At 73.0% G+C, this 111,143-nt stretch carries 109 protein-coding genes and 1 tRNA gene (1 of these 110 running past the window's edge); 58 read left to right on the forward strand and 52 right to left on the reverse strand.

Annotation, left to right across the window (positions count from 1 at the left end; all coding sequences use genetic code 11):
* On the reverse strand, window positions 1-371 hold a 371-nt coding region (locus tag QRN56_RS08835; RefSeq protein ID WP_285102491.1), incomplete at its 3' end, for a hypothetical protein.
* A 209-nt stretch (window positions 372-580) separates the two neighbouring features.
* On the opposite strand from QRN56_RS08835, the gene QRN56_RS08840 reads away from it, so the two are divergent.
* A complete protein-coding gene (locus QRN56_RS08840) occupies window positions 581-1,186 on the forward strand; it encodes a cysteine hydrolase family protein (RefSeq protein WP_285102492.1) in 606 nt (201 codons plus the stop codon).
* On the forward strand, window positions 1,183-2,145 hold the full coding sequence (locus tag QRN56_RS08845) for a GlxA family transcriptional regulator (protein WP_285102494.1): 963 nt from the start codon (window positions 1,183-1,185) through the stop codon (window positions 2,143-2,145). The genes QRN56_RS08840 and QRN56_RS08845 overlap by 4 nt, the downstream gene beginning before the upstream one ends.
* A 12-nt stretch (window positions 2,146-2,157) precedes the next feature.
* Here the strand turns inward: QRN56_RS08845 and QRN56_RS08850 are convergent, their stop codons facing one another.
* A complete protein-coding gene (locus QRN56_RS08850; protein ID WP_285102495.1) occupies window positions 2,158-2,958 on the reverse strand; it encodes an SDR family NAD(P)-dependent oxidoreductase in 801 nt (266 codons plus the stop codon).
* Window positions 2,959-3,044: 86 nt separating this feature from the next.
* Between QRN56_RS08850 and QRN56_RS08855 the strand changes: the two genes are divergently transcribed.
* Window positions 3,045-3,896, forward strand: a complete 852-nt coding sequence (locus tag QRN56_RS08855; RefSeq protein ID WP_285102496.1) for a helix-turn-helix transcriptional regulator — start codon at window positions 3,045-3,047, stop codon at window positions 3,894-3,896.
* Between the two features lie 25 nt (window positions 3,897-3,921).
* Here QRN56_RS08855 and QRN56_RS08860 read toward each other — a convergent pair whose 3' ends face one another.
* Window positions 3,922-4,308 (reverse strand): DUF1304 domain-containing protein, encoded by a 387-nt coding sequence (locus QRN56_RS08860; protein WP_285102497.1) that lies wholly within the window; start codon window positions 4,306-4,308, stop codon window positions 3,922-3,924.
* A gap of 131 nt (window positions 4,309-4,439) precedes the next feature.
* On the opposite strand from QRN56_RS08860, the gene QRN56_RS08865 reads away from it, so the two are divergent.
* Complete coding sequence (locus QRN56_RS08865; RefSeq protein WP_285102499.1) at window positions 4,440-5,465, forward strand: AraC family transcriptional regulator; 1,026 nt, start codon at window positions 4,440-4,442, stop codon at window positions 5,463-5,465.
* Here the strand turns inward: QRN56_RS08865 and QRN56_RS08870 are convergent.
* The 3 genes from QRN56_RS08870 to QRN56_RS08880 all read right to left on the reverse strand — a co-directional run bounded on the left by QRN56_RS08870 (window position 5,364) and on the right by QRN56_RS08880 (window position 7,758).
* Window positions 5,364-6,542: an MFS transporter gene (locus tag QRN56_RS08870; RefSeq protein ID WP_285102501.1), complete on the reverse strand. Its 1,179-nt coding sequence runs from the start codon at window positions 6,540-6,542 to the stop codon at window positions 5,364-5,366. The genes QRN56_RS08865 and QRN56_RS08870 overlap by 102 nt on opposite strands.
* A gap of 72 nt (window positions 6,543-6,614) precedes the next feature.
* On the reverse strand, window positions 6,615-7,259 hold the full coding sequence (locus tag QRN56_RS08875) for a DedA family protein (protein WP_285102502.1): 645 nt from the start codon (window positions 7,257-7,259) through the stop codon (window positions 6,615-6,617).
* Window positions 7,260-7,320: 61 nt separating this feature from the next.
* Window positions 7,321-7,758, reverse strand: a complete 438-nt coding sequence (locus QRN56_RS08880; protein ID WP_285102503.1) for an Lrp/AsnC family transcriptional regulator — start codon at window positions 7,756-7,758, stop codon at window positions 7,321-7,323.
* A gap of 102 nt (window positions 7,759-7,860) precedes the next feature.
* Here QRN56_RS08880 and ddaH point away from each other — a divergent pair, with 102 nt between their 5' ends.
* Both ddaH and ocd read left to right on the forward strand, forming a co-directional pair.
* A complete protein-coding gene (gene ddaH / locus QRN56_RS08885) occupies window positions 7,861-8,748 on the forward strand; it encodes a dimethylargininase (protein WP_285102504.1) in 888 nt (295 codons plus the stop codon).
* The gene (ocd, locus tag QRN56_RS08890; RefSeq protein WP_285102505.1) at window positions 8,745-9,773 is read left to right on the forward strand and encodes an ornithine cyclodeaminase; all 1,029 of its coding nucleotides are present in this window, start codon (window positions 8,745-8,747) and stop codon (window positions 9,771-9,773) included. Before ddaH ends, ocd begins: the two co-directional genes overlap by 4 nt.
* 75 nt (window positions 9,774-9,848) lie before the next feature.
* On the opposite strand, the gene QRN56_RS08895 is transcribed toward ocd, so the two are convergent.
* Both QRN56_RS08895 and QRN56_RS08900 read right to left on the reverse strand, forming a co-directional pair.
* A complete protein-coding gene (locus QRN56_RS08895) occupies window positions 9,849-11,351 on the reverse strand; it encodes a M81 family metallopeptidase (RefSeq protein ID WP_285102506.1) in 1,503 nt (500 codons plus the stop codon).
* Entirely contained in the window at window positions 11,348-12,622 is a 1,275-nt protein-coding gene (locus QRN56_RS08900) for an ROK family transcriptional regulator (protein ID WP_285102508.1), read from the reverse strand. Before QRN56_RS08900 ends, QRN56_RS08895 begins: the two co-directional genes overlap by 4 nt.
* A gap of 275 nt (window positions 12,623-12,897) precedes the next feature.
* Here QRN56_RS08900 and QRN56_RS08905 point away from each other — a divergent pair, with 275 nt between their 5' ends.
* Genes QRN56_RS08905 through QRN56_RS08925 form a run of 5 tightly spaced genes read left to right on the forward strand, consistent with a single transcriptional unit; the run spans window position 12,898 to window position 19,228 of the window.
* Window positions 12,898-14,709 (forward strand): peptide ABC transporter substrate-binding protein, encoded by a 1,812-nt coding sequence (locus QRN56_RS08905; protein WP_285102509.1) that lies wholly within the window; start codon window positions 12,898-12,900, stop codon window positions 14,707-14,709.
* Window position 14,710: 1 nt separating this feature from the next.
* Window positions 14,711-15,748, forward strand: coding sequence for an ABC transporter permease (locus QRN56_RS08910; protein WP_285102510.1), 1,038 nt, complete (start codon window positions 14,711-14,713; stop codon window positions 15,746-15,748).
* Window positions 15,745-16,581 (forward strand): ABC transporter permease, encoded by an 837-nt coding sequence (locus tag QRN56_RS08915; protein WP_285102511.1) that lies wholly within the window; start codon window positions 15,745-15,747, stop codon window positions 16,579-16,581. Before QRN56_RS08910 ends, QRN56_RS08915 begins: the two co-directional genes overlap by 4 nt.
* Window positions 16,578-18,323, forward strand: a complete 1,746-nt coding sequence (locus QRN56_RS08920) for a dipeptide ABC transporter ATP-binding protein (protein ID WP_285102512.1) — start codon at window positions 16,578-16,580, stop codon at window positions 18,321-18,323. Before QRN56_RS08915 ends, QRN56_RS08920 begins: the two co-directional genes overlap by 4 nt.
* Window positions 18,320-19,228, forward strand: coding sequence for an ROK family protein (locus QRN56_RS08925; RefSeq protein ID WP_285102513.1), 909 nt, complete (start codon window positions 18,320-18,322; stop codon window positions 19,226-19,228). The genes QRN56_RS08920 and QRN56_RS08925 overlap by 4 nt, the downstream gene beginning before the upstream one ends.
* Window positions 19,229-19,307: 79 nt before the next feature.
* Here QRN56_RS08925 and QRN56_RS08930 read toward each other — a convergent pair whose 3' ends face one another.
* Both QRN56_RS08930 and QRN56_RS08935 read right to left on the reverse strand, forming a co-directional pair.
* Entirely contained in the window at window positions 19,308-19,727 is a 420-nt protein-coding gene (locus QRN56_RS08930; protein WP_285102515.1) for an Hsp20/alpha crystallin family protein, read from the reverse strand.
* Between the two features lie 103 nt (window positions 19,728-19,830).
* A complete protein-coding gene (locus QRN56_RS08935) occupies window positions 19,831-20,829 on the reverse strand; it encodes a S66 family peptidase (RefSeq protein WP_285102516.1) in 999 nt (332 codons plus the stop codon).
* A 78-nt stretch (window positions 20,830-20,907) separates the two neighbouring features.
* Here QRN56_RS08935 and QRN56_RS08940 point away from each other — a divergent pair, with 78 nt between their 5' ends.
* Complete coding sequence (locus QRN56_RS08940) at window positions 20,908-21,261, forward strand: VOC family protein (protein ID WP_285102517.1); 354 nt, start codon at window positions 20,908-20,910, stop codon at window positions 21,259-21,261.
* Window positions 21,262-21,291: 30 nt separating this feature from the next.
* Here QRN56_RS08940 and QRN56_RS08945 read toward each other — a convergent pair whose 3' ends face one another.
* Entirely contained in the window at window positions 21,292-22,479 is a 1,188-nt protein-coding gene (locus QRN56_RS08945) for an XdhC family protein (protein WP_285102518.1), read from the reverse strand.
* A gap of 149 nt (window positions 22,480-22,628) precedes the next feature.
* On the opposite strand from QRN56_RS08945, the gene QRN56_RS08950 reads away from it, so the two are divergent.
* Window positions 22,629-23,117, forward strand: a complete 489-nt coding sequence (locus QRN56_RS08950) for a dsRBD fold-containing protein (protein ID WP_285102519.1) — start codon at window positions 22,629-22,631, stop codon at window positions 23,115-23,117.
* Between the two features lie 7 nt (window positions 23,118-23,124).
* Here QRN56_RS08950 and QRN56_RS08955 read toward each other — a convergent pair whose 3' ends face one another.
* Window positions 23,125-23,763, reverse strand: a complete 639-nt coding sequence (locus QRN56_RS08955; RefSeq protein WP_285102521.1) for a hypothetical protein — start codon at window positions 23,761-23,763, stop codon at window positions 23,125-23,127.
* 78 nt (window positions 23,764-23,841) lie between these two features.
* Between QRN56_RS08955 and QRN56_RS08960 the strand changes: the two genes are divergently transcribed.
* Entirely contained in the window at window positions 23,842-25,152 is a 1,311-nt protein-coding gene (locus QRN56_RS08960; protein WP_285102522.1) for a molybdopterin molybdotransferase MoeA, read from the forward strand.
* Window positions 25,153-25,192: 40 nt separating this feature from the next.
* Entirely contained in the window at window positions 25,193-25,627 is a 435-nt protein-coding gene (locus tag QRN56_RS08965) for a molybdenum cofactor biosynthesis protein MoaE (protein WP_285103139.1), read from the forward strand.
* Here QRN56_RS08965 and QRN56_RS08970 read toward each other — a convergent pair.
* The 7 genes from QRN56_RS08970 to QRN56_RS09000 all read right to left on the reverse strand — a co-directional run bounded on the left by QRN56_RS08970 (window position 25,593) and on the right by QRN56_RS09000 (window position 33,491).
* Window positions 25,593-27,032 carry a glycosyltransferase family 4 protein gene (locus QRN56_RS08970; RefSeq protein WP_285102524.1) on the reverse strand — a complete coding sequence of 480 codons (1,440 nt, stop codon included), beginning with the start codon at window positions 27,030-27,032 and terminating at the stop codon, window positions 25,593-25,595. The two genes, QRN56_RS08965 and QRN56_RS08970, sit on opposite strands and share 35 nt — an antisense overlap.
* Before the next feature lie 76 nt (window positions 27,033-27,108).
* Entirely contained in the window at window positions 27,109-28,491 is a 1,383-nt protein-coding gene (locus QRN56_RS08975) for an ABC transporter substrate-binding protein (RefSeq protein WP_285102525.1), read from the reverse strand.
* Between the two features lie 76 nt (window positions 28,492-28,567).
* A complete protein-coding gene (locus tag QRN56_RS08980) occupies window positions 28,568-29,422 on the reverse strand; it encodes a carbohydrate ABC transporter permease (RefSeq protein ID WP_285102527.1) in 855 nt (284 codons plus the stop codon).
* The gene (locus QRN56_RS08985; RefSeq protein ID WP_285102529.1) at window positions 29,419-30,408 is read right to left on the reverse strand and encodes a carbohydrate ABC transporter permease; all 990 of its coding nucleotides are present in this window, start codon (window positions 30,406-30,408) and stop codon (window positions 29,419-29,421) included. The genes QRN56_RS08980 and QRN56_RS08985 overlap by 4 nt, the downstream gene beginning before the upstream one ends.
* Window positions 30,409-30,557: 149 nt before the next feature.
* On the reverse strand, window positions 30,558-31,829 hold the full coding sequence (locus tag QRN56_RS08990) for an ATP-binding protein (protein ID WP_285102530.1): 1,272 nt from the start codon (window positions 31,827-31,829) through the stop codon (window positions 30,558-30,560).
* A 102-nt stretch (window positions 31,830-31,931) separates the two neighbouring features.
* A complete protein-coding gene (gene moaA / locus QRN56_RS08995; protein ID WP_285102531.1) occupies window positions 31,932-33,050 on the reverse strand; it encodes a GTP 3',8-cyclase MoaA in 1,119 nt (372 codons plus the stop codon).
* 57 nt (window positions 33,051-33,107) lie between these two features.
* Window positions 33,108-33,491: a universal stress protein gene (locus QRN56_RS09000; protein ID WP_285102533.1), complete on the reverse strand. Its 384-nt coding sequence runs from the start codon at window positions 33,489-33,491 to the stop codon at window positions 33,108-33,110.
* Between the two features lie 225 nt (window positions 33,492-33,716).
* Between QRN56_RS09000 and QRN56_RS09005 the strand changes: the two genes are divergently transcribed.
* The 10 genes from QRN56_RS09005 to QRN56_RS09050 all read left to right on the forward strand — a co-directional run bounded on the left by QRN56_RS09005 (window position 33,717) and on the right by QRN56_RS09050 (window position 45,726).
* Window positions 33,717-34,832 carry an SPFH domain-containing protein gene (locus tag QRN56_RS09005; protein WP_285102534.1) on the forward strand — a complete coding sequence of 372 codons (1,116 nt, stop codon included), beginning with the start codon at window positions 33,717-33,719 and terminating at the stop codon, window positions 34,830-34,832.
* Window position 34,833: 1 nt separating this feature from the next.
* The gene (locus QRN56_RS09010; protein WP_285102537.1) at window positions 34,834-36,060 is read left to right on the forward strand and encodes a TFIIB-type zinc ribbon-containing protein; all 1,227 of its coding nucleotides are present in this window, start codon (window positions 34,834-34,836) and stop codon (window positions 36,058-36,060) included.
* Between the two features lie 62 nt (window positions 36,061-36,122).
* Window positions 36,123-36,569, forward strand: coding sequence for a TFIIB-type zinc ribbon-containing protein (locus QRN56_RS09015; RefSeq protein WP_285103141.1), 447 nt, complete (start codon window positions 36,123-36,125; stop codon window positions 36,567-36,569).
* A gap of 210 nt (window positions 36,570-36,779) precedes the next feature.
* Window positions 36,780-37,622 (forward strand): TIGR03620 family F420-dependent LLM class oxidoreductase, encoded by an 843-nt coding sequence (locus QRN56_RS09020; RefSeq protein ID WP_285102538.1) that lies wholly within the window; start codon window positions 36,780-36,782, stop codon window positions 37,620-37,622.
* A 226-nt stretch (window positions 37,623-37,848) separates the two neighbouring features.
* A complete protein-coding gene (kdpF, locus tag QRN56_RS09025) occupies window positions 37,849-37,941 on the forward strand; it encodes a K(+)-transporting ATPase subunit F (protein ID WP_020016455.1) in 93 nt (30 codons plus the stop codon).
* Window positions 37,942-37,946: 5 nt separating this feature from the next.
* Window positions 37,947-39,614: a potassium-transporting ATPase subunit KdpA gene (kdpA, locus tag QRN56_RS09030; RefSeq protein WP_285102539.1), complete on the forward strand. Its 1,668-nt coding sequence runs from the start codon at window positions 37,947-37,949 to the stop codon at window positions 39,612-39,614.
* Entirely contained in the window at window positions 39,611-41,803 is a 2,193-nt protein-coding gene (gene kdpB, locus QRN56_RS09035) for a potassium-transporting ATPase subunit KdpB (RefSeq protein ID WP_285102540.1), read from the forward strand. Before kdpA ends, kdpB begins: the two co-directional genes overlap by 4 nt.
* Window positions 41,804-41,835: 32 nt before the next feature.
* The gene (gene kdpC, locus QRN56_RS09040; protein ID WP_285102542.1) at window positions 41,836-42,462 is read left to right on the forward strand and encodes a potassium-transporting ATPase subunit KdpC; all 627 of its coding nucleotides are present in this window, start codon (window positions 41,836-41,838) and stop codon (window positions 42,460-42,462) included.
* 4 nt (window positions 42,463-42,466) lie between these two features.
* Window positions 42,467-45,010 carry a DUF4118 domain-containing protein gene (locus tag QRN56_RS09045; protein WP_285102544.1) on the forward strand — a complete coding sequence of 848 codons (2,544 nt, stop codon included), beginning with the start codon at window positions 42,467-42,469 and terminating at the stop codon, window positions 45,008-45,010.
* Window positions 45,007-45,726 carry a response regulator gene (locus QRN56_RS09050; protein ID WP_285102545.1) on the forward strand — a complete coding sequence of 240 codons (720 nt, stop codon included), beginning with the start codon at window positions 45,007-45,009 and terminating at the stop codon, window positions 45,724-45,726. The genes QRN56_RS09045 and QRN56_RS09050 overlap by 4 nt, the downstream gene beginning before the upstream one ends.
* Window positions 45,727-45,751: 25 nt before the next feature.
* Here the strand turns inward: QRN56_RS09050 and QRN56_RS09055 are convergent, their stop codons facing one another.
* Complete coding sequence (locus QRN56_RS09055; protein WP_285102547.1) at window positions 45,752-46,513, reverse strand: alpha/beta fold hydrolase; 762 nt, start codon at window positions 46,511-46,513, stop codon at window positions 45,752-45,754.
* Window positions 46,514-46,647: 134 nt separating this feature from the next.
* On the opposite strand from QRN56_RS09055, the gene QRN56_RS09060 reads away from it, so the two are divergent.
* Window positions 46,648-47,148 carry an Lrp/AsnC family transcriptional regulator gene (locus tag QRN56_RS09060; protein WP_285102549.1) on the forward strand — a complete coding sequence of 167 codons (501 nt, stop codon included), beginning with the start codon at window positions 46,648-46,650 and terminating at the stop codon, window positions 47,146-47,148.
* A 140-nt stretch (window positions 47,149-47,288) separates the two neighbouring features.
* On the opposite strand, the gene QRN56_RS09065 is transcribed toward QRN56_RS09060, so the two are convergent.
* Window positions 47,289-48,242: a dihydrodipicolinate synthase family protein gene (locus tag QRN56_RS09065; RefSeq protein WP_285102551.1), complete on the reverse strand. Its 954-nt coding sequence runs from the start codon at window positions 48,240-48,242 to the stop codon at window positions 47,289-47,291.
* Between the two features lie 125 nt (window positions 48,243-48,367).
* Here QRN56_RS09065 and QRN56_RS09070 point away from each other — a divergent pair, with 125 nt between their 5' ends.
* Together QRN56_RS09070 and QRN56_RS09075 are read left to right on the forward strand one after the other, a co-directional pair.
* Window positions 48,368-48,874 carry a hypothetical protein gene (locus QRN56_RS09070; protein ID WP_285102552.1) on the forward strand — a complete coding sequence of 169 codons (507 nt, stop codon included), beginning with the start codon at window positions 48,368-48,370 and terminating at the stop codon, window positions 48,872-48,874.
* Entirely contained in the window at window positions 48,871-49,752 is an 882-nt protein-coding gene (locus tag QRN56_RS09075) for an alpha/beta fold hydrolase (protein WP_285102554.1), read from the forward strand. Before QRN56_RS09070 ends, QRN56_RS09075 begins: the two co-directional genes overlap by 4 nt.
* 17 nt (window positions 49,753-49,769) lie before the next feature.
* Here QRN56_RS09075 and QRN56_RS09080 read toward each other — a convergent pair whose 3' ends face one another.
* On the reverse strand, window positions 49,770-50,186 hold the full coding sequence (locus tag QRN56_RS09080; protein WP_285102555.1) for a MarR family winged helix-turn-helix transcriptional regulator: 417 nt from the start codon (window positions 50,184-50,186) through the stop codon (window positions 49,770-49,772).
* A 51-nt stretch (window positions 50,187-50,237) separates the two neighbouring features.
* On the opposite strand from QRN56_RS09080, the gene QRN56_RS09085 reads away from it, so the two are divergent.
* Together QRN56_RS09085 and metG are read left to right on the forward strand one after the other, a co-directional pair.
* A complete protein-coding gene (locus QRN56_RS09085; protein WP_285102556.1) occupies window positions 50,238-50,837 on the forward strand; it encodes a TIGR03086 family metal-binding protein in 600 nt (199 codons plus the stop codon).
* A 166-nt stretch (window positions 50,838-51,003) separates the two neighbouring features.
* The gene (metG, locus tag QRN56_RS09090; RefSeq protein ID WP_285102558.1) at window positions 51,004-52,719 is read left to right on the forward strand and encodes a methionine--tRNA ligase; all 1,716 of its coding nucleotides are present in this window, start codon (window positions 51,004-51,006) and stop codon (window positions 52,717-52,719) included.
* A gap of 132 nt (window positions 52,720-52,851) precedes the next feature.
* On the opposite strand, the gene QRN56_RS09095 is transcribed toward metG, so the two are convergent.
* On the reverse strand, window positions 52,852-53,307 hold the full coding sequence (locus QRN56_RS09095) for a SufE family protein (RefSeq protein ID WP_285102560.1): 456 nt from the start codon (window positions 53,305-53,307) through the stop codon (window positions 52,852-52,854).
* 65 nt (window positions 53,308-53,372) lie between these two features.
* Between QRN56_RS09095 and QRN56_RS09100 the strand changes: the two genes are divergently transcribed.
* Window positions 53,373-53,672, forward strand: a complete 300-nt coding sequence (locus QRN56_RS09100; protein WP_285102561.1) for a DUF3175 domain-containing protein — start codon at window positions 53,373-53,375, stop codon at window positions 53,670-53,672.
* A 4-nt stretch (window positions 53,673-53,676) separates the two neighbouring features.
* Here QRN56_RS09100 and QRN56_RS09105 read toward each other — a convergent pair whose 3' ends face one another.
* Window positions 53,677-54,570 carry a sulfurtransferase gene (locus QRN56_RS09105; protein WP_285102563.1) on the reverse strand — a complete coding sequence of 298 codons (894 nt, stop codon included), beginning with the start codon at window positions 54,568-54,570 and terminating at the stop codon, window positions 53,677-53,679.
* 78 nt (window positions 54,571-54,648) lie between these two features.
* On the reverse strand, window positions 54,649-55,953 hold the full coding sequence (locus QRN56_RS09110; protein WP_285102565.1) for a sigma-54-dependent transcriptional regulator family protein: 1,305 nt from the start codon (window positions 55,951-55,953) through the stop codon (window positions 54,649-54,651).
* Window positions 55,954-56,242: 289 nt separating this feature from the next.
* Between QRN56_RS09110 and QRN56_RS09115 the strand changes: the two genes are divergently transcribed.
* The gene (locus QRN56_RS09115) at window positions 56,243-56,875 is read left to right on the forward strand and encodes a hypothetical protein (RefSeq protein WP_285102566.1); all 633 of its coding nucleotides are present in this window, start codon (window positions 56,243-56,245) and stop codon (window positions 56,873-56,875) included.
* A gap of 273 nt (window positions 56,876-57,148) precedes the next feature.
* Here the strand turns inward: QRN56_RS09115 and QRN56_RS09120 are convergent, their stop codons facing one another.
* Entirely contained in the window at window positions 57,149-58,822 is a 1,674-nt protein-coding gene (locus tag QRN56_RS09120; protein WP_285102568.1) for a vWA domain-containing protein, read from the reverse strand.
* A gap of 243 nt (window positions 58,823-59,065) precedes the next feature.
* On the opposite strand from QRN56_RS09120, the gene exaC reads away from it, so the two are divergent.
* Both exaC and QRN56_RS09130 read left to right on the forward strand, forming a co-directional pair.
* Window positions 59,066-60,589: an acetaldehyde dehydrogenase ExaC gene (gene exaC / locus QRN56_RS09125; protein ID WP_285102569.1), complete on the forward strand. Its 1,524-nt coding sequence runs from the start codon at window positions 59,066-59,068 to the stop codon at window positions 60,587-60,589.
* A gap of 94 nt (window positions 60,590-60,683) precedes the next feature.
* Window positions 60,684-61,121 carry a DUF779 domain-containing protein gene (locus QRN56_RS09130; RefSeq protein WP_285102571.1) on the forward strand — a complete coding sequence of 146 codons (438 nt, stop codon included), beginning with the start codon at window positions 60,684-60,686 and terminating at the stop codon, window positions 61,119-61,121.
* On the opposite strand, the gene QRN56_RS09135 is transcribed toward QRN56_RS09130, so the two are convergent.
* A complete protein-coding gene (locus tag QRN56_RS09135; protein ID WP_285102573.1) occupies window positions 61,078-61,578 on the reverse strand; it encodes a hypothetical protein in 501 nt (166 codons plus the stop codon). The two genes, QRN56_RS09130 and QRN56_RS09135, sit on opposite strands and share 44 nt — an antisense overlap.
* A gap of 126 nt (window positions 61,579-61,704) precedes the next feature.
* Here QRN56_RS09135 and QRN56_RS09140 point away from each other — a divergent pair, with 126 nt between their 5' ends.
* A complete protein-coding gene (locus tag QRN56_RS09140) occupies window positions 61,705-62,508 on the forward strand; it encodes a MerR family transcriptional regulator (protein WP_285102575.1) in 804 nt (267 codons plus the stop codon).
* On the opposite strand, the gene QRN56_RS09145 is transcribed toward QRN56_RS09140, so the two are convergent.
* Window positions 62,472-63,089, reverse strand: coding sequence for a DinB family protein (locus tag QRN56_RS09145; RefSeq protein WP_285102576.1), 618 nt, complete (start codon window positions 63,087-63,089; stop codon window positions 62,472-62,474). The genes QRN56_RS09140 and QRN56_RS09145 overlap by 37 nt on opposite strands.
* A gap of 94 nt (window positions 63,090-63,183) precedes the next feature.
* Between QRN56_RS09145 and QRN56_RS09150 the strand changes: the two genes are divergently transcribed.
* Both QRN56_RS09150 and QRN56_RS09155 read left to right on the forward strand, forming a co-directional pair.
* Window positions 63,184-64,029 (forward strand): PfkB family carbohydrate kinase, encoded by an 846-nt coding sequence (locus QRN56_RS09150; RefSeq protein WP_285102578.1) that lies wholly within the window; start codon window positions 63,184-63,186, stop codon window positions 64,027-64,029.
* Complete coding sequence (locus QRN56_RS09155; RefSeq protein WP_285102580.1) at window positions 64,020-64,658, forward strand: nucleoside/nucleotide kinase family protein; 639 nt, start codon at window positions 64,020-64,022, stop codon at window positions 64,656-64,658. Before QRN56_RS09150 ends, QRN56_RS09155 begins: the two co-directional genes overlap by 10 nt.
* A gap of 8 nt (window positions 64,659-64,666) precedes the next feature.
* Here QRN56_RS09155 and QRN56_RS09160 read toward each other — a convergent pair whose 3' ends face one another.
* Both QRN56_RS09160 and QRN56_RS09165 read right to left on the reverse strand, forming a co-directional pair.
* On the reverse strand, window positions 64,667-65,284 hold the full coding sequence (locus QRN56_RS09160) for an Rv3235 family protein (RefSeq protein WP_285102582.1): 618 nt from the start codon (window positions 65,282-65,284) through the stop codon (window positions 64,667-64,669).
* Between the two features lie 58 nt (window positions 65,285-65,342).
* Window positions 65,343-66,248 carry a hypothetical protein gene (locus tag QRN56_RS09165; protein WP_285102583.1) on the reverse strand — a complete coding sequence of 302 codons (906 nt, stop codon included), beginning with the start codon at window positions 66,246-66,248 and terminating at the stop codon, window positions 65,343-65,345.
* Window positions 66,249-66,401: 153 nt separating this feature from the next.
* On the opposite strand from QRN56_RS09165, the gene QRN56_RS09170 reads away from it, so the two are divergent.
* Complete coding sequence (locus QRN56_RS09170; protein ID WP_285102584.1) at window positions 66,402-66,956, forward strand: hypothetical protein; 555 nt, start codon at window positions 66,402-66,404, stop codon at window positions 66,954-66,956.
* A gap of 99 nt (window positions 66,957-67,055) precedes the next feature.
* On the opposite strand, the gene QRN56_RS09175 is transcribed toward QRN56_RS09170, so the two are convergent.
* Complete coding sequence (locus QRN56_RS09175) at window positions 67,056-67,274, reverse strand: helix-turn-helix transcriptional regulator (RefSeq protein ID WP_020016485.1); 219 nt, start codon at window positions 67,272-67,274, stop codon at window positions 67,056-67,058.
* Window positions 67,275-67,469: 195 nt separating this feature from the next.
* Between QRN56_RS09175 and QRN56_RS09180 the strand changes: the two genes are divergently transcribed.
* From QRN56_RS09180 to hisN, 3 genes are all read left to right on the forward strand, one after another.
* Entirely contained in the window at window positions 67,470-68,159 is a 690-nt protein-coding gene (locus tag QRN56_RS09180; protein WP_285102586.1) for a CpaB family protein, read from the forward strand.
* A complete protein-coding gene (locus tag QRN56_RS09185; RefSeq protein WP_285102587.1) occupies window positions 68,156-69,457 on the forward strand; it encodes a CpaE/TadZ family protein in 1,302 nt (433 codons plus the stop codon). The genes QRN56_RS09180 and QRN56_RS09185 overlap by 4 nt, the downstream gene beginning before the upstream one ends.
* Before the next feature lie 93 nt (window positions 69,458-69,550).
* Window positions 69,551-70,351 carry a histidinol-phosphatase gene (hisN, locus tag QRN56_RS09190; RefSeq protein ID WP_285102588.1) on the forward strand — a complete coding sequence of 267 codons (801 nt, stop codon included), beginning with the start codon at window positions 69,551-69,553 and terminating at the stop codon, window positions 70,349-70,351.
* An 8-nt stretch (window positions 70,352-70,359) separates the two neighbouring features.
* Here the strand turns inward: hisN and QRN56_RS09195 are convergent, their stop codons facing one another.
* Complete coding sequence (locus tag QRN56_RS09195; RefSeq protein ID WP_285102589.1) at window positions 70,360-70,914, reverse strand: DUF6912 family protein; 555 nt, start codon at window positions 70,912-70,914, stop codon at window positions 70,360-70,362.
* 128 nt (window positions 70,915-71,042) lie between these two features.
* On the opposite strand from QRN56_RS09195, the gene QRN56_RS09200 reads away from it, so the two are divergent.
* On the forward strand, window positions 71,043-71,672 hold the full coding sequence (locus QRN56_RS09200; protein WP_285102590.1) for a DUF6928 family protein: 630 nt from the start codon (window positions 71,043-71,045) through the stop codon (window positions 71,670-71,672).
* Between the two features lie 65 nt (window positions 71,673-71,737).
* Window positions 71,738-72,166 (forward strand): VOC family protein, encoded by a 429-nt coding sequence (locus QRN56_RS09205; RefSeq protein WP_285102591.1) that lies wholly within the window; start codon window positions 71,738-71,740, stop codon window positions 72,164-72,166.
* Window positions 72,167-72,174: 8 nt separating this feature from the next.
* On the opposite strand, the gene QRN56_RS09210 is transcribed toward QRN56_RS09205, so the two are convergent.
* The 4 genes from QRN56_RS09210 to QRN56_RS09225 form a co-directional block, all read right to left on the reverse strand.
* Entirely contained in the window at window positions 72,175-72,696 is a 522-nt protein-coding gene (locus QRN56_RS09210) for an endonuclease V (protein WP_285102592.1), read from the reverse strand.
* Between the two features lie 2 nt (window positions 72,697-72,698).
* On the reverse strand, window positions 72,699-73,814 hold the full coding sequence (gene rsgA, locus QRN56_RS09215; protein ID WP_285102593.1) for a ribosome small subunit-dependent GTPase A: 1,116 nt from the start codon (window positions 73,812-73,814) through the stop codon (window positions 72,699-72,701).
* Window positions 73,814-75,130: a 3-phosphoshikimate 1-carboxyvinyltransferase gene (aroA, locus tag QRN56_RS09220; RefSeq protein WP_285102594.1), complete on the reverse strand. Its 1,317-nt coding sequence runs from the start codon at window positions 75,128-75,130 to the stop codon at window positions 73,814-73,816. The genes rsgA and aroA overlap by 1 nt, the downstream gene beginning before the upstream one ends.
* 91 nt (window positions 75,131-75,221) lie before the next feature.
* Window positions 75,222-75,695 (reverse strand): DoxX family membrane protein, encoded by a 474-nt coding sequence (locus tag QRN56_RS09225; RefSeq protein ID WP_285102595.1) that lies wholly within the window; start codon window positions 75,693-75,695, stop codon window positions 75,222-75,224.
* A 377-nt stretch (window positions 75,696-76,072) separates the two neighbouring features.
* Between QRN56_RS09225 and QRN56_RS09230 the strand changes: the two genes are divergently transcribed.
* Together QRN56_RS09230 and rsrA are read left to right on the forward strand one after the other, a co-directional pair.
* Window positions 76,073-76,846 (forward strand): sigma-70 family RNA polymerase sigma factor, encoded by a 774-nt coding sequence (locus QRN56_RS09230; RefSeq protein ID WP_285102596.1) that lies wholly within the window; start codon window positions 76,073-76,075, stop codon window positions 76,844-76,846.
* A complete protein-coding gene (gene rsrA, locus QRN56_RS09235) occupies window positions 76,843-77,127 on the forward strand; it encodes a mycothiol system anti-sigma-R factor (protein WP_285102597.1) in 285 nt (94 codons plus the stop codon). Before QRN56_RS09230 ends, rsrA begins: the two co-directional genes overlap by 4 nt.
* Before the next feature lie 77 nt (window positions 77,128-77,204).
* Here rsrA and QRN56_RS27690 read toward each other — a convergent pair whose 3' ends face one another.
* Window positions 77,205-77,279: a 50S ribosomal protein bL37 gene (locus tag QRN56_RS27690; protein ID WP_156968370.1), complete on the reverse strand. Its 75-nt coding sequence runs from the start codon at window positions 77,277-77,279 to the stop codon at window positions 77,205-77,207.
* A gap of 157 nt (window positions 77,280-77,436) precedes the next feature.
* Between QRN56_RS27690 and QRN56_RS09240 the strand changes: the two genes are divergently transcribed.
* Genes QRN56_RS09240 through QRN56_RS09250 form a run of 3 tightly spaced genes read left to right on the forward strand, consistent with a single transcriptional unit; the run spans window position 77,437 to window position 79,828 of the window.
* Window positions 77,437-78,303 carry a DUF4097 family beta strand repeat-containing protein gene (locus QRN56_RS09240; protein ID WP_285102598.1) on the forward strand — a complete coding sequence of 289 codons (867 nt, stop codon included), beginning with the start codon at window positions 77,437-77,439 and terminating at the stop codon, window positions 78,301-78,303.
* The gene (locus tag QRN56_RS09245) at window positions 78,303-78,989 is read left to right on the forward strand and encodes a PadR family transcriptional regulator (RefSeq protein WP_285102599.1); all 687 of its coding nucleotides are present in this window, start codon (window positions 78,303-78,305) and stop codon (window positions 78,987-78,989) included. The genes QRN56_RS09240 and QRN56_RS09245 overlap by 1 nt, the downstream gene beginning before the upstream one ends.
* 41 nt (window positions 78,990-79,030) lie before the next feature.
* Window positions 79,031-79,828, forward strand: a complete 798-nt coding sequence (locus tag QRN56_RS09250) for a DUF4097 family beta strand repeat-containing protein (RefSeq protein WP_285102600.1) — start codon at window positions 79,031-79,033, stop codon at window positions 79,826-79,828.
* A gap of 251 nt (window positions 79,829-80,079) precedes the next feature.
* On the opposite strand, the gene QRN56_RS09255 is transcribed toward QRN56_RS09250, so the two are convergent.
* Window positions 80,080-80,673, reverse strand: a complete 594-nt coding sequence (locus tag QRN56_RS09255) for a GDSL-type esterase/lipase family protein (RefSeq protein WP_502928784.1) — start codon at window positions 80,671-80,673, stop codon at window positions 80,080-80,082.
* A 142-nt stretch (window positions 80,674-80,815) separates the two neighbouring features.
* The gene (locus QRN56_RS09260) at window positions 80,816-81,760 is read right to left on the reverse strand and encodes an aldose 1-epimerase family protein (RefSeq protein ID WP_350224563.1); all 945 of its coding nucleotides are present in this window, start codon (window positions 81,758-81,760) and stop codon (window positions 80,816-80,818) included.
* A 168-nt stretch (window positions 81,761-81,928) separates the two neighbouring features.
* Here QRN56_RS09260 and QRN56_RS09265 point away from each other — a divergent pair, with 168 nt between their 5' ends.
* Complete coding sequence (locus QRN56_RS09265; RefSeq protein WP_285102602.1) at window positions 81,929-82,924, forward strand: aldo/keto reductase; 996 nt, start codon at window positions 81,929-81,931, stop codon at window positions 82,922-82,924.
* Window positions 82,925-82,990: 66 nt separating this feature from the next.
* On the opposite strand, the gene QRN56_RS09270 is transcribed toward QRN56_RS09265, so the two are convergent.
* The 3 genes from QRN56_RS09270 to QRN56_RS09280 form a co-directional block, all read right to left on the reverse strand.
* Entirely contained in the window at window positions 82,991-86,815 is a 3,825-nt protein-coding gene (locus QRN56_RS09270) for a multifunctional oxoglutarate decarboxylase/oxoglutarate dehydrogenase thiamine pyrophosphate-binding subunit/dihydrolipoyllysine-residue succinyltransferase subunit (RefSeq protein WP_502928773.1), read from the reverse strand.
* A 374-nt stretch (window positions 86,816-87,189) separates the two neighbouring features.
* A complete protein-coding gene (locus QRN56_RS09275) occupies window positions 87,190-88,434 on the reverse strand; it encodes a sensor histidine kinase (protein WP_285102604.1) in 1,245 nt (414 codons plus the stop codon).
* A 16-nt stretch (window positions 88,435-88,450) separates the two neighbouring features.
* Window positions 88,451-89,224, reverse strand: coding sequence for a response regulator transcription factor (locus tag QRN56_RS09280; protein ID WP_285102605.1), 774 nt, complete (start codon window positions 89,222-89,224; stop codon window positions 88,451-88,453).
* 173 nt (window positions 89,225-89,397) lie between these two features.
* Here QRN56_RS09280 and QRN56_RS09285 point away from each other — a divergent pair, with 173 nt between their 5' ends.
* From QRN56_RS09285 to QRN56_RS09295, 3 genes are all read left to right on the forward strand, one after another.
* A complete protein-coding gene (locus tag QRN56_RS09285) occupies window positions 89,398-90,879 on the forward strand; it encodes a hemolysin family protein (protein WP_285102606.1) in 1,482 nt (493 codons plus the stop codon).
* Window positions 90,876-91,922: a hemolysin family protein gene (locus QRN56_RS09290; protein ID WP_285102607.1), complete on the forward strand. Its 1,047-nt coding sequence runs from the start codon at window positions 90,876-90,878 to the stop codon at window positions 91,920-91,922. The genes QRN56_RS09285 and QRN56_RS09290 overlap by 4 nt, the downstream gene beginning before the upstream one ends.
* A gap of 118 nt (window positions 91,923-92,040) precedes the next feature.
* Window positions 92,041-92,904, forward strand: a complete 864-nt coding sequence (locus tag QRN56_RS09295) for a M15 family metallopeptidase (RefSeq protein ID WP_285102608.1) — start codon at window positions 92,041-92,043, stop codon at window positions 92,902-92,904.
* Window positions 92,905-92,935: 31 nt separating this feature from the next.
* Here QRN56_RS09295 and QRN56_RS09300 read toward each other — a convergent pair whose 3' ends face one another.
* From QRN56_RS09300 to QRN56_RS09315, 4 genes are all read right to left on the reverse strand, one after another.
* Window positions 92,936-93,607, reverse strand: coding sequence for a CYTH domain-containing protein (locus tag QRN56_RS09300; RefSeq protein WP_285102609.1), 672 nt, complete (start codon window positions 93,605-93,607; stop codon window positions 92,936-92,938).
* Window positions 93,608-93,661: 54 nt separating this feature from the next.
* Entirely contained in the window at window positions 93,662-94,222 is a 561-nt protein-coding gene (locus tag QRN56_RS09305; protein WP_285102610.1) for an STM3941 family protein, read from the reverse strand.
* A 72-nt stretch (window positions 94,223-94,294) separates the two neighbouring features.
* Entirely contained in the window at window positions 94,295-95,116 is an 822-nt protein-coding gene (locus QRN56_RS09310; RefSeq protein ID WP_285102611.1) for a sulfite exporter TauE/SafE family protein, read from the reverse strand.
* A gap of 125 nt (window positions 95,117-95,241) precedes the next feature.
* A complete protein-coding gene (locus QRN56_RS09315; protein ID WP_502928774.1) occupies window positions 95,242-96,348 on the reverse strand; it encodes a TerC/Alx family metal homeostasis membrane protein in 1,107 nt (368 codons plus the stop codon).
* A gap of 348 nt (window positions 96,349-96,696) precedes the next feature.
* Between QRN56_RS09315 and QRN56_RS09320 the strand changes: the two genes are divergently transcribed.
* On the forward strand, window positions 96,697-97,722 hold the full coding sequence (locus QRN56_RS09320; RefSeq protein WP_285103146.1) for a protein NO VEIN domain-containing protein: 1,026 nt from the start codon (window positions 96,697-96,699) through the stop codon (window positions 97,720-97,722).
* Between the two features lie 559 nt (window positions 97,723-98,281).
* Here QRN56_RS09320 and QRN56_RS09325 read toward each other — a convergent pair.
* Complete coding sequence (locus QRN56_RS09325; protein ID WP_285102612.1) at window positions 98,282-98,443, reverse strand: hypothetical protein; 162 nt, start codon at window positions 98,441-98,443, stop codon at window positions 98,282-98,284.
* Window positions 98,444-98,886: 443 nt separating this feature from the next.
* Between QRN56_RS09325 and QRN56_RS09330 the strand changes: the two genes are divergently transcribed.
* The gene (locus QRN56_RS09330; protein WP_285102613.1) at window positions 98,887-99,132 is read left to right on the forward strand and encodes a hypothetical protein; all 246 of its coding nucleotides are present in this window, start codon (window positions 98,887-98,889) and stop codon (window positions 99,130-99,132) included.
* An 89-nt stretch (window positions 99,133-99,221) separates the two neighbouring features.
* Here the strand turns inward: QRN56_RS09330 and QRN56_RS09335 are convergent.
* Window positions 99,222-99,294: transfer RNA gene (locus QRN56_RS09335), tRNA-Arg, on the reverse strand.
* Between the two features lie 268 nt (window positions 99,295-99,562).
* On the opposite strand from QRN56_RS09335, the gene QRN56_RS09340 reads away from it, so the two are divergent.
* From QRN56_RS09340 to lysA, 4 genes are all read left to right on the forward strand, one after another.
* The gene (locus QRN56_RS09340; protein WP_285102614.1) at window positions 99,563-100,156 is read left to right on the forward strand and encodes a SigE family RNA polymerase sigma factor; all 594 of its coding nucleotides are present in this window, start codon (window positions 99,563-99,565) and stop codon (window positions 100,154-100,156) included.
* Entirely contained in the window at window positions 100,156-101,697 is a 1,542-nt protein-coding gene (locus tag QRN56_RS09345; RefSeq protein WP_285102615.1) for a hypothetical protein, read from the forward strand. Before QRN56_RS09340 ends, QRN56_RS09345 begins: the two co-directional genes overlap by 1 nt.
* Window positions 101,698-101,806: 109 nt before the next feature.
* Window positions 101,807-103,468, forward strand: coding sequence for an arginine--tRNA ligase (gene argS, locus QRN56_RS09350; RefSeq protein ID WP_285102616.1), 1,662 nt, complete (start codon window positions 101,807-101,809; stop codon window positions 103,466-103,468).
* Complete coding sequence (gene lysA, locus QRN56_RS09355; protein WP_285102617.1) at window positions 103,465-104,826, forward strand: diaminopimelate decarboxylase; 1,362 nt, start codon at window positions 103,465-103,467, stop codon at window positions 104,824-104,826. The genes argS and lysA overlap by 4 nt, the downstream gene beginning before the upstream one ends.
* Before the next feature lie 32 nt (window positions 104,827-104,858).
* On the opposite strand, the gene QRN56_RS09360 is transcribed toward lysA, so the two are convergent.
* From QRN56_RS09360 to aceA, 4 genes are all read right to left on the reverse strand, one after another.
* Complete coding sequence (locus QRN56_RS09360; protein ID WP_285102618.1) at window positions 104,859-105,728, reverse strand: hypothetical protein; 870 nt, start codon at window positions 105,726-105,728, stop codon at window positions 104,859-104,861.
* 60 nt (window positions 105,729-105,788) lie between these two features.
* Window positions 105,789-107,456, reverse strand: coding sequence for a D-alanyl-D-alanine carboxypeptidase family protein (locus QRN56_RS09365; protein WP_285102619.1), 1,668 nt, complete (start codon window positions 107,454-107,456; stop codon window positions 105,789-105,791).
* A gap of 463 nt (window positions 107,457-107,919) precedes the next feature.
* Entirely contained in the window at window positions 107,920-109,803 is a 1,884-nt protein-coding gene (gene aceB / locus QRN56_RS09370) for a malate synthase A (protein ID WP_285102620.1), read from the reverse strand.
* Window positions 109,803-111,143, reverse strand: the 3' portion of a protein-coding gene (gene aceA, locus QRN56_RS09375; protein ID WP_285102621.1) for an isocitrate lyase. 18 nt of this gene lie beyond the right edge of the window; only the last 1,341 of its 1,359 coding nucleotides appear in the window; its start codon lies off the right edge, out of view; it ends in the stop codon at window positions 109,803-109,805. Before aceA ends, aceB begins: the two co-directional genes overlap by 1 nt.

Consider the following 111,143-nt stretch of genomic DNA (forward strand, 5'->3'; position numbering starts at 1 on the left):
CAGGAGATGATGTCCTGCCACCGCGCCGCGACATCCAGCAGCTCGGCGTCATCGGTGTCCGCCACCTCGACCCGCGTCAGGGCATCGACCAGAACCGCACCCACCGGCAGGCCGGCGAGTTCTGGCAGCGAGGCCAGATCCGCAGTCTCGGTCCGCCTGATCGGCGCGTCGACGAGATCGCTCACCGTCGCATGTGTGCTGAGCCCATGGCCCGGCCAGGTCACTGTGGCAGCCGGCAGGGATCCCTCGCCGCTCAGGGCCTGCGCGCTCCAGCACAGCGTGTGGAACGACGTCGTCGTGCCCGCGGGGGCCGCTGGCAGCGCGGCGAGGGCGCGCTCGACGGTGGTTGCGGGGCTGCCTGTTGTCTCCACCCTGGCTCCCTTCGCCGATGAACTAGGAGAACAAGATGTCCTTGCGTCGAATATATGTTCGATATGGAGCTACCGCACCCCCAGGTCCAGATCTGTGGACAACCTCGGCCGTCGGCAACCGAGCGGCCCACCGGCCGTGACCGGATCCGTCCGCCCCACGACCTGATCCAGCCTCCCGCACGGGCCGCGCCGGGGACCAGACTGGGGTCATGAGCAGAGCACTGATCGTCATCGACGTCCAGGAGTCCTTCCGCGTGCGGCCGCTGTGGGCCGAGACCCTCAACTCTGGCGTCGCGGAACCCGTCAACCGGCTGGTCGACCTCGCCCGCGCGGCCGGCGACCTCGTCGTCTGGGTGCTGCACACCGAGCCGGGGTCGGGCAACCCGTTCGACCCCGCGACCGGACACGTCCGCCTGTTCGAGGAGCTGAACGAGCCCCTGCCCGGCGAGCCGCTGCTGCGCAAGACCTCGCACAACGCCTTCACCACCACCAACCTCCAGCAGATCCTCACCACCCACGGCGTGGGCGAGCTGCGGATCTGCGGCATCCGGGCGGAGCAGTGCGTGGAGACCACCACACGCGTCGCCTCCGACCTCGGCTACGACGTGACGTTCGTCAGCGACGCGACCACGACCGACCCGCTGGGCCGGTTCAGCGCCGCCGACATCCTCGAGCGCACCGAGACCGTGCTCCGTGACCGGTTCGCGCGCATCGCGACCGTCGCCGAGCTCGAGTCCGAGGACCAGGGCGAGTCCGAGGACAAGGCCGGGACCGAGTCCACGGCACAGGCCGAGGTGGCAGCATCGACGGCGTGACCACCGTCGTCTTCCTGCTCCTGCCCGGGGTCCACCTGCTCGACCTGGCGGGCCCCGCGCAGGCGTTCTTCACGGCCGGGGACTTCGGCCACCGCTACGACCTGCGGTACGTCTCCGGCGCCCCGGCCGAGGCCAGCGCGCCCGGTGGCACCCCGAGCGGCACCGCGCCCGACGCCGTCACGGTCGCCTCCGCGCAAGGCCTCCCCCTGGTCGCGGGCACCGACTGGCCGGCGCTCGGCCCGGACGACCTCGTCGTCGTCCCCGGGTGGCGCGTGGGCGACGACCCGCAGGCCTGGCCCCGCCTGACCTCCCGGACGCGCGAGCGGCTCCGCGCCCACCACGCGGCGGGCGGCACCGTGGCCAGCGTGTGCGCGGGCTCGGACGTCCTCGGCCAGGCGGGGCTGCTCGACGGCCGGCGCTGCACCACGCACCACGCCGTCCAGGATGCGCTGGCGGCGCGGCACCCGCGGGCGCACGTGGTGCGGGACGTCCTGTTCACCACCGACGACGGCGTGGTCACCTCCGCGGGCATCGCCAGCGGCATCGACCTCTCGCTGCACCTCCTCGCCATGCGGCACGGCCCGGCGCTGGCCGCCCGCGTGGCCCGGGAGATGGTCGTGTACGCCCGCCGGAACGGGACGGAGCCGCAGGCCAGCGCGATGCTGCGGCACCGGTCGCACGTGGACGACACGGTGCACCGGGCCCAGGACCACATCGACGAGCACTTCGCGCGGACCTTGCCGCTCGCCGACCTGGCCGCGCGGGCCGGCGTCGCCGAGCGCACGCTGACCAGGGCGTTCACCCGGGCCACCGGCGTCACGCCCCTGCGCTACCAGCAGCTGCTGCGGCGCGAGCGCGCCGAGCACCTCATCGGGCAGGGAGCCACGGTGGAGTCCGCCGCGCGGACCGTCGGCTTCGAGGACTCCCGGTCGCTGCGTCGCCTCCGTGAGACCCGCTGACGGCGGCACCGATCAGGCGCCCGCGCCGCCGTCGACCTGGAGCACGGCGCCCGTGACGTAGGACGCGCGGTCGCTGAGCAGCCAGGCCGCGGCCTCGGCGATCTCCTCGGGCCGGGCACCACGGCGCAGCGGGATGCCGGGGGCGAGCTGGTCCATCAGTCCGGGCGTGTACTCCTCCCAGGTCTGGATCATCCGCGTGTGGGTGCCGCCGGGGGAGACGGCGTTGACCCGGATGCCCTCCGGTCCGTAGTTCACGGCCGCGGACTCGGTGAGGCTGTTCAGGCCCCGCTTCATCGCACCGTAGGCGGGCAGCACGGGGTTGGCCCGCAGGCTGCCGATGCTGGTGTTGTTGACGATCGCACCCCGGCCCGCGGTCGCCCGGATCGCCGCGATCTCGGCCACCATCGACAGCCACGGCCCGCGGAGGTTCACCGCGTAGAGGTGGTCGAAGTCGGCCTCGGAGACCTGGTCCAGCGGTGCGGGCTCCGTGAACGCGGCGCCGTTGTTGAAGGCGACGTCGAGGCGGCCGTAACGCTCGACCGCCCGGTCGACGGCGGCGCGCACGCTGCCGGCGTCGGCCAGGTCGGCCACGGCGTGGTCCGCCGTGCCGCCCGCCGCCCGGACCTCGTCGGCTACGGCACCGAGCTCTGACTCCGTGCGCGCCGTGAGGAAGACCGCGGCGCCCTCCCGGGCGAAGAGGTGGGCCGCGGCGGCACCGATACCCCGCCCGGCTCCGGTGATGAAGGCGACCTTGCCGGCGAGCAGGCCGGCCCCGGTCGTCGTGGTGGTTGCTCGTGTGGTCGATTCGCTCATGCCGACGAGCGTGCGCCGGCTGCCGAGGGCCATCCAGGCATCGCGGGTACCTGGCTACGGCCATGCCGCCTGCCCATACTCGGGGTATGGACAGAGCCGAGCTCGCGACGTTCCTGCGGTCCAGGCGCGAGCGCATCGCGCCGGCCGACGTCGGGCTGCCCGCAGGGCAGCGGCGTCGGACGCCGGGGCTGCGCCGCGAGGAGGTGGCGCAGCTCGCGTTCATCTCGACCGAGTACTACACCCGCCTCGAACAGGCGCGCGGCCCGCACCCGTCGCGGGAGGTGCTGTCCGGGCTGGTCCGGGCGCTGCGCCTGTCCGACGCCGAGCGTGACCACCTGCACGACCTCGCGGACGTGCCGCCGGGTCTGCCGTCGGGTCCGCCGCGCGAGGTGCGGCAGAGCATCCTGGACCTCCTGCACCGGCTGCCCTTGTCGGCGGCGTTCGTGACGTCGGCAGCGCAGGAGGTGCTCGCCTGGAACCAGCTCGCGGCGGCACTCATGGAGGACTTCTCGGCGACGCCGCGGCGCGAGCGCAACCTGTTGCGGCGGGCGTTCCTGACCACCGACGCGGACGAGCGACGGCTGTTCGGGGTCTTGGACCTGGACGAGTTCCAGCAGGCCTCGGCCCGCCGGCTGCGCACCGCGCTCGCCCGCTACCCCGACGACCCCGAGCTCGCCGCGCTCCTGGAGGAGCTCCTGCGCGGCAGCGACCGGTTCGCCCGGCTGTGGGCCGCGGGGGACGTGCAGGTGGCGCCGGTGCTGCGCAAGACGTTCCGGCACCCGCTGGTCGGCCCGGTGACCGTCAACTGCGACGCGCTCGACATCGCCGACCGGGACCAGCACGTGGTGATCTACACCGCCGACCCAGGATCGTCATCGGAGGAGGCGCTCCGGCTGCTGTCGGTGCTCGGCACGCAGCGGATGGACGTGACGGCCTGAGCGCGCAGGGCCTCGGGGGACGCCGTTAGACCAGCAGCCCGATGACCACGGCGACCACGCCCAGCAGCGGGACCACGCCCTGCTTGAGCGCGGCGCTGCTCTTGCTCGGGTCCGAGACGATCAGCACGAGCGACGCCGCGACCATGGAGCCCGCGCCCGCCAGCACGAGCGCGGAGCCCGCCGCCGTCGACCCGGTGGCCGTCAGGACGATGCCCACCGCCGTGACGATCGCGAGAAACAGGTTGTAGTACCCCTGGTTCAGGGCGAGCGGCCTGGTCACCTCGGCCTCCTCGGCGCTCATCCCGAAGGTCGCGAGGGTGCGCTTCTCGGTCCAGGCGAAGGACTCCAGGTAGAAGATGTAGACGTGGATGAGTGCCGCGACACCCGCGAGCACAAGTCCGGCGATCAGCAAGGTGGTGCCCTTCGTTCCCTGGTCCGGGCGCGGGTCGCGGCCGGGTGATCGGCAGTATGTCAGCACCCCGCCCGGCCGGCCCCGGGAATAGCCGGCGCGTCCAGATGGCTCCGTCTCGTATGGAGTGGGAGATGACGACGCTGACGCGCGAGCGGCTGTCCGCCGGTGACGTGCGGTCCCGGCCGGGCGCCCTGTGGGCCGTCGTGCTGGCCGGCGCGGCCACGCTGGAGACCGCCGGCGCCCGCCACCGGGTCCTGGCGGGCGACGCGGTGCTCGTCGACGCCCGGACCGCGCACCGGCTCGTGGCCGACGACGAGACCGACCTGGTGCACGGCGACCTGCGGCCCGCGGTCCCGTCCGCGGCGCTGCCGAGCCCGCTGGTCGTCCGCGGGTTCGACCAGCGGCAGCGCGGCGTCGTCGCGCTCGTGACCGCGTGCCCGCTCGACGCGATCTCCAGCCCGGCCCCGTTCGCCGCGAGCTACGCGGGCCTGGTCGGGGCGGCGATGGCGGCGCTGTGGCACGAGACCGTGACGCCCGCTGGCAGCGCCGGCGGAGCTGCCGGCGGAAGCGCCGGCGCGGGAGCCGCGGGGACGGGCATCGCCGTCGCCACTGCCGACACTCAGGTCGCCGACGTCGTCGCGGCGCTCGCGGACCGTCCCGGCGAGCCGTGGACCCTCGACCGGATGGCGGCGCTGGTGCACCTGTCGCGCTCGGCGCTGACCGAGCGCTTCCGCCGGGCCACCGGGCACAGCCCGATGCAGATGCTGCGGGAGGTGCGCATGCACCGGGCGCGCACGCTCCTGATCGACCGGTGCCTGCCGGTCACGCGCGTCGCGTTCGAGGTGGGCTACGGCTCGGTCGCGGCGTTCAGCCGGGCGTTCACGTCCGACCACGGCCTCTCGCCGCTGGCGTGGCGGGCCGGGCCGGACCAGGCGGCGTCGTCCGCCGCCTGGACCGGCCCGAACACGAACCAGGCCCAGCTTTCGGCCCGGACCCGGACCCCGACACGGCCCCGTCAGGCCCGGCCGTGGGTCCCGTCGGCCCCGCTCGGCCCGTCAGGTGCGGGGTACCCGCAGGAACGCCCAGCCGAGTCCCGCCGCGACCGCGGCGGCCGCCCCGACCAGCATCAGCGGCCGGACGCCGTGCCCGTCCAGTAGCACGCCGCCCAGCGACGAACCGGCCGTGATGGCGATCTGGAACGCGGTGACCTGCAAGGACATCGCCGACTCGGCCCGCTCCGGCTCCACCCGCGTGACCCAGAGCTGCGTGATCACCGGCACCATGCTGATCGAGAAGCCCCACAGCACCACCGCCACGGCCAGCACGGGCACCGACGAGGCGAACGCCGTCAGCACCAGGCCCGCGGCCAGAGCGACCGGGGCCGCGGCCGCCAGCGGCCGCAGCCACCGCGCGAGCACCCCGGCGAGCACCGTGCCCACCGTGCCGCCGATGCCCCAGGCCAGCAGCATCCACGTGGTGGCGGCGGGGTCCACCCGCTCGATGGCGATGCGGATGTACGGGTAGGCGGTGAAGTTGGCGAAGGCGACCAGCACCACGCAGCCGATGCCGGCCATCAGCCGCCCGTTGCGCAGCGCCTCGCGGAGCATCCGCAGGCCCGCGGTCGGGTGCGGCGGCACCGAGGGCAGGCTCAGGCCGAGCACGACGGCGCCGAGCGCGGTGAGGACGGCGACGCCCCCGAACGTCGTCCGCCAGCCGACGGCGTCACCCACCACGGAGGCCAGCGGGATGCCGACGACGGTCGCGATGCTGGTGCCGAACGCCAGGGCGGACGAGACCACGTGGTCCTTGCCGGGCACGGCCCGGGTGCCGGCGCCGAAGGCGAACGACCAGTAGCCGGCGAGCGCGATGCCGAGCAGGAGCCGGCCGAGCAGCAGCACGGCGAAGCTGGGCGCGAGGGCGACCGCGAGGTTGGACACCGCCGCCGCGACGAGCAGCGCGACCAGCACGGTGCGCCGGTCCGCCCGGGGGAGCAGCACCGCGATGCTCGGTGCGGTGAAGGCCCCGGCGACGGCCGTGGCGGCCACGGCCAGCCCGGCCGTCCCCTCGCTCACGCCGACGTCGGCCGCCAGCGCGGGCAGCACGCTCGCCGGCAGGAACTCGCTCAGGACCACCATCGCGATCCCGAAGGAGAGGGCCACGACGGGTGTCCAGGTCGGGTTGCCCGACGGCGGGGCCGCAGCGGCGTCGCGCTGCGTGGTGGTGGTTGTGCTCATGGGAACCACCCTGAGCGCCCGCCGCGCCGTCCGGTTGATCGTGCGGCGGGTGCTGTTGACCGGACGGCGCGACTACTCGACCTCGGCCGGGCGGCGGTCCGCGCGGTCGTGGCGCCACGCGCGGATGCCCGCGACGACCGACGCCGCGATGACCACGCCCGCCACGACGTACGCGACGGGGCGCACCGACGGGTCCGACGCCGCGTAGTAGCCGAGCACCGTGATGAGCACGCCCCAGCTCACCGCGCCGAAGATGTTCGCGGTGAGGAACCGCAGGTAGGACATCCCGCCGATGCCCGCGATGACCGGCACGAACACGCGCGCCCAGGGCATGTACCGGCCGATCACCACCGACCACCAGCCGAACAGCTCGTAGAACCGCTCGGTGCGCACCACGGTGGCCTGCACCCAGCGGCCCTTGCGGGTGCTCAGGTACGGCCGCCCGTACTTCCGGCCGAGCAGGAACGCGACCTGGTCGCCCGCCACCGCGGCGACGCCGACGCCGATCGCGAGCACCCAGATGTCGATCCGGTCGGTGCTCCCGGCCACGATCCCCGCACCGAACAGCAGCCCGTCCCCGGTGAGGAACGGGATGAAGACGCCGACGAAGAACGCCGTGCCGACGAACACCAGGCCCCAGACGACCAGGTAGAAGGCGAGGGGTCCGAGCACGTCGAGCCAGCCGGCGACGTCGTCCGAGACGGCGGTCCTGATCATCGAGGGCGTCCTCCGGTGCCGTGGGGGAAGCGTTGGTGAGGACAGCCTAAGCTGCGCCGCCTCACGCGCCGGGCCGGTCCACCACCCGGGACATCACCAGCGCCGTGCGGGTCTTGACCACGTGCGTGACGGTCCGGATGCGCTCCACGGTGCGCTCGATCTCCTCCATGCTCGTGGCCATGACGTGCACGATCGCGTCGGCGTCGCCGGTCACGGTCGAGACGCGCACCACCTCGGGGATGGGCGCGAAGTCGCGCTCCAGCACCTTGGGTGACACGATCCCGGAGCAGAAGATCTCGACGTAGCCCTCCAGGATCCAGCCCATCGCCTGCGGGTCCACCCGCACGGTGAAGCCGGCGATCTCCCCGCGGGCGAGCATGAGGTCGACCCGGCGCTTCACGGCGGGCGCCGAGAGCCCCACCACGCTGCCGACCTCCTGGTACGTGGCACGCCCGTCGCGCAGCAGCTCGCCGACGATCGCCCGGTTCACGGCATCCATGAACGAATCGTTCAATACGCGCTGCGATTGCGCAAGAATCCGCGCCTGGATACGCAACGGATGACTGCCTGTTGTGAATCGGTCCGGCCGTAATCTCGCGCCATGACGCAGACCACCGCGCAGCGGACCGCCACGCCGCGGCACTACCTCATGTGCCCGCCCACGTACTTCGACGTCGTCTACGCCATCAACCCGTGGATGGACCCGTCCTCTCCCGTCGACACCGCCAAGGCCCTCGCCCAGTGGGAGGCCCTGCGTGACGCCTACGAGGCGCGCGGTCACAAGGTCGACCTCATCGAGCCCGAGCCCGGCCTGCCCGACATGGTCTACGCGGCCAACGGCGGCATCGTCGTGGGCGGACGGGCACTCGCCGCCCGCTTCACCTACCCGGAGCGCGCGGCCGAGGGCCCGGCGTACGACCGCTGGTTCGGCACGCCCGCCGCCGACGGCTACCGCCGCCTCGGCGAGTCGGCCGAGATCATGGAGGGCGAGGGCGACCTGCTGACGATCGGCAAGCTGCTGCTCGCCGGCACCGGCTTCCGCACCACGCCCGCCGGCCACGCCGAGGTGGCCGAGCGGCTGGAGCTCGCGGAGCAGGGCATGGAGCTGGTGCCGCTGGAGCTCGTCGACCCGCGCTACTACCACCTCGACACCGCGCTCTCGGTGCTCGACGACGGCGCCGTCTCCGGCGAGACCGTCGTGGCCTACCACCCCGAGGCGTTCAGCCCGGCCGCGCAGGAGACGCTGCGCACCCTGTTCCCCGACGCGATCCTGGTCGGCGCCGACGACGCCGCCGTCCTGGGCCTGAACGTCGTGTCCGACGGCCTGAACGTGTTCCTCAGCGACCGCGCCCGCGACTACGCCGACGCGCTCAAGGAGCGCGGCTTCGTGCCCGTGGGCATCGACCTGTCCGAGATCTTCAAGGGCGGTGGCTCGGTCAAGTGCTGCACGCTCGAGCTGCGTCCCGCCACCACCGAGGAGACCCGATGACCACCGTCCCGTACCTCGACGTCGCCGCCACCGCCCGCTGGGTCGCCCGCCGCGGCCCCGAGGCCGCCATCGCCGCGCTGACCGACGCGCTGGACCGCGACTTCGCGCGCTGGCCCGAGCTCGACAAGCGCCCGCGCATCGCGTCGCACTCGGAGCACGGCGTCATCGAGCTCATGCCCACCTCCGACGCCGAGACCTACGGCTTCAAGCTGGTCAACGGCCACCCGCTCAACCCGGCCAACGGCTTCCAGACGGTCACCGCGATCGGCATGCTGGCCGACGTCGGCAACGGGTACCCGACGTTCCTCGCCGAGATGACGCTGCTCACCGCCCTGCGCACGGCGGCGACGTCGGCCCTGGCCGCGCGCTACCTGGCCCCGGCGAACTCGCGCACGCTCGCCCTCATCGGCTGCGGCTCGCAGGCCGAGTTCCAGGCCCTCGGCATGCGCGCCGAGCTCGGCATCGAGACGCTCCGCGTCTTCGACGTCGACCGCGACGCGATGGAGAAGCTGGCGAAGCACGCCAAGGCGCTCGGCTTCGACGTCGTCCTGGCGGACGACGCCGCCGACGCCGTGCGCGGCGCCGACGTCATCACCACGTGCACCGCCGACAAGCAGAACGCGACCGTGCTGCACGACGTCGACGTGACCGGCGGCGTCTTCATCAACGCGATCGGCGGTGACTGCCCGGGCAAGACCGAGCTGGACCCGGCGATCGTCGCCCGGGCGAGCGTGTTCGTCGAGCTCCCGGAGCAGACCCGCATCGAGGGCGAGATCCAGCGCCAGGCCGCGGACTTCCCGGTGACCGAGCTGTGGCAGGTCGTCACGGGCGCGGCGCAGGGCCGCCGGAGCCAGGACGAGCTGATCGTGTGGGACTCCGTCGGCTTCGCCGTCGAGGACTGGACCGCGCTGAAGTTCGTGCTGGAGGACGTGACGGCGAACGCGCCGGAGCTGCTCCAGCACCTGGACCTCATCGCGGAGCCGGAGAACCCGAAGGACCTGTTCTCCCTGGTCGCGGACGCCTGACCCCGCGACCTCGTTGAGTGCTGGATATTCGCCCTTCTGGCACACAGAAAAGGGCGAATATCCAGCACTCAACGGTCAGAGGAGTTCGGCGTGGAGCGGTGGTTCCGCGCCGAAGGTGTGGAACGGGTGGGTCGGGACCGTCAGGCGGTGGTGGCCCAGGCGGAGCAGGTCCTGGTCCACGCCGCCCGGGGTGAGCATGAGCATCCAGTCGGCCGCCATGTCGTACAGCTCGGGCTCCAGGTAGCCGATCTTCACCACGACGACGTCGGTGCCGCGCGGGTCCAGGCCGATCGTCGTGAAGTCGCTCTCCAGGTGGTACGGCTTGCGGCGCTCGGTGAGGATCACGCGCAGCCCGCCCACGCGTACGACGGCGACGATGCCGGCGTCGGGGTCGCCCTCGCTCACGTGCTCGACCACGCCCGTCAGGCGGACCGGCCCGTGCGGGCCGTCGTCGACCCGGGCGCCGGCCTCGACGTCGACCGCCGCGCCGGGACCGGCCGACGCGAACGTCGCGGCCACGGACCGCGCCGCCGCGGCGTCCGGCAGCGAGGCGTAGATCGCGGTGCTCCCGCCCTCCTCGGCCGGACGGGCGAAGGCCGGCTCCGCGAGGAGCCGCGCGAGCGTCCACGTGACGTCGCCCGCGCCGCCCGCAGTGGGGTTGTCGCCCGAGTCCGACAGGAAGTACGGCCGCGCGTCGCTCGTCAGGGCGGTCGCCACGCACTGGTCGTACGGGGCGGCGGGCGCGACGAACGCGAAGTCGTCGCGCGCGTCCCAGTACTGCCGGGCGAGCTGCTCGGCCTCGCGCACGATCACCTCCTCGTCGTCGCCCGTGACGACGACGGCGGCGCGGCAGCTCGGCTCGTCGGCCCACGCGTACCCGACCCAGAGCGCGGCGTCGACGACGCCCGGCAGGCCGGCCACGCGGGCGACGTCGGCGTAGATCGACGCCGCGGGCTCGATGCGGGTGCTGGTCTTCTCGCCCGGCAGCAGCACGGGGACCTGGAGCCAGGCCTTCTTCGGCGCGCCGCCCGCGCGGAGCCGCGCGAGCAGGTTGGTCGCGGCGCGCTCGCGGGTCTCCCAGGCGTCCTCGTGCGGGGCCATGCGGTAGCAGGTGATCAGGTCGCTGGCCTGGGCCAGCTCGCGCGGCACGTTGCCGTGCAGGTCCATCGTGGTGCTGATCAGCGTCCGGGGGCCGACGACGGCGCGCACCGCCGCCGCGAGGTCGGACTCGGCGTCGTCCCGGCCCACCACGGTCATCGCGCCGTGGATGTCGAGCAGCAGGCCGTCGTACGGCCCGTGCTCCGCCTGCTGGTCGCGCAGGGTCGCCACGATCTCGTCGCGCACCGACTCGTAGACCTCGGCGGGCACGGCTCCGCCGGGCAGTGACCGGGCGTGCAGCACGCCGGTCCACTCGGCGGCGTCGCGCAGGGGAGCGCCGTCGGCGAGGAACGGGTAGTGCTTCACCAGCTCGTCGCCGCGGCGCAGGGTGAAGGCCTCCCACCCGGAGCGGTGCGGGGAGAACGTGCTGGACTCGATCGACATGCCGGCGATCGCGACCCGCGGGCGGGGGTTGGTCATCGTGGTCCTTCCGACGCTGTGGGAGAAGGTGATGGGGACGGAGCAGGAGACGGCGTGGTGGTGAAGGCGTGCGGGACGAGCGCGTCCTCCAGCAGGCGGCCCACGCCCACGAGGTTCGCGTCGGCGCCCAGCCCGGACGGCGCGATCACGAGGTCGCGGGTCATCAGAGGGTGGGCGCCCTCGTAGATCTGGCTGCGGATCGCCGAGACGAACGGCTCCAAGGTCGACAGCGCGCCGCCCAGGTACACGGCGCCGGGGTTGAAGAAGTTGACCACCGTGCACAGCGCCGCGCCGAGGTGCCGGCCCGCGGTGCGGGTCAGCGTGGTCGCCACGGGTTCGGCGTCGCGCACCAGGGCGAGGACGTCGGCCGTCCCCGCGACGTCGTACCCCTGCTCGTTCAGCTGCCGCACCAGGGCGGCGCCCGAGGCCACCGTCTCCAGGCAGCCGCGGTTGCCGCAGGTGCACGGGGTGTCGCCGCCGGCGGGGATGCGGGTGTGCGTGATGTCGCCCGCCGCGCCGCCCGCGCCGCGGTAGAGCCGGTCGTCGACCAGGATCCCGGCCCCGATCGCGCTGCCCGCCTTGACGGAGACGGAGTGCCGGGTGCGCCGGGCGTGCCCGAAGTGCTCGCCGACCGCCATCGCGTTGGCGTCGTTCTCGACGACGGCGGGCACGCCGAGCGCGTCCTCCAGCCAGGAGCCGACGTCGAACCCCGACCAGCCGGGCATCCGCGACGGGCTGTCCAGGGCGCGCTGCGCGACATCGACGGGCCCCGGCAGGGAGATGCCGACGCCGAGCAGGCGGCCGCCGGGCGCTGTGCCACTGCCGGTCCCGCCGCTGCCGGATCCGATGCCGTCGGGCGCGGCGACCGTCGCGGCCAGCTCGCGCAAAGCGGCCGTGACCTGCGCCAGGACCGGCTCGGGGCCGTCGCCGATCGCGAGGGCGACCTCCGTGGTCGTGGCCAGCTCGCCGCCGTGCCGCAGGATGCCGAGCCGGGCGTGCGTGCCGCCCACGTCGACCACGCCGAGGTAGCCGGTGCTGCCGGGCACGCGCAGGGCGCGGGGCCGCCGTCCGCCGCTGGACTCGCCCTCGCCGGTCTCCTCCAGCGCGCCGGCGGCGAGCATCGCCTGCACCCGTTGCGAGACGGTGGACGGCGCGATGCCGAGCGACTCGGCGATCTCCTTGCGCGAGCGGGCGCGGCCGCTCGACACGAGCACGAGGATCTCCCGCTCGAGCCGCGGGGCGGCGACTCGGGGACGCGTGGGCTGGGGCACGGGCCTCCTCCAGGCTGGGTGCGGAACGCGGACGTGGGTGCCGAACTTTTTGCGAGATGTGGAACAAGTTCCGGGCACGAGTCTGCACCACGTTCGTGTCGATCCGGGCAGGCCCGCCTTTTTGCGGGGCCGAATTAACAGTCTTGTTACGGCTTTCGCATAGATCCGGGAAACTTGGTACGTCTACGGTGCTCCATTATTCGGCTGGCGAAACAAGTGCCTCCGGGTCGCACAGGCCCCCGGCGTCGTCAGCCCCGCAGACCAAGGAGACCCAGATGCGCACCACGCATGCCGGACGGGCCGCACGGCTGGCCGTCGGCGCGGCCGCCGCCGTCGCCCTCCTCGCCGGATGCTCGACGTCCTCCGGTGCGGACACGTCCGCCGCCCGAACCGACGTGAACTACGCCCTGCCCGCCAACGCGACCCCCAACTGGATCGTGCCGCTGGGCATCGCGGGCAAGCTCGCGACCCACAACTCCGCCATCATGCGCACCCTCTGGGAGCCGCTGGTGGCCTACGACGGCTCCGAGGGAGAGGTGGGGCGCGTGGCGAGCGCCGATCTCGCCGACGAGATCACCTTCTCCGACGACTCCCGCACCGTGACGATCACGCTCGACGACGACCGCACCTGGAGCGACGGCGAGCCCGTCACCTCGGCGGACGTGAAGTTCTGGTTCGACCTCGTGAAAGCGAACACGGACGTCTGGGCCAGCTACTCCGAGGGCCGCATGCCCGACAACGTCACCGAGGTGGCCACGCCCGACGAGAAGACCGTCGAGCTGACGTTCGACAAGGTCTACAACCCGGAGTGGCTGCAGGCCTCCCAGCTGACGCTCGTGGTGCCGCTGCCGTCCCACGCCTGGGCCAAGACCGCCGACGACGAGGAGCCCGACCCCGCGCTCGCCGAGACGGAGGAGGGCGCCAAGGCGATCTTCGACTACCTCGTGACGCAGAGCGAGGACCTGGGCACCTACGAGTCCAACCCGCTGTGGCAGACCATCAACGGCCCGTACTCCCTGACCGGGTTCACGGACAGCGGCCAGGTCGAGCTCACGAAGAACGAGAAGTACGACGGCGACGACGCCGCCTCGATCACCACCGTCAACCTGCTGCCGTACACGTCGACCGACGCCGAGGTGAATGCGGTGCGGTCCGGCGCCGTGGACTACGGGTACATCCCCACGACCGGCCTGGACGCGCCCGAGCAGTACGAGTCGCTCGGCTACGCCGTCGAGCCGTGGGCGGGCTGGTCCATCACCTACCTGCCGTACAACTTCAACCACCCCGAGCTGGGGCCCGTCTACCGCCAGCTCTACGTGCGCCAGGCGCTGCAGCACCTCGTGGACCAGGAGCAGATCTCCGACGTCATCTGGAAGGGCGCGGCGCTGCCCGGCTACGGCCCCGTGCCGCAGAACCCCGAGAGCGACTTCCTCTCCGAGGAGCAGAAGACCAACCCGTACCCGTTCGACCCCGAGGCAGCGGCCACGCTGCTGGCCGACCACGGCTGGACCGCCGGGCCCGACGGCGTGCTGGAGTGCACCAGCCCGGGCGACGGCGACGACGAGTGCGGCGCCGACATCGAGAAGGGCCAGCAGCTCGCGATCACCATCCTGACGCAGAGCGGCTCGGCCGAGACCGACAACATGTTCGCCGAGATCAAGTCCACGTTCGAGCAGTCCGGCGTGGGCGTGACCATCGAGAGCGCGCCGCTGAACACGGTGCTGTCCTCCATCGCCCCGTGCACCGCCGACCAGCCGGACTGCGACTGGGAGCTGCCGTTCTTCGGCACCGCGGGCAGCTGGTACTTCGGCGGCTACCCGAGCGGCGAGCGCGTGTTCGGCACGGGCGCGGCGTCCAACTTCGGCTCCTACTCGGACGACGAGCTCGACACCCTCATGCACGACTCCACCGAGAGCACCGATCCGTCGGTCATGCAGGAGTACTCGGCGTTCGGCGCCGAGAACCTGCCGGTCATGTGGCTGCCCAACCCCGTCTACCAGGTCTCCGTGATCAAGGACGGGCTGGAGGGCACCACGCAGGACCCGCTCGCCAGCTTCCACCCGCAGCGCTGGAGCTGGGCCGGCTGACATGACGACAGCCATCCCCGCCCGGAGCGGGGCCGTCGAAGCCGGTGCCGCCGCGCCCGCGCCCGTCAGGGCAGCGCGCGGCGGCTTCGGCCGCTTCCTGATCCGCCGCGTGCTCCAGGCGCTCGCCGTGATCCTCGTGGTCAGCGTCATCGTGTTCGCGCTGCTGCACGCGCTGCCCGGCGGCCCCGCCCGTGGTGTGCTCGGCCAGCAGGCCACCCCCGAGCAGATCGCCGCGTTCGAGGCCGCCAACGGCCTGGACCAGCCCGTGGTGCTCCAGTACCTCTCGTTCCTGGGGCGGTCGCTGACGGGCGACCTCGGCGAGTCGTACCTGCTCAACCAGTCGGTCTCCGACGCCATCGCGCTGCGGCTGCCCAAGACGCTGCTGCTGACCGGGCTCTCCCTGGTCGTCGCGGTGCTCGTCGCCGTGCCGGCCGGCATCTACCAGGCCGTGCGCCGCAACCGCGCCGTCGACTACTGGCTGTCCACGCTGGCGATCGTCGCCTACTCGACCCCCACGTTCTTTCTCGGGATGCTCCTGATCCTGCTGCTCAGCCAGAACGCCGGGCTGTTCCCCGCGGCGGCGCCGCAGGGCACGGGGATCGCCGAGGTGCTGGCCCAGCCGGCCGGGCTCGTGCTGCCCGTGCTCACGGGCGCGGTGCCGATCGTGGCGACGTTCAGCCGCTACATGCGCTCCTCCACCCTGGACAACCTCGGCGAGGACTACGTGCGCACCGCCCGGGCCAAGGGCACCGCCTACCGGCGCGTCGTGCTCCGGCACGTGCTGCGCAACTCGCTCACGCCGGTCGTCGCGATGCTCGGCTACTACCTGCCCGTCATGTTCGGCGGCGCGCTCGTGGTGGAGCAGCTCTTCAACTACCCGGGCATGGGCCTGCTGTTCTGGAGTGCCGCGCAGAGCAGCGACTTCCCGGAGCTGCTCGGCTGCGTGCTGGTCATCTCGGTGGCCACCGTCGTGGGCTCGCTGCTGGCCGACCTGCTCCAGGCCCTCCTGGACCCGCGCACCCGAGGAGGTCTGCGATGACGGGGCTGCGCAGGTTCGCTCGCAACCGGCTCGCCGTGGTGGGCGCCGTGGCGCTCGCGGTGCTGGTGCTGTTCGTGCTCGTCGGCCCGCTGGTGTACCCCACCGAGCAGGTGGCGACCGACCTCGGCGCCGCCAACCTGCCGCCCGGCGTCGACGGGCACCCCCTGGGCACGGACGCCCTCGGCTACGACAACCTGGGCCGGCTGACGGTCGCCGGCCGGGTGTCGCTCCTGGTCGGCGTGCTGGCCGGGGCGCTGGCGACGGTGGTCGGCACCCTCTGGGGCGCGGTCGCCGGGTACGTGGGCGGCGTCGTGGACGCCGTCATGATGCGCGTGGTCGACGCCGGCATCGCCATCCCCGCGATCTTCCTGCTGCTGGTGCTCTCCACCATCGTGCGGCCGACGGTCGGCATGATGATCGTGGTGCTGGGCCTGGTGTCCTGGCTGGTCCCGGCCCGGCTCATCCGGGCGGAGGCGCTGTCCGTCCGCACGCGCGACTACGTGGTGGCGGCCCGCGCGATGGGCGCCACGCACCGCCGCACCGTGCTCACGCACGTCATCCCCAACACCGTGGGCACCGTGGTGGTGAACGCGACGTTCCAGGTGGCCGACGCCATCCTGCTCGTGGCCTACATCAGCTTTCTCGGGATGGGCGTCCAGCCGCCCACGACCGACTGGGGCGCCATGCTCAACGACGGCATCAACTACATCTACCAGGGCGCGTGGTGGCTCATCCTGCCGCCGGGCCTCGCGATCGTCATCGTGGTGTGCGCCCTGAACTTCGTGGGCGACGGGCTGCGGGACGTCGTCGACGTGAAGGGGAGGACCGCATGAGCGACGTCGTCCTGCGCATCGCGGACCTGAACGTCACCTTCGACACCGACTCGGGGGAGGTGCCGGCGGTGCGCGGCATCGACCTGGAGGTGCGGCGCGGCCGGGTGGTGGCGCTGGTGGGCGAGTCCGGCTCCGGCAAGAGCGTCACCTCGCTGTCCGTCCTGGGCCTCCTGCCCGCGACGGCCCGGGTGTCGGGTTCGGTCGAGCTGGCCGACGGCGAGGCCTTGCGCGACGTCGTCAGCACGCCCGAGGAACAGCTCGTGGACCTGCGCGGCCGCGTGGCGTCCATGGTGTTCCAGGAGCCGATGACGGCGCTCAACCCGACCATGACGCTCGGCGACCAGGTGGCCGAGGCCGTGCTGAACCACGAGCGCGTGCCGCGCGCCCTCGCCCGCGAGCGGGCCGTGGAGCTGCTGCGGTCGGTGGGCATCCCCGAGCCGGAGCGGCGGGCGGGGCAGTACCCGCACGAGCTGTCCGGCGGGCAGCGGCAGCGCGTGGTCATCGCCGTCGCGCTGGCCTGCGAGCCTCGCCTGATCGTCGCGGACGAGCCCACCACGGCGCTCGACGTGACGGTGCAGGCCGGGATCCTCGACCTGCTGCGCGAGCTGGTGGCGCAGCACGACACGGCGCTGCTGCTGGTCACGCACAACATGGGCGTGGTGGCCGACCTTGCCGACGAGGTGGCCGTGATGAGCGGCGGCCGGATCGTGGAGCACGGGCCGGTCGAACAGGTGCTGCTGGCGCCCGCGCACGAGTACACGCGGGCGCTGCTGGACGCGGTGCCGGCGGCGCCGCCGGCGAGCACGGTCTCCGTGGGCGCCGGCTCGGTCGGTGCTGGTTCTGTCGGCGCGGCTTCGGTCGGCGCGGCCGCGCCACCGGCCGAAGGCCCGGGCGACGACCGCGAGATCGTGCTCGACCTGCGCGGGGTCAGCCTCGAATACCGCGTGCAGGGCCGGCACGTGCGCGCCGTCGAGAACCTCGATCTGACCGTGCGCGCCGGCGAGATGCTGGGCCTGGTCGGCGAGTCCGGTTCGGGCAAGTCGACGGCGGGCCGGGCCTGCCTGGGCCTGCTCGCGCCGTCCGAGGGCGAGGTACTCCTGCTCGGGACGTCGGTGGCGCGGGCGCGCGGCCGGGCACGCCGACGCCTGCTGGCCGACGTCGGCGTGGTGTTCCAGGACCCAGGCGGGTCGCTCGACCCGCGCCGGCTGGTGGGCGAGTCGATCGCGGAGCCGCTGGCGATCCACGGTCGGGACGGGCGGCGGCTGTCCCCGGCCGAGAAGCGGGCGCGGGTGCGCGAGCTGCTCGACGCCGTCCGGCTGCCGGCGGGTGCGGAGCGGCGCTACCCCCACGAGTTCTCCGGCGGGCAGCGGCAGCGCATCGGGCTCGCCCGCGCTCTCGCGCTGCGCCCCCGCCTGCTGGTGGCCGACGAGCCGACGAGCGCGCTGGACGTGTCCGTGCAGGCCGAGGTGCTGCAGGTGCTGCGTGACCTGCACGCGGAGCTGGGGTTCGGCTGCCTGTTCATCAGCCACGACCTGGGCGTGGTGCACGAGCTGACCGACCGCGTGGCCGTGCTGCGCTCGGGCCGCCTCGTGGAGAGCGGCGCGACGGCGGAGGTGTTCAGCGCGCCCCGCGAGCTGTACACCGCCGAGCTGCTGGCCTCCGTGCCGACGCCGGACCCGGTGGCGCAGCGCGAGCGGCGCGCGGCGCGGCTGCGGCTCGCCGGCACGGGCGGGGACCTGTGACGGACGCGCCCACGGCGGGCGTCGACATCGGCGGCACCAAGATCCGTGCCGCCCTCGTCACGCCCGACGGCGAGGTGCTCGCCTCGGCGACCGCGCCGACGCCGTCGGGCGGCCGGGCCATGCTCGACGTCGCGGCGGAGCTGGTCGCGCGGGCGTCCGCGACGGCGGGGCGGAGTGCGGCCGGCATCGGGGTCGGGGCGGCGGGCGTGGTCGACCCGGAGAGCGGCGAGGTGCTCGCGGCGAGCGACTCCTTCGTCGACTGGGTGGGCACCAACCTGCGCTCGGGGCTCGCCGCCCGGACCGGGCTGCCGGTGACGGTCGCGAACGACGTCGACTCGTTCCTCGTGGGCGAGGCGACCTGGGGCGCCGTCCGTGGCGTCCGGTCGGCGGCGGGCATCGCGCTCGGGACCGGCGTCGGGGGAGCGCTGTGGCTGGACGGTGCGCTGTACCGCGGTGCGGGCGCGGCCGGGGAGATCGGGCACATGCCCGGCTTCGGCGACGCGCGGTGCACCTGCGGGCAGCGGGGGCACCTGGAGACGCTCGCGTCCGGACGGTCGGTGGAGCGGCGGTACGCGGAGGCGGTCGGGCCGGACGGCGGCGGACCGGACGGCGTCGGCGCCGCGGAGATCGAGGCCCGCGCGCGGGCCGGGGACGAGGCGGCGCTCCGCGTGCTCACGGACGCGGGCCGGGCGGTCGGGTCGGCCGTGCTGGTGCTGGCGGCCCTGCTCGACGTCGGCCACGTGGTGGTGGGCGGGGGGCTGGCCCACGCCTGGGACCTGCTGGAACCCGCGATCCGGGCCCGGCTGGCGAACGAGCCGCCGGTCTCGGGGCACACGGTCGAGGTGCGTCGGGCGGTCCTGGGCGGCGACGCGACGGTCGTGGGCGCGGCGGCGCTGGCCCGTTGAGGGTCTGCCCTGGCGCCAACGACGACGGCGCCCGGCCGCGGTGTGCGGTCGGGCGCCGTCGGGTGGCTGCCTGAGGGGATCAGGCGGCGGTGGTGACCTCGATGCGCTGCGGCGTGGTGCCGGCGAAGACGCCCGGCACGGTGACCGTCAGCACGCCCGCGTCGTAGGACGCGCGGACGACGTCGCCGTCCACGGCCTTGGGCAGCGTGACGACGCGGCGGAAGGAGCCGAAGCGGACCTCCGAGATGCGGCGGCCCTCGGACTCCTCCGAGCGCTGGTCCTTGCGCTCGCCGCGCACGACGAGCTTGCGGCCCTCGACCTCGACGGTGATGTCGTCGGCCGGGTTCACGCCCGGCAGGTCGAGGCGGGCGACGAGGTCCTCGCCCTCACGGTAGACGTCGGCCGCGGGCACGACGCCCTCGGAGACGCCGAGCTGCTGGCTCCACGGCTCGCGGAGCCAGGTGCTGGCGAACGGGGAGCGGGTAAGAACGGTGGTCATGATGTCCTCCTCCGGACGGGTCTGATGACGGGTACAACCTGAGTCGACCCGACTCAATTTCCGGGTTCGCCGACGGCGGACGTGGCCCCTCTCGCACCCCGTGTCAGTGGCGGGTGATCGTCAGGCTCGCGTCGTCCGGGCTGACGGCGACCTCCGCCGTGCCGCCGACCGGGATCGTGAGCAGCGGGCTGGTGTGCCCGAAGTCCACGCCGGCCAGCACCGGCTTGCCGGCCAGTGCGGGCTGGCGCGCGACGATCTCGTCGAGCGCCGCCCGCGTCATGCCCGTGGCGGTCTGGAACCGGCCGACCACCAGCCCGGTCACGCCCCCGGCGTCGGGCAGCTGGAGCAGGGAGGTGAGGTTGCGCGCGAAGGCGACCGTGTTCGACTCGAAGTCGTCCTCCAGGAAGAGCAGCGCCCCCTCCAGCGACGGCATGTTCGCGGTGCCCTGGAGCAGGTTGAGGGTGCAGAGGTTGCCGCCCACGACCCGGCCGGAGGCCTGCCCCGGGCGCAGCCGCCACCAGCCCTCGTTGGCCACGGGGGTGCGGGCGTCCTGGTCGGCGAACCACAGGTCGTCGGTCCAGGCGCGGGAGGGTTCGACGGCGATCGGGGCGTCGTCGGTCACCGCGGCGCGGAACCAGTCGCCGGTGGGCTCGAAGTGGTCGCGCATGCCCCAGCTCGACCAGTGCGGGCCGGAGTAGGTGACCAGGCCCGTGCGGGCGAGGATCGCGTTCTGGAGCGCGGTGATGTCCGAGTAGCCGCAGAACACCTTGGGGTGCGCGGCGATCAGGTCGAAGTCCAGGTAGGGGAGCAGCTCGTTGCTGTTGAACCCGCCGATGACCGTGAGGATGCCCGCGACGGCCGGGTCGGCGAACGCGGCGTGCAGGTCGGCCACCCGGTGCTCGATCGAGGAGCTGCGGAACTGGTCGTCCTCGTCGACGTGCTCGCCGAACGTCAGCGTGAGTCCCATCGCGGCGAACCGCTCGTCGATCCAGCGGGTGTTGTCGTGCTCCATGATCATGGCCCGCGACCTGGCGGGGGCGATGACGCGGACGGTGTCGCCGGAGCGGAGCCGGGGCGGGACGATGGTTGCGTGCGCTGACATGCCCGCAGCCTAGGACGGCGCCGCCGTCGTCGGCCCCTGATTTCCCGAGAACGGATTTCCTGCGAACTGGAGGACACCGTGCGCGCGACACGCATCATGCCCAACCTTCGGGTGGCCGACCTCGAGGCGGCGAAGGGCTTCTACACCGGCTACCTCGGGCTGAGCACCGAGGAGTTCGACCTGGGCTGGGTGGCGCGGTGCACCTCGCCCGAGACGGGGGCGATCGTCCAGCTCGTCACCCGCGACGCGACCTCGCCCGAGGACGCGGTCGTCTCGGTCCACACGCCCGACGTCGACGGCGCGTACGACGAGGCCCGGCAGCTCGGCTATGAGATCGTGCACCCGCTGACCACGGAGTCGTGGGGCGTGCGCCGGTTCCTCGTCCGGGCACCGGACGGCAACGTGATCAACGTGGTGCACCACCCGGACTGAGGCCGCGCCGGGCGCGGGAATCCCTCGGCCTCAGCCGTGGATCGGGCCGTCCGTCTCGCTCAGGGGACGGGCCGTGGCACCCGAGCGGGCCGCGATCAGCTCGGCGACGATCGACACGGCGGTCTCGTCCGGCGTACGCGCGCCCAGGTCCAGCCCGATCGGGCTGTGCAGCCGGTTCAGCGCGGCGGGCGGCACGCCGTCCTCGACCAGGCGGGCCTCGCGCTCGGCGTGCGCGCGGCGGGAGCCCATGGCGCCCACGTACGTGCCGGCGGGCAGGTCGGTGAGCGCCGTGTGCAGCAGGGGCACGTCGAACTTGGCGTCATGGGTCAGCACGCAGACGGCGTCGTGCGCGGAGACGCGGCCCGCCGCGATCTCGGCGGCCAGGTACCGGTGCGGCCACTCGGTCACCACCTCGTCAGCCTCCGGGAAGCGGGCCGGCGTGGCGAACACGGGGCGGGCATCGCACACCGTGACGCGGTAGCCCAGCAGCCGGCCGGCCCGCGCCAGGGCCGCCGCGAAGTCGATGGCGCCGAACACCAGGAGCCGCGGCGGCGGCGCGAACACCTGCAGGAACACCCGCGTCCCCGATCCGGTGCGCTCGCCGTGCGGCCCGTACTCGCGCAGGGCGGAGGCACCGACGGCGACCTGCCCGACGGCGTCCGAGGTCACCGCCGCGTCCAGGCCCGCGTCCCCGAGGGTCCCCTCCGGGCCGTCGGCGCCCGCCCCGGGGACGACCAGGTGCCGGCCGAGCGCGCCGCCGTCGCCACGACGGTCGCCGGCACCGGCGCCGCCGTCGTCCGCCCCGACGACCGTGGCGAGGCACACGCCCGACGGCGCCGCGCCGCCGTCGGGCGACGAGGCGCCCAGCACCTGGCCGGCGAAGGACCCGAAGCCCGGCCAGGCCGCCCGCGACAGGGGAGCGACGAAGACCTCGATGGTCCCGCCGCAGGTCAGGCCCACGTCGAACGCGTCGTCGTCGGAGACGCCGTAGCGGGCCGCCGCGGGGCGGCCGGTCTCGGCGACCTCCAGGCCGAGGTCGTACACGGCCCCCTCGACGCACCCGCCGGACACCGAGCCGATCACCTCGCCGCCCGGGCCCACGGCCATGGCGGCCCCCGGCTCGCGGGGCGCGGACCGGAACGTGCGCACCACCGTGGCCACGGCCGCGCGCTCGTCGGCACGCCACCAGCCCAGCAGCTGCGGCAGCAGATCCCGCACCCCGGCTCCCTCCTCCGCGCGAACCCGTCCTGCTGCCAGGTTCTCACTTCCGTGTCACGCGCCGAGGTCGTCCAGGTAACCGGTACGTCTGTCACGTCGCGAGGTTCGGGGCGATGATGGGGAGATCGCAACGACGCGGGGAGGACCCCATGAAAGCAGCAGTGGGCGACCGGATCGTCACGGCTTCCGGAGTGGTCGGCGGCGCGGTGCGGGACGGCGTGGTGACCGAGTGCCCCCATGGCGACGGCTCGCCGCCCTACCGGGTGCGCTGGTCCGACACGGGCGAGGAGACCCTCGTCTACCCGGGCGGGGACACATACGTGGACGCGCAGGTGGAGGCCGGCTCGCGCGACTGGGCGGAGGCCCGGCGCGGACGCGCGCTCACCTGGGACGTGCGGATCACCGTGGTCGAGGCGGCGGGCAGCACGACGGCGGAGGCCACCGTGATGAACGGCCCGCCCGACGCCCTGCGCGCCGTCGGGCACGCCAGGAAGTCACCCGACGACGACGAGGTGCCGCTGATCGGCGACGAGATCGCCGCCGGCCGGGCGCTGCGCAGGCTCGCGGACCGCCTGCTCGCGGTGGCCGAGGCGGACGTCTCCGCTGCGGTCGGGCACAAGGCGCACCTGCACCACTGAGGCGGCGCTACGCGAGGATCCCCGACGCGTCGAGCGCCGCGCGCACCTCGGGGTCGAGCCACGGTTCGACGCCCGCCCAGGTGGTGCGCCACGAGACGCCGGTGATCCGGGTGCCGTCGGGGAACGTCTCGATGTAGTCGGCCTGCAGCACCCCGTGCTCGTCGCACCAGAAGGCGTTCGCGGGACTGCCGTCCAGGAGCTGGTCGATGCGCATCGCGGAGACCGAGACGCCGTCGGGCAGCACCAGGGGCTGGGTGTCGGTGCGGACCAGCAGCGCGTGCCGGGTGCGCGCGGGGTCCGTGTCGTCGAGCTGGGTGTACTCGACCCAGGAGCCGACGGCCGCGAGCTCCAGCACCAGCAGGTACCGGGCGAACGAGGGCACGCCGTCACCGACGCCCGGCGGCAGGTCGGCACGCTCGAACGCGACGTCCACGCCGCCCGGCTCGCGCTGGTGCGACCAGCGCACCCAGCGCCGCACGTCGCCCTCGTACTCGACACGGTGGCGGGCCCGCAGCACGACGTCGGGCATCGGGCGCATCGCCAGCACCGACTCGAGCACCAGCAGGCCGTCGGCGGTCTCGGACTCCCGGCGCACCAGGGCGCCGTCCGGGGTGGTCCCGTTGTTGCTCAGCGCCTGGATGTACATGGTCGATCCTCCCGTGCGGCGAGGCTCCCGCGCCAGGGTAACCACCGCCCGGCACGCCGCGCCGGGTAGGTTGCGGACATGAGCGAGCGCGTGGACGTGGAACAGCACCGGGCCGACGTCGCGGAGCTTCTCGCGGGGTTCGTCGAGCGGCCCGGCGAGCAGTCCGCCGAGCGGCCCGGCGGTCGCCCCGTCGAGGAAGTCCCCCTCGACGGGGACGTGCTCGGCCGGGTGCTGGCGCGCGACGTCGTGGCCCCCGAGCCGCTGCCGCGGTTCCGCAACTCGCAGATGGACGGCTTCGCGGTCCGCGCCGCCGACGTCGCCGCGGCCGCCCCCGACGCCCCGGTCACGCTCCCCGTGGCGGGCGACGTCGCCGCCGCGCCGGGCGACCCGGCGCCCCTGGCGCCCGGCACGGCGGTCCGGATCATGACCGGCGCCCCCGTCCCGGCCGGAGCGGACGCCGTGGTCCCCGTCGAGGACACCGACCAGGGGACCTTCAACGGGTCCGGGGCGGCCACGGCTTCCCGGGTCGCGGTGGCCCGCGGCCGAGCGGTGGGCGAGTTCGTCCGGGAGCCCGGGTCCGACGTCGCCGCCGGCACCGTCGTGCTGCCCGCCGGCACGGTGCTCGCACCCCACCACGTGGCCGCCGCCGCGGCGTGCGGCGTGGCCCGCCTCGCGCTCGTCGCCCCGGTCTCGGTCGCGGTCGTCTCCACGGGCAGCGAGCTCGTCGGGCCGGACCGCGAGCCCGGCCCCGGTCAGATCTTCGACGCCAACGGCCCGGCGCTCGCGGCCGCGGTCCGGGCGGCCGGCGGGCGCGTGGGCCTGCGCCTGGCCCTGCCCGACGACCCGGCGGCCGTACGCGCCGGGCTGGAGCGCGCGGCGGCGCTCTGCGACCTGGTGCTCACCACGGGCGGCGTGAGCCAGGGCGCCTACGAGGTGGTCAAGGACGCCCTGCCGGAGGTCACCTTCCGTTCCGTGGCCATGCAGCCCGGCGGACCCCAGGGCCTCGGCCGGGTGGGCGGCACGCCGCTGCTCGCCTTCCCCGGCAACCCGGTCAGCGCCCAGGTCTCGTTCGTCGTGTTCCTCCGGGAGATCCTGCGGGCGGCTGCGGGTCTGCCGCCGGTGGACCGGGTGCCGGCGGTGCTCGACGACGCGGTGGTCTCGCCCGCCGGCCGGCGGCAGCTCCTGCGCGGCCGCTGGGTGCGGGCGGCCGGGCCGGGCGCGTCGGCGGGCACGGGCGGCCCGGTGGGTACGGTGCCGCACGTCGCCGTCGTCGGCGGGCCCGGTTCGCACCTCGTGGCGTCGATGGCCGCCGCGGACGTGCTGATCGACGTGCCCGCGGCCGCGACTACGCTCGAACCGGGTGCCGAGGTGGTCGTGTGGCCGCTGTGACGCCGCACCCGACGGAGAGGGACCGGTGAGGGAGCACGTGATGGACGACGCGGTGCCGGCAGAGGTCGTGCGCGTGACGCAGGAGGTCCTGGACGACGCCGTCGGGCGGGCGGTCGAGGCCGCCGTGGCCGCGCCGGAGTGCGGCGCCGTGGTCACGTTCCGCGGCGTCGTGCGGGACGACGACGGGGGCCGCGACGTGGTCAGCCTCGACTACGAGGCACACCCCGACGCAACCGCCGTCCTACAAAAAGTGTGCCAGGCGGTGGCCGCCGAGACGGGCCTCCGCGTCGCCGCGACGCACCGCTACGGGCACCTCGTGGTGGGGGACGTCGCGCTCGTCGCGTCGGCGTCGGCCGGGCACCGCAAGGAGGCCTTCGAGGCGTGCTCCCTGCTGGTGGAGCGCATCAAGGCCGAGGTGCCGATCTGGAAGAAGCAGCAGTTCACGGACGGCGAGTCCGAGTGGGTCGGTCTGTAACGATCCGCCGGACCCGCGTGACCGCCCGGCCGACCGTGCGGGGGATGCTGGCGGGCAGCAGCTCGGGGAGCCGGGCGACGCGGCCGGGCAGCGTCAGGCTCGGCCGCGACAGGCCGGGCCGCGACGGACCGGGCCGCGACCGGCCGGGCAGGTTGAGGCTCGGCAGGTTCAGGCTGGACAGCGACGGCAGGCTCGGCAGGTTGAGCGTCGGCCGGGTCAGGTGCGGCAGCGTCAGGCTGGGCACGGTCAGGCTCGGCATGTTCAGCCCGGTCAGGCCGAGGCCCGGCAGCCGCTGGATCCCGCGCACCCAGATGCGCTCGCGCACCGGCGGGGGCGGCACGTCGAGCCGGTCGTAGAACGCCTCGGCGCAGGCCCGCCAGGAGAACAGCTCCGCGTACCGGCGGGTCTCCTCGCGGGAGCACGCCAGCGCGGCGAGGCAGGCCGCGCGCAGGTCGTCGTCGACGGCGCCCGCGCCGGAGCCGGGGATGAGGTCGCGGGGACCCGGCGCGTCGAAGCCGGCCACGGGCGTGCCCGAGGCCATGGCCTCCAGGATGACCAGGCCGAACGTGTCGGTGCGGCTCGGGAAGACGAGCACGTCGGCGTCGGCGAAGTGCTGGGCCAGGTCGTCGCCCGAGAGGCGGCCCCGGAAGTGGGCGCCGGGGTAGGCGGCCTCCAGGTCGGCGCGGGCCGGGCCGTCGCCCACGACCACCTTGGAGCCCGGCAGGTCCAGGTCGAGGAACGCCTCGACGTTCTTCTCCACGGCCAGCCGCCCCACGTACAGGAAGACGGGCCCGGGCAGGTCCCGGTAGACGCCGGCCCCCGTGGCCCCGGTCGTGGCGGCCCCGGCCCCGGTGGCGGCCCGCCGGCGGGGGTGGAACTGCTCCGTGTCCACGCCGAGGCTCCACGGCGTCACGTTCCGGATCCGCCACTGGGTGAGCTGCTCGCGCATGGTCGGCGTCGCCACCAGCACGGCGCCGGACTTGTCGTGGAACTTGCGCACGTAGCGGTAGCCCGCCCACAGCGGGATCCACGACCAGCGCGCGCTCACGTACTCCGGGAACTGGGTGTGGTAGCTGGAGGTGAACGGGAAGCCGAAGTGGTCGCAGACGGCGCGCGCGTACCAGCCGAGCGGGCCCTCGGTCGCGATGTGCACGGCGTCGGGCGCGAACTCCAGGAAGCGCCGCTCCACGTCGTCGCGCGCCATGATCGGCACCCGGATCTCGGAGTAGGTGATCAGGGGGATCGTCCGGTAGCCGTCCCACGGCGTGACCACCTCGACCGCGCAGCCCATCCGGCGCAGCTCGGCCACGGTGCGCGAGAGCGCCGTGGCGACACCGTTCACCTGCGGTTCCCAGGCGTCGGTGACGATCATGATCCGCTGCGGCCGCTCGGTCGCTGTCAGCACGGCGCGATTCAACCACGTTCCGGGTGACGCGCCGACCACCGGGCCGCCGGGCGGCCCGGTGGTCGGCGCGGTCACGTCAGTCCTGGGCGTCGAGGTAGGGCTCGACGTTCTCGGTGTACGCCGTCTCGATGCGCGGCGTGACGGCCTCGAACGCCGTGGCCGGGTCGGCGCCCTCGATGATGATCTGCTCGAGCGCGTCGTTGAGCAGGGCGTCGGCGCCGGGCACGAAGACGCGGACGTCGTCCTGCGTGCGGGCCTTGTCGGCGAGCTGGTCCACCGCGGTGCGGAACTGCGGAGTCTCCTCGTAGGTGGCCTTCATCGTGTCGCTCTCCACGGCGGAGGTGCGCACGGGCATGTAGCCGGTGCTCTGCGAGAAGGTGGCGGTGTTCTCGGTGTTCGTGAGGAACTCCAGGAACATCGCGGCCGCGAGCTGCTCCTCGGGCGTCTTGGACGACGGGATGGCCAGGCCGGTGCCGCCGGTCGGGGTGCCGCCGCCCTGCGGGCCGTCGGGCAGGTAGGCCGTGCCCACCTCGAACTTCGCCGCGTCGAGCGCGCCCTTGAGCGAGCCCGTCGAGCCGATCGTGGAGGCGATGAGGCCGGACGAGAAGTCGGCCATCGCGTCGTCGGCGGACAGCGTGGCGACGCCGGACTCGTGGAAGAGGTCGTGCACGAACTGGCCGCCCGCGACGGCCTCGGGGGTGTCGAGGGTGAGCTCGAAGCCGTCGGAGTACGCCCCGCCCTGGCCCCAGATCATGTTCTCGAACCACCAGGCGCCCCACGACGGCCCGGTCGACAGGCCGAACGTCGAGCCCTTCTCGGGCACCTCCTTCTTCAGGGAGGCGTCCCACTCCTCGAGCTCGGCCCAGGTCTCCGGGCCGCGGTCGGGCAGGCCGGCGGCCTCCCAGAGGTCCTTGTTGTAGTAGAACAGCGGCGTCGAGCGGGCGTACGGCACGGCCCAGTGCCGGCCGTCGTACTCGTAGTCGGAGTAGAGCGCGGGCTGGAAGTCGGCGGCGTCGGCGTCCAGGAACTCCATGACGTCGTCGACCGGCATGATCTGGTCGTTCAGGTGGTAGCGGAACCACCACACGTCCGAGGCGATGACCAGGTCCGGCAGGTCGTCCGTCTGCGAGGCGGCCTGGAACCGCTGCGCGACCTCGTCGTAGTCGGCGCCGGCGGTGACCAGCTTGACGCTGATGCCGGTCTCGGCCTTGAAGTCGTCGATGAGCTGCTGCTCGACCTCCTGGGACGCGCCCGGGTGGTTGCTCCACCAGGTGATCTCCTGGGCGGGCTCGACCTGCGACCAGTCGACGGCCTCGGCCGACGCCTCGTCGGAGCCGCCGGTAGCGCCGACGCTCGGGCCGGCGCACCCGGCGGCGGTCAGGGCGGTGAGCGCGGCGAGTGCGGTGACGACGGCGGCGCGGGGGCGCCGGGCGGCCCTGCGGGCAGGACTGTGGGACACGGGGGTGCTCCTTGGGTTTCGTTCCGGGACGGCGCACCCGGTTCCGGGCGCTGGGGGAGGGGAAGGAGGGGGCGGCTCAGCCGGTGACGGCGCCCGCGGTGAGGCCGGCGACGAGCCGGCGCTGCAGGACGAGGAAGACCAGCAGGATGGGGAGGGTCACGACGACGGTGGCGGCGAGCAGCACGCCCCAGTTCGTCATGCCGTCGGTGTTCTGCAGCAGGGTGAGCCCCACGGGCAGCGTCATCGTCGAGGGGTCGTCGACCACGAGGAACGGCCACAAGTAGTCGTTCCACTCGGTCACGACGGAGACCAGGGCGACGGCGGCGAGGGTCGGCGTGCTCATCGGCACCACGAACCGCCACAGCTTGCGCCAGTGCCCCGCCCCGTCGAGCTCGGCCGCCTCCAGGACGGACCGCGGCAGCGTGAGGAAGTGCTGGCGGAAGAGGAAGGTGCCGAACGCGCTGGCCAGGCCCGGCACGAGGATGCCCTGGTAGGTGTTGAGCCAGCCGAGGCTCGCCACCAGGGTGTAGTTGGGGATGATCGTGATCTGCGGCGGGATCATCAGCGTCGCGATGACCAGCCCGAACACGACCTTGCGGAACGGGAAGTCCAGGAAGACGAGCGCGTACGCGCAGCACAGGCCGAGCGCCACCTTGAGGCCCGCGCCGACGATCGTCAGGCCGATGCTGTTGGCCAGCAGCCGGCCGAGCGGGATGGCACCCGCGGCCTGCGCGTAGTTGTCGAGGTCCGGCTGGGCCGGGAGCCACTGCAGCGGGAGCTGGTAGAGCTCGTCGGGGGCCTTGAGGCTGGCGAGCGCCATCCACAGCAGCGGCGCGCCGAGCACGACGGTCGCGAGGATCATCGTGAGGTAGCCGCCGACCTGGGGCGAGCGCCGTCGTCGGGCGGACTGCTGGAGCGTGGCGGCGGTCATGCGTAGTGCACCTTCTGCTGGACGAACCGCAGCTGCACGGCCGTGACGGCGAGCAGCACGAGGAACAGGACGGTGGCGACGGCGGACGCGTACCCGGCCCGGCCGTTGACGAAGCTCTCGACGTAGATCGAGTACATGAGCGTGGTGGTGGACCCGAGCGGGCCGCCCTGCGTCATGGCCTTGATGGTGTCGAAGGACTGCAGGGAGCTGAGCAGCATCGTCACGAGCAGGAAGAACGTCGTCGGCGTGAGCAGCGGCAGCACGACCGAGCGCAGGGTGCGGGCGGCGGACGCGCCGTCGATGGCGGCGGCGTCCTTGAGGTCCTGCGGCACGGCCTGCAGGCCCGCCAGGTAGATGAGGGCGACGTACCCGAGGTTCTTCCACAGGTAGACGACGATGACCATCACCAGCGGCCACGGGCGGTTCGTGTACCACTCGGGGGAGGCGATGCCCACCCAGCCGAGCACCTCCTGGATCAGGCCGTAGCGCGGGTCGAACATGAACAGCCACAGGATGCCGACGGCGAAGCCGCCCAGCACGTACGGCGCGAACGCGACGGTGCGGGCGACACCGCGGCCGCGCAGCCTGCGGTTGAGCAGCAGAGCCAGGCCGAGGCCCAGGACCATGGCGCCGCCGACGGTCGCGACGGTGAAGACGAGGGTGGTGGTGACGACCCGCCCGGTGGTGGGTGCGGTGAACCACTCGACGTAGTTGCCGAGGCCCACGAACCGCGCGGTGGGCGAGCCGAGGTTCCACTGCAGGGTCGAGAGGTAGAGGCTCTCGACCAGCGGCCGGTACACGAAGACGAGCAGGAGGGCGATGTTGGGGCCGGCCAGCAGCAGCGCCCAGAGCAGGGCGGTGCGCCGGCGGCCGGCCGCGAGGCGGCTGCGGCGCGGGCGCTGCGGTGCTGTGCGCTCCGGGGCCGCGGAACCGGCCGGCGGGGCGCCGGGGTCCTCGGGCGCCCGTGGCGTCGCGATGGTGGTCACGTGCCGTGAGCCTAGGAACCCGTCTGGGCGTTATGCGGCTTTTTGCCGCCCGCGGGGGTGAGGCTTCCGGCAACGTACACGCAGCCGTTCCCCGGGGGTCACCTGGGACGGCTGGAGGTCATGCGGGCGACATGTCGCGCCGGTTCGGCTCAGGGGCCGAGCAGCGCGAGTGGGACAACCGCGACGCCGTCAGGCCGTCGGTAAGCGAACTCGCCCGTCGTGACGACAACTCGATCGGCCATTCGGTCGCCGATCTGGTCGTGAAGCCAGTTGAGATGGCGCACGTCTTTGTCGGTGACCGTCGCAGCGAGCTTGACCTCGACAGCGACGACCTTCCTGTCCTCGCCTTCGACGATCAGGTCCACCTCGTGGTCGGTGTTCTTGGTGCGGAGGTGGCCGACCTCGGCGTCGAGAGCTCCTGCGTAGACGCGCACGCTTTGCGCAGTGAGCGACTCGAAGAGCGCCCCGAGCCAGGTCCCGGTCTGTGCCGAGACGCGGGTGCCCTCGCCGCGGAGCAGACCAGACTTTCCAACGCCAACGAGGCGAGCGGCGATCGCGGGGTCGACGAGGTGGTGCTTGGGAGCCTGCGTGAGCCGCTTGAGAGTGTTGAACGTGGGTATCCAGGCAGGGATCGGGTCGAGGATGAAGATGCGCTGGAGATGCTCGCGGTAGGAGTCGGCAGTCACTCGGCTCGGCTTGTCGTCGTCACCAGCCGTCGCGGCGTCAAGGATCGTGGTGTAGGAGGCATCGGTAGCTGTCGCGGCGCCATAGGCGGCAAGCCAGGCTCTGAGCGCATTCGGCCGCCGTACGGTGACTCCGTTCTCGGGAAGCTCTCGTTCTGCGATTCGTGCCACATAGCTGTCCAACTGGACCCGCCGGGCGCGCTCGGGCAGGCCCCGAATGCCAGGGAATCCCGACCGAAGGATCTCATCGGCATATGTCTGCAGGTCAATGCTGGTGCGACCGCTGATCGTCGGGTGTTCGCCGCGGAGCAGCGCCCCAAGCGAGACCGTTGGGTCCTCGAGGCCTCGTTCCGCGAAGGCGAGGGGACGCATCGGGAAGCTGACGATTCGCCCGGCCCCCGAGTGAATGCGCACTCCGGACGGCACGCTCGCTGACCCGGCCAGAAGGAACTGTCCACCCTTGCTGTTGTCGTCGACGGCTCGGCGCACGCGGTCCCAGACAGACGGTTCCAGCTGCCATTCATCGATCAGCACGGGCGGTGGCGCCTGGACTACATAGTCGGGGTTGCCTGCGAGCACCTCACGCTGGCGAGGCTCGTTGAGCGTGAGGACCGTTGCGGCTCGCTGGCTGGCAGTGGCCGTCTTTCCCACACCCTTGGCGCCCTCCAGGGCAATTGCCGCCAGGTGGGGGAAGAGGTCGTCGAGAACATCGTCAACAATCCGGCGCTGGTATGCCATGTGCCCAACCTAGCAGTTGGACGGTGCTCTATTAGGCATTTCGACGAGATTCTACTATGCAGATGGACGGCCTTCTACCGGTCATCTCGACGAAGCGACATGTCAGCCGCCGATGGCGCCCATGCTGCGCTCGGTCTCGGCGAAGGCGTCGGCGGCCAGCTCGACGGCGTCGCTGCCGTGGGCGCGGGGCTTGGCCCACATCGCGGCCCGCCACGCGTCGCCCACCTCGTCGTCGGTGGCGCCGTCGCGGAGCAGGGACTTGAGGTCCGTCTCCTCGTTGCCGAACAGGCACGAGCGCACCGTGCCCTCGGCGGTCAGCCGGGTACGGTCGCAGGCCCCGCAGAACGAGCGGGTCACGGACGCGATGATCCCCACGGTGGCGGGGCCGTCGTCGACCAGCCACTCCTCGGCCGGGGCGGACGGGTCCTCGCGGCCGGCGGGGGTCAGGGTGAACCGCTCCTCCAGCACCCCCAGCAGGTCGGCCGCGCTCACCACGTCGTCGCGGGTCCAGCGCCCGTCGGCGTCGAGCGGCATCTCCTCGATGAAGCGCAGGTTGCAGCCGTGCGCCACGGACCAGGCGAGCAGGTCGGCGGCGCCCTCCAGCGTCTCGGGCAGCAGCACCGCGTTGATCTTGACGGGCGACAGCCCGGCGGCCAGCGCCGCCCGGATCCCCGTGAGCACGTCGTCGAGGCGGTCGCGCCGGGTCAGGGTCGCGAACGCCTCGCGGTCCACCGTGTCCAGCGAGACGTTGACGCGGTCCAGCCCGGCCGCGACCAGGGCGCCGACGCGCTTGTCCAGCCCGAGCGCGTTCGACGTCATGGCGATGCGGACGCGCTCCTGCGATCCCAGGGCGCGCATCGCGTCGTCGGCCGCCGTGCGGGCCGCGCCGATGATCTGCTCCAGGTCGCGCCGCATGAGCGGCTCGCCGCCGGTGAACCGGATGTCGCGGATGCCGAGGTCGCGCACGCCGACGCCGACGAGCCGGCCGATCTCGTCCGGTGTCATCAGCTCGTCGCGCGGCACCAGGGGCAGGCCCTCGGCCGGCATGCAGTACGTGCAGCGCAGGGAGCAGGCCGTCGTGATCGACACCCGCAGGTCGCGCGCGACCCGCCCGTACCGGTCGACCAGCAGCGGCGTCTCCGGGCGCGGCCGGCCCGCCGGCGTGGCCGCGCGCCGGGGCACGCCTCGCACCGACGGGATACCGAGAGTCACAGCGGTCATCCCACGAGAGTAGTCCGCGAGGTCGAGCTCGGGCGTCGCCTGTCTGACGCCTGGGCCTCAGGCGTAGCTGGCCTTGACCACCAGCACCGGCGCCGGGGAGTCGAGCAGCACCTGCTGGGTCGTCGCGCCGACCAGGAACGTGCCCACCGTGGAGTGCTTGCGCGAGCCGATGACCACGAGCTCCGCGGCGACGGCCTCGGCCCGGTCGACGATCGCGTCGGCCACCTCGGCCTGCTCGGCGCGGAACGTGACGGGCGCGACGGTGACCGTGCCAGGGACGGTGTCGAGCAGGTGCGCGAGCGACGCGGGGACCTTGGTGTCCGCCTGCGGCGTGAGCACGAGGACGGCCAGCTCCTGCCGGCGTCGTACCGCCTCGGCGACGGCGGCGCGCATGGCCGCCTCACCCTGGGGCGACTCGTTGTATGCCACGAGGACGGTCATCGGTCCTAGCACCTCCGGACAGGTTCGCCGGGTAGTCACCCTGCGGTGAAACTCTCTCACATGTCCGGTCCACCGGCAGGTGCCGGACAACGCGTGGAACATCCGTGGGACGTCCTGGGCACCGAACGGGACTCCTTTTCGTTTGCCGGGACGTACCGGACTTGTAGCGTCCGAGTGCTTGGGGTTTCCGGGCGGGCGCCCGGGCGGAGAGAAGAGGAAGACGACATGGGCCTGCTGGACAAGATCAAGGGTGAGCTGGTCGACATCGTCGAGTGGCTCGACGACACCCGGGACACGATCGTCTGGCGGTTCCCCCGCTACGAGAACGAGATCAAGATGGGCGCCCGGCTCGTGGTGCGCGAGTCGCAGACCGCGGTCTTCGTCAACGAGGGCGTGATCGCGGACGTCTTCCAGCCCGGCACGTACACGCTCGAGACCCAGAACCTGCCCGTGCTGTCGACGCTCAAGGGCTGGAAGCACGGCTTCCACTCGCCGTTCAAGGCCGAGGTGTACTTCGTCAGCACCCGCCAGTTCACGGACCTGAAGTGGGGCACCAAGAACCCCGTCATGATGCGGGACCCGGAGCTGGGCATGGTGCGCGTGCGGGCCTTCGGCGCGTTCTCGGCGCGGGTCACCGACCCCCAGGTGCTGCTGCGCGAGCTGGTCGGCACCGACCCGCAGTTCCGCACCGACGAGGTGCACGAGTACCTGCGGCAGAACGTGGTGAGCCACCTCGCGAGCGTGCTCGCCTCGTCCGGCATCCCCGTGATCGAGCTCGCCGCGCACCACGGCGACCTGGGCGACCAGCTCGCGACCCGGCTCACCGACGAGCTCGCGGACCTCGGCATCTCCGTGCCGAAGTTCGTCATCGAGAACATCTCGCTGCCGCCCGAGGTCGAGGAGGCCCTGGACAAGCGCACGTCCATGGGCATCGTCTCGTCCGGCACCGTGGGCAGCATGGCCGCCTTCCAGCAGTTCCAGGCCGGCCAGGCCATGGAGGCGGCGGCCGACGGCGGCGGCAGCGCGGGCGCGGTGATCGGCATGGGCCTGGGCCAGTCGGTCGGCAACGCGATCGTGCCGCCCACGCAGCCGGCGCCCGCCCCGGCCCCCGCAGCGGCGTCGGGCCCGCCGCCCCTGCCCGGTGGCTGGTACCTGGGCAACGGCGGCGCGCAGACCGGCCCGTTCGACGACGCCGCGCTCGCCGGCCAGGCCGCAGTGGGCACCCTCACGGCGAGCACGCTGATCTGGCGCGCCGGCATGGCCGGCTGGGAGCCGGCCGCGTCGGTGCCCGACGTGGCGAAGCACCTGGGCGCGACGCCCCCGCCGCTGCCGCAGGCCTGAGATGGCGGAGCTCACCGACGGCGGCCGGGCCGCCCACCACGCCTACCCCTGCGCGCAGTGCGGGGCAGCGGTCGAGTTCGCGGCCGGGACCGGCACGCTGACCTGCCCGTACTGCGGCCACGAGCAGGAGGTCACCGCCGCCGTCCGCGAGGTGCGCGAGCACGACTTCGCGGCCCTGGCGGCGACGGCCCGGCCCGCCGCGCCCGCGGCGCACGACTACCGGTGCGGCACCTGCGGCGCGGTCACCACCAGCGACCACCTGTCCCAGAAGTGCGGGTTCTGCGGGTCGCCGATGGTCGCCGAGGTCGAGACCCTCGGCCTGGTCGAGCCCGAGGCCGTGCTGCCCTTCGAGGTGGACCGGGCGGCCATGCAGGGCGCCCTGCAGACCTGGGTGCGCTCGCGGTGGTTCGCGCCGTCGGCCCTGAAGAAGGTGGTCTCGGCGGAGCAGGCGCACGGCGTCTACCTGCCGCACTGGACGTTCGACGCGCGCACCCGCTCGGACTACACCGGGCAGCGGGGCGAGCACTACTGGGTCACCGAGACCTACACGACCACCGACTCCGAGGGCCGCAGCCAGACGCAGACCCGGCAGGTGCAGAAGACCCGCTGGTACCCGGCGTCGGGCACGGTGGCGCGGGACTTCGACGACGTCCTCGTCACCGGGACCCACCGGGTCATGCCCGAGCACCTGGCGAAGCTCAGCCCGTGGCCGCTGCAGCAGGCGCGGGCCTACCAGCCCGACTACCTCGCCGGCTACGAGACGCTGCGGTACGACGTCGAGCCCGAGGCCGGGCTGGAGGCGGCCAAGCAGGACATGGCGCCGGTCATCGAGAACGACTGCGAGCGCGACATCGGCGGCGACGTGCAGCGCGTGCACCAGGTGCGCACGAGCTACGCGGCGGTGACGTACAAGCTCCTGCTGCTGCCCGTGTGGATCGCCACCTACCTGTACGGCGGCAAGCCGTTCCAGGTGCTGGTCAACGCCCGCACGGCCGAGGTGGTCGGGGAGCGGCCGTGGTCGGCGTGGAAGATCACGCTCGCCGTGCTGGCGGGCCTGCTCGTCGCGGCGGCGATCGTGTGGGCGGTCGTCGCGAACGGGGACGGCGGCTCGGCCGGCGCCCTCGCGGAGGCCGCCCTCGGGCAGGCCGGCCTCGGCGAGGCCGCCGCGCACTGGGCCGCGCCGGGTTGGCGTGAGAGCGTGGGAGTCCCGGTGTACCCGGTGGTGTAGGAACCGCAGACCCGTCCCGTCCGTTGGTGAGCGGTAACGACGACCGCGAGGAGACCATCCCGATGCTGTGCCCCATCGACCAGACCACGCTCGTCATGTCCGAGCGCAAGGGGATCGAGATCGACTACTGCCCCACGTGCCGTGGCGTGTGGCTGGATCGTGGCGAGCTCGACAAGGTGATCGACCGGTCGGTCGAGGCCGAGATCGCCGCGGAGAATCGCCCGACGACGCCGTCGGCCCCTGTCGCGCCGCCCGCCCCCGCCGCTCCGTCCGCGCCGAACCCCGTGCACGCCGGCCCGGCCTACGGCTCGCCGCAGCCGGCCTACGACCCGCGCTACGACGACCGCCGACGCGACGACGACCGCCGCTACGACCGGGACCGCCGGTACGACGAGGGCCGCCGGTACGACAACGAGCGCCGGTACGAGTCCTACGGCGACCGCCGCCACGACCCGCGGTACAAGAAGAAGCGCAAGGAGTCCTTCCTGGAGGACCTGTTCGACTTCTGAGCCTCTGAGCCTCGACGTCGAACGTAGGACCGGTCGCTCCAAGGTGTCGAACGTAGGGGTAGTCGCTCTGTCAGCCCCGACAGAGCGACTACCCCTACGTTCGTCAGAGCCCGACGCGCGGAGCGGCTTGACCTCAACTCCGGTTGAGGTCTTAGCGTCTCCCACCTGGACATACGGACCCATTCCGTGATCTGCGACGGGGGAGACGCGATGAGCGAGCTGGAGCTGGGACGGGTGGGGCTGGTCCTCAACGTGGCGGACGATCGGGCCCACCTCGAACAGGCCGCCGAGGCCGAGCGGCTCGGCCTCTCCGCGCTGTGGCTCTTCGGCGGCCAGCTGGAGCTGCTCGAGCCGCTGGCCGAGCTGCTGCACGTGACGAAGACCGCGGCGGTTGCGCCCGCGATCGTCTCGCTCGACGTCCACGGTGTCGACGACGTCGTCCACCTCCTCAAGATGCTGGACGACAGCGAGGCGGAACGGCTGGTAGGGGGCTTCGGGGCGCCGCAACAGGCTGCGCGGCCGCTCGCAGGGCTGCGTGCGTTCCTGGACGAGATCGACGCCGCGGATGTGTCGTTGCCCGCGGAGCGACGGCTGATCGCGGCGCTGGGCCCCCGCAAGCTGGAGCTCGCACGGGACCGCGCGGCAGGCGCCATCACGATGCTGGTGACGCCCGGCTACACCGCGTGGGCGCGAGAGGTCCTGGGGCCGGACGCGACACTCGTGGTGATCCAGCCGGTGGTGCTGGACACCGATCTCGACCGCGCCCGGCAGACCGTGCGCGGGCCGCTGGGCTTCCTGCTCTCCGTCGGCGGGTACGCGGCGAACATGCGCCGGATGGGTTTCGATGACGACGACGTCACGGGCCTCAGCGACAAGCTTGTCGACGCCGTCGCGACCGTCGGCGACGCCGACGCGATCGCTGCCGGGGTGCGGGCGCACCTGGCCGCCGGGGCGAGCCACGTGGCGCTCTCCGTGCTCTCCGACGGGCAGCAGCCCGGGGCGATCGAGGTCGCCCGCGCGATGGCGGCAGCCGACCCGACCCTGCCGGGGTAGCCGGGCAGCAGAGACGCCTCCCGCATCAGGGGGCCGTTAGCGAGCGCCCAGGCGCCGTCAGCATTCCGTCAAGGACTGGTTCCACCGGTCGCGCGCAGGCGTAGACCAGTGGCATGACCGATCTGGCCTTCATCCTCCTGACCGTGGCGTTCTTCGCCGCGGTGGCTCTGGTGGCGCGCCGCGCCTCCGCGAGCACCGACTCCGCCCGCCCCTCGGGGAGGCGGAAGTGAACCCCTTCGACGCCGTGGGCCTGGTGCTCACCCTGGCGGGCCTCGTCTACCTGTTCGTGGCGCTGATCCGCGCCGACCGGACGCGGTGAGCGCCATGAGCACACCGGTTCTCGTCGCGGTCGCGCAGGTGCTCGTCCTGCTCGCCCTGCTCGCCGCCGTCCACGCGCCGCTGGGCGCGTACATGGCGCGCGTCTACTCCAGCCCGAAGCACCTGCGTGCCGAGCGTCTCTGGTACCGGCTCGTCCGGGTGGACCCCGACGCCGAGCAGCGCTGGACCACCTACCTGATGTCCCTGCTGGGCTTCTCGCTGGTCTCCGTGCTCTTCCTCTACGGGATGCTGCGCCTGCAGGCGTACCTGCCGTGGAGCCTGGGCTTCACCGGGTTCGACCCGGCGGGCGCCTGGAACACCGCGGTCAGCTTCGTGACGAACACGAACTGGCAGTGGTACTCGGGTGAGGCCGCCGCGGGCCACCTGGTGCAGATGGCCGGCCTGGCGGTGCAGAACTTCGTGTCTGCCGCCGTCGGTATGGCCGTCGCGATCGCCCTGGTGCGCGGCTTCGCCCGCTCCGGGACGGACGCGCGGGTCGGCAACTTCTGGTCGGACCTGACGCGCGGCGTGACGCGCATCCTCCTGCCCCTGTCCCTGGTCGCCGCGGTGCTGCTCATGGCGGGCGGCGTGATCCAGAACCTGGACCCGCACACCGCGATCACCACGGTCGAGGGCGCCACGCAGCAGTCGCTGGGCGGTCCGGTGGCCTCCCAGGAGGTCATCAAGGAGCTCGGCACCAACGGTGGCGGCTTCTTCAACGCGAACTCCGGCCACCCGCTGGAGAACCCGACGCCGTTCACCAACCTGGTCGAGATCTTCCTGATCCTGCTCATCCCGTTCACGCTGCCGCGCACGTTCGGCATCCTGGTGGGCGACAAGCGGCAGGGCTGGGCGATCCTCGGCGTCATGGGCGGCCTGGCGCTCGCCTCGCTCGTGCTGACCACCTGGGCCGAGATGGCGGGGCCGGGTGCCGCGCCGCAGGCGGCGGGTGCCGCGATGGAGGGCAAGGAGACCCGGTTCGGGCTCGCGGGCAGCGCGCTGTTCGCGGTGGCGACGACGGCGACGTCGACGGGCGCGGTGAACGCGTCGCACGACTCGCTCACCGCGCCGGGCGGCGGCCTGGTCCTGTTCAACATGCTGCTGGGCGAGATCGCGCCGGGCGGTGTGGGCGCCGGCCTGTACGGCATGCTCGTCCTGGCCGTGGTCGCGGTGTTCATCGCCGGGCTCATGGTGGGGCGCACCCCGGAGTACCTGGGCAAGAAGATCGGCCGGCAGGAGATGACGCTCGTCGCCCTGTACGTGCTGACCACGCCCGCGCTGGTCCTGGTGGGCACGGCGGCCGCCGTGGTGGTCGAGCCCGGCCTGGTGGGCATCCAGGAGTCCGGTCCGCACGGCCTGTCCGAGGTGCTGTACGCCTTCGCCTCGGCGGCGAACAACAACGGCTCCGCGTTCGGCGGGCTCACGTCGGGCACCCCGTTCTACGAGGTGACGCAGGGCCTGGCGATGCTCGCCGGCCGGTTCGTGCCGATCGCGCTGGTGCTGGCCCTGGCGGGTCGCCTCGCGAGCCAGACGGCGGTCCCGGCGACGTCGGGCACCCTGCCCACGCACCGCCCCCTGTTCGCGGGCATGCTCGCGACGGTCGCGATCATCGTCGTGGGGCTCACCTTCATCCCTGTCCTTTCCCTCGGTCCCGTTGTGGAGTCCCTGTCATGACCATCGACACCCGGAACGTCCCGGACGCTCCGACCCAAGAGCCCGCGACCGGTGGCGGCACGCGGCACCCCTCGAAGCGGCGGACGCCGCGCGCTCTGACCTGGGCGCAGCTGCGGTCCGCCCTCCCGGGCGCGCTGCGCAAGCTGGACCCGCGCGTGCTGTACACCTCGCCCGTCATGTTCGTGGTCGAGGTCGGCGCGCTGGTCACGACCGTGCTCGCGGTCATCGAGCCGGACATGTTCGCCTGGTGGATCGCGGTGTGGCTGTGGGCCACCGTGCTGTTCGCGACGCTCGCCGAGTCCGTGGCGGAGTCGCGCGGCAAGGCGCAGGCCTCCACGCTGCGCGCCACGCAGAAGCAGACGACGGCGCGCAAGGTCAGCGCCCCGCAGGACACCCTGACCTCGGGCACGCGGCTGGACCTGCTGCCCACGGTCGAGGTGCCGTCCTCGACGCTGCAGGTGGGCGACGTCGTCGTGGTCGCCGCGGGCGAGACCGTCCCCGGCGACGGCGACGTCATCGAGGGTGTCGCCTCGGTGGACGAGTCGGCGATCACCGGCGAGTCCGCTCCCGTCATCCGCGAGTCCGGCGGTGACCGCAGCGCCGTCACGGGCGGCACGGTGGTGCTGTCCGACCAGATCGTCGTGCGCATCACGGCGCCCGCCGGGGCCACGTTCGTGGACCGGATGATCGCCCTGGTCGAGGGCAGCGAGCGGCAGAAGACGCCGAACGAGATCGCGCTGAACATCCTGCTCACGTCGCTGACCATCGTGTTCCTGCTGGCGGTGGCCACGCTGCAGCCGTTCGCCGTTTACTCGGGCTCGCGGCAGTCGCTGCTGGTCCTGGTGGCGCTGCTGGTCTGCCTCATCCCGACGACGATCGGCGCGCTGCTGAGCGCCATCGGCATCGCGGGCATGGACCGGCTGGTGCAGCGCAACGTGCTGGCGATGTCCGGCCGCGCCGTGGAGGCGGCGGGTGACGTGGACGTGCTGCTGCTCGACAAGACGGGCACCATCACCTACGGCAACCGCCGTGCCACCCAGGTGCTGCCGGTGAGCCGGGTGACGCCGCAGGAGCTCGCCGTCGCGGCGCGCCTCGCGTCGCTGGCCGACGAGACCCCGGAGGGGCGCAGCATCGTCGAGCTGGTGGACGAGAAGTACGGCGCGGGCGAGGAGCTGCCGCTGGACGCGGAGCTGGTGCCGTTCTCGGCCCAGACCCGGATGTCGGGCGTGGACCTGCCGCTGACCCGGTCCAGCGAGGCCGGCGGCGCGGGCCACACTGAGCTGCACCGCATCCGCAAGGGTGCCGGCAGCGCGATCCAGCGCTGGGTGCACAGCACGGGCGCGCAGATCTCCGACAAGGAGGTCAAGGACCTGGAGAAGCACGTCGACTCCGTCTCCCGGGCCGGCGGCACGCCGCTGGTGGTCGCGGAGCAGGTGGGCGAGGCGCCCGCGCGGGTGCTCGGCGTCGTCCGGCTCAAGGACGTGGTCAAGGAGGGCATGCGCGAGCGGTTCGACGAGCTGCGCGCCATGGGCATCCGGTCGGTCATGGTGACCGGTGACAACCAGGTGACCGCGCGGGCCATCGCCGCGGAGGCGGGGGTGGACGACGTCCTGGCGGAGGCCACGCCCGAGGACAAGCTCGCGCTCATCAAGCGCGAGCAGGAGGGCGGCAAGCTGGTCGCGATGGCCGGCGACGGCACGAACGACGCCCCGGCGCTGGCCCAGTCCGACGTCGGCGTGGCGATGAACACCGGCACGTCCGCCGCCAAGGAGGCGGGCAACATGGTGGACCTCGACTCGGACCCCACCAAGCTCATCGAGATCGTGGAGATCGGCAAGCAGCTCCTGATCACGCGCGGCGCGCTGACCACGTTCTCCGTGGCGAACGACGTCGCGAAGTACTTCGCGATCCTGCCCGCCATGTTCATGACGGTGTTCCCGCAGCTCGAGGCGCTGAACATCATGCGGCTGGCGAGCCCCGGCTCCGCCATCCTGTCGGCCGTCATCTTCAACGCGCTGATCATCCTGGCGCTGATCCCGCTGTCGCTGCGCGGCGTGAAGTACCGGCCGGCCTCGGCGTCGTCCCTGCTGACGCGCAACCTGCTGGTCTACGGCCTCGGCGGCCTGGTGGCGCCGTTCATCGGCATCAAGCTCATCGACCTCGTCGTCTCGCTGCTCCCGGGCCTGTAGCCCGGTCCCGAGCAGACCCGAAAGGAAATCTCATGGCATCGACCACAGTCGCGAGCGACCTCGCGGCGCTGACCCGGCACTCCCTGGCGGGGCTGCGCATGCTGCTCGTGTTCACCCTCCTGCTGGGGCTGGCGTACCCGCTCGCGGCGACCGCCGTCGGGCAGGTGGCCTTCCCCTGGCAGGCCGACGGATCGCTGGTGCGGTCCGACGGCACGCACACCACCGACCGCTCCGAGGCGGTGGGCTCCGCGCTCGTCGCGCAGGGCTTCGAGGGCGTCGAGTACTTCCACCCGCGGCCGTCGGCCGCCGGCGACGGGTACGACACGTCGGCCTCCGCGGCGTCCAACCTCGGCCCGCTCAACCCCGACCTGGTCGCGACGATCGAGGAGCGCAAGGCCGCCGTCGCCGAGCTGGAGGGCGTGGACCCGGCGGACGTCCCGGCCGACGCCGTCACGGCGTCCGGCTCGGGCCTGGACCCGCACATCAGCCCCGAGTACGCCGCCATCCAGGTGGCGCGCGTCGCGGAGGCACGCGGGCTGTCCGTGGCCGACGTCGAGGCGGCCGTGGCCGAGCACACCGCCGGGCGCGACCTGGGCGTGCTGGGTGAGCCGCGGGTGAACGTGCTGGAGCTCAACCTCGCCCTCGATGACGCACACTGATCCCATGACCACCGGACGCCGGGGCCGCCTCACGGTCTACCTGGGGGCGGCCCCTGGCGTGGGCAAGACCTACGCCATGCTGGACGAGGCGCACCGGCGCCGCGCGCGGGGCACCGACCTGGTGATCGGCCTCGTCGAGACGCACGGGCGGGCCGCGACGGTCGCCAAGATCGGCGACCTGGAGATGATCCCGCGGCGGCTGGCCGAGCACCGCGGGTCGACGCTCACCGAGCTCGACGTCCCGGCCGTGCTGGAGCGGGCGCCCGAGGTGGCGCTCGTGGACGAGCTGGCGCACACCAACGCGCCCGGCTCCCAGCACGCCAAACGCTGGCAGGACGTGCACGACCTGCTGGACGCCGGCATCGACGTGGTCACCACCGTCAACGTGCAGCACATCGCGTCGCTGACGGACGACGTCGAGGCCATCACCGGCGTGCGGCAGCGCGAGACGGTGCCCGACCAGGTGGTGCGCGACGCCGACCAGATCCAGCTCGTGGACCTCTCGCCGGAGCAGCTCCGGCGCCGGCTCGCGCACGGCAACGTGTACCGGGCCGAGCAGATTGACGCCTCGATGTCGTCGTTCTTCCGCGTGGGCAACCTGACGGCGCTGCGCGAGCTCGCCCTGCTGTGGCTCGCCGACCGGGTGGACGACGCCCTCACGCGGTACCGCGCCGACCACTCGATCGGCGGCACCTGGCCGGCCCGCGAGCGCATCGTCGTGGCCGTCACTGGCGGGCCGGAGACGGAGACGCTGCTGCACCGGGCCGCGCGCATCGCGCAGCGGGCCGCGGGGACCGAGCTGCTGGCGGTGCACGTGCTGCCGACGGACGGGCTGCCGTCCACGCCGTCGGCCACCATCGCCGCCCACCGCGCGCTCGTGGAGTCGCTCGGCGGCGTGTTCCACACGGTGGTGGGGGAGGACGTGCCGTCCGCCGTCGTGGACTTCGCGCGCGGGGTCAACGCGACCATGATCGTCGTGGGCGTGTCCCGCCACCCCGTGTGGCGGCAGGCGCTGCTGGGCTCGTCCAGCGCGGAGATCGCCCGGCTCTCGGGCACGATCGACGTGCACCTCGTGACGCACGAGCGCGCCCGGGTCGGCGTGGGGGTGCGCTCGCGGTACTCCTCGCTGTCCCCGAAGCGCCGCGCTGCGGGCTGGGGTTCGGCACTGCTGATCCCGGCGCTGCTGACGGCCGCGCTCCTGGCGATCGGCACGGACGACGTCGCGCTCGCCACGGACGCCATGCTGCTGCTGGCGGGGGTGGTCGGCGTCGCGCTGATCGGCGGGCTGTGGCCCGCCGTGGTGGCGGCCGTGGTGTCCAACCTGTGCCTCAACTGGTTCTTCGCGCCGCCGGTGGGCCGGTTCACGATCGCCCAGGGGGAGAACGTGCTCGCGCTGGCCGTGTTCGTGGTGATCGCGGTCGCCGTCGCCTCCGTGGTGGACCTGGCCGCGCGGCGCACCACCCAGGCGTACCGGGCGCGGGCCGAGGCGTCCACGCTGGCCGCGCTGTCGCGCTCGGTCCTGTCGGGCCAGGACACGGCGCAGGCGATCGTGCACCGCCTCGCCCAGACGTTCGCGATGGCCGACGTGCGCCTGGAGGAGCGCACCGACGACCGCTCGCCGTGGTCGGTGGTGGCGCACGAGCGGTGGGTCACGGACGCGGAACCCGTGCCCGCCGGCGCCGAGGCGGACCCGACGGTGACCGAGGTGGTGATCGATGACCGGCACCGGCTGGTGCTCGCCGGCCGCGTGCTGCCGGCGAGCGACCGGCAGGTGGTCGAGGCGTTCGGCGTGCAGGCCGGCATCGTGCTGGAGCGGCGCCGGCTGCGCGAGCAGGCCGCCCAGGCCGAGGTGCTGGAGCGCACCGAGAGCACCCGCACCGCGCTGCTCGCCGCCGTCTCGCACGACCTGCGCACGCCGCTCGCGGCGATCCGCACCGCCGTGGACGGACTGTCCTCGCCCGACGTCGAGCTGGACCGGGAGGACCGCGACGTCCTGACGGCCACGATCGCGGACTCGACGCACCGGCTGGAGCGCCTCATCGGCAACCTCCTGGACCTGTCCCGCATCCAGACCGGCGCCGTCCGGCCCGCGCTGCGGGCCGCGTCGCTGGAGGAGGTGGTGCCGATCGCCGTCGAGCCGTGGCTGTCCGACCTGGCGCTCGACGTGCCGGAGGACCTCCCGCTCGTGCACACCGACCCCGGCCTGTTCGAGCGGGTGGTGGCGAACGTCGTGTCCAACGCGGTGCGGCACTCGCCGCCGGGCGCCAAGGTGCTCTTCACGGCCTCCGCCGCGCGCGACGCGGTGGAGCTGCGCGTGGCCGACACCGGGCCGGGCGTGCCCGACGAGCGCAAGACCACGATGTTCGAGCCCTTCCAGCGGCTCGACGACACGAGCGCGGGCGGCCTCGGCCTCGGTCTCGCGGTCGCGGCGGGCCTCGCGAACGCCGTCGGCGCCCGGATCTCGGCCGAGGACACCCCCGGCGGTGGCCTCACGATGGTGCTGACGGTGCCGCGCGAGACCGCTCTGGATGATGGGATGTCCTCGTGACCGGTGAGACGGACGGCGAGGTGCGCGCGGCGACGTCGGGCAACCGCGTGCTCGTGGTGGACGACGACGCGGCGCTGACCCGCGCCCTGGCGATCAACCTGCGCGCTCACGGCTGGGACGTGACCGCGGCGCCGACGGGCGCGGCGGCGCTCGACGCCGTGGCGTCGGCGCGGCCCGACGTGGTGCTGCTCGACCTGGGGCTGCCCGACATGCCGGGGCTCGAGGTCATCGCGGGCATCCGCGGCTGGACGCGGGTGCCGATCGTGGTGCTGTCCGCCCGGCAGCTCGGCGACGACAAGGTGGACGCGCTCGACGCCGGGGCCGACGACTACGTGACCAAGCCGTTCGCGATGAACGAGCTGCTCGCGCGGCTGCGTGCCGCCGTCCGCCGGGCCGAGCCGGCGCAGGCCGAGGAGCCCGTGGTCACCGCGGGCGACCTGCGGATCGACCTGGCGCGGAGGCAGGTCTCGCGCGCCGGGGAAGAGGTGCGCCTGAGCCCCACCGAGTGGGCGCTGCTGGAGGTGCTGGTGCGCAACCGCGGTCGGCTCGTGGACCGCAAGCTGCTGCTGCACGAGGTGTGGGGCCCCGCGTACTCGACGGAGACCAACTATCTGCGCGTCTACACCGCTCAGCTCCGGCGCAAGCTGGAGCAGGACCCGTCGCACCCGAAGCACATCCTGACGCACCCGGGGGCGGGGTACCGGTTCGAGGAGTGAGGCGGCTGCCCGGCGGACCCGTGCCCTACGACCCGTCCAGGAGGAAGGCCGTGACGTCGGGCGCGAACCGGCGGTCGGTGAGGACCTGCTCGTGACCGCCGCCCGGGTAGGTGGTGACCGTGGCGTGCGGGAGCCGGTCCGCGGTCTCGCGTACGCGGTCCGTCGGGTACACGCGGTCCTGGTCGCCGTGGATCAGCAGCACGGGTGACGCCACCTGGCCGAGCCGGTCGGCGATGTCGAACGTGTCCTCGGCCTGCAGCACGGTGGCGGCATCGGTGTGGTCGCCGGGGCCGTCGGCGAGCCACAGACCGGCCGCCACCAGCGGCTGGAGCGCGGGCGTGCCGGTGACCAGCGGCGCGAGGGCGGGGCTGGGCCGGTGTCCTGCCAGCGCGCGGTCGACGTAGCGGCGCTGTGCGTTGCGGCCGAGTGCGCCGAGCGAGTGCGCGGTGGAGGCCAGGACGAGCCGGTCGACGAGGTGCGGGTGGTCCACGGCGAGCTGCAGGGCGACGGCGCCGCCGGTGGAGACGCCCAGGACGTGCACCGGACCGGACGACAGCCGACCGATGCCGTGGGCATGGACGGCGGCGATGTCGGCCATGGTCGAGCCGGCGGGCAGGCCTGGCGGGCGGTTGAGCACGTGCACGGTGAAGTGCTCCGCGAACGGGCGCACGAGGCGCAGCACCGACCAGCGGCTCAGGCCGGTGATCGCGCCGGCCCGAGGGAGGAACAGGAGGACGGCCAGCGGTGGTCCATCACCTACGACCAGATCGGTAACCTGCGACGTCATCGCACCATCATGGGGCCTACCGGTCGGTATCGACCCGCGGCGGGCATCAAGGTCCCGTCAGGATCCGGCTGGCCGGCGTAGGGATTGCGTTCACGCGGCCCGGTGAGCCGCGGGCCGTTCATAGCGTCGCTGGTATGGCCCTGACCTCTGCCTCCCGCCGCTCCTCCGGTGCCGAGCCGGCGCCCGACGCGGCCCTGGACGACACCGACCGGGCGATCCTGGAGCTGCTGCTGCACGACGGGAGGGCCACGCTCCACGAGCTGGCCGCCGCGACCGGCCTGAGCACGTCCGCGACGTCCGTGCGGGTGCGCCGGCTGGTCGAGCGGGGGGTCATCGCGGGCTTTCACGCCCGGGTCGATCGTGCGCTCCTCGGCCGGCCGGTGGAGGTCCTGGCGCAGGTCCAGGTCCGCGCGGACGCCGACCTCGCGCTGTTCGAGGGCATGCTGGCGGACAGCGTGGCCGTGGTGTCGGCGTGGCAGGTCACGGGGGAGTTCGACTACGCCGTCCACCTCGCGTGCCGGAGCCTGCCCGACGTCGAGGCGGAGCTGCACCGGCTGCGCGAGCAGCCCGGCGTGCGGCGTACGTCGGCGCAGCTCCTGCTGCACCGCGTGCCGTCGTGGTCGGGGGTGGCGTGATGGAGGTCCGCCTGATCACCGCTCCCGCACCGTGGACGGGCTGCCCGAGCTCTCCTGGCCCCTGGGCTACCCGCTCGCCGTGCTCGTGATGGCGGGCTGGGCCGTGCGGCTCTACGTCGGGTTCAAGAAGCGCCACTGGCTCAGAGCAGGCGCAGCGCGCCGCCGTGCGCGTCGGGGTGGTCGAGCCGGGCGAGGCCGCTGTGGAAGTCCGGGAGACCCTCGTACACCTCCAGGTCCCGGCGGATCGCTGCGGTCTCCTCGGGGACCGGTCCCACCAGCGGCAGGCGCACCCGGGCGGTGGGCAGCAGGCCGAGGCCGCGCAGCACCACCTTGGTCGCCACGGCGGGCGGCACGTGGCGGTGCAGGGCGTGGTCGAGCGGGGCGAGACGCCGGGAGCAGTCGTCCGCGGCGTCCAGGTCGCCGCCCAGCAGGGCGTCGACGTAGGCCCGCCAGAGGGCGGGCTCCACGTTGACGCCGACGCCGACCACGCCCTGCCCGCCGGCCGTCAGGACCATGGCCGCGGCGTCCGACCCGGCGTAGTACGCCAGGTCGGACAGTCCCATGAGCTCTGCGGCCCGGTGCGGGTTCTCCGTGGCGTCCTTGACGGCCCAGACGTTCGGGTGCTCGGCCGCGCGCAGCAGGGTCGGCATCTCGAAGCCGACCCCGAACCGGCGGGGGTTGTCGTAGAGCATGACGGGCACGTCGGCGGCGTCGGCGAGCGCCCGCACGTGCGCGAGGAGCCCGGCCTGCGAGGGGCGGCTGGCCGCGGGCGCCGCGACGAGCACGCCGTCGGCCCCGGCCCGGGCGGCGTCGACGGTGAGGGCGATGCCTGTGGTCGTGTCGTGCTCGCCCACCCCGGCGACGACGACGGCGCGGTCGCCGGCGGCGTCGCCGGCCGCACGCAGCAGCGCGACCCGTTCCTCCGGGGCGAGCGCGCCGGACTCGCCCGTGGTCCCGCCGACGACCAGCCCGTCCACCCCCTCTCGCACGAGGCGGTCGACGTGCACGGCGAGCGCGTCGAGGTCGAGGTGACCGTCGGAGGTGAAGGGCGTGACAGTCGCGGCGAAGAGCCGCGTGGAGCGTGGATCAGGCACACGATCACGCTATGCCGGTGGGTGGGGCACGGTCCGTACGGGCTGCGTCAGGACTTGGCCCGCGCCCGTACGGGATGCGTCAAGGCTCCCGTTCCCGCGGTCGCGGGCGCCGTACGACGGAGGGCATGACCCTCACCGCGATCCTGCCCACGCTCCGCGCGAGCATCCCTGATCCGCTCGCCGCCGACGCGTGGCCGGCCGACACCCGGGCGACCACCACCGACGTCGTGGTGGACGGCGTCTCCCTGCACGGTCTCGCGCTGCTGTGCAGCACGCCGTGCGTGCACACGGCGGACGGCCCGGAGCCGTTCGTGGTGGTCACGACCGTCCTCGACACCACGATCACGCACGACGGCCGGCGGGTCCTGGTCCTCGACGCGGGCCTCGCCCGCCCGGGCGTCGTGACCTGGCCGGAGCTGCGGCTGCTGGGCCGGGCGTCGGTGGCGCGCCTGGTGCCCACCGTCGTCTGCGACCCGGACAAGGTGCCGCTCGCGGAGGTGCCGATGCCCGCCGACATCGGCGCCCCGGACCTGCTCGGCGTGCCGTGCGCGGGCGATCCGCGCCGCGGGCTCGCCGGCGGTGCTGCCGCCGTCCGCACCACCACCGCCGGCCGTGCCGGACGGTGGTCGTGATCCACCTGGCGGCCGCGTCGGAGCTGGTCGGCACGAGCCTCGGTGACGTCGAGGTCTGCGTCACCGGCGGGCGGCGCGGGACGGTCCTGTTCTTCCCGGGCGGGCACTGTGCCGCGACCGTCGACTGCGGCTGGGAGTCGTACACGCGCCTCGGGTACCGCGTGGTCGCGTTCTCGCGGCCCGGCTACGGCCGGACCCGGGTGGGTGACCTCACCGCGGCCCGGTTCGTCCCGGCGGTCGACGAGGTGTGCGCCGAGCTCGGCATCTCCGCCGTGGCGGCCGTCGTCGGGGTGTCGTTCGGCGGGCTCCAGGCACTGCACGTCGCGGCGTCCGGGTCGGTCCGGCCCGCGCGGCTGGTCCTGCACAGCGCGGCGCCGTCGACGCTGCGCTACCCGGACTCCGCCGGGCGGCGAGCGCTGGGTCCCGTCCTCTTCGGCCCGCGCGCCGAGCGCGGGCTCTGGTCCGCGGTGTCCCGCGCGGTCGCCACGGACGCCGGGCTCCGGATGGCGGCCGGATCGCTGTCCCGGCTGCCCGCGAGCGCCTGGTGGCCCACCTGGAGCCCGGAAGACCGCGGCCGGGCCCGCGCGGCGTTCCTGGCGATGGGGTCCGGCAGCGGCTTCGCCGCCGACCTGCGGCAGGGCCGGCCGGACGACGACGGCGCGCGGCACACGCTGCTGCGCCGGGTGTCGTGCCCGACGCTCGTGACGGGGTCCCGCCACGACGGTGGCGTCGACTTCGCGCACGCCCTGGACCTCGCCGAGCACATCGACGACGCGCGCCTGGCCGAGCTCGACTCGCCGACCCACCTGTTCTGGGTCGGGCCGCACGCCGCGCAGGTGCACCGGGCGGTGCAGGGCTTCATGTCCGAGTGCCTCTGACGAGCGGGCACGGGGCCTCAGCCCCGGGACGCGTCCAGCGCGGTGAGCGCCCGCTCGAACGCCGCCCGCTCGTCGGCCGGGAGGTCGCCGAGCAGCTCCCGCTCCATGGCGGCGATGCCGGCCTGGCAGGTGGTCAGCACCTGCCGCCCCTCGGCGGTGAGCGAGACCACGCGGTTGCGGCGGTCGGCGGGGTCGGGGGCGCGCTGCACGAGCCCGAGCTCCACGAGCCGGTCCAGGTTGCCGATCAGCCGGGTCTTGTCGCGACCCGTGGCGGCCGCGAGCTGCGCCTGCGTCGGGGCGTCCTGCTCGCCCAGGGCGGAGAGCACCGCGTAGTCCCACATCACCAGGCCGGCGGCCGCGAGGATCGGCTCCTCCCGGGCGATCACCACCCGCAGCAGCCGGGTCAGCAGGTAGCCAAGCTCGGGACGCTCCACCCGGCGATCCTAACCAGCAACCTACGATCTACGCGGGTGTATCGTCTACGCATGCTTACTTATTCGGAGATGCTCACCCTGCACCACACCGCCCTCGCCGACACCACCCGTCTCGTCGAGCGGGCCGCCCGGGGCCCGCTCGACATCGCGACGCCGTGCGACGAGTGGGACCTCGCCGCCCTGCTGTCGCACATGATCGGCCAGAACCACGGTTTCGCGGCCGCCCTCGGCGACGGCGACGCCGACGTCGCGCACTACGCCGGTCCGGAGGTGACGACGGCCGGCGCCGTCGACGCGTGGGAGGCGTCCGCGACGGCGCTGCGCGAGGCGTTCGCACGCGCGCAACCGGACGCCCCCGTCCACCTGGCCGAGTTCGACGCCCAGGTCTCGGCGACGCTCGCCCTCGGGATGCAGCTGCTCGACACCGCGGTGCACGCCTGGGACGTCGCCGAGGCGCTCGGCACCACCTACCGGCCCGACGACGCCACCGTCGCCTTCGTGCTCGAGAGCGCGGGCCCGATCGCAGCGCGGCCGGGCGGGACGCCGGGGGTGTTCGCGGCGCCGGTGGCCGAGCCGTCTGCCGGTGACGCCGACCCGTGGTTCACCGCGCTGCGCCTGCTCGGCCGGGACCCGGTGAGCTCCTCCCGCTGACCGGCGCCGGCGCGGGTCGCCGTCGTCGTCCGGCCGCTCACACCGTGACCGCGATGCCGCCCCCGGCACCCGGTGGATCTAGGCTTGGCCGTGGCTCGCCCCGCGAGCCTGCCGGGCACCCTGCCCGGACCCACGGATCCAGAACTACGAATCGGAGCATCCAGCGATGGCTCGCCACCTTGTCACCAGTGCGCTTCCGTACATCAACGGCATCAAGCACCTGGGGAACATGGTCGGGTCGATGCTCCCGGCCGACGTCTACGCGCGGTACCTGCGCCAGCGCGGGCACGACGTGCTCTACATCTGCGCCACCGACGAGCACGGCACGCCGGCCGAGCTGGCGGCGGCCGAGGCGGGCCTGCCCGTCGCGGAGTTCTGCGCGGGCGCGCACGAGACGCAGAAGAAGATCTACGCGGGCTTCGGGCTGTCGTTCGACCACTTCGGGCGCAGCTCCTCGACGCAGAACGCCGAGACCACGCAGCACTTCGCGCGGCGCCTGCACGAGCACGGCTTCATCGAGGAGCGGGCGATCCGGCAGGTGTACTCGCCGGTCGACGGCCGGTTCCTGCCCGACCGCTACGTCGAGGGCACGTGCCCCCACTGCGGGTACGACCGGGCGCGCGGCGACCAGTGCGAGAACTGCACGCGCGTGCTGGACCCCACGGACCTGATCGACCCGCGCTCGGCGATCAGCGGCTCGACCGACCTCGAGGTGCGCGAGACCAAGCACCTGTTCCTGCTCCAGTCCAAGCTCCAGGCCGAGGTCGAGGCGTGGATCGACCAGAACAGCAAGGACTGGCCCCTGCTGTCGACGTCGATCGCGCGCAAGTGGCTCGCCGAGGGCCTGCACGACCGCGCGATCACGCGCGACCTGGAGTGGGGCGTGCCGGTCCCGGCCGACACCTGGCCCGAGCTCGCGGCCGACGGCAAGGTCTTCTACGTCTGGTTCGACGCCCCGATCGAGTACATCGGCTCCACCCAGGAGTGGGCGGACGCCGCCCCCGTCGGCGAGGCCCGGGACTGGAAGTCCTGGTGGTACGAGGCCGACGACGTGCGCTACACGCAGTTCATGGCCAAGGACAACGTCCCGTTCCACACGGTGATGTTCCCCGCCACGCAGCTCGGCGTCCGTGAGCCGTGGACCATGGTCGACTACGTCAAGGGCTTCAGCTGGCTCACGTACTACGGCGGCAAGTTCTCGACGTCGCAGAAGCGGGGCGTCTTCACCGACGCCGCGCTGGAGATCCTGCCTGCCGACTACTGGCGCTGGTACCTGATCGCGAACGCCCCGGAGTCCGACGACTCGTCGTTCACCTGGGAGCACTTCGCCGGCACGGTGAACAAGGACCTGGCCGACACGCTGGGCAACTTCGTCAACCGGGTGCTGACGTTCTCCGCCAAGCGGTTCGGTGAGACCGTCCCCGCGGGCGGCGAGCCGGGGGAGGCCGAGGAGAAGCTCGGCGCTGAGGTGTCCCGGCTCCTGGCCGAGTACGAGGGGCACCTGGAGGCCCTCCAGTACCGCAAGGCCGCGAACTCCCTGCGCGCGCTGTGGTCGGCCGGCAACGCGTACCTGGTCGAGAAGGAGCCGTGGAAGCAGGTCAAGGTCGATCCGGAGGCGGCGGCGGTCTCGCTGCGCACCGCGATGAACCTGATCCGCCTCTACGCGGTGGTCTCCGAGCCGTTCGTCCCGCAGACGGCTTCCACGTTGCGCGGGGTGTTCACCCTCGACGACACCGCGACCTGGGTCTCCCCGGAGGCCGCGACGTCGCTCGACGCCGTCCCGGCCGGGACGGCCTTCACCGTCCCGCCGGTGCTCTTCGCCAAGATCAGCGACGACGACCTGGACGCCTACCGCGAGCGCTTCGGCGGCGGCGAGGTCTGAGCTCGGCAGTTCGCCCGTGAGTTCGGCAGTTGGCCGGTGAGCTCGGCAGTTGGCATCGAGGTCGGCACAGGCCTGTGCCGACCTCGATGCCAACTGCCGAACTCACGGCTGTGGGCCGTGCAGACCGCGGGCTCAGACCTGCGCGGCCGCGAGCTGCTCGCGGACCTGGCGCTTGGCGCGGGTCAGCATGCCGGCCATGCCGTTCAGGCGCAGCAGGCTCACGACCTTGGTCAGGCCGAGCTGCAGCGGGTAGTCCTCCGGAACATCCAGCACCTGCTGCGCCGTCAGCCCGGTCAGGCCCTGCGCCAGGATCGACGCGAACCCGCGGGTGGTGGGCGCCTCCTCCGGTGCGCTGGCGTGGAAGGTGACCACCCCGGCGTCGTCCACCTCGGCGAACGCGTAGACCGGTGACTGGCACTCCTGCACCCGCTCGAGCCGTTCGGGCGCGTCCGCGTACTTCTCCGGCAGCGGCGGCAGCTCGCGCGAGACCTCCAGCAGGAGCTGGAGCCGGTCCCGTTCGGGCGTCTCCAGGAAGGCGTCCCGCAGCTCGGCGAGAGCCTCGGGCAGGTTGACGTCGTCGGTGCTCATCCGTTCATCCTTTCACCGTCGCGGTGGCCCGGGCGAGCTCGCGAGCGGCGTCGTAGCGTGGCCGCATGGCCGAGAACAAGGGGCCGGGCGGCGGCCCCGACCGCTGGTCGCAGGACGTCACCGAGGGCAGTGACGCCCTGGACCTGGAGGAGGGCGTGTTCACCTGGGACGACCCCGCCCGGATCGCCGCCTCCCTCAAGCGCTCCGCCGAGGCCAGCGGCCGGCGCAAGAGCTCTCCGTACCGCTCGGCGATGTCCATGCTGACGTTCTACGTCAACCGCGCGGGCAAGGACCTCGACGCCGGCCAGCGCCAGGTGCTGGAACGCGCCAAGGACGAGCTCCGCAAGGCCTTCGGCCGGGCCTGACCCGTCAGACGGAGCCCGGCTCGGAGCCCGTCGCGACCGGGACGCGCACCGCGTTGCCCCACTCGGTCCACGAGCCGTCGTAGTTGCGCACGTTCGTGTAGCCGAGCAGGTAGGTGAGCGCGAACCAGGTGTGGCTGGAGCGCTCGCCGATGCGGCAGTAGGTGACCACGGCGTCGTCCGGGTCGAGGCCCAGGCCCGACGTGTAGATCGCGTCGAGCTCCGCGCGCGCCTTGTAGGTGCCGTCCTCCGCCACAGCCGTGGCCCACGGGACGTTGCGGGCCGTCGGGATGTGGCCGCCGCGCAGCACGCCCTCCTCGGGGTAGTCCGGGATGGCGATGCGCTCGCCTGTGTACTCCTGCGGGGAGCGGATGTCGACGAGCGGGCCGTTGCCGAGGTGCGCCAGCACGTCGTCGCGGAAGGCACGGATCGTCGTGTCGTCGCGCTCGACCACCGGGTACTCGACCGGGGCAGGAGCGGGCACGTCGGTGGTGAGCTCGCGGCCCTCGGCGGTCCACAGCCCGCGGCCGCCGTCGAGCAGGCGCACGTCCTGGTGCCCGAACAGCGTGAACACCCACGCGGTGTACGCGGCCCACCAGTTGTTCTTGTCGCCGTACAGCACGATCGTCGTGTCGCGCGCGATGCCCTTGCCGCCCAGGAGGGCGGCGAACGCGGCGCCGTCGAGGTAGTCGCGGATCTGCGGGTGCTGCAGCTCGGTGTGCCAGTCCACCTTCACGGCGCCGGGGATGTGCCCGGTCTCGTAGAGCAGCACGTCCTCGTCCGACTCGACGACGACGATGCCCGGGTCCTTGAGGTGCTCGGCCAGCCACGCCGTGCTCACGAGCCGTTCGGGGTGGGCGTACTGCGCGATCTTGTCCGACGGGTCGATGGGAGCGGGCATGGTTCCTCCTCGATGAGCGCGTGCACTGTCGAGTCTAGGAACACAGGCAAGGGTCAGGATGATCCCGGCCCGTACCGCTCAGGAGAGCCTTCGTTCCAGCACGGCCAGGTGCGCCCGCGCGCGGGCGGCCCGCGGTCCGCCGGGCTCGGTCAGCCGCACCAGTCGTGTCCAGGCCGTGTGGTCCTCCGCGCCCTCGTCACGGGCGGTCCACTGCTCGACGGCGGCCGCGTCGTCGCAGGCGTGCACGGCCGCCCGCACCTCGGCCTCCAGCTCCTCGCGCAGCCGCTCCACGCCGGGCGCGACCGACCGGCGCAGCAAGGGCTCGGGGTACGCCGACAGCGCCCCGCGCACGTCGCCGTGCCGCAGCCGGGTGCGCACCGTGTCGACGTCGGACCGGAGCATCCGGGCGAGCCGGTACGGACGGGAGCCGGCCAGCAGCGGACCGTCGAGCACGCCGTCGGCCACCCGGCGCAGGCGGGAGATCTCCGCCCGCACGGCCACCAGCGAGAGGTCGCCCGGGTGCAGCAGCACGGCGAGCTCCTCGGCGCTGAGGCCGCGGGGGCGTTCGGCGAGCAGCAGCAGGATCTCGGCGTGCCGCAGGGAGAGCCGGCGGCCGCGCAGCGTCGGCGCGCCGAGCAGGCGCAGGTCGGGGGCGGGGTCGGCCGCACCACCTGCCGTGCCGGCGTCCCCGTCCGGGCCGACGTCGCCCGCCCAGGGCGCGCGCCCGCCGTCCGCCGCCGTCGCGGCCGTGGCCCGCAGGGCGAGCTCGCGCTCGACCATGGCGACCGTGGCGCGCACCAGGGCGAGGGCCACGTGGGACCCGGCGGCGCTGCCGCCGGTCAGGTCGAGGACGCCGATGATGCCGCCCGCCGGGTCGTGCACCGGGGCCGCGGTGCAGTTCAGCCGCTGGACCGGGCGCGCGAAGTGCTCGGCGCCGAGCACCTGGACGGCGCGGCGCGTGGCGAGTGCGGTCCCGGGCGCGTTGGTGCCCACGGAGTCCTCCCGCCAGAGCGCGCCCTCGACGAAGCCGACGCCGTCCACGGCGGAGCGCACCTGCCCGCGGCCCTCGACCCACAGGAGGCGGCCGACGTCGTCGGACACCGCGACCACCAGGCCGTCGCCCGTGGCCCCGCCCACCAGGTCGCGGACCAGCGGCATCGCGCCGGCCAGGGGATGGGCGCTGCGGTACTCGTCCAGCTCGCCCGACGCCGCGACCGTCACCGCGCTCGGCCGGTCGGGGTCCACACCGTTGCGCAGGCTCCGCCGCCACGACGCCGCGACGATCGGGTCGATCCCGTCCGGCTCCAGTGAGCCGGCGGAACCGACGAAGCTCTCATATGCCGCGCGAACCCAGCGCGCGTCCCGGTGTGGCACCTGCTGCATGCTGCCCCTCACCCTGTCCCGACGTCGTCGTCGAACCACGCCAGTGTAGGCATCGGACCAAGTTCATCAACAAGTTGTCCACCGTGATCGCCAAGTTTTCCACCGTCTCAGACGGGTTTTCCACAGATCACAGACGCATTACGGTCTCGCCGCGCGTGACGCGGAAAGTAGTCTTAGCGTCAATCGCACCGGTAGTTAAACGGGCTTCGCGTCCGACAGATAGTTTTCATGAGAACTCTCTTTGGGGGAAGAGTTGAACACCATCGCTTTAGCTAGACCGGAATCGCAGATGTCTGAAACTGATGAACAGGCCGGAGACAGTCCGAGCCGCGCACTGCCCGCGATCGAGCTCGCGAACCTGCCCGCGCTCGACACCCCTGCGCCGCCGCCCGAACCCGGCGCCGGCCTCGACCTCGCCGGCGCGCGTGGCCGCCGCCGGTGGACCTTCGGCGCCGCGATCATCACGTGCCTGGCGGTCGCCGTCACGCTCTGGTCCATGTCCGCCCGCGCCGAGGAGACCGGCCGCATCCTCACCCTGACCGCCCAGATCGACACCCAGGTCACCAGTACCTCGGCCCGGTCGCACGACCTCGCCGCCGTGCTCGAGACGGCCGAGCGGGTCTACGAGGGCTCGGAGGGCCAGGTCGCGGACCCGGCCACGCGCGACGTGCTCGCCCAGGCGCTCGCCGAGGCGCGCCAGGCCGGGGCCCAGCGGCTCACCGACGCCCCGCCCACCTCGGTCACCCAGGCTCGCACCCTGCTCGCCCAGGCCACCCACATCGAGACCTCGCTCGACTGGGCCGTCGAGGACCTGCGGGTCGCCGTCGACATGGTCCAGCAGTCGCAGGGCGCGCAGCGCGCACTCGACTCCCGCGAGCCGCTCGGCAACCGGACGATCCTCACGTCACGCGACGGCTCCTGACCGCCCCGTGGTCGGCCGGCCGCCCGGAGCGCACGGTCCACCTCGAGAACGACCTCGGGGACCGAAAGCGCGAAGATCGGTGTCCGGCGTCATTCCCCGGTAGCGTGCGGCCGGTGCGGATTCGAATTCGGCATTGATCGCGTCCGGTCGAAAATTCCCGGACGGTTCGTCGGCGGTAAAACTATCTCCAGCGCTTTCTGTATGTCTTTCGATCGGGTTTGTCGAAAGCGCACCGGGTGACAGACGCGGTCCCGCGTCGAGATCACCCCACCCTCACCCCATCTCGCGGTAGGCGTCGACCAGGTCGACGAACTCCGCCCGCAGCCCGTACGGGTCCGTGCCCAGCGCACCCGCCGCCCGGGTGCGAGCCCCGTCGAGGTTCGCCTCCGCCCGGTACTCCGAGCCCGTGGCGATCAGCCCCAGCTCCGCGACCGCGGAGGCGAACTCGAAGTCCGCGGACGGCGCCGTCGTGTACGCGGCGGCGCCGACCGGGAACTCCACCTCGGTGCTCGCGGCTGACACCCCGCCGTCCGGCGACTTGTACCGCACGTGCACCGTCATGAAGTCGTCGCTCGTGCCGACCTCCCGGTCGGAGTACTTCAGGCCGCCGTCCGAGCCCCTGCCGCCGACCGAACCGGCCGGGACGAGCTCGTAGAACGCCGTCACGGAGTGGCCCGCGCCCACGTCGCCCGCGTCCTTCGTGTCGTCGTCGAAGTCCTCGTCCGCCAGGCGCCGGTTGTCGTACCCGATCAGCCGGTACGAGCCGACGGCGGCCGGGTTCAGCTCGACCTGCAGCTTCAGGTCCTGGGCCACGACGAACATCGTCGAGCCGAACTCGTCGACCAGCACCTTGCGCGCCTCGGCCAGGGTGTCGATGTACGCGTAGTTGCCGTTCCCGTGGTCCGCGATCGCCTCCATCATGCTGTCCTTCAGGTTGTACATGCCGAAGCCCAGCACCGACACGTACACCCCGGACGCCCGCTCCGCCTCGACCAGCGTCGTGAGCTCGTGGGGCGAGGACGGCCCCACGTTGAAGTCGCCGTCGGTCGCCAGGATCACCCGGTTGTTGCCACCCTCGACGAAGTTCTTCTCGGCCAGCTCGTACGCCGTGGTCAGGCCGGCCGCACCACCCGTGGAACCACCGGCCCGCAGCGACCGCAGATGGTCTACCAGCACGCCGTGCTCCGAGCCGGGCACCGAGTCGGCGACCACGCGGTTGTCGCCCGCGTAGGTCACGATCGACACGCGGTCGCGCTCGTCGAGCTGCTCCACCAGCAGCGCGAACGACTCCGCCAGCAGGGGCAGCTTGTTCGGCTCGTCCATGGACCCGGACACGTCCAGCAGGAAGACGATGTTGTTGCCCTCCGACGTCGGCACCGCCTCCGTGGCCTGCACGCCCACCATCGCGAGCTGGTGCTCCGGGTTCCACGGGGCCCGCGCCACCTCGGTGGTCACCGAGAAGGGGTGCTCGGCCCCGGCGGCGGGCGCGTCGTAGTCGTAGTCGAAGTAGTTGACCAGCTCCTCGATGCGCACCCCCTCGGGCGCGACGCCCTGGTTCACCTGACGGCGCAGGTTCGAGTACGACGCCGTGTCGACGTCGGCCGAGAACGTGGACAGCGGGCTCGTGGCGACGTCGAGGAACGGCGACTCGGGGGAGTCGTCGTACTCCTCGCCCGCGGGGTCGACCGGGCCGGGCTCGGGGTAGGGCTCCGGGTACGGCGGGACGAACGCCTCGTCGCTCAGGGCCTCGGGAGCCCGCGCGGCATCCGGGGCCGGCGCGCCGTCGGGGGCCGCGTCGGGGGCCGACAGGCTGGTCGCCTCCTCGGCGGCGCCCGACCCGCCGTCGTCGGCGGTGCAGCCCGCGAGCGCCAGCACCACGCTCAGTGCCGCGGCGAGCGGGACCATCAGCGGGACCGTGGGGGCGGTGCGGCGTGGTGCGAGGTTCATGGGGGCTTCTCCTCGGTGTCGGCTCGTCGCACGGGCACGGTCGGTCCGGCGATCTGTCCTCATGAGTCCATCTGTGCCGGCGCCCTCCCGGCTTGCCCCTGCGAGGTCACGGTCGGGTTGCAACGCGGATGCAACGCCCCGCTGCCTAACCTCGCCGCACTCGGGCGCACCGGTGCGCCCGGGGCGCGGCTCCGCCGTCGGGCAACCCGGAGGCGGGCGCGAGATCCTGCGAGGAGGCAGACCATGACCGTGTACGCAGCCCCAGGTACGGAAGGTGCCATCGCCAGCTTCCGGCCCCGGTACGACCACTGGATCGGTGGCGAGTACGTACCCCCGGCGAACGGGCAGTACTTCGAGAACCCCAGCCCCGTGACCGGACGCACCTTTACCGAGGTCGCACGCGGCGACGCCGACGACATCGACCGGGCCCTCGACGCCGCACACGGCGCGGCACCCGCGTGGGGACGCACGTCGGTCACCGAGCGCGCGATCATCCTGAACAAGATCGCCGACCGCATGGAGGAGCACCTCGAGGAGCTGGCCGTCGCGGAGACCTGGGAGAACGGCAAGCCCGTCCGCGAGACCCTCAACGCGGACCTCCCGCTGGCCATCGACCACTTCCGCTACTTCGCGGGCGCGATCCGGGCACAGGAGGGGTCGATCAGCGAGATCGACGGCGACACGATCGCGTACCACTTCCACGAGCCGCTGGGTGTCGTGGGGCAGATCATCCCGTGGAACTTCCCGATCCTGATGGCGGTGTGGAAGCTGGCGCCGGCGCTCGCTGCGGGCAACGCCGTGGTGCTCAAGCCGGCCGAGCAGACGCCGACGTCGATCCTGTACCTCATGGAGCTCATCGCGGACCTGCTGCCGCCGGGCGTCGTGAACGTGGTCAACGGGTTCGGCGCGGAGGCGGGCAAGCCGCTCGCGAGCTCGTCCCGGATCCGCAAGATCGCCTTCACGGGCGAGACCACGACGGGCCGCCTGATCATGCAGTACGCGTCGCAGAACATCATCCCGGTGACGCTGGAGCTGGGCGGCAAGTCGCCGAACCTGTTCTTCAGCGACGTCGCGGCGGCGCACGACGACTACTACGACAAGGCCCTGGAGGGCTTCACGATGTTCGCCCTCAACCAGGGCGAGGTGTGCACGTGCCCGTCGCGCGCGCTCATCCAGAGCGACATCTACAGCTCGTTCCTGGCCGACGCCGTGGCGCGCACCGAGGCGATCAAGCAGGGCAACCCGCTGGACACCGACACGATGATCGGGGCGCAGGCGAGCAACGACCAGCTCGAGAAGATCCTCAGCTACTTCGACATCGGCCGGGCGGAGGGCGCCAAGGTGCTCACCGGCGGCCACCGGGCGGAGCTGGAGGGCGACCTCGCGGGCGGCTACTACGTGACGCCCACGATCTTCGAGGGCAAGAACGAGATGCGGATCTTCCAGGAGGAGATCTTCGGGCCCGTGGTCGCGGTCACCGAGTTCGCCGAGTTCGACGACGCGATCAAGATCGCCAACGACACCCTCTACGGGCTGGGCGCGGGCGTGTGGACGCGCTCCGGCGCGGACGCGTACCGGGCCGGGCGGGCGATCGAGGCCGGCCGGGTGTGGACGAACAACTACCACGCCTACCCGGCCGCGGCGGCGTTCGGCGGGTACAAGGGCTCGGGCGTGGGCCGCGAGAACCACAAGATGATGCTCGACCACTACCAGCAGACCAAGAACCTGCTGGTCAGCTACTCCCCGAACAAGCTGGGCTTCTTCTAGGCCGGGGGGCACCTCGTCGGGCGGGAGGCCGGGCCGGTACGTCACCGGCCTCCCGCCCGGCCGTCCGGTTCGGCTTCGAGTTCTGGGAGGTTCCATGTCCGACGACGTCCGCCCCACCCCCGCCCCCGTGACCGGGTCACCCGCCGCGCGGGTCGCCGTGACCGACGACGCGGCGGCGCTGCTCGTGCGCCTGCGGGACAAGCACGGCGAGCTCATGTTCCACCAGTCGGGCGGCTGCTGTGACGGCTCGTCGCCCATGTGCTACCCGGACGGCGACTTCATCACGGGGGACGCGGACGTGCACCTCGGCGACCTCGCGATCTCCGCCGCGGAGGCCGGGTCGTTCACGGTTCCGGTCTGGATGCGCCGCAACCAGTTCGAGTACTGGAAGCACACCCACCTGACGATCGACGTGGTCCCGGGCCGTGGCGCCGGCTTCAGCGTCGAGGCGCCCGAGGGTGTGCGGTTCCTCATCCGGTCGCGCCTGTTCACCGACGACGAGTGGGAACGGCTCGAGGCCATCGGGGCCTGATGCGGGGCTCGGGTCCGGCCGGCGCGTCGTCCGGAGGCGATGCGGCGTCCGGAGCCAGCGCGGCGACGCCGTCCGCCGTCGCGAGGAAGAACGCGGCGACCGTGAGCCCGTGCTCGGCAGCGGCGGACCGGAGGGCCGCGTGCCAGGCGTGGTCCTCGGGCGAGGCGTAGGGGGAGCCGGGGCGTTCCAGCACGAGCAGCACCGAGGCGCCCGGCTCGCCCCGCAGAATCTCGTGCCAGGCCCGGCCGAGGTTGCTCGTCAGGAGCACGTCGGGCTCGTCCGGCACGAGGTCCACGGGTACGACCATCGGCAGCGGGCGGCGCGCGCCGTCGAGCAGGGCGAACCAGAGCGTGCGGCGGCGCGGCCGGATGCCGCCGTGCAGGAGGTTCGCGAAGGCGAGGAGCGCCGCGTCGTCGACCAGGGGCTGGTCCGGGATGATCTCGCTCGATGCTGTCATGACGATCAGTCTGGGCGCGAGCGGCATCGGACATGAGTTATCCACAGGTTTAGTTGCTTGATCATGCTTGATCCGCGGAGACTGGGACTTGAAGTTGACGCGACGTCAACCTTTACGGTGATGAACATGCAATGGTCCATCCAGGAGATCTCGCGGCTGACCGGCGTCACGAGCCGGACGCTGCGGCACTACGACGCCGTCGGCCTGCTGCCCGCCGTCCGCACGACGGATGCGGGCCCGCGCCGTTACGACCGCACCGCGCTGGTGCGGCTGCAGCGGATCCTGCTGCTGCGTGATCTCGGGCTCGGCCTCGGCGCCATCGCCGAGGTGCTCGACGCCCAGCGGGACGAGGCGCAGGCGCTGCGCATGCACCTCGTGTCGCTGCGGGCGGAGCAGGGCCGGCTGGCCCGGCAGATCGCGTCGGTCGAACGGACCGTCGCGGATCTCGAGAAGGACCCGGACACCACCGAGGAGAACATCATGGCGAAGGACATGTTCGACGGCTTCGACCACACGCAGTACGAGCAGGAGGTCACCGAACGCTGGGGCCGCGACGCCTACCAGCGGGGCGACGCGTGGTGGCGCGGCCTCACCGCACGGGAGCAGGAGGAGTGGAAGGGGCGGGTCGCGGCGCTCAGCAAGGACTGGGCCGACGCCGCGGTGGCGGGGACCGACCCGGCCTCGGACGAGGCCCAGGCCCTGGCCGCACGGCACGCCGAGTGGCTCGCGTCCGTGCCGGGCACGCCGGGCGCGGGGCAGCCGCTGCCCGACCGCGGCTACCTGCTGGGCCTGGCCGACATGTACGTGGCGGACGACCGGTTCGCCGCGAACTACGGCGGCACGGAGGGCGCGACGTTCGTCCGGGACGCGCTGCGGGTCTTCGCGGAGCGGGCCTATCCCGCCGTGGCCGACGCGGACGGTGCGTACTGAGCCCGGTACAGGTCGCGCAGCAGACAGATCTCGCCGCCGTGCGCCATGGCCTCGCGGTTGAGGTGGGTCACCAGCGCCGCCATCGGGAACTCGGCGAACGCCACGCCCTTGGGGCCGATCGGGCGCATCAGCGACTCGTCGTCCAGAGCGGCGATCCCGGCCTGCCACGATCGGTAGCCCTCCTCGAGCACGGCCAGGCCGCCGTCGGCCGTGACCGGGGCCTCGGGCCAGTGCCGCGCGTCGAACATGTCGGCGTCGGGCGGCGCGTCCGTCGGGCCGAACAAGGCCCGGGCGCGCCGCCCGAACACGTCGCGGCCCACGTGCACCATGCGCCAGGCGATCGTCGTGACCGGCGGGATCTCCGGCTCGGGCACCTCGTGCTCGAGCCGGGGCTCCCCGTCCGCCCCGGCGCGTACGCTCCATGCCGGCGAGGCGGGCTCCCACAGATACTCGGCGTCGGTGAGGCCCTCCAGGCGGGGCCACAGGTGGACGTCCCAGTAGAACGAGAGCTGGTCCAGGAGCAGGTCGCGCCACACGGCAGGGCGCGTTGTCGGCGGGATGGTCGGCTCCGTCGTGGTCATGTTCGGACAGTACGCCCGGTCTCTGACATCCGGTTTCAAAGGTAGCCTCTGCCCCATGTGCGACACCGCCGCCAAAGCTCCGCAAAAACCCCCGGTGACCTGCTGGTTCGCAGGTCTCACGACGCTCGATGTGATCCACCGCAGCGCCGTCCGGCCCGGACCCAACGAGAAGATCACCGCCGTCCGTCAGGACGTCTCCGCGGGTGGCCCCGCGGCGAACGCCGCGGTCATCGCGGCGACGCTCGGGGCGCGTGCGCTCCTGATCAGCGCGATGGGCACCGGTCCGGTGGGTTCGGCCGCCCGGGGCGACCTGGAGCACCACGGGGTCGAGATCCACGACGCGGCGGGCGGCCGGGAGATCCCCATCGCCGTCTCGGCCGTGCTGGTCGACGACGTGACCGGCGACCGTTCGGTCGTCTCGCCGGACGCCACCCTCACCAACGGCCTCGACGTCACCCGCGTGGAGCTCGACGCCCTGCCGCGGCCCGACGTCGTCCTGCTCGACGGGCACCACCCCGACCTGGCGCGGAGCGTGCTCGCGTACGCCCTCGCCCTCGAACCCCGCCCGCTCGTCGTGCTCGACGCCGGTCGTTGGCGCCCGGTCTTCGCGGACCTGCTCGGTGCGGCCGACGTCGCCGCCCGGTCCGCGGACTTCCGGGCGCCCGACGACGCCGCCACGTCCCAGGCGGTCGTCACGACGCACGGATCCGCCCCCGTGACCTGGTGCGACAAGGACGGGCGGCACGGATCCACCTACGTGCCGAGCGTCGAGGTGCGCGACACCCTCGGCGCGGGCGACGCGTTCCACGGCGCCCTGTGCGTGGCGCTCGCCCAGGGCGCCGGGCTGGAGTCCGCGGTCCAGGAGGCGATCCGGGTGGCGTCCATCCGCGTGCAGCACGTCGGCCCCCGGTCCTGGCTGGAGTACGCGCCGTGCGCCTGACCACCGCGGAGCTCGTCGAGCGCGCGGCCCGGCTCGCCGACGACGCCGGCCGGCGCGGCGAGGCCCGGGTGCTCGGCATCACCGGCCCGCCCGGCGCGGGAAAGTCGACCCTGGCCGCCGCCCTCGCCGACGGACTGGCGCCTGGTACGGCCGTGGTGGTCGGGATGGACGGCTTCCACCTGTCCAACGCCGTGCTGGAGGCCCGCGGCAGCCGCGCGCGCAAGGGCGCGATCGACACCTTCGACGACGCCGGCTACGCCGCCCTGATCGGCCGCATCGCGGGCCGCCGGCCGGGCAGCCCGCAGGTCTTCGCGCCGGAGTTCCGTCGCGAGATCGAGGAGCCCGTGGCGGCAGGAACCGTCGTCGCCGACGAGCCGCTGGTGATCACGGAGGGCAACTACCTCCTCGCGGCCGACGGCGCCTGGCCCGCAGCCCGCGCCCGGATGGCAGAGGTCTGGTACGTCGACCTGCCCGACGCCGAGCGCCTGCGGCGCCTCGTCGCGCGCCACCACGCGTTCGGCAAGCCCCTGCCCGACGCCGAGGCGTGGGCCCGCGGCACCGACCAGCGCAACGCCGACCTCATCGCCACCACCCGGGACGCCGCCGACCTCGTCGTGGAGTGGGTGTAGCCACCCGGTCAGCCGATCTCGAGGACCGCGACGCGCCACACCCCGCGCCGTGCCTCCAGCCGCACGGCCGCGGCGCGCACCCGTCCCTCGTCGTGCAGGATCACCGTCGCCTCCGCGGACGTGGCGCCCAGCCGGACCAGCCGCACGCGCCGTACCGCGGCCGGGTGCGCCTTGGGCCGCGGCGGCCGCACCTGCCGGGCCTCCCGCATGAGCCGGCCCCGCTCCAGCAGCTGGTCGTAGACCTGTGGCGTCACCCACCGGGCGAGTTGCGCGGCGGGGCGCTCGCCGCGCAGCACCTCGACCGCGGCGCGGACCACGCGGCACACCTGCGCGGTGGGGTCGGGCAGGGTGGGGTCCGGCTCGGGCACCGGTCGGCCGGACAGCGCCTCCAGAGCAGCCGCCGCGTTCTGCAGCTCGGGGTACGGCGTGCCGCCGATCCGCATGCGGCGCAGCCGCCGGCCGATGCCGGGTCCGGTGACCGGTCCTGCCGGCGGCACGGCGGGCCGCTGGGCGGGTAGCGCCGCCGCCCCGGTCGCCGGGCGTGGAGTAGTGCGGCGGGTGCGGGACGGCGTGGCGGGCTCCGTCGCGGTGTTCGTGGCCTCGGGTGGGCTGTCGAGCGTGGTCATCCGGAATCTCCTGGGGGCGCGGTGCGGGTGCGAGGCGGTGCGGTGGGTCGGACGACTTTCAGGGCTGGTGCAGCACCGTGCCCGGGCGGATCAGGTCCGGGTCGGAGCCCAGCACCTGGCGGTTGGCGTCGTGCCAGCGGTCGACGGCCTCGGCGATCTCTGCGTCGGACGGCCCATCGTTGTCGGCCGGGCTGCCGGCCCGGGCCGACCGGTCGCCATCGGACGGCCTGTCGGCAGCGAGCCCGTCGGCGGCGATCGCCCACAGCGTGTCGCCCGTCTCGACCGTCACCGGTTCCCGGCCCGCTTCCGCACGCCGGTCCTGGTCCACCAGGGACGCTCGCCCGGGCGTCGACCCGGTGCCCGAGGCGACCGACCGGCCCGGGCGGCCCGTCGGCTCCCCGCTCATCGTGCTCGTCGGCCGCCAGCCGAGGTCGAGGACGACCGCGGGCCCCGCCTCCGCGGCGGGTACCCCGACGGCCTCCGGCAGGGCCATCGCCGTCGGCGCGGTGAGCGCCAGACCGAGCCCGGCACCCGCGGCGACCCGGGCCAGGCGCCGCACCACGGCCGGCGCGTGGCGGGCCACGGCGCGTTCCGCCGCCGCCCAGCGCCTGCCGCGCCGGTCCGCGAGGACGCAGGCCAGCGCGAGGAGCGCGTGCACTCCCGTCCAGCCGGCCACCGCCGTGCCGACGGCGACCGCCGCCAGCTCGACGACGTCCTCCACCGGGAACAGCGCCGCACCGAGGCCGGACCCCACCTGCCACGTGCGGGTGCCGAGGACACCGCACGCCGCGACGAGCGCCGTGCCGACGGCGAGCAGCCCGAGGAGCCCTCTCCAGGTGCCTCCGGTCTCCGCGTCCGCGTCCGAGGCCGGGGAGCCGGCCGTCGGGCGGTCGGGGTGCGATGGCTTCCGGCCGACGTCGTGGCGGTCGGCAGCCGGTACGTGCTCAAGGGCGTGCGTCGACATGGTTCCCCCTGCTGCGGTTCGATTCCTGACACTATGAGTCCGAACGGCACTGGTGATGACACTTGATGTCGTCCGGCGATCGTTATTCAACAGGGGTGTCAGGCGGGTGTCCACCGGAGAGCGGGATGCCTGTGGATGGCGCAGGGTGTCTCCATGACATCCGTGCGCCCGACCGGCCCCACGCGCTGGGAGGCGCTCTTCAGCGATCTCGAGGCGCAGGCCCGCGCGCAGGTGGCGGCGGAGGCCGACGCGCTCGTGTCCGAGCTGACGCGCGCCGAGCACGCGACGATGACGCTCGCCGACAGGTTCCGCGCCGTCGTCGGCGCGGTGGTGACGGTCGAGCTGCTCGACGGCGCACCGTTGCGCGGCGTCGTGCTGGAGACGGCGGACGAGTGGGTGTTGCTCCAGGGGGTCCGGCCGGAGCCGGCGAGCCAGCACCTCGTGCCGCTGGCCGCGGTGGCGGCGGTGCACGGGCTGACCCGTCACGCGGCGTCCGCGACGTCGCGGCGGGACTCCGTCGGGCTGGGACCGGTGTTGCGGAGCCTGCAGCGCGACCGGGCGCGGGTCGCCGTGCGCACCCTGAGCGGGGTGTCGGCCGGGCGCATCGCACGCGTGGGCCGCGACCACCTGGACGTCGACCTGCTCGACGGGCGCGGAGCCCGGCTGGTTCCCTTCCCGGCCCTGCTGGTTGTCAGCGAGGCACCCTAAACCGACTGGAATGCCCGGAAATGGACAGCGGGACCGGTCTCACCCCGTATGGAGTGTGCCGGTCCCGTCGGTGTACGACGCGGCCTTTCAGTCGTCTGCTCAGCCGTCAGCGGCCGCAGAGCCCTTGAGCCGCTCACGGCTCTTTGCGTACATACGCTCGATGTACGACTCGAGCTCGGCTGCCTCGACGCGCCAGACCTTCTTGGGCCCCACCTGGATGGCGGGAAGGTCGCCGGTACGAACCAGTGCGTAGCCCTGGGCCATCGAGATGTTGAGGGTCTCGACCACATCCGCCAGAGAGAGAAAGCGCTTTTCCATGGGAACAGTGTGGCACGAGACACCGACATGAGGGGGTTATCCACAAGAAGTGTTTATCTGATGCCGGATCGGCGGCGTTCGATCACTATGGTTCCGGCGCTCTGCCCAGGCTGTGCACCATTCTGAGCGGGTTCGGGGCTCAACTTCTACTCGACGCCCTACCCAAAGTCCACCAAAGTACGCGGAAGGACCGAGATGACGTATGCCCCGGCCGCCCCGGCGCCCGCAGTCCGGGAGCAGGGCCTCCCCGAGCCGGTCGCGACCAGGCTGCGCAGGCCCGGCTGGCGCGACCCGCGGCTCGTGACCGGCCTCGTCATCGTCGCGCTGTCGGTCGCCTGCGGTTCCTGGGTGGTCTCGGCGGCGAGCCGCACCACCCCGGTCTTCGTGGCCGACGGTGCCCTCACGCCCGGCGCGCCCCTGACCGCCGAGTCGCTGCGGACGGTCGACGTCCGCCTCGGGTCCGGGACGGGCCGCTATCTGTCCGCCGCCGAGCCGTTGCCCGCGGACCTGGTGGTGCTCCGCGTGGTGGACGACGGCGAGCTGGTGCCGCTGACGGCCCTCGGCGCGGACGCCGACGTCCGCTCGGTCTCCGTCCCCGTGGGCTCGGGGCTGTCGGACCGCATCCGGGCCGGCGTGGTGGTGGACCTCTGGTTCGTCCCCGAGGTGCCCGTCACGCACGAGGCGGGCGCGGGTCGACCGGAGCCGGCCACGCTGGCGAAGGACGTGGTGGTCGAGCAGGTGGACGCGCAGGACGGCGCGATCGTCGTGGACGGCACGGTGACGCTGCACGTGCTGGTCCCGGAGGACTCCCTGCCGACCGTGCTGGCCGCGCTCTCCGACGCCGGCACCGTCGCCGTCGTGCCCGTGGCGGGCGGTGTCCGGTGAGCGAGGACCGGACGGTCACCGTCCTGGTCGCGGTGCAGGCACCCGAGGAGGAGGCGGCGGTGGTGACCGTGCTCGGCGCGCAGCCGCGGATGACCGTCTCCCGGCGGTGCGCGGAGCTCGCCGAGCTCCTGGCCGCGGCCGAGGCGGGCGCGGGCACGGCCGCGGTCGTCTCCGGGGACCTGCCGGGCCTGGACCGGGACGCGGTGGCGCGGCTGCGGGGCGCGGGCCTGCGGGTCGTCGTGGTCGAGGATCCGGCAACGCCGGCCGCCCGCCTCGCAGGTCTGGGCTGCGACGCCGTGGTCGCGGGCGGTGACGCGGAGAACCTGGTCGCCGCGGTCCGCGGCGACGGCTCGGCCCACGACGCCGGACCCGCGGTGGGCGCTGCTCCAGCAGCCCTTCCCGACAGCGGGACCAGGCCCGGCATGCTCGTCGCCGTCTGGGGTCCGGCCGGATCGCCCGGCCGGACCACCACCGCCATCGAGCTCGCCGCGGCCCTCGCGGGGGTGGGCGCCACCGCGCCGCGCCGCTCCGGCCTGCTGCGCCGGCCGCGTCCGGTGCCCCCGGCGCACGGTGCGAGCACGGTGGTGCTGGCCGACGCCGACACCTACGCCTCCTCGGTGACCTCCCGCCTCGGCCTGCTCGACGACGCGCCCGGCCTGGCCGCCGCCGCCCGCGCGGCCGGCCAGGGTGTGCTCGACGTGCGGACGCTGGCCGGGCACGCCCCGGTGGCGCTGCCGGGTGTGCGCGTCCTGACGGGCATCACCCGGGCGTCCCGCTGGCCCGAGCTGCCCGCCAGCTCGCTCGACGTGGTGTTCCAGCGCAGCCGCGAGCTCGCGGCCTGGACCGTGGTCGACTGTGGCCCGGTGCTCGAGGCCGACGAGCTGCTCATGTACGACACGCGCGCACCGCAGCGCAACGGCGCGACCCTGAGCGCGCTCCAGGCCGCGGACGTCGTGGTCGTGGTCGGCAGCGCCGACCCCGTGGGGCTGCAGCGGCTGGTGCGCGGCCTGGAGGACCTGCGGGATGCCGCGGTGGCGATCCCGGCGGCCCGCGTCGTGGTCGTGAACCGGGTGCGGGTCTCCGCCGTCGGGCGCCGGGCCGAGGCCCAGGTGCGCGACGCCCTCGCGCGCTACGGGGGAGTGGGCGACGCACACCTCGTGCCGGACGACCCGGCCGGGCTCGACGCCGCGCTGCTGGCAGGCCGCGTGCTGGCCGAGTGCGCGCCGGGATCGCCCGCGCGGGCCGCGTTCGAGGGCCTCGCGACGCGGGTCCGGGAGCTCGTGCCCGCGGTGGTCTGAGCGGCCCGGCGGCCCGCACGGGGCACATCGCGCGTAACAATCCGCCCGTCCGGCGCGGCTAGGCGGCGGAAAGTTGGCATCCGGCGCTAGGTTGTGCCCGTGGCCGCCGTGACGAAGGACAACTACGCCGACGACCTGCGTCTGGCGCACGTGATCGCCGACCAGGTCGATTCCATCACCATGTCCCGCTTCCGGGCGCTCGACCTCAAGGTGGAGACCAAGCCCGACCTGACGCCGGTGTCCGACGCCGACCGCGCGGCAGAGGACTTCATCCGCGGCCAGCTCGCCCGCGCGCGCACGCGCGACGCGATCGTCGGCGAGGAGTACGGCTCCGCGGGCAGCGGCGCGCGGCGCTGGATCGTGGACCCGATCGACGGCACCAAGAACTTCGTGCGCGGCGTCCCCGTGTGGGCCACGCTCATCGCGCTGGCCGACGGCGACGAGGTCGTCGTGGGCCTGGTCAGCGCACCCGCCCTCGGTCGGCGCTGGTGGGCGGCCAAGGGCTCGGGCGCGTGGACCGGCAAGTCGCTGGCGTCCGCGTCGCGGATGTCGGTCTCCGGCATCTCGCGCGTCGCCGACGCGTCGTTCAGCTACGCGTCCCTCGGCGGCTGGGAGGAGCGCGGGAAGCTGGACGGGTTCCTCGACCTCACCCGCGCCTGCGCGCGGACCCGCGGGTACGGCGACTTCTGGTCGTACATGCTGGTGGCCGACGGCGCCGTCGACATCGCGGCCGAACCCGAGCTCGAGGTCTACGACATGGCCGCGCTCGTGCCGATCGTCACCGAGGCGGGCGGCACCTTCACGTCGCTCGACGGCCGGCCCGGCCCGTGGGGCGGGAACGCGGTGGCGACGAACGGCAAGCTGCACAAGGAAGCGCTCGACTTCCTCGGCTGACGGCGGCGTCAGGCGCGCGGGACGTCCTTGATCTCGCTCCAGTCGTACCAGAGCAGGTCGCGGTCCGTGACGCGCTGCAGCGCCTCGTCCAGCGCGGTGTCGGACTCCTCGCCCACCTCGGCCGTCGTCTCGGCGTCGCTCTCCTCGTCGGCTGCGGCCAGCACGTCGGCGATGTCGGCGCCGGCCTCCGGCTCGTCGACGTGCACGCAGACGATCGCCACCTGCTCGACCGTGCTGGTCACCTGGACCTCGGAGGCGACGGGCTCGTCGTCGTCCGCGCCGCCGGCCGGGACGGGGCCGACCGCCGCGTCCGGGACCTCCACCGTGATGATCACGCGCTGGTGCGGGGCGTCGGGCCGGCCGGCGATCAGTGCCAGCGAGTCGTCGGCGGCGTTGAGCGCGGCGACGTACTCCAGGCTCTCGGCGTCCTCGTCGGGCAGGGCGGCCTCGAGCTCCTTGGTCACGGCGTGGGCCCGGCGGGGCGCGACGGTCCAGCGGGCGGCGTCGGTGGCGTGGGAGACGGCGTCGAGCTCGTCGAGCGTGGCGGGCACGTAGATGCGCATGTGCTCAGTCTGCCGTGTGTCGAGCCCACGCGAGTGGAGTGGCGGTGTCACCCAGTCCCCGTACTCTCGTGTCCGGCGCCGGGGCGGGACGCCGAGGGTAGTGGTAGCAGCCGAGGGCAGGAGACGAGATGGGTGCCAAGACCGCGATGCTGGTGTACGCGGACGGAGACGTGGCGACGGGTCTGACGGGCGCGGCCGAGTTCGCCGACGAGGCGAGCGCTGCCGAGCTGCTCGGCCTGCTGTGGCCACCGGCCCGGATCCGGCCGGACGGCGAGGAGCCCTGGGACCTCGGGGACGCGGTGTTCCCGCCCGAGGGCCGGGCGTGCGCCCTGTCGACGCCCGAGGTGGACGTGCTGTGCGACCAGGCCCTCATGCTCGACCGGCCCTCCCAGCTGCCCGCCCACCTGGTCGACGCGAGCATGGGCCGCACCCTGTACCTGCACGCGATGCACAGCGTGGTGGACTGGTTCGCCTTCGCGGTGTGGCGGGACGGCACGCTCGTACGCTCGCTGAGCCTGTCCCCGGACGACGGCGTGCTGGAGGACAGGGGCGAGCGCCTCGCCTTCGAGCAGCCGTTCTGGGCGGGCGAGCACCCGGCCGGGGGTGACTACGCGCTCCCGTTCCACCCGCTGGAGCTGGGGGAGCACGCCCTGAGCGAGTTCTTCGGCTTCAACATCGAGGGGGCCGACGACGGCGGCCCGTCCGCCGGCCGGCTGGACCCGTGGGCCGTGGAGCTGTTCGGCTTCCAGGTGGTGTAACCGGGTCCAGCGCTCGACAGATCTCCGAAACACTCGTACATTTGTTCGAGAACGAGGAGGTCGTCATGCCCGAACCCACCACAGCCCGTCCGACCGGGGTGGTCCCCATGCTGTCCTACCAGGACGGCGTGTCCGCCATGGACTGGCTCATCAAGGCCTTCGGCTTCACCGAGGCGGAACGCTGGCTGGACGACGACGGACATCTCTCCCACGGCGAGCTCGACGCCGGCGGCGGTCGCGTGATGCTCTCCGAGCTCGCGTCCTACGAGGGACCGGCCGAGCACCGCAAGCACTGCCGGGCCGCCGACGCGTGGCTGTCGACGCCCTGGGTGATCGACGGCGTGCTGGTCCACGTGGACGACGTCGAGGCCCACCTCGCCCACGCCCAGGCCGCCGGCGCGGGGGTGCTGTCGAAGATCGAGGAGGCGCCGTACGGCCGCTCGTACCGCGCGGAGGACCTGGAGGGGCACCGCTGGATGTTCCTCCAGCCCTGACGTGTCGGCTACGCCGGGTCCCCGCCGCGGGCCAGCCGGTCCACGCGGCGCAGCGCGTCGGGGAACCGCGCCTCGCCGGCCATCTCCCGGACCAGGTCGGCCGCGGCGTCGAGCGGCATCCCCGACGCCGTGACGTACAGGGGACGGGCGGACTGGCCGCGCAGCACCTCGGCGGCGTGCGACGCGGCGTGGAACCGGGTCTTGGCCACGCCGAGCACCACGGGGGCCAGTCCGGCGTCGGCCACGTGGGCGCCCAGCCCCGGGCTGCCGGCCGGGTCGAGGTCCACGTAACCGTCCACGATCAGCAGGTCCAGGGGTGCGATGCCGGCCAGCACCTGGCGGAGCGGCGGCAGCTCGCGCTCGTAGAACCGCCCCGGCCGGTACTCCGCGACCTGCTCGACCAGCACGGAGCGCTCCTCGACCAGCGTCGCGAACGTCGGGTCCTCGGCGACGACCAGCGCGGCCCGCGCCCCGCCGTCGTCCAGGTACTGCACGTCCACCGCGCCGTAGCGCGGGGTGCCGTCGGTCATGGTCAGGCGTCCGAGCCGGTCCGGGACGACAGCAGGCGGCGGAACGAGGCGAGCCGGGCTGCCCGGGCCTGCCGCTCGTCGTCGGGGGAGGCCTCGACCCAGTCGTCGAGGGCGCAGTCCGGGGCGTCCGCGAGGTGCGTGCAGCCGCGGGGGCACTCCTGCGCCACCTCGTTCAGGTCCTCGAACGCCTGCAGCAGGTGCGCCACCTCGACGTGCGCCAGGCCGAACGAGCGCACGCCCGGCGTGTCGATCACCCAGCCGTCGAAGGCCTCGCCAGGCTCGGCGCCACCCTCGCCGGGCGCGCCGTCGTCCTCGAGCTCGCCCTCCGGGGCCCCGACCGGGAGCCGCAGCGCGACCGCCGACGTCGAGGTGTGCCGGCCGCGCCCCGTCACGTCGTTGACCACCCCGGTGGCCCGCCTCGCCTCGGGCACCAGCGCGTTGATCAGCGTCGACTTGCCGACGCCCGAGTGCCCCACGAGCACCGACACCAGGCCGCGCAGCCGGTCGCGCACCTCCTCGACGGACTCCGGCGTGAGCACCACGGCGCCGTCGTCGCCCGACGGCGCCCGCTGCGTCACCACGACCTCGACCCCGAGCGGCTCGTAGAGCTCGCGCAGGTGGTCGGGGGAGGCGAGATCGGCCTTGGTCAGGCACAGGAGCACCGACATCCCGGCGTCGTAGGCGGCCACGACGCAGCGATCGATCATGCCGGTGCGCGGCTCCGGCTGGGCCAGCGCGGTGACGATGACGAGCTGGTCCGCGTTGGCGACGACGATCCGCTCGTAGGGGTCGGTGTCGTCGGCGGTGCGGCGCAGCGTGGCAGTGCGCTCCTGGATGCGCACGATCCGCGCGAGCGACCCTTCCTCGCCGGAGGTGTCGCCCACGACGTCGACCCGGTCGCCGACGACGACCCGCGTGCGGGTGAGCTCGCGCGCTTTCATGGCGGTCACTGTCAGCGCCTCGTCCACGAGCAGCGTGTACCGCCCGCGGTCCACGCCGGTGACCAGCCCGGTGACGGCGTCCGAGTGCTCGGGGCGCTGTTTGGTCCGGGGCCGGGACCCGCGCTTGGACGGGCGGGACCTGAAGTCCGACTCGTCGCGGATGTCGCGCCGGCCCATCAGCCCAGCATGCCCAGCCACATGCCCGTGAAGTCGGGCAAGGTCTTGGCCGTGGTGCCGATATTCTCCACCAGCACCCCTGGCACGCGCAGGCCGAGCAGCGCGGCCGAGGTGGCCATGCGGTGGTCGGCGTACGTGCGCACGACGTCGCCGCGCAGCGGCCGCGGCGTGATGACCAGGCCGTCCCGGGTCTCCTCCGCCTGCCCGCCGAGCCGCGTGATCTCGCGGGCCAGCGCGGCCAGGCGGTCGGTCTCGTGACCCCGCAGGTGCGCGATGCCGCGCAACCGGGAGGGCGAGTCGGCGAGGGCCGCCAGCGCGGCGAACGTCGGTGCGAGCTCGCCGCCGGCGTGCAGGTCGACGTCGATCCCGTGGATCTCGCCCGTCCCGGTCACGGACAGGACGCCGTCGGCCAGGGTGGACGTGCCGCCCATGCGCTCCAGCAGCTCGGGCACCATGGCGCCCGGCTGGGTGGTCAGGGTCGGCCAGCCGGGGACCCGTACCGTGCCGCCCGCGACGAGGGCCGACGCGAGGAACGGTGCCGCGTTGGACAGGTCGGGCTCGACGCGCACGTCGCGGCCGGCGATGGGGCCGGGGCGCACGCTCCAGATGCCGTCCCGCGAGTCGTCGACCTCGACGCCGACGTCGCGCAGCGTCGCGACCGTCATCTCGATGTGGGGCAGGCTCGGCAGGGTGGCGCCGATGTGCCGCAGCGTGAGGCCACGCTCGTAACGCGCGGCGGCGAGGAGCAGCCCGGACACGAACTGCGAGGACCCCGAGGCGTCGACGTCCACGGAGCCGCCCGGCACGCTGCCGCGGCCCTCGACGGTGAAGGGGAGGTAGCTCGGCAGGTCGCCGGTGTCGCCCGTGCCCTCCGGGTCGTGCACCGTGATGCCGAGGGCGCGCAGCGCGGCGAGCACCGGCAGCATCGGCCGCACGCGGGCCTCGGGGTCGCCGTCGAACCGGACCGGGCCGTCGGCGAGGGCGGCGAACGGCGGCAGGAACCGCATCACCGTGCCGGCCAGGCCGGTGTCGACCTCGGTGCCGCCGGTGACGGGCCCCGGCGTGACGTGCAGCGTGCTCGGCTGGTCGCCCTCCTCGATCCGCGCGCCGAGGGCGCGCAGGGCGCCGATCATCAGGTCCGCGTCCCGGCTGCGCAGGGCGCCGCGCAGGGTGCCCGGGGAGTCCGCGAGGGCGGCGAGCACCAGGAGCCGGTTGGTCAGCGACTTGCTGCCGGGTACCTCGACCGTCGCGTCCAGCGGCGCGCCGGCGAGCGGCGCCTCCCATGTCGGTGCGGGCGCGGTGGTCGAAGAAGTCATGTGCCGAGATTATCGCGGAGCGGAGCCGCGCGGCGGCTCGTGTCCGGCGCGCCGGTCACCGGGGGTGGCCTGCGCGTCCGGCACCCGGCGGTCACGCCTCGGCGGCCGCGGCCTTCTTCTCCGCGCGCGCCGCGCGAGCCTGCTGGACGCGCCACGACATGCCCGGCCGGCCCTCCAGGTCCGCACCCGCGATGAGAGCGGCGCCGACCGAGGCGAGGTTGTGCAGGAACCGGTCGGTGCGCGCGGGCCGCTCCGCCTTGGGTGCGGTGAAGGGCTGGTTCACGACGGCGAGCGGCAGCGTCAGCAGCGCGAGGGCGAGGGCGGAGGCGCGCGGCGCCTTGCCCAGCGCGAGCAGCGTGCCCGCCGTGGCGGTCGCGATCCCGTGCGCGCGCACGAGCGTGGCGACCTGCTTCTCGCTGAGCGGCTCGGCACCGAGTGCCTTGGTCGCCAGGGCCGATCCCGTGCGGGCGGCGGCCACGTGCTCGCTCGGCTTCCGGGCAGCCTGCACGCCGTCGTAGATGAACGAGGAGGCCAGCAGCGGTCGCGCGATGTGTCGAAGCAGCATGGCTCCACCTTGGCAGATGCGGGCCGCGGTCGCAGCAGGATGCCGCGCGCGCCGCCGGGAATTCGAGGCCGTGGACGGCGGTTGAAGCGGACGTGGAGCAATGCCTCGAGAAGGATGCGGTGAACGACACGGTGATCGGCACGGTGACAAACGCAACAACCAGCCCGGAGACCAGCGGCCTGCCCGGTGCGACGGCAGGTTCGTCGGCGGTCGCGCAGAGCGCTCCCCTGATGTTCGGAGCAGTCCCGACGCACCTCCTGGACGCCGGTACCGACTCGGCGAAGGGCACGGCGGACGTCCTGTCCGGCGCCGCCTCGAGCGCTTTCGGCGCCGTTCTGGCGAACACCGGCTGGCCGACGCGGCTAGGCTCAAGGGCGATGACTGACACTTCCCGTGAGCAGAACCAGGGCGCAGGCGCCGATGCCGGCAGCGCCGACGTCGAGGCGCGCCCCGGCGAGGGTGCGAGCGAGGCCGTCGTCGGGACCACGGGACCGACCGAGGGCACCGACGTGACCACCGACGTCGACCCCGAGGACGCCGAGGGAACCGAGCGGTCCCCCCAGGAGGAGGACTCGACGGCCCGCGCCGCGCGGTTCGAGCGGGACGCCCTGCAGTACCTCGACCAGCTGTACTCCGCCGCGCTGCGCATGACGCGCAACCCCGCGGACGCGGAGGACCTGGTGCAGGAGACGTTCGCCAAGGCGTTCGCGGCGTTCCACCAGTACCGGCCGGGCACCAACCTGAAGGCCTGGCTGTACCGGATCCTCACGAACACGTTCATCAACAGCTACCGCAAGAAGCAGCGCGAGCCGCAGCAGTCCCAGGCGGAGGACGTCGAGGACTGGCAGATCGCGCGCGCGGCGTCGCACACGTCGCGCGGCCTGCGCTCGGCCGAGGCCGAGGCGCTGGACCGGCTCCCGGACAGCGATGTGAAGCGGGCGCTCGCCGAGCTCCCGGAGGACCGTCGGATGGTCGTCTACTACGCCGACGTCGAGGGCTTCCCCTACAAGGAGATCGCGGAGATCATGGGGACGCCGATCGGGACCGTCATGTCCCGTCTGCACCGCGGACGCCGGCAGCTGCGTGAGCTCCTCGCCGACTACGCCGCTCAGCGAGGACTCGTCAGCCAGGCGCCCGGAGGTGCGCAGTGAACAACATCAAACCCGTACCGCACGACACGGCGGGGGAGTCCGAGTGCGAACACGCACTGACGCACCTGTACGAGTACCTGGACTCCGAGATGACGCCGGACGACGAGCAGCGCATGCGCGCCCACGTCGCCCACTGCTCGCCGTGCCTGGCGGAGCTGAGCGTCGAGGACCTGGTCAAGCAGCTCGTGAAGCGGTCGTGCAGCGAGCGCGCGCCGGACACCCTGCGCGTACGGATCCACGAGCAGCTGACGGTGATGTCAGTGGTCTCGGTGGCCGACTGACGCAGCAGCCCGAGGCATGACAAAGGGCCGGTACCCCGTGGGGGTGCCGGCCCTTTCGCATGCTCAGGCTGTTCGCCTCAGGCGTTGGGACGCTTGCCGTGGTTGGCGGCCGAGCCCTTGCGGCTACGGCGCTTGCGACCGCGCTTGCTCATGGGTGTCTCCTGACAGGTGACGGACTGAATGGCTCAATGGTCCCACAGATCCGGGGGTTGTCAGGCCGCACGGGGTTGTCAGGTCGAGTAACGCGATATATCGTGTCTGGCATCAACGCGATATATCGCGTTCAGGACCTGACCATCGGAGGCACTCATGAGCACGGACAGCTGGACCGTCACCGGTCCGCAGACCATCGAGCTGAGCGACGTGACCACCGTGGACGCCCACGTCGTCGACGGCCGGCTGGACGTCGTCGCCCACGACGAGCCCGTCGTCCGCGTCGAGGTGCACTCGGTCGAGGGCCGGTCCCTGGAGGTCCGCCTCGAGGACGGCCGCCTGGTCATCGAGCACGAGAGCGGCCTCAGCGGCTGGGGCTCGTTCATGAAGCGGTTCGCCGACTTCGGCGGCAAGGCACGCGCCGACATCCACGTCGCGGTACCCGCCGGCACCGCGGTGCGCCTGGGCACGATCCGCGGCGAGTGCCTCCTGGCGGGCACGACGGCCGGGGCGTCCGCGTCCACCGTCTCCGGGTCCCTGCTGGTCTCCCGCACGGCCGGCGACCTCAGGCTGAACACCGTCTCCGGCGAGGTGACGGTCCGCGACCACGTGGGCGACATCACGAGCAATACCGTGTCCGCCGACGTCGTGGTGAGCGGGTCCGCCGAGTCCGTCGTGTCGTCGTCGGTCTCCGGGGACGTGACGATCGACCTGGCGACCCAGCCGCGGTCGGTCAAGGTCAACTCGGTGTCCGGGAACCTGCTGCTGCGCGTGCCGGACGACGGCGCGGTGGCCGTGTCCGCGCAGAGTGTCAGCGGGCGCGTGACGGTGGGCGGCGCCCAGTTCTCCGGCGGCGGCGGTGCCACGTTCTCCGGCGTCGGCCGCACCGATGCCGGGCCTGCCGGCCCGGGGACCACCCGGCTGCGGGCCACCAGCGTCTCCGGCGAGGTCACCGTCGTCGGCTTCCCGCAGGACGCCCCCGTCGACGCCACCCCCGCGGACCACTCGACCGTGGAGCTGTGATGCCACCGGTCTTCGCCCACGGCGAGCTGCGCCTCTACCTCCTGGTGCTGCTCATGGACGGGCCCCGGCACGGGTACGAGCTCATCACCGAGCTCACCCGGCGCTTCGGCGGCACGTACCGCCCCAGCGCGGGGACCATCTACCCGCGGCTGGCCCGGCTCGAGGAGGAAGGGCTGGTGCGCCGTTCCGCGCCGGGACCCGGCACGGCCGGACCCTCCGGCGCCGGGCGCAAGGGTACCTACGAGCTCACCCCCGCCGGCCAGGCCGAGCTCGACTCCCGCCTCGACGACGTCAAGCGCCTGGAGCGCAGCGTCGCCGAGACGGTACGCAGCCTCGCGGACGACGTGCGGGCCGACATCCGCGACACGATGCGCGGCCTGCGGGCCGAGCTCGCCGCCGCGGCGCAGGAGGTGCGCACCCGCCCGCGACCGGGCCCCGACACCACGCCGGACCCGCGCCGCACCCAGTCCAACTCGCTGCGGCACGACGCCGAGGCGGTGCTGCAGCGGTTCCGCAACGACGTGCTGGCCGACCTGCGGGAGGCCGACGTCGCCGGTACGGTGTCGGCGCTGACCGTCGAGACGCTGCGCACCGTCCTCGACTCGGCGCGTGCCGCGATCCGTGGGACCCTGCCGAACAGCGCGAGCAGCTCACCGCCCGCCGCACACCGCACGAGCCCGCAGTGACCAGATCAGTGACCCCCCATCCCCATGAACGGAGCACAGCGATGACCACCGAGTCCTGGAGCGTGGCCGCACCGCAGACCATCGAGGTCGGCGGCGCCACGACCCTGACCGTCCGACTGACGAACGGCCGCGCTGAGATCGTGGCCGACCCGAACCGCACGTCCGGTGCCGTCGTGGAGGTTCTCGAGGTCTCGACGCGGCCGCTGCAGATCCTCGCCGAGCACGGCAACCTCCGGGTCGCGTACGACTTCCCGGGCCTCGAGGGCTTCGTGGACCGGTTCCGCGGCCTCAAGGACCAGGACAGCGCCGTCGTGCGGATCACCGTGCCGGCCACGTCCGTGGTCGACGTCGCGACCGTGGGCGCCGAGGTGGTGGTGACCGGCGCGCAGGCCGGCGTGAACGTCAAGACCGCGGGCGGCGCCATCACGGTCACCGGGACCACCGGTTCCGTGACCACCAAGTCCGGCACGGGGGCCGTCAGCATCGCCGAGCACTCGGGCGACGCGTCGGCCACGACCGTGTCCGGCGCCGTGTCGCTCGCAGGTGCCCTGGGCCGGGTCTCGGTCCAGACCGTGTCCGGTGCGGTCGACGTCACCGCCGTCGGCACCACGCCGCTGGTCAACGCCAAGACGGTCTCCGGCGCGGCGGCGGTCCAGCTCGACGCCGGCGCACCGGTCAACCTCCGCGCACGCAGCGTGACGGGCAAGGTCGTGATCGACGGGGCGCAGGCGACGTCGAGCGCGCAGCGCACCGTCGTCGTCGACCACGCGGAGCCGGGCGCCGCGGCCTACATCTCGACCAACACGGTCTCGGGAACGGCCACGATCACCCGCGGCTGACCCCGGTCGCCGTAGTGCAGGAAGCCCGGGTCACCTTGGTGACCCGGGCTTCCGGCGTGCGCCTCCGGCGCACGCTCTGCTTGTTGGTCGCCTGAGCCTGCGGTTCCGCTCCGGGCGGGTGCCTCGTTCCTCGGCCCCCACCCTGCGCTGCACCTCCGGCGCACGCTCTGCTTGTTGGTCGCCTGAGCCTGCGGTTCCGCTCCGGGCGGCTGCCTCGTTCCTCGGCCCCCACCCTGCGCTGCACCTCCGGCTCAGGCGACCTCGTCCTGGGGCAGGCCCAGCCAGCTGTGCCACCCCGTGTGCAGCACGAGCCACGCCATGAGGCCGTAGCCCGCCTGGCCGGGGTAGGTGCCCCCGCCCTGCGCCAGGTCGGCCAGCCACTGCTCGTGCTGCGCCAGCGGCGTGTACGTGTCGACGTACGGCACGCGGCGCCGGCTGGCGACGTCGGCGAACGCGTCGGAGAGCTCCGCGATCCGGTCGCCCTCCGCGGGCGCACCGGGCGGCGGCCCGACGACGAACGCCGCCGTGCGGTTCGAGTCCGCGACGTCGAGGATGTTCGCCAGGTTCAGGCGTGAGCGCGCGACCGTGAGCCCCGCGGCGACGTCATGCCGCCCCAGGGCCACGACCAGGCGGTTCTCGACCTCGGAGTCCGGGCCGAACCGCGCCGCGGTCTCGGCCTCCCAGCGGGCGCCGAGCTGCGTGCTGTTCTCGCCGGGGACGGCGAGCGTGAAGAGCATTGCGGTCCGGGAAAAGTGGGTGCGCGCGACGACGCGGCCGGTCCAGCCGAGCGCACGGGCGTCTCCGACACCCGTGGCCAGCTCGTCACCGACGACGCAGATGCGCACCTCGCGATCCTGCAACGGACTCTCCTTGCCTGTTCCCGGCAGCCTGGCGGACGGCCGGTTCCCCATTGTGGTGCACGGAGCGCGGCCGATCGGTGACAACGCGCCGACGGCCGCGTGCCGCGTCGCGACAACGCGGAGGTCGTCAGAGCAGGGTCATCCCCCAGCGGACGCCGTGGTGCTCGTCCGGGGCGAGGTGCACGAGTCGCTCGCCGGTGCGGAAGGCGTCCGCGACGCAGGTCATGGGCTCGGCGGCCAGCCCCATCCGACGGCGGCCCGGTTCGATGTGGTCGCCCGTGCAGACCTGCCAGACGTCCTGCGACTCGTCCATCCAGACCGCGGCCGTCCTCCCGTCCGGGCCGGTCAGGTGGGCCCAGGACAGGCCGTTCTCGTCGCGGGTCACGTCCACGTAGGCGTCGTCCAGGTCGACGCCGGCGGCGCTGCGCGCCTCGCGCAGGTCGAACATGCCCGACGCCGGCTCGGTACCGGTCGGCAGCAGCCGCTCGTCGGTCGTCACGCGGGTCGCGGCGTCCAGCCGCAGGGTGCACTCGTCCAGGTCCGCGCCGCCCGTGGACAGCCAGGGGTGGAACCCGCACCCGTACGGCGCGGTGTCGGCGCCCACGTTGGTGACGTCGAGGGTGATCTCGAGACCGGCGTCGGACAGGGAGTAGCGCATCTGCGCCACGAGCTGGAACGGGTAGCCGGGCCGTGCCACGAGCTCGAGCTCGAGCGTGACGGCGGAGCCCGTGTGCTCCACGACGGACCAGCGGTCGAACGCCGCCAGGCCGTGCAGCGCGGTGTTGCGCGCCGGCTCGGTCACGGGGAGCTGGTGGCTCACGCCGCCGTACTCGTAGGCGCCGTCCCGCAGCCGGTTGGGCCAGGGGATGAGGACCGCGCAGTTGAACACGGGGTTGATCTCGTCCGCGCCGAACGGCACCACGACATCACGGCCGTCCACCGAGTACTCTCGCAGCGCCGCACCCACCTGGGTGACGGTGGCGCGATGGCCCGCGTGGCTGATGCGGAACTGGTCCCCGGAAGGATGGGGCCTTGCGGCAGCAACCGGAGGAATTTCTGTCGTCACACTCACACCGTAACCGTAGGGCAATTCTCGCCTGCGCCACGTAGCGTGAGACAGCAGACTAGAGAGCAGGCTAGACGGTCGGGCCCCACCCAGCACGCAGGGCCCCGCTGAACGACTGGACCCGACGGCGGGTCCGCGCGGGCAGCTCTGCCCGCCCCAGCAGTAGGAGGAACCATGGAACAGCAGGTACTCGGACGGACTGGTCGGCTCGTATCGGCCGTGGGCCTGGGCACCTGGCAGCTCGGCGCCGACTGGGGAGAGGTCAGCGAGAGCGATGCCCACGCCGTTCTCGAGGCCTCGCTCGAGGCCGGGGTGACCTTCTTCGACACGGCGGACGTCTACGGCGACGGCCGCAGCGAGCAGGTGATCGGCGCGTTCCTCAAGGAGCACCCCGAGGCCGGGATCACCGTGGCCACGAAGATGGGCCGGCGCATGGACCAGGTGCCGGAGAACTACGTGCTGGAGCACTTCCGCGAGTGGACCGACCGCTCCCGGCAGAACCTCGGCGTCGACCGCCTGGACCTGGTGCAGCTGCACTGCCCGCCCACGGCCGTCTACTCCACGGACGCCGTGTACGACGCGCTCGACGAGCTCGTGTCCGACGGCGTCATCGCGGCGTACGGCGTGAGCGTCGAGAAGACCACGGAGGCCCTGGAGGCCATCGCGCGTCCGAACGTCGCCTCCGTGCAGATCATCCTCAACGCGTTCCGGCTCAAGCCGCTCGACGAGGTGCTGCCCGCGGCGTCCGCGGCGGGCGTCGGCATCATCGCGCGGGTGCCGCTCGCCTCCGGGCTGCTCTCCGGCAAGTACACCAAGGACACGGTGTTCGCGGAGAACGACCACCGCAGCTTCAACCGTGACGGCGCCGCCTTCGACGTCGGCGAGACGTTCTCCGGCGTGCCCTACGAGGTGGGTCTCGAGGCGGCGGCCCGGTTCACCGAGCTGTCCCGGGAGATCCTGGGCGACACCCTCACGCCGGCCCAGGCCGCGATCGCGTGGGCGTGGCAGCGGCCGGGCGTCTCGTCCGTCATCCCGGGCGCGCGCAACGTGGAGCAGGCCCGGGCCAACGCCGCTGCGGGCGACGCCGCGACGCTGGGCCCGCTGTTCATGTCGGGCGTGCGGGAGATCTACGACGAGCTGATCAAGGAGCACGTCCACGACCGGTGGTGACACCGCTCGCACACGCCAAAGGGCGGGCACCCCGTGGGGTGCCCGCCCTTCGGCGTGTGCGGACTGTCAGCCGCGGGTGAAGGCCTGCTCCAGCAGCGTCTTCTGCTGTGCCTGGTGCAGCTTCGCGGTACCGGCCGCCGTCGAGGCCGACGCCGGGCGGGAGACCACCTTGACGTACGGCACGTCCAGCGGCAGCGCCAGGTGGATGAAGCCCCACGCGCCCTGGTTCTGCGGCTCGTCCTGCACCCAGACCACCTCGGCTTCGCCGTACTTGGCGATCTCGGCGCGGATCTGCGCCTCCGGGAACGGGTAGAGCTGCTCCAGGCGGACGATGGCCACGCCCTCGTCACCGCGCTTGGTGCGCTCGGCGAGGAGGTCGTAGTACACGCGGCCAGTGCAGAGGATCACGCGGTCGACCTTGGCGGCGTCTGCCGTCGAGTCCGCGATGACCTCCTGGAACGTGCCCGAGGTGAAGTCCTCCACCGCGGACGCCGCCGCCTTGAGGCGCAGCAGCTGCTTGGGCGTGAACACCACCAGCGGACGGCGCGGCCGGGCGTAGGCCTGGCGGCGCAGCAGGTGGAAGTACGACGCCGGCGTGGACGGCTGCGCGATGGTGATGTTGTCCTCGGCGCCGAGCTGCAGGAACCGCTCGATGCGGGCCGACGAGTGGTCGGGCCCCTGGCCCTCGTAGCCGTGCGGCAGCAGCATGACCACCGACGACGACTGGCCCCACTTCTGCTCGGCGGACGAGATGAACTCGTCGATCACCGTCTGGGCGCCGTTGACGAAGTCGCCGAACTGCGCCTCCCAGAGCACCAGGGCGTCCGGGCGCTCCACCGAGTAGCCGTACTCGAAGCCGAGCGCCGCGTACTCCGACAGCGAGGAGTCGTAGACCCAGAACTTGGCCTGGTCGCCCGACAGGTACAGCAGCGGGGTCCACTCGGCGCCGGTCTCCCGGTCGTGGAGCACCGCGTGCCGCTGCACGAACGTGCCGCGCCGCGAGTCCTGCCCGGCGAGGCGCACCGGGGTGCCCTCCGCGAGCAGCGAGCCGAAGGCCGCGAGCTCGCCGAAGCCCCAGTCGATGCCGCCTTCCTTGGCCATGAGCTGGCGCTTCTCCAGCAGCTGGGCCAGCTTCGGGTGGACCGTGAAGCCCTCCGGCGGCGTGGTGTGCACGTCGCCGACCCGCTGCAGCGCGTCGTGGGAGATCGCGGTCTGCCAGCCGACCATCGTGCCGGCGTCCTCGCGCTGCGACTCGGGGCGCTCCAGGCCCGCGAGGTGCTCCGTCTCCGGGGCGGGCGTGAAGCCGGACTTGGTCTCGGTGAAGACCCGCTCGAGCTGCGACTGGTAGTCCTGCAGCGCGTGCTCGGCCTCCTCCACGGTGATGTCACCGCGCGCGACCAGGTTCTCGGTGTACAGCTTGCGCACCGAGCGCTTGGTCTCGATGAGGTTGTACATGAGCGGCTGCGTCATCGACGGGTCGTCGCCCTCGTTGTGCCCGCGGCGGCGGTAGCAGATGAGGTCGATGATGACGTCCTGGCCGAACTGCTCGCGGAACGCGAAGGCGAGCTCCGCGGTGCGGACCACGGCCTCGGGGTCGTCACCGTTCACGTGCATGACCGGGACCTGGTAGCCCTTGGCGACGTCGGTCGCGTAGGTGGTCGACCGCGACGCCGTCGGGCCGGTGGTGAAGCCCACCTGGTTGTTGACGACCACGTGGATGGTGCCGCCGGTGCGGTACCCGCGCAGCTGCGACAGGTTCAGCACCTCGGGGACCACGCCCTGGCCGGCGAACGCCGCGTCGCCGTGCACCAGGATCGGCAGCACGGAGAAGCCGTCGCCACCGAGGTCGATGCGGTCCTGCTTGGCGCGGACGATGCCCTCGAGCACCGGGTCCACGGCCTCCAGGTGCGACGGGTTGGCCGCGAGGTAGACGCGCGTGGTGGCGCCGGACTCGGAGGTGAAGGTGCCCTCGGTGCCGAGGTGGTACTTCACGTCACCGGAGCCCTGGACGCTCTTGGGGTCGAGCTGGCCCTCGAACTCCTTGAAGATCTGGCCGTAGCTCTTGCCCGCGATGTTCGCCAGCACGTTGAGGCGGCCGCGGTGGGCCATGCCGATGCCGACCTCGTCGAGGCCGCCCTCGGCGGCGCGCGACAGGATCGCGTCGAGCAGCGGGATCAGGGACTCGCCGCCCTCCAGCGAGAAGCGCTTCTGCCCCACGAACTTGGTCTGCAGGAACGTCTCGAACGCCTCGGCGGAGTTCAGCCGGCGCAGGATGCGCAGCTGGTCCTCGCGCGGGGTCTTGGCGTAGCCGGCCTCCAGGCGTTCCTGGAGCCACTTGCGCTGACCCGGGTCGGCGATGTGCATGTACTCGATGCCGATGGTGCGGCAGTACGAGTCGCGGAGCAGGCCGAGGATGTCGCGCAGCGTCGCCTTCGGCTTGGGGCCGAAGCCCGCCGTCGGGAACGTGCGGTCCAGGTCCCACAGCGTCAGGCCGTGGGTCTGGATGTCCAGGTCGGGGTGCTTGCGCTGGCGGTAGGCCAGCGGGTCGGTGTCGGCCATGAGGTGACCGCGCGAGCGGTACGCCTGCACGACCTCGGCGATCTTGGCCGGCTTGGCGGCCTCGACGTCGGCGTCGACCGTGTTGTCGCGCACCCAGCGCACGGGCTCGTACGGGACGCGCAGCGCCGCGAAGACGCGGTCGTAGAAGCCGTCCAGGCCGAGCAGCTTGTTCGAGATGATCTTCAGGAACTCGCCGGACTGGGCGCCCTGGATGATGCGGTGGTCGTAGGTCGACGTGACCGTCATGACCTTCGAGATGCCCATGCGGGCGAGCTGCTCCTCGGACGCGCCGGCGAACTCCGCCGGGTAGTCCATGGCGCCGACGCCGATGATGGTGCCCTGACCCTGCATGAGGCGGGGCACCGAGTGCACGGTGCCGATGCCGCCCGGGTTGGTCAGCGAGATCGTGGTGCCCTGGAAGTCCGGCACGCCGAGCTTGTTGCCGCGGGCCTTGCGGACCAGCTCCTCGTAGGCCGCCCAGAACTCGGCGAAGTCGAGCTCCTCGGCCTTCTTGATGCTGGGCACCAGGAGCTGGCGCGAGCCGTCCGGCTTGGCCAGGTCGATCGCGAGGCCGAAGCCCACGTGCGCCGGCTGGTTCACGCCCGGCTTGCCGTCGACCGGCTCGTAGTGGGCGTTCATGACGGGCATGTCGGCCAGCGCCTCGACCAGCGCGAAGCCGATGAGGTGCGTGAACGAGATCTTGCCGCCGCGTCCGCGCTTGAGGTGGTTGTTGATGACGATGCGGTTGTCGACCATCAGCTTGGCGGGCACGGCGCGCACCGAGGTGGCGGTGGGGACCTCCAGCGAGGCCTCCATGTTCGTGACCACGCGCGCGGCGGGGCCGCGCAGCTTCTGGATGTCGTCGACGGCGTCCGGGTGCGCCACGGGGCGCTCGAACGTGTCCGCGTAGTGGGTGGTGGGCGGCGTGGCGATCGGGCTGGCCGGGTTGACCTTCGGGTCGGCCGGCAGGGCCTTCTCCCGCACCGGCTGCTCGGCCTCGGCGGCGGCGGTGCCGCCGGTCACCGGGCCGGCGCTCGGGGCGGGTGCCTCGGGCACGGGCGTCGCGGCGGGCGCGGCAACCGGGGCGGACGCGGCGGGCGCGGCCGTAGGTGCCGCGGTCGGTGTCGGGGAGGCCGGGGCGGGCGCCGTGGCGCCGTCCTTGGCGGAACCGTTCTCGCCCGGCGTGTAGTCGGCGAAGAAGTCCCACCACGCGGGGTCCACCGCGTTCTTGTCCTTCAGGTACTGCTGGTAGAGCTCGTCCACAAGCCATTCGTTGGCTCCGAATGACGAGCTCGCCACGCTGATCGACTCTGAACCAGCCTTAGGGGACACGCGCGGATCGCCCACCTTCACCACAGTTGCGTTCGTCGCGCGCCGCACAGGGGTCACAGCGCGCACAGCCCGAATGGTTTTCGGACCCTCCAAGGGTAGGCCCTCCGCGCTCCGCGGGGGGCGTGATCCCGCGGGTGTTGCGGGCGGGTCCGGTGTCAAAGAAGTAGGTTCGTCATGTTTCTCGCACCCAGAGCAAAACCAGGGCAACATTCGGCCTCGAAGTCCCCAACGTGGTGTTACGGGGTTTCGCCCGGCACGGACAATCTTTGGCGTCTGTGACAGAAATCACGGGACTCCGTCTCACGTTCTGGCGCCTCGCAGCCCTAGGCTGCTGGGTTTCTCGTCGGACGCCGCCGGGCGGGACGTCGCCCGGCTCAGACCGTGTGCGTCGTCGTGACACCCGGTGCCGGGTGGGCCCGCGCGGGGAGCGTGACGCGCATCGTCGCGCCGCGGTCGGAGTCGACCACCTCGACGTGCCCGCCGTGCAGCTCGACCGCCCAGCGGACGATCGCGAGGCCGATCCCGGTGCCGCCGCTCGACCCGACGGTGCCCGACCCGACGGTGCCGTCGGCGCCGCTCATCGTGTCGACCAGGGACTCGTCGACGGTGCCGGCCCGCCCCTTGTCGCCCTTGTCGCCCCGGTTCCGGCCGCCCCGGCGGCTGACGCCCCGGCCGCCGCCGTCGCGCCCCCCGTCACCGCGCTGCGCGCCGGTCGACCCGGTGCCGCGGACGAACCGCTGGAAGATCCGCTCGCGGTCGGCGGCGGCGATGCCGGGCCCCTCGTCGCTCACCTCCAGCACGATGTCCGACCCCTCCGTGCCGTCCACGGGGTACGCGTCCAGCCGGACGACGCCGCCCTGCGGCGAGTGCCGGATGGCGTTCTGCAGCAGGTTGATGACCACCTGGTGCAGGCGTTCCGCGTCGCCCTCGATGGTCAGGTCCTCGGGGGTCACGTCGATGACGTAGTGCAGGTCCTTGGCGGCGTCGACCATCTGGAGGTCCTCGGCGCAGTGCTCCAGGAAGTCGCCGACGGCGATCTCGCCGACGTTCAGGGCCGAGGCGCCCGCCTCGATCCGGGAGAGGTCCAGCAGATAGGTGACGAGCCGGGTCAGCCGCTCGGTCTGGGCGTGCGCCTGCTCCAGCGCGGCCGGGGTGGGCTGCACCACGCCGTCCACCATGTTCTCGAGCTGGGCCTGGAGCGCGGCGACGGGCGTGCGCAGCTCGTGCGACACGTTCGCGATGAGGTCGCGGCGGGTCTGCTCCACCGAGGCCAGGTCCTCCGCCATGCGGTTGAAGGCGTGCGCGAGCTGACCCACCTCGTCGCTGCTCGTCGCGCGTACCCGGCGGGTGTAGTCGCCGTCGGCCATGGCCTGGACGGCCTCGGTGATCTCCCGCAGGGGCGACGTCATGCCGCGGGCCAGGATCTGGGTGACCAGCAGCGACAGGATGATGGCCAGGGGGAAGGTGCGGCTCGGCCCCAGGGACGCCTGGAGGCCGAGCCAGGTGATGAGCACAGCGGCCGTCACGGTGGCCGCGACGAGCACGCCGAGCTTGATCTTGAGCGAGCGCAGGGGGTCGAGCGGCCGCACGTCGGGGACGCGGGGCACGTGCGGTCTCATCGGAACGACACCCGTGCTACTGGTTGGCGGGCGGCTCGAACGCGTACCCGACGCCGTGGACGGTCCGGATCAGGTCCGGACCGAGCTTGCGCCGCAGCGCCTTGATGTGGGAGTCGACGGTGCGGGTGCCGCTGGCGTCGGCCCAGTCCCAGACCTCGGCGAGCAGGCGCTCGCGCGTGAGCACGGTCTTGGGGGAGCCGGCGAGCATGACGAGCAGCTCGAACTCCGTGGGGGTCAGGTGCACTTCCTCGCCCCCGCGGTAGACACGGCGCTGGGCGCGGTCCACGGTCACGTCGCCCATCGTCATGGGCGGGTCGGCGGGCGTGGTCGCGGCGGCCTGGGCCGCGCGGTCGACCCGGCGCAGCAGGGCCTTGATCCGTGCCACCAGCTCGCGCATGGAGAACGGCTTGGTCATGTAGTCGTCGGCGCCCACGCCCAGACCGACCAGCATGTCGGTCTCGTCGTCGCGTGCGGTGAGCATCAGGATCGGGGTGGGGTGCTCCGCCTGGATGCGGCGTGTGACCTCGAGCCCGTCGATGCCCGGGAGCATCACGTCGAGCACCACGAGGTCGGGGCGCAGCCGGGAGGCGGCGTCGACGCCGGACAGGCCGTCGCGCGCGACCTCGACGCGCCAGCCCTCGGCGGACAACCGCTGGGCGATCGCGGTCGCGATCGTGGGCTCGTCCTCCACCACGAGGACGGTCGCGCTCTGCTGACCGGTCGAGGTGGCGGCCGACGCCGCGCCGGCCTGCTGCGGGGCCCCAGACGGCTGGGGAGTACCAGATGACATAGGTCAATCATGCCCGTACCTGCCTGATAAGACACTGAAGCCAGCCTGAGAGTCGGACCCCGAGGCGCTCGGAGCGCTGTTCCCGCTACGATCTATCGCACGATGATCGAGCGACATCCAGACCGAGAACCCTGGACCCATCAGGACCCCCGCAGTGCCCTCCGGAGGGCGAGATGACCGGCGACTGGATCATGGTCGCCGTCGGCGTCCTCCTCACGGCCGGTACTGCCGTCTTCGTGGCGGGAGAGTTCTCCCTCGTCACCATCGACCCCGCCGTGATCGGCGACTCCGACGACTCGGAGGGAGACAGACCCGGCGGGTCCCGGTCTGCCTCCTCGTCCGACCCGGGCCCCGGCGCCCGGCCCGGTTCCGGTACCCAGCCCGCCTTCGGGAACGGCATGCGGGACCGCAGCGTGCGTACCGCGCTGCGCCACCTCTCCACCGAGCTGAGCTCGGCCCAGGTCGGCATCACGCTGACCACCATCCTGCTCGGCTACACCGCCCAGCCGGCGCTGAACTCCCTGATCTCGGCCGCCTTCGGGTCGACCTCCGTGCCGACGGCGGTCTCCGCCGGCCTCGCGGGTGTCCTGGCCCTCATCCTGGTGAACGCGTTCTCCATGGTCTGCGGCGAGCTGATCCCCAAGAACTTCGCGCTGTCGGCCCCGCTGGCCACCGCGCGGCTCGTGGTGCCGATCCAGCGCGTGTTCACCATCACCTTCAAGCCGCTGATCGCGGTGCTCAACGGTTCGGCCAACGCGCTGCTGCGCCGCCTCGGCGTCGAGCCCCGCGAGGAGCTGTCCGGGGCGCGCTCCGCGTCCGAGCTCGCCTCGCTGGTGCGCCGCTCCGCCGAGGAGGGCACGCTCGAGGAGTCGGTGGCGACCCTGCTGACCAACTCGATCGAGCTGGACACCCTCAGCGCGCGCGACGTCATGACCGACCGCCTGCGCATGTCCGTCGTGGACCGGGACGCGACGGCGGAGGACGTCGTCGCGCTCGCCCGGCGCACCGGGCACTCGCGGTTCCCCGTGATCGGGGAGGACCGCGACGACATCGTCGGCCTGGTGCACCTGCGCCGCGCCGTCGGCGTGCCGCACGACCGGCGGGCCGAGGTGCCCGCGGCCGCTCTCATGGTGGACGCGCCCCGTGTCCCCGAGACGGTGCGCCTGGGCCCCCTGCTCGTGGAGCTGCGCGGGTTCGGGCTGCAGATGGCCGTGGTCGTGGACGAGTACGGCGGCACGTCCGGTGTCGTGACGCTGGAGGACGTCGTCGAGGAGCTGGTGGGCGACGTCGCCGACGAGCACGACCCCCGCCGTGCCGGCGCCTCCCGCGCCGCCGACGGGTCGTGGATCGTGCCGGGCGTGCTGCGGCCCGACGAGCTCGACGAGTACACCAACATCGAGGTCCCCGAGGGGGCCGCGTACGAGACGCTCGGCGGCCTCGTGATGGCAGAGCTGGGCCGCGTTCCCGTGGTGGGCGACGAGGTCGTGGTGGGACAGGCAGGCCCGCAGGGCCTGCACGCCCGGGTTGCGCTGCGCGTCGAGGCCATGGACGGCCGGCGCGTCGAGCGCCTCCGCGTCCGCCCGCTGCCCGACGACGGCCCGCCCGACGGCGCCGGCCTCGACCGGACCGGCTCCGGGAAGGGGGCGAACCGATGAGCACCACCACCGCACTCGTCATCGGCCTCGTGCTGCTCGCGGGGAACGCGTTCTTCGTGGGCGCCGAGTTCGCCGTCATCTCCGCGCGCCGCAGCGCCATCGAGCCGCTCGCCGCGGCCGGTGACCGGCGCGCCGTCACCGTCCTGTGGGCCATGGAGCACGTGTCGCTCATGCTGGCCTGCGCGCAGCTCGGCGTGACCGTCTGCTCCACCGGGCTGGGCATCGTGGCGGAGCCCGCCATCGCGCAGCTCCTGGAGGGGCCGCTGCACGGCCTCGGCGTGAGCGAGGACCTCACGCACCCGATCGCGCTGGTCATCGCGCTGTCGCTGGTCGTGTACCTGCACGTCGTGCTCGGGGAGATGGTGCCCAAGAACCTGGCGGTCTCCGGTCCGGACCGGGCGGTCATGTGGTTCGGGCCGCCGCTCGTGCTCCTGGGCCGGGCGCTCCGCCCCGTCATCCTGGGCCTGAACTGGATCGCGAACCACGCGGTGCGGCTCGCCGGCGTGGAGCCCAAGGACGAGGTCGCCTCGGCGTTCACCGCGCAGGAGGTCCAGTCCATCGTGGAGCACTCCCAGGCGGAGGGTGTGCTGCGCGACGAGCAGGGACTGCTGACGGGCGCCATCGAGTTCTCCAACCGCACCGCGCGCGACGTCATGGTGCCGGTCGGCGGCCTGGTCGCCGTGGACGAGACCAGCACGCCCGACGACGTCGAGCGGCTCGTCTCCAAGCACGGCTTCAGCCGGTTCCCGGTCGTGACGCGCCGGGACGACGGCGACGAGCTCGTCGGCTACCTGCACCTCAAGGACGTCCTGTACGCGACCGGGCCCGCCCGGTTCGAGCCGGTCGCCGTCTGGCGCGTACGCGCTCTGGCGGCCGTCGCGCCCGACGACGAGGTCGAGGACGCGCTGCGCGTGATGCAGCGCTCGGGCTCGCACCTGGCGCGGGTCGAGGGGCCGGACGGCGAGGTGCTCGGCGTGGTGTTCCTCGAGGACATCCTCGAGGAGCTCGTGGGCGAGGTGCGTGACGCGATGCAGCGCCGCTGATGCCGGGACGGGCGCGACCGTCCACAGGCCGGGCTTGGCAGCCGGGCCGACCCAGGTTAATGTCACGTGCACATAACGGAACGCGAGGGGGCCGCGGACACATGACGACGGAGGACGAGTGGAGTCCACGGCTGTGACGAGTGCGCCCGTGCTCATGACGCGTCGAGAGCGGCGCGAGGCGGAGCAGCACACGCAGGCGATGCGCAAGGTGACGTCGTTCGACCGGCTGGTCACCGGAGCGGTTCCCCGGGCACCGCGGCCCACGTCCTCGGTCCCCGCCGGGCAGCGGCTCATCTCCCGGGCCGCCGTGGTCGGCACCCTCGCGGCCGCGACCATCGCGGCGCCGTTCGCGCAGGCGGTCGACAAGCCGGGCGACTCCCCGTTCGACGTCGAGGCCCCACCCACCGGACCGACGGTGCTCGACCTGGTGACGCAGCCCGTGGAGCGGCCGGAGACCTCGGGATCCGTGGTCCGCGCCGAGGCCCTCGCCCGGCCCGAGTCGGCCGCCAGCCGCTCGCTCGACCGCAGCCCCCTGCCGGACTGCGACGTCAACGCCTCCGTGGACGGGACGAACGGTGGGCTCGCCGACCACTCGCTGTGCGAGCTGTGGCAGCCGGGGGAGTACCTCCGGCCCGACGCCGCGATGTCGCTCAGCGCGCTCAACGAGGCGTTCCGCGCGTCGTTCGGCCGCGAGCTGTGCCTGGTGGCGAGCTACCGCGACCTGAGCACGCAGTACGAGCTCAAGGCGTCCCGCGGCTACTACGCCGCGTCCCCGGGCACCTCCATGCACGGCTGGGGCCTGGCGATCGACCTGTGCTCCAAGGAGACGGGCGACAGCGACGTCTTCTCGTGGCTGTGGGCCAACGCGCCGGCGTACGGCTGGCAGAACCCGTCCTGGGCGCAGCTCGGCGGCAGCAAGTACGAGCCGTGGCACTGGGAGTTCGTGACCGGCGTCGTCGAGAAGGGCGAGTGGCGGGGCTGACGGTGCCAGCGGTGCCTCGGAGCCGCCTCGCTCAGAGGCGCAGGTGGGTGTTGGGCCCGAAGTCCTGCCGGAAGGTCGGCCCCTGCTCCGCGAGCTCCGTGGCGAACGACGGCGCCCACGCGCTGTAGGGCTCCATGGCCAGCGACTCGTTGGAGAACCGGCGGTCGTCGGTGATCTCCGTGACGCAGAAGTCCGGGATCTGCAGGCCGGTGACGGGGCCGGAGCGCTCGCACTCGGCCACCACCAACGGGTGGTTGGGCCCGCCGAAGACGTCGATCGACCAGCCGTCCGCCCCGAGCCACGCGGCGTAGCGGACCTTGACGATCGGGGCGCCGCCCCGGCGCACCAGCTCCACGCCGACGCGCGGGTCCAGCTCGCGCTCCGCCTCGTAGCGGGTGCCCCCGACCGCCGGGCCCTTGACGGTGACAGCGGCGAAGTCGATGTCCGCGACGTGCGCGCGGAGCAGCTCGGCCGGATCGGTGCCGGCGGTCAGGTCGGCGTCGACGTCGCCCGCCTGGACCCGGACGCGCAGGGCGTAGCCGTCGTCGGCCAGGAAGTACGACTGGACGATGAGGGCCGGCGCGTCCTTGAGCTCGGCCGGCAGGTCGCGCACGAAGAACCGGCGCTCGAACTCGAAGTCGGCATAGCCGCGGTCAGGATCGGGGTCGGGGGCGGCCGGCCCGTCGAAGAGGTCGTCGCTCATGAGAGGTCCCTCGCCATGCTCGGCAGATGATTCTCGGCGGATGATCCCAGAAGTCTACGCAACCGGCTTCGCCTGGGGCGCGTGGCCGGCGACGAACTCGGTCAGCGCCGCGGAGAGCTCCTCCGGACGGGTCGCGATGCTCCCGGGCTTCAAGACCACGGGGGTGCCGACCGCGAGAGAGTTCACCGAGGCGGCGATGCGCCGGACGACGGTGCGCTGGCGGACCACGACGGCGCGCGGGTCGGCGACGTCCACGGCGAGCACCCGTCGGAAGGCCAGCCGGGTCTCCCGGACGCCCGTCACCTCGGACCAGAGCACCTGCTCGACGCCGAGGTTGGGCAGCCAGTCGGTGAGGCCGTCGTCGTCGAGCGTGAGCACGGGCCACGCGGGCAGCAGCAGGCGGCGCACCACGATGAGGCCGAGGCCGGTGAAGACCAGCACGCCGATCGCGCTCACGGAGACCACGGTCAGCGCCGCCGGTGAGCCGCTGGTCTGCGCGGCGTCGAAGCCGAGGCGGGTGGCGATCGCGCAGAGCACCACCAGCGCGAGGGTGGTGAGGGCGAGCGTGACGACGTGCGCTCGGGACGGGTAGAAGTCGACGGATTCGTCGGGCATATCCGGACACTAGCGGCCCGCAGGGGCGGATCGGTAGCCCGGGGTCGCCGGGGCCCGGGCTCGGCGGTCGGGTCAGGCCAGCAGGAGGCGCGCGCCCGCCGCGGACGTCGCGATCAGCACGACCGTGCTGAACACCGGGCCCGAGATGCGGTGGGCCACGAGCTTGCCCAGCACGAGGCCGGCGACCAGGCCGGGCAGGAGGACGAGCGAGACGTGCAGCGACGCGGGGGAGACCAGCCCCAGCCCGGCGCTGAACGGGAGCTTGGCCACGTTCACCGTGAGGAAGAACAGTGCGACCGTGCCCAGCAGACCGGCGCGCGAGATCCCGGCCCGCAGCAGGTAGAGGCTCATGGGCGGTCCGCCGGCGTTGGCGATCATGGTCGAGACCCCGGCCGTGGCCCCGAGCGCGGTGCGGATGACCCGCTCGCGGAGGCGAGGGCGGGTGGGGGCGGCGTCGCCGTCGGGCACAGGCTCCGGCGTGGGACCGGCGGGGCGGCGCGGTCGGCGGCGCGCGCGGCGCGCGGCGAGCTGCCGGACCAGGTCGCCGAGCCCGGCGAGGAGGAGCAGCGCTCCGACGATCCGGGCGCTGACGTCGGGCGGGGCCCAGCGCAGCGCCGCGAAGCCGACGATCAGCCCGAGCGTGACGCTCGGGAGCAGACCCCGCAGGACACGCCACCGGACGTCCCGGCCGTATGCGCTGACGGCGACGAGGTCGCCGACGATGAGCAGGGGCAATGCGACCCCGGCGGCCTGGACCGGCGGGAGCACCGAGGCGATGACGGCCGCTCCGAACGCGCCGAGCGGCGGCAGGCCGGTCTTGGACAGGCCCATGAGGAGTGCGGCGACCGTGCCGCCGACGACGACGGTGACGGTGAGGTCCAGTGCGGGGTCCATGACGGGGTGGACTCTACGGCGGAACGACGACGGACCGCCGTGGCCGCTCGCCCCGCGGGACCCTCCTCGACATGTCAGACGTACAGGTCACCGGAGGGACCTGTACGTCTGACACGTACCTCGGGTCAGTGCGCCCCGGGGCGGGAGGTGCTGGAGGCGTCCTCGGCCTCGCCGGCCGGCTCGGTGGTCGTGGCCGCGTCGAGCTCCTGGGTGCCCGGCTCGGTGCCGGCGTCTGCCGCGTCGTCGTTGCGCGTCGCGTGGAGGCTGGTGAAGGTGACGATGACGAGCACGCCGATGATCACGCCGAGCGAGGCCAGGGTCGGGATCTCCGGCACGCCGGCCCAGATGCCGTGGGCCCAGTGCAGCACGAGCTTGACGCCGATGAAGGCGAGGATCGTCGCGAGGCCGTAGCCGAGGTGCACGAGCTTGCTCAGGGCGCCCTGGAGCACGAAGTACAGGGCACGCAGGCCGAGCAGGGCGAACGCGTTGGTCGCGAACACGAGGTACGGGTCGCTGGTGATGCCGTAGACGGCAGGCACCGAGTCGACGGCGAAGACGACGTCGGCGGCGAAGATCGCGACGACCACGACCGCCAGGGGCGTGAGCATGCGCTTGCCGCCCTCGCGCACCGAGAGCGCAGGGCCGCGGTAGTCGTCCGTGACGGGCATGAAGCGGCGGATCACCTTGACCGACCGCAGCTCGGAGACGTCGATCGCGTGGTCGTCGCCCTTGACCTGGTCACGGAGGATCTTGACCGCGGTGGCCAGCAGGATCGCGCCGAAGAGCAGGAAGGCCCAGCTCAGGTTGGCCAGGACGGCCGCGCCGAGCGCGATGAAGACGCCGCGGAGCACCAGCGCGCCGACGATGCCGAGCAGGAGCACGCGCTGCTGCAGAGCCTTGGGTACCGCGAAGGCGCTGAGCAGCAGCATGAACACGAAGAGGTTGTCCACGGACAGCGACTTCTCGACGAGGTACCCGGTGAGGTACTGCACGCCGGTCGACGAACCGAAGGTGGCCCAGATCCAGCCGCCGAACGCGAGCGGGAGGGCGATGTAGAAGGCGCTCCAGCCGAGGGCCTCCCGCATCGAGACCTCGTGCGGGCGCCGGGTGATGAGGAAATCGACGACGACCAGAGCGATGACGGCGACGATGGTGACGGCCCACATCGTGGGGGTGGCCACCGTGGTCAGGCCGGAGGCAGGGGCAGCAGAACTCGTCAGCGAGGCGAGCAAGGAGTCTCCAAAGATAGGTCGGCTCCGAGGTCTCCTTCGCCTTGCTGAGCAAGGCCGCCGCCCGAGGCGCTGGTAGCGCCGTAATGACCGGGACGGTGTTGGGAAGTACTCCCCCCGCGCAGCAAACTGTACGGCATGTCTCCCGAAAGGGGCAGACAGGCCGGGTGCTCGGGGTCGATCCGGAGGTGCCCGCTCGGGGTGTCGGCCCGGGGTGTCGGGTCGGGGGAACGCCGAGGTTTCGCCCGCTGCGTTGATCGAGCGTATCCGTTGCGGACGCTAGCCTCGCAAACAGATAGGTGCAGCTAGGAGCTGGTGTGGCGCTCTTGCCCCGCGAGGATGGAGTCCGTGATGATCAACGAATGGTGGGCACTGGCGTCCGATCAGCGGTACTGGATGGAGACGATCAAGCGCCGCGACTATGGCGATGCCATCCGCGCGCCACACCGGAAGCAGAACGGCGCGGCCATGCCCTACTACGAGCTCGTGAAGTTCGTGCGCGACGGAGATGTCGTTCTGCATTGGGATACCGAGCGTCCCTTCGGCGCCCCGTCCGCATTCGTCGGGTGGTCGGTCGTCGATGGCGCCCCTTATGACACCGACAATGTCGTCTATAGCGACGCTTCGCCCACGACTGGCACGGAAGCCCTTCTCCGCGACTACACCGCGTTCCGGCAGCCGCTCGACTATCACCAGCTCAATGACCGATTCGCAAAGGTTCGTGCTCTCCGTGATCAGTTGGCGAGCCAGGTTGACGGCACGAACTACTTTCCGTTCAACATCCGGAAGGACGGCACACTCCGCGCTGGGCAGGGCAACTACCTGACGAAGTTCCCGGTAGAGCTGTTCGACGCCTTGCCCGAGCTGGCGGAAGCGCGGCGTGGCGCCCAGATTCCGAGAGTGGAAACCCGGTACGCAGGCTGGTCCCGGGAGGCGCGTGGGGACCGGCGCCAGGCCACTGAGGCTGGCTACATCGCTGACGCCAAGGTTCGCCGTGCGATCGAGATGCAAGCGGTACATCAGGCGATGGCCTACTACGAGGCTCTTGGCTACGACTGCCTCGACGTGGGTGCGTCACGTCCCTACGACCTGCACCTGACCCGAGCCGGCGTCGACGGCGAGCGGCACATCGAGGTCAAAGGGTCGATGGGAGAGGCGGCGGAGGTCGAACTGACGATTGGCGAGGTGAACCACGCTCGCGACTTCCAACCCACGGATCTCTTCATAGTCGGCGGCATCACGTGGAAACGGGAGGGCGACAGCGTCGTTACCGAGCCGGGGCAAGCCCGCGTGATCGAGAACTGGACGCCGCGGAACTTGTCATTAAGGCCCATTCGGTTCCGCCACACCGTCCCACGGGCAGTGTCCATCGAGTGACCGGAACCGTATGCGCAAAACACGGTGCGACCAAGGGGCGCGCGATGAGTATGGTTCGCGCCGTCGAGCGGCACTGCCATGCTTTCGGTGGAACCGGCGAGCTGCACATGACGCGAGACGGCCTCGGACCTGGAGCCCAGGGCCGTCTCTTCGTGCCTCACGGGTCGCTGACCTGTGGTGGGGAGAGTGGTGGGGAACCACTCCCGGCTCGGGACAGCGAAAGGGCCCCTCATCTGGCGTGATGCCTGGTGAGGGGCCCTTTTCGGGTGGTGCGCTTGAAGGGATTCGAAACCCCGACCTTCTGCTCCGGAGCCGAAAACGGTCGCCGATCCGCCTTCCCCGTCGAGGTCCGCTCGCCGCAGACCTGTTCAGACCTGTACAGGTCTGTCCGGGCATGGTCGCCCACATGGGCCAGCAGTTAGGCCAGCAGATAGCCCAGCAGCCGGACCGCCGCGCGACTCACAACGAAGGCGGCCGGTTGGGCTCGCTGCCTGGCGGCCCGCACCAGTGAGAGCGCCCGGACGTGACGGAATCACCGCCTGAGACGCCGGTGTCGCGGTCAGTCGTGAGAGACGTAGATTCCGTTCACGCTCCGCATGAAGTCGTCCTTCTGTGCGGACGACAGCGCCTCGGGGGCGAACTGCACAACGATCCAGCTTGAGCGGAGCGCGTCGGGCAGCGCGTTCACGGCCTCCTTGGCATCGTCCTGGCCTGCGAACATCAATACAGTCGAGGTCTCGGATCGCACTGCCCACCGGCAGGGTAGATCCTCGTTGCAGACGTCCGCAGTGGCGTCGTGGGCACCGGGCATGAGGTATGGGTCACCTTCGGCGTTCGGTAAGAAGGCAGCCTGGGGAATCTCATCTCGGGTCTCCCAAGTGGCAGCCACCAACCATGCGGCCGCAGCGATGAGCGCAACGAGCAAGGCAGCGAGCCATCGTGATCGTGTCATAGCGTCCTCACCACTTGTGCAGGTGGGCCTGCCGGGCCCACCGGGACCTATTCGCACGAGCCTTCTCCAGGTCCCAGTGCAGACCGGCGAGCCAGACAGGGTAGCCCAACGCCACCGTGACCGTCCGCGAGCTACGGGCTGAACCGTAGGCACCTCCGGCCCCACTGCCTCAGACATGCGTGCCTCCCAGCACTTCGAGGATCGGTGGGTAGATGGTGCTCTCCGGGATGAACTTTGCTAGGTCCGACCCATGCGACGCTGGCGTTCTCCGCGACGTCGCGATTCTCCGCCTCACCGGCGAGGTAGTGCTCTCCCAGGGAGAGGTTCCGATCGAGGAGGTCTCGCGGCTCGTCGAGCACAGCGACATCGGGACGACGGAGAACGTAGATCGGCACGAGCTCCGGCCCGTTCTCCAGAACGGAGCACGAGTGATGGACGGCGTACTCAGCAGCCCATAGGCCAGCAGTGGCCGAGAGGGGGTCGGGAGAGCGGGGAAAACAACAGGCCGTGACCAGCAAACGCGCTGGTCACGGCCTATTTCCGTCTGTGCGCCTGAAGGGATTCGAACCCCCGACCTTCTGCTCCGGAGGCAGACGCTCTATCCACTGAGCTACAGGCGCGTGACCGTTGTCCGGGGAGGCGATGCTCCCCTAACGGCCGAAGCGAGACTACCAGGTGAGCGGCCCGGAGTGTGCATCGGGCGGTGTGACCCGCGCTGCCGTTCGGGCCGGGGGAGCATGCCACGTGAGACCCGGTGGCGGGCAGGAGAGGTGTGGATTGCCCGGCAACCTTCTCTCGACCGCGTGCGTCTGTGTGCCGTGAATCTTCGATGTGCTCGAGACCTGAGGCGTACGGACGGGTACGCGGACGACGAACGAGGTGGTGGACATGGCGAGTGACGACGCGGCGGTCCTCGACGACCCCCGTGCCAGGGTGGTGACCACGGGTACGGCGGCGGAGCGGTTCACGGTGTTCGCACGGGAGCGGTCGCCCGAGCTGTCCCGGATCGCCTACCTGCTGTGCGGCGACGCGCACCGGGCCGCCGACCTGGTGCAGCTCGCACTGGAACGGACCTACCGGGCCTGGGGCCGGGTGGGCGACGGCGACCCGTTCGCCTACGCGCGGCGGGTGATAGCCACGGCCCGGATCGACAGCTGGCGACGGACCCGGCGCGACGTCCTGGTGGCCCCGGCCGACCTGCGACCCGGTGCCGCGTCGGACGGCACGCAGCACGTCGTCGACCGCGACGCGCTGGTGGGGGCACTCCGGCAGCTCCCGGCGGGACAGCGGCGCGTCGTCGTCCTGCGGTACCTGCTGGACCGGACCGAGAAGCAGACGGCGGAGGACCTCGGGATCTCCGTGGGGGCCGTGAAGTCGGGCGCGTCCCGCGGCCTCGACCGGCTGCGGGCGGTCCTCGGCACCGGCCAGTCGGCGGCCGCCCAGGCCGGCACACCCAACACCTCGCGAAAGGAGGCGCAGTGATGAAGGAGCAGAGCGACACGCTGGTGACCCTGATCCACGACGCGGCGGGCCAGGTCGGGCCCGTGGCCGGGATCGACGGCGAGATGATGGCCCGGCGAGCGATCCGGCACGAGCGCACCCGGCGCGGGGTGATCGGCGGCGCCGTGGCGCTCGCCGTCGCGGCGGTCGTGACCGTCGGCGGCCTGGTCGCGACCGGCAGGCAGACGCTGCCGGCCGGATGGCCCTTCGGGGGCGGGTGGCACGACGTGTCCGGGGGCGGGCTGCTGCTGTCGGTGCCGGCTGACTGGGATGCGTACGACCAGGGCGAGGGCTACCCCTCCTGGGGCACGGACGAGAAGGACGGCGCGTTCGACCCCGCGGCGGTCACGTCGGCCGTGACGGTCGTGCCCGTCGACGAGGGCGGGGCGCTGACGGAGGCGGACGGCGACGTGGTCGAGACCGACGTGCCGGGCGCGGCGTCGGCGCAGTACCTGTTGATGGAGGAGGGCTGGACGGGCGGTCCGGAAGGAGCGCTGGACGTCGAGCTGGAGTCCGGGCGAACCGTCCGCGTCCTCGTGGTCCTGCCCGACGCGCCGGAGTCCGCGGGGCTGTTCGAGCGGCTCGTCGAGGGCGTCCGGGTCGACCCTGACGCGACCGAGGATGATCTGGAGGGACAGGGGCCGATGCTCGACGTCATCGAGGAGCACCCCGCGGACTGGGCGGTCCAGGAGCACCAGGGCCTGAGCTTCGCGGTGCCGGGCGACTGGGTGGAGGACGAGCTGTCCGCCACCCGGGAGGACAACTGGCCGACCGTGTCGATGGACGACGCCGACGGGGAGCTGCGACTGCAGGTGACCACGTCCGGGGCCTCACCTGGCCCGGACGAGGAGTTCGGGTACGCGTACGGTCTCGACCTGCCCCCGGGCGCCGACCGCGCCGGCGCCGAGCTGGACCCGCAGGACGGGACGCTCCACGCCTTTGTCGAGGTCCGACGGGCCGGAGGGCGTACCTACTCGATCGACGTCTACGTCCCGGAGGGCGCGGACGGCGACCGGGTCGTGAGCACGATCGCCGGCAGCCTGGAGTTCACGCCGGAAGCGGACGACCTGCCCGCCTACGAGGACCTGATCGACGCCCGGGCGCTCGTGGACGCCGCACCGGCCGTCCCGCAGGACTGGGTGGTCGTGTCCGACGTCCCGGGCATGCGCCTGCGGGTGCCGTCGGACTGGATCGACCAGGCCGGAGGCGACGGCACGATCGCGCGCTACGCCCCGGGTGACCAGGACGAAGGCGTGGGCGCCTTGATCGAGGAGGCCGGGATCCTCGGCAACGGCGAGATCCCGGTCGGCGGGTACCGGCTGGATGTCCCGGGAGCGGAGCGTGCGATCGTCCGGATGACCGACTACACCGCCTACGGGGAGGCCGAGGCCGCGGCGTTCAACGCCCGGGCCGAGGTGGAGCTCCCCGACGGCAGGTTCGTGCAGCTCACCTACGACGGGCCGCCGGACTCCGGCGAGCGGTTCTGGCAGATGCTCGGCACCCTCGAGGTGGGCACGGACTGACGGTCGTTCCGGACGGCGGTGGTGCATCCCGGTGTGGGGTGTGCCACCGCCGTCCGGCGCCTGTGGACAACCGGGGCGGGGCACCCGGCCCGGCCGATAGAATCGATCCGTGACCCCCACCGAGCTCTCCGAAGCGCTGAGCGCTGCCCTTGCCGCGGCCGTCGCCGACGGCACACTCGCCCTGCCTGCCGATGCCGTCCCGGCCTCGGTCCACGTGGAGCGACCCAGGCAGCGAGAGCACGGGGACTGGGCCACGAACGTGGCCCTCCAGCTCGCGAAGAAGGCGGGCACGACGCCGCGGGCGCTCGCGGAGGACCTGGCGGCGCGCCTGGGCGCGACCCCGGGCATCAAGTCCGTCGGCGTCGCCGGCCCGGGCTTCCTCAACATCACGCTCGACGCGGCCGTGGCGGGCGAGCTCGCCCGCACCATCGTGGAGGCCGGCTCGGCGTACGGCCGGGGCGAGGCCCTGACCGGCCAGGTGATCAACCTTGAGTTCATCAGCGCCAACCCGACCGGCCCGCTGCACATCGGGCACACCCGGTGGGCCGCGCTGGGCGACTCGCTGGGGCGCATCCTCCGCGCCGCGGGCGCCGACGTGACCGCCGAGTACTACATCAACGACGCGGGCGCCCAGATGGACCGCTTCGGGGAGTCCGTGCTGGCGCGTGCCACGGACGGCGAGGTGCCCGAGGGCGGCTACCGCGGCGAGTACGTCAAGGAGCTCGCGGCCAAGGTGCTCGCGGACCGCCCGGACCTGCCCGAGCTGCCGCACGACGAGGCCGTCGCGGTGGCCCGCGAGTCGGGCTACGCGCACCAGCTCGCCGAGATCCGCGAGGTGCTGGAGAGCTTCGGCGTGCACTTCGACGTCTGGTTCTCCGAGCGGGACCTGCACAGCTCGGGCGCCGTCGAGAAGGCCGTGGCCCGCCTGCGCGAGCAGGGGCACGTGTTCGACCAGGAGGGCGCGGTCTGGCTGCGCACCACCGACTTCACCGACGACAAGGACCGCGTGATGGTCCGGGCGAACGGCGAGCCCACCTACTTCGCGTCGGACGCCGCGTACTACCTGTCCAAGAAGGACCGTGGGTTCCCGGGCAAGATCTACCTGCTCGGCGCCGACCACCACGGGTACGTCAACCGGCTCAAGGCCATCGCGGCGTGCGCCGGGGACGACCCGGAGACGAACATCGAGGTGCTGATCGGCCAGCTCGTCAACGTCGGCGGCGCCAAGCTGTCCAAGCGCGCCGGCAACATCATCGAGCTGCGCGACCTGGTCGACTGGATCGGCAAGGACGCCGTGCGCTACTCGCTCGCGCGCTACCCCGCGGACACGCCGCTGGAGCTGCAGGGCGAGGACATGCTCAAGCAGACCAACGACAACCCGGTCTTCTACGTCCAGTACGCGCACAGCCGCACGGTGCAGATCGGCGCGAAGGCCGTGGAGCGCGGCGTGCGTCGCGCGGACGGGTTCGACCCGGCGCAGCTCTCGCACGCCTCGGAGGCGGCGCTGATCGGCCGCCTCACCGAGTTCCCGCGGATCGTGGCGCAGGCCGCCGAGCTGCGCGAGCCGCACCGCGTGGCCCGCTACCTGGAGGCCCTCGCCGGCGACTTCCACTCCTGGTACAACGACGACGAGAAGCTGCGCGTCACGCCGTACCCGGACGAGGAGGTCACGGACGCGCACCGGGCGCGGCTCTGGCTGAACGACGCCGTCCGCACGGTCCTGGCCAACGGCCTCGACCTGCTGGGCGTGAGCGCCCCGGAGCGGATGTGACCGGCGCGCCCTGGTCCACCGGTGTCGGCCGGCTGCCGGACGGCGCGCTGGCCGTCGCCGGCGTGGACGTCCGCGACCTCGCCGCCGAGCACGGCACGCCCGCCTACGTGCTGGACGAGGCCGATTTCCGGATGCGCGCCCGCGCGTACCGCACGGCGTTCGAGGCCGCGTTCGGCGCGGTCGGCGCGGGTGTGGACGTCTACTACGCCGGCAAGGCGCTGCTCACCGTGGCCGTCGCGCGCTGGGCGCGCGAGGAGGGGCTGCGGGTCGACACCGCCTCCAGCGGTGAGCTCGCCGTGGCGCTGCGGGCCGAGGTACCCGGGGCGGAGATCGGCCTGCACGGCAACAACAAGTCCGACGCCGAGATCCTGCGTGCCCTGGACGCCGGGGTGGGCCGCATCATCGTGGACTCGCTGGTCGAGATCGAGCGCGTCGCGCGGCTCGCGGCGGAGCGCGGGGTCGTGGCGCCGGTGATGGTCCGCGTGACCACGGGCGTGCACGCCGGCGGCCACGAGTACATCGCGACGGCCCACGAGGACCAGAAGTTCGGCCTCTCCGTTAACGCGGCGGACGGGGCGGAGAGCCCCGCGATGGCCGCCCTGCTGCAGGTGCTCAAGCACCCCGAGCTGAGGCTGCTCGGCATCCACTCCCACATCGGCTCGCAGATCCTCGACCCGGACGGGTTCGAGGCCGCCGCCCGCGTGGTGCTGCGCCTGCGCGCCGACCTGGCCGAGCGGTCGGGCGAGCTGGTCGACGAGGTCGACCTCGGCGGGGGGTACGGCATCGCCTACCTGCCGGGCGACGTCGCGCTCGACCCGGAGCGCGTGGCGAAGGACATCGCGCAGTCGGTCGCCGGGGTGTGCCAGGAGCTGGGCACGAGCCTGCCGCGGTTCTCGATCGAGCCCGGCCGGGCGATCGTCGGCCCCGCGGGCCTCACGCTGTACACGGTCGGCACGGTCAAGCCCGTCACAGTCTCGGCCGACGACGGCGCGGACTTCACGCGCACCTACGTGTCCGTCGACGGCGGCATGAGCGACAACATCCGCCCGGCCCTGTACGGCGCGGCGTACCACGCCGAGGTCGTGGGCCGGACGTCGGCGGCGGAGACCGTGCTGGCGCGGGTGGTCGGCAAGCACTGCGAGTCCGGCGACATCGTGGTGCACGAGGTGCGCCTGCCCGCCGACGTGCGCGCGGGCGACCTGCTCGCCGTGGCCGCCACCGGTGCCTACGGGCGCTCGATGGCGTCGAACTACAACATGCTGCCCCGCCCGCCCGTGGTCGCGGTGGCCGGCGGAGCCTCGCGGGTGCTGGTGCGGCGCGAGACCGAGGACGACCTGCTGGGCCTCGACCAGGGCTGAACCGGGTGCCGGCCGCGCGGCCGGCACCCAGGTCAGACGCCCTGGGCGTCGTCCACGTGGCACCCCTCGGCGGTGTCCTCGTAGTCGTCGATGTGCCCTTCGATCTGCTTGCCCAGCTCCTCCAGCTGGACGCTGAGCGCATCGATCTCGGAGCCGATGGTCTCCGCCGCGGAGATGTCGCCTGCGTTGATCGCGGCCATGAAGTCGTTCAGCCCTTCCAGGTAGACGACCGTCTTGTCGTCCAGCTTGGCCGAGACCTCGAGCATGGCGTCCGCGTCGTCGATCGCGCCGATGCAGGCGGTCGCCGTGGTCTCGGCCCGCTCCTTGGCGATCTCCAGGTCGTCGATCGTCGCGCGGGCCTCGGCGAGGGTCTCCTCCGCGCCCGCCAGGTCCGCCGAGAGCGCCGCCGCACGCGACTGCCAGTCGTTCGTCGAGACCACGCCGAGCGCGCCCCACACCACGGCCGCGATCAGCAGCACCACCAGCACGAGGGTGACGGCGTGGTTCTTGACGAACGCCACGGCGCCTCCGAGCGCCTGCCCCGGCGCCGGAGCGTCCGGGGCGCCAGGTCCGGTCGGTGCCACCGCTGACGGCTCCGGCGCTCCAGCCGGCCCGGCCGCGTCGGCATCTTCAGCCGGCCCGGCCGCGTCGGCCGCGGGCGGCGCCGCGCTCTCGGCGGTCAGCACCTGGCCGGCCGCCGGCTCCGCTCCGTCGTTCGCGACCTGGCCGGCCGCCGGCTCCGCTCCGTCGTTCGCGACCGGGTCGTTCGCGACCGGCCCGGCCGCCGTCGTGCTGCCGTTCGTGGCGTCGGAGACGGAGCCGTTCGATGCGTCCGGAGCCGGAAGGGGCTCGCCGGACGGATTCAGTTCTGGAGCGCGGGTCGCGCTCTCGTCGTCGGACATGGGCGCACCGTATCCGGCCAAAAGGGCGAAAGCCGACGTATTTGAGCCGGAGGTGAAAGATCACCCGGCCTGGTTCGTGGCCCCGCTCGCGCTGCCGCCCCCGAGCAGGCCGCCGACGACTCCGCCGACCACGCCCTCGACCGTGTCGCCGACCAGGCCGACCGTGCCGCCGACCACGTCCTCGACCAGGCCCGAGCCGGTGGGGGAGTCCGGGTCCTCCTGCGCGGGCGGTTCGGTCGGCGTGGGCTCGGCCGGGGCCGGCGGCTCGGGAGCGGTCGGCGTGCTGCCGCCCGGTTCCGCCGACGAGTCGCCGGAGACCTCGGTCCCACCGGATCCGCCGTCCTGCCCGCCGTCCGAGCCGGTGCCGGAGCCGGCCCTGCCGCCGGACGCCGGCCGCTTCGTGGCCGCGGCCTCCTCCGCGGGCCGGGAGCCCAGGTTCGCCGGATCGGTCCGGGACGCCGGGACCGACCCCCACGTGCCGACGTCGGCCGGATCGATGGCCCGGTTCGGTATCGAGCCCGCCGCGAAGAACTCGAAGTGCCACGGCTCCGGCTTGGCGCCGTCGAGCCGGGCCCAGGACGGGTTGTCCCAGCCGTAGTCGGGCGCGTGCAGGCGCAGCCACACGTACTCGGGGGAGCTGCCGCCGGCGACGGGGTCGCCCAGGTCGATCGCGAGGCCCCAGCCGTGGTTCGACGTGCCGGGGATCGCGGCCAGGTGCGGCTTGGTCCCCTTGACCACCACCTGCATGTCGTACGAGCGGTAGGAGTCCGTCAGCGGGATCGGGTGGCCGAACTCGTCCTCGAAGCGTGCGCTGAGAGCCGTCAGCCGCTCGGCCGCGTCGCAGCGCAGCAGGTGGCCGGGCGCGAAGGGCAGCGCGCAGAGCACGTCCGCGGGGATGCGGCCGTTGGCGTACCCCGCGGTGGAGTCGCCGTAGGCCGCCACGGTCTCCAGCAGGTTGCGGCGCAGCGAGGTGCCCGCGTCCGGCAGCGTGTCGATCAGCGCGGTGGGCGACGACGGGTCGAGCATGTTGGCGAGCCGCATCGCGGCGACGGCCACTTCGTCGAACGTCACGTAGCCCGGCCCCTCGTCGGGGACGGCGCGCTTCGGCGGGAAGGCCTCGGACGGGCCCCACTCCGGGGCCCTGCTCTGGTGGAGCGCGCTCGTGACGGTCCGGGACACCTGCTCGGCCCGCACCGCCTCGGCCGCGGGGGTCGCCGTGCCCGACTCGCCCGCCGCCGGCGCCGACTCGACCCGGAGCGGCCGGTCGGCCTCGGCCAGGGCGAGCTGTTGCGCCTGGTAGGTCGTGTAGAGCATGCCGAGCTCCGCGGCGGCCTGGGCGACGCCGGGGCTGGGTGACGAGCTCTGCCGCAGCGTCCGCTCGGCGCGGTCCAGGACGGCGAGGACCTGGCTGACGGTGACGCCGTCCGCCGGGGTGGCCGGTGCGGTGACCGGTGCGGTCACGGCCTGCCGGACGGCGCCCAGCCGCACCGCAGCCTGTCCCGCGCCGGACGCCGCGGGCACCGCCGACACACCCGCCGTCGACGCGCCGAGGAGCCCGGCGCCCGCCGTCGGGACGCTCGCGGACGCGCTGACGAGCACCCCGCCGGTCACCGCGAGGGCGACGACGCCGGTCCAGGCGCAGCGCCCGTGGCGGCCCCGGGTTGCGCGGCGCCGGCCGTCGGATCGGCGGAACGCCGCTCCCGGCTGGGACGACTGCGAGCCTGACACCCCTGGCCCTGACGCCCCCGGCTCGGCAGCACCGGCATGAGGCCTGCCCGGACCGCCCTCGCCCGACGTCCGGTCCACCGGCTGTGCACCGTTCGGCTGTTCGCTCACTGGTCAACGCCCCCTTGCGTATGACATCGGCGCCGGCGGACCACGGTCCGCCCGCCGACCGGTCGGGGCAGCGGAGCGGTCCGGAGACCCGCTGCCGTCCGTCGAAGAACGCCCAGGGTAGCGCTACTGACGGTATGTGCAACAACCGGAATGTCGCGCTTGCCGGCCCCACCCTGGCGGCACCCGCGCGCACTCCGCGCGCACCCCACGCGGCGCCCCGCGAGAGTGCCCGACGCCGCGCCGGTCTCACCCCAGGGGTGGTGGGGCGCCGAGAGAGCGGCGACCGGCACGGCGTCGGGCGGTGGAAGGGACGCCCCGCCACAGCGGGGCGTCCCAGCCTGAGGTCGACCGGCGGCTACGGCCGGTCGACGGGCGAGCCCACCAGGTGCCCCTGGTAGGCCGGGCTCGTGAGGAACGCCGGGAAGTCGTCCTCGAGAGCGACGCCCCGGAAGATCTCGGCCGCGTCGTCGATCCGGTTGCCGTGGCCGTGCGGCAGCGAGGCCACGACGTCGAGCAGGATGGCCTCGACGCGCTCCCGGGTCACGGGCTGCCGGTCGTCGTCGGTCACGGTGCCCGACGCGATCCACTGCCACACCTGGGACCGGGAGATCTCCGCGGTGGCTGCGTCCTCCATGAGGCTGTCCAGCGCGGCGGCCCCGGTACCGCGGAGCCACGCGTCGAGGTAGCGCACGGCCACCGAGACGTTCGAGCGCAGCCCGGCGGACGTCACGGTCGCCCCGGCCCGCCGCGCCGACGCGACGTCGAGCAGCTCGTGCTGCCCCACGGCGACGTCGGGCCGCAGGCGGGTGACCTGGTTCGGCGCGTCGCCGAGCACGGCGTCGAACTCGGCCTCGGCCACCGGGATGAGGTCGGGGTGGGCCACCCAGGTGCCGTCGAAGCCGTCGCCGGCCTCGCGCTTCTTGTCCACGGCGACCTGCTGGAACGCCTGCCGCGTGACCTCCGGGTTGCGGCGGTCGGGGATGAACGCGCTCATGCCGCCGATGGCGTGCGCGCCGCGCTTGTGGCAGGTGGCCACCAGCAGCTCGGTGTACGCGCGCATGAACGGCGCCGTCATGGTGACCTGGGCGCGGTCGGGCAGCACGTACGAGTCGCCGCGCGTGCGGAAGCACTTGATCACCGAGAACAGGTAGTCCCAGCGGCCGGCGTTCAGCCCGGCGCAGTGGTCACGCAGCTCGTAGAGGATCTCCTCCATCTCGAACGCCGCGGGGAGCGTCTCGATGAGCACCGTGGCGCGCACGGTGCCGCGCGGGATGCCGAGCGCGTCCTGCGCCACCTCGAAGACCTCGTTCCACAGCCGCGCCTCCCGGTAGCCCTCGAGCTTGGGCAGGTAGAAGTACGGGCCACGGCCGCGGGCGACGAGCTCGGCGGCATTGTGGAAGAAGTAGAGACCGAAGTCCACGAGGCTGCCGAGCGTGCTGCTCGTGATGCCGTTCGCGTCCGTGTACCGCAGGTGCGCCTCGTCGAGGTGCCAGCCGCGCGGGCGGAACACGATGGTCGGGAGGTCCACGAGGTCGGCCGACCGCAGCGTGTACTCCTTGCCGCCCTCGTTCGTGAAGCTGAGCGTGCCGCGGATCGCGTCGTGCAGCGCGAGCTGCCCCTCGATCACGTTGGGCCACGTGGGGCTGGACGCGTCCTCGGCGTCGGCCAGCCAGCACCGGGCGCCCGAGTTGAGCGCGTTGATGGTCATCTTCGGGTCGGTGGGACCCGTGATCTCGACGCGCCGGTCCTCCAGGCCGGGCGCGTTGCGCGATCCGGCCACCCGCCAGTCCGGGTCGTCCCGCACCGGCCGCGTCGAGGCCCGGAAGTCCGGGTCGCTGCCGTCGGCGATGTCCTGGCGGCGCAGCTGGCGCTGCGCGATCAGCTCGTCGCGGCGGGCGTCGAACCGGTCGTGGAGCAGGGCGAGGAACGCCAGGGCCTCCGGCGTCAGGATCTCGCCGTACCGCGGCCCGACGGCCGCGGTCACGGTGATCACGCCCCGGCGGGCGCCGGTCCCCGAGGCGCCCACCCCGCCGTTCGGCAGCGTGCTGGGGGCCGAGCTCCGGGGCGCGGGAGCCGGGGCGGGCACCTGCGTGGGAGCGGGGGTCGACGGGGTGGACGCGGTGCGGGGCGCCGTGGCGGACCCGGTGCGGGCCGCCGGCGGGGTGCCGATCCCGGCCAGGCCGGCGTCGGCGTCGTAGGGGCTGGTGCCCTGGGCGCGGGTGTCGATGGTGGCGGTCATCAGAACTGCGCCGCCTCGGTCGAGCCGGCCAGGGCGGTGGTCGCCGAGTCCGGGTTGAGCGCGGTGGCGACGCGGTCGAAGTAGCCGGTGCCGACCTCGCGCTGGTGCCGCGTGGCGGTGTAGCCGCGCTCCTCGGCGGCGAACTCCAGCTCCTGCAGCTTCACGTACGCCGACATCTGCTCGCGGGCGTACCCGTGGGCGAGGTCGAACATCGAGTAGTTCAGGGCGTGGAAGCCGGCCAGGGTGATGAACTGGAACGTGAACCCCATCGCGCCCAGCTCGCGCTGGAACTTCGCGATCGTGTCGTCGTCGAGGTGCTTCTTCCAGTTGAACGACGGCGAGCAGTTGTAGCTCAGCATCTGGTCGGGGAAGTCGGCCTTGACGGCCTCGGCGAACGTGCGGGCCAGCTCCAGGTCGGGCGTGCCGGTCTCCATCCAGATCAGGTCGGAGTAGGGCGCGTAGGCCTTGGCGCGGGCGATGCACGGCTCGATGCCGTTGGTCACCTTGTAGAAGCCCTCGTTGGTGCGCTCGCCGGTGATGAAGGGGCGGTCACGCTCGTCGACGTCCGAGGTGATCAGGGTCGCCGCCTCGGCGTCGGTCCGGGCGATCACGATGGACGGGACGTCGGCGACGTCGGCCGCGAGCCGCGCGGCGTTGAGCGTGCGCACGTGCTGCTGGGTGGGGATGAGCACTTTGCCGCCCAGGTGGCCGCACTTCTTCTCCGAGGCGAGCTGGTCTTCCCAGTGCACGCCCGCGGCGCCCGACTGGATCATCGACTTCATCAGCTCGTACGCGTTGAGCGGGCCGCCGAAGCCGGCCTCGGCGTCGGCCACGATCGGGGCGAGCCAGTCGCGGGTGGGGGTGCCGTTCTCGGCGACGTCGATCTGGTCGGCGCGCAGCAGGGCGTTGTTGATGCGGCGGACCACGGCGGGCACGGAGTTGGCCGGGTAGAGCGACTGGTCGGGGTAGGTCTGCCCCGAGAGGTTCGCGTCGCCGGCGACCTGCCAGCCGGAGAGGTAGATGGCCTGCAGGCCGGCCTTGACCTGCTGCACCGCCTGGTTGCCGGTCAGCGCGCCGAGGGCGTTGATGTAGTCCTCCTCGTGCAGCTGGCGCCACAGGCGCTCGGCACCGCGGCGGGCGAGGGTGCTCTCCTCGCCGACCGAGCCGCGCAGGGCGACGACGTCCTCGGCGGTGAAGCTGCGCTCGATGCCGGCCCAGCGGGAATCGGTGTCCCAGGACTGCTGCAGCTCTGCGGCCGTCTGGACCTGGTCCCCGGCGCGCACGGAGGCCTGCGCCGGCACCGCGGTCGTCGCGGACGTGGTCGCCTCGGACGTGTGGTC

It is taken from the genome of Promicromonospora sp. MEB111 (assembly GCF_030209445.1).
In the GTDB taxonomy this organism is placed as follows: Bacteria; Actinomycetota; Actinomycetes; order Actinomycetales; family Cellulomonadaceae; genus Promicromonospora.

Excerpts from the sequence above, each read along its gene's own strand:
- aroA (WP_285102594.1), bottom strand. The coding sequence starts at position 75,130 with ATGACTTCTTCGACCACCGCGCCCGCACCGACATGGGAGGCGCCGCTC.
- QRN56_RS09205 (WP_285102591.1), top strand. The coding sequence starts at position 71,738 with ATGCCCGAACCCACCACAGCCCGTCCGACCGGGGTGGTCCCCATGCTG.
- QRN56_RS09020 (WP_285102538.1), top strand. The coding sequence starts at position 36,780 with ATGAGCGAGCTGGAGCTGGGACGGGTGGGGCTGGTCCTCAACGTGGCG.
- QRN56_RS09055 (WP_285102547.1), bottom strand. The coding sequence starts at position 46,513 with ATGACGTCGCAGGTTACCGATCTGGTCGTAGGTGATGGACCACCGCTG.
- QRN56_RS09140 (WP_285102575.1), top strand. The coding sequence starts at position 61,705 with ATGCAATGGTCCATCCAGGAGATCTCGCGGCTGACCGGCGTCACGAGC.
- QRN56_RS08895 (WP_285102506.1), bottom strand. The coding sequence starts at position 11,351 with ATGACCAACCCCCGCCCGCGGGTCGCGATCGCCGGCATGTCGATCGAG.
- QRN56_RS09300 (WP_285102609.1), bottom strand. The coding sequence starts at position 93,607 with ATGAGCGACGACCTCTTCGACGGGCCGGCCGCCCCCGACCCCGATCCT.
- QRN56_RS08870 (WP_285102501.1), bottom strand. The coding sequence starts at position 6,542 with ATGAGCACAACCACCACCACGCAGCGCGACGCCGCTGCGGCCCCGCCG.
- QRN56_RS08935 (WP_285102516.1), bottom strand. The coding sequence starts at position 20,829 with ATGTCAGCGCACGCAACCATCGTCCCGCCCCGGCTCCGCTCCGGCGAC.
- kdpB (WP_285102540.1), top strand. The coding sequence starts at position 39,611 with ATGACCATCGACACCCGGAACGTCCCGGACGCTCCGACCCAAGAGCCC.
- QRN56_RS08955 (WP_285102521.1), bottom strand. The coding sequence starts at position 23,763 with ATGTACATCCAGGCGCTGAGCAACAACGGGACCACCCCGGACGGCGCC.
- QRN56_RS09280 (WP_285102605.1), bottom strand. The coding sequence starts at position 89,224 with ATGTCATCTGGTACTCCCCAGCCGTCTGGGGCCCCGCAGCAGGCCGGC.
- QRN56_RS09070 (WP_285102552.1), top strand. The coding sequence starts at position 48,368 with ATGACCCTCACCGCGATCCTGCCCACGCTCCGCGCGAGCATCCCTGAT.
- QRN56_RS09310 (WP_285102611.1), bottom strand. The coding sequence starts at position 95,116 with ATGGACCCCGCACTGGACCTCACCGTCACCGTCGTCGTCGGCGGCACG.
- QRN56_RS09135 (WP_285102573.1), bottom strand. The coding sequence starts at position 61,578 with ATGACAGCATCGAGCGAGATCATCCCGGACCAGCCCCTGGTCGACGAC.
- QRN56_RS09230 (WP_285102596.1), top strand. The coding sequence starts at position 76,073 with ATGACTGACACTTCCCGTGAGCAGAACCAGGGCGCAGGCGCCGATGCC.
- QRN56_RS09200 (WP_285102590.1), top strand. The coding sequence starts at position 71,043 with ATGGGTGCCAAGACCGCGATGCTGGTGTACGCGGACGGAGACGTGGCG.
- QRN56_RS09010 (WP_285102537.1), top strand. The coding sequence starts at position 34,834 with ATGGCGGAGCTCACCGACGGCGGCCGGGCCGCCCACCACGCCTACCCC.
- exaC (WP_285102569.1), top strand. The coding sequence starts at position 59,066 with ATGACCGTGTACGCAGCCCCAGGTACGGAAGGTGCCATCGCCAGCTTC.
- QRN56_RS09340 (WP_285102614.1), top strand. The coding sequence starts at position 99,563 with ATGGCGAGTGACGACGCGGCGGTCCTCGACGACCCCCGTGCCAGGGTG.
- kdpC (WP_285102542.1), top strand. The coding sequence starts at position 41,836 with ATGGCATCGACCACAGTCGCGAGCGACCTCGCGGCGCTGACCCGGCAC.
- QRN56_RS08920 (WP_285102512.1), top strand. The coding sequence starts at position 16,578 with ATGAGCGACGTCGTCCTGCGCATCGCGGACCTGAACGTCACCTTCGAC.
- QRN56_RS09245 (WP_285102599.1), top strand. The coding sequence starts at position 78,303 with ATGCCACCGGTCTTCGCCCACGGCGAGCTGCGCCTCTACCTCCTGGTG.
- QRN56_RS08915 (WP_285102511.1), top strand. The coding sequence starts at position 15,745 with ATGACGGGGCTGCGCAGGTTCGCTCGCAACCGGCTCGCCGTGGTGGGC.
- QRN56_RS08850 (WP_285102495.1), bottom strand. The coding sequence starts at position 2,958 with ATGAGCGAATCGACCACACGAGCAACCACCACGACGACCGGGGCCGGC.
- QRN56_RS08965 (WP_285103139.1), top strand. The coding sequence starts at position 25,193 with ATGGACGACGCGGTGCCGGCAGAGGTCGTGCGCGTGACGCAGGAGGTC.
- QRN56_RS09005 (WP_285102534.1), top strand. The coding sequence starts at position 33,717 with ATGGGCCTGCTGGACAAGATCAAGGGTGAGCTGGTCGACATCGTCGAG.
- QRN56_RS09175 (WP_020016485.1), bottom strand. The coding sequence starts at position 67,274 with ATGGAAAAGCGCTTTCTCTCTCTGGCGGATGTGGTCGAGACCCTCAAC.
- QRN56_RS09115 (WP_285102566.1), top strand. The coding sequence starts at position 56,243 with ATGTCTGAAACTGATGAACAGGCCGGAGACAGTCCGAGCCGCGCACTG.
- QRN56_RS08875 (WP_285102502.1), bottom strand. The coding sequence starts at position 7,259 with ATGATCAGGACCGCCGTCTCGGACGACGTCGCCGGCTGGCTCGACGTG.
- QRN56_RS09225 (WP_285102595.1), bottom strand. The coding sequence starts at position 75,695 with ATGCTGCTTCGACACATCGCGCGACCGCTGCTGGCCTCCTCGTTCATC.
- QRN56_RS09105 (WP_285102563.1), bottom strand. The coding sequence starts at position 54,570 with ATGCCCGCTCCCATCGACCCGTCGGACAAGATCGCGCAGTACGCCCAC.
- QRN56_RS09085 (WP_285102556.1), top strand. The coding sequence starts at position 50,238 with ATGCTTACTTATTCGGAGATGCTCACCCTGCACCACACCGCCCTCGCC.
- QRN56_RS09110 (WP_285102565.1), bottom strand. The coding sequence starts at position 55,953 with ATGCAGCAGGTGCCACACCGGGACGCGCGCTGGGTTCGCGCGGCATAT.
- kdpA (WP_285102539.1), top strand. The coding sequence starts at position 37,947 with ATGAGCACACCGGTTCTCGTCGCGGTCGCGCAGGTGCTCGTCCTGCTC.
- QRN56_RS09015 (WP_285103141.1), top strand. The coding sequence starts at position 36,123 with ATGCTGTGCCCCATCGACCAGACCACGCTCGTCATGTCCGAGCGCAAG.
- QRN56_RS08880 (WP_285102503.1), bottom strand. The coding sequence starts at position 7,758 with ATGGATGCCGTGAACCGGGCGATCGTCGGCGAGCTGCTGCGCGACGGG.
- QRN56_RS09305 (WP_285102610.1), bottom strand. The coding sequence starts at position 94,222 with ATGCCCGACGAATCCGTCGACTTCTACCCGTCCCGAGCGCACGTCGTC.
- QRN56_RS09330 (WP_285102613.1), top strand. The coding sequence starts at position 98,887 with ATGGTGCTCTCCGGGATGAACTTTGCTAGGTCCGACCCATGCGACGCT.
- QRN56_RS09265 (WP_285102602.1), top strand. The coding sequence starts at position 81,929 with ATGGAACAGCAGGTACTCGGACGGACTGGTCGGCTCGTATCGGCCGTG.
- QRN56_RS09000 (WP_285102533.1), bottom strand. The coding sequence starts at position 33,491 with ATGACCGTCCTCGTGGCATACAACGAGTCGCCCCAGGGTGAGGCGGCC.
- QRN56_RS09165 (WP_285102583.1), bottom strand. The coding sequence starts at position 66,248 with ATGTCGACGCACGCCCTTGAGCACGTACCGGCTGCCGACCGCCACGAC.
- QRN56_RS08910 (WP_285102510.1), top strand. The coding sequence starts at position 14,711 with ATGACGACAGCCATCCCCGCCCGGAGCGGGGCCGTCGAAGCCGGTGCC.
- QRN56_RS09045 (WP_285102544.1), top strand. The coding sequence starts at position 42,467 with ATGACCACCGGACGCCGGGGCCGCCTCACGGTCTACCTGGGGGCGGCC.
- QRN56_RS09290 (WP_285102607.1), top strand. The coding sequence starts at position 90,876 with ATGAGCACCACCACCGCACTCGTCATCGGCCTCGTGCTGCTCGCGGGG.
- QRN56_RS09195 (WP_285102589.1), bottom strand. The coding sequence starts at position 70,914 with ATGCGCATCTACGTGCCCGCCACGCTCGACGAGCTCGACGCCGTCTCC.
- QRN56_RS09120 (WP_285102568.1), bottom strand. The coding sequence starts at position 58,822 with ATGAACCTCGCACCACGCCGCACCGCCCCCACGGTCCCGCTGATGGTC.
- QRN56_RS09095 (WP_285102560.1), bottom strand. The coding sequence starts at position 53,307 with ATGAGCACCGACGACGTCAACCTGCCCGAGGCTCTCGCCGAGCTGCGG.
- aceB (WP_285102620.1), bottom strand. The coding sequence starts at position 109,803 with ATGACCGCCACCATCGACACCCGCGCCCAGGGCACCAGCCCCTACGAC.
- ocd (WP_285102505.1), top strand. The coding sequence starts at position 8,745 with ATGACCACCGTCCCGTACCTCGACGTCGCCGCCACCGCCCGCTGGGTC.
- QRN56_RS08950 (WP_285102519.1), top strand. The coding sequence starts at position 22,629 with ATGAAAGCAGCAGTGGGCGACCGGATCGTCACGGCTTCCGGAGTGGTC.
- QRN56_RS08905 (WP_285102509.1), top strand. The coding sequence starts at position 12,898 with ATGCGCACCACGCATGCCGGACGGGCCGCACGGCTGGCCGTCGGCGCG.
- QRN56_RS09145 (WP_285102576.1), bottom strand. The coding sequence starts at position 63,089 with ATGACCACGACGGAGCCGACCATCCCGCCGACAACGCGCCCTGCCGTG.
- ddaH (WP_285102504.1), top strand. The coding sequence starts at position 7,861 with ATGACGCAGACCACCGCGCAGCGGACCGCCACGCCGCGGCACTACCTC.
- QRN56_RS09060 (WP_285102549.1), top strand. The coding sequence starts at position 46,648 with ATGGCCCTGACCTCTGCCTCCCGCCGCTCCTCCGGTGCCGAGCCGGCG.
- QRN56_RS09360 (WP_285102618.1), bottom strand. The coding sequence starts at position 105,728 with ATGTCCGACGACGAGAGCGCGACCCGCGCTCCAGAACTGAATCCGTCC.
- QRN56_RS09320 (WP_285103146.1), top strand. The coding sequence starts at position 96,697 with ATGATCAACGAATGGTGGGCACTGGCGTCCGATCAGCGGTACTGGATG.
- QRN56_RS09180 (WP_285102586.1), top strand. The coding sequence starts at position 67,470 with ATGACGTATGCCCCGGCCGCCCCGGCGCCCGCAGTCCGGGAGCAGGGC.
- QRN56_RS09170 (WP_285102584.1), top strand. The coding sequence starts at position 66,402 with ATGACATCCGTGCGCCCGACCGGCCCCACGCGCTGGGAGGCGCTCTTC.
- QRN56_RS09160 (WP_285102582.1), bottom strand. The coding sequence starts at position 65,284 with ATGACCACGCTCGACAGCCCACCCGAGGCCACGAACACCGCGACGGAG.
- QRN56_RS09210 (WP_285102592.1), bottom strand. The coding sequence starts at position 72,696 with ATGACCGACGGCACCCCGCGCTACGGCGCGGTGGACGTGCAGTACCTG.
- QRN56_RS09240 (WP_285102598.1), top strand. The coding sequence starts at position 77,437 with ATGAGCACGGACAGCTGGACCGTCACCGGTCCGCAGACCATCGAGCTG.
- QRN56_RS09130 (WP_285102571.1), top strand. The coding sequence starts at position 60,684 with ATGTCCGACGACGTCCGCCCCACCCCCGCCCCCGTGACCGGGTCACCC.
- QRN56_RS09250 (WP_285102600.1), top strand. The coding sequence starts at position 79,031 with ATGACCACCGAGTCCTGGAGCGTGGCCGCACCGCAGACCATCGAGGTC.
- QRN56_RS08930 (WP_285102515.1), bottom strand. The coding sequence starts at position 19,727 with ATGACCACCGTTCTTACCCGCTCCCCGTTCGCCAGCACCTGGCTCCGC.
- QRN56_RS09100 (WP_285102561.1), top strand. The coding sequence starts at position 53,373 with ATGGCCGAGAACAAGGGGCCGGGCGGCGGCCCCGACCGCTGGTCGCAG.
- QRN56_RS09325 (WP_285102612.1), bottom strand. The coding sequence starts at position 98,443 with ATGTTCGCAGGCCAGGACGATGCCAAGGAGGCCGTGAACGCGCTGCCC.
- QRN56_RS08960 (WP_285102522.1), top strand. The coding sequence starts at position 23,842 with ATGAGCGAGCGCGTGGACGTGGAACAGCACCGGGCCGACGTCGCGGAG.
- QRN56_RS09285 (WP_285102606.1), top strand. The coding sequence starts at position 89,398 with ATGACCGGCGACTGGATCATGGTCGCCGTCGGCGTCCTCCTCACGGCC.
- QRN56_RS08990 (WP_285102530.1), bottom strand. The coding sequence starts at position 31,829 with ATGGCATACCAGCGCCGGATTGTTGACGATGTTCTCGACGACCTCTTC.
- QRN56_RS09345 (WP_285102615.1), top strand. The coding sequence starts at position 100,156 with ATGAAGGAGCAGAGCGACACGCTGGTGACCCTGATCCACGACGCGGCG.
- moaA (WP_285102531.1), bottom strand. The coding sequence starts at position 33,050 with ATGACCGCTGTGACTCTCGGTATCCCGTCGGTGCGAGGCGTGCCCCGG.
- QRN56_RS08855 (WP_285102496.1), top strand. The coding sequence starts at position 3,045 with ATGGACAGAGCCGAGCTCGCGACGTTCCTGCGGTCCAGGCGCGAGCGC.
- metG (WP_285102558.1), top strand. The coding sequence starts at position 51,004 with ATGGCTCGCCACCTTGTCACCAGTGCGCTTCCGTACATCAACGGCATC.
- QRN56_RS08865 (WP_285102499.1), top strand. The coding sequence starts at position 4,440 with ATGACGACGCTGACGCGCGAGCGGCTGTCCGCCGGTGACGTGCGGTCC.
- QRN56_RS08840 (WP_285102492.1), top strand. The coding sequence starts at position 581 with ATGAGCAGAGCACTGATCGTCATCGACGTCCAGGAGTCCTTCCGCGTG.
- QRN56_RS08980 (WP_285102527.1), bottom strand. The coding sequence starts at position 29,422 with ATGACCGCCGCCACGCTCCAGCAGTCCGCCCGACGACGGCGCTCGCCC.
- QRN56_RS09275 (WP_285102604.1), bottom strand. The coding sequence starts at position 88,434 with ATGAGACCGCACGTGCCCCGCGTCCCCGACGTGCGGCCGCTCGACCCC.
- rsgA (WP_285102593.1), bottom strand. The coding sequence starts at position 73,814 with ATGGGCCGGCGCGACATCCGCGACGAGTCGGACTTCAGGTCCCGCCCG.